This is a genomic window from Vibrio sp. RE86 (assembly GCF_013114545.1).
Taxonomy (GTDB): domain Bacteria; phylum Pseudomonadota; class Gammaproteobacteria; order Enterobacterales; family Vibrionaceae; genus Vibrio.
The window spans coordinates 1-115,343 of record NZ_VTXI01000011.1; the positions used below are offsets into that span (position 1 = coordinate 1).

Annotated in this window: 98 protein-coding genes and 1 other annotated feature; of the genes, 48 read left to right on the forward strand and 50 right to left on the reverse strand. The window is 45.3% G+C overall.

Features of this window, described 5'->3' with window-relative positions:
* Window positions 1-135 precede the first annotated feature (135 nt).
* The 3 genes from F0231_RS11960 to F0231_RS11970 all read right to left on the reverse strand — a co-directional run bounded on the left by F0231_RS11960 (window position 136) and on the right by F0231_RS11970 (window position 5,002).
* Window positions 136-1,674, reverse strand: coding sequence for a SpoVR family protein (locus F0231_RS11960; protein ID WP_171759961.1), 1,539 nt, complete (start codon window positions 1,672-1,674; stop codon window positions 136-138).
* Between the two features lie 10 nt (window positions 1,675-1,684).
* Window positions 1,685-2,956: a YeaH/YhbH family protein gene (locus F0231_RS11965; RefSeq protein WP_171759962.1), complete on the reverse strand. Its 1,272-nt coding sequence runs from the start codon at window positions 2,954-2,956 to the stop codon at window positions 1,685-1,687.
* 111 nt (window positions 2,957-3,067) lie between these two features.
* A complete protein-coding gene (locus F0231_RS11970; protein ID WP_171759963.1) occupies window positions 3,068-5,002 on the reverse strand; it encodes a PrkA family serine protein kinase in 1,935 nt (644 codons plus the stop codon).
* A gap of 361 nt (window positions 5,003-5,363) precedes the next feature.
* On the opposite strand from F0231_RS11970, the gene F0231_RS11975 reads away from it, so the two are divergent.
* Window positions 5,364-6,125 carry a MipA/OmpV family protein gene (locus F0231_RS11975; protein ID WP_171759964.1) on the forward strand — a complete coding sequence of 254 codons (762 nt, stop codon included), beginning with the start codon at window positions 5,364-5,366 and terminating at the stop codon, window positions 6,123-6,125.
* Between the two features lie 64 nt (window positions 6,126-6,189).
* Here F0231_RS11975 and F0231_RS11980 read toward each other — a convergent pair whose 3' ends face one another.
* From F0231_RS11980 to pflA, 3 genes are all read right to left on the reverse strand, one after another.
* A complete protein-coding gene (locus F0231_RS11980) occupies window positions 6,190-6,690 on the reverse strand; it encodes a YfbU family protein (RefSeq protein ID WP_171759965.1) in 501 nt (166 codons plus the stop codon).
* Window positions 6,691-6,835: 145 nt separating this feature from the next.
* Window positions 6,836-7,468, reverse strand: a complete 633-nt coding sequence (locus tag F0231_RS11985) for an energy-coupling factor ABC transporter permease (RefSeq protein WP_367613475.1) — start codon at window positions 7,466-7,468, stop codon at window positions 6,836-6,838.
* Between the two features lie 96 nt (window positions 7,469-7,564).
* A complete protein-coding gene (gene pflA, locus F0231_RS11990) occupies window positions 7,565-8,305 on the reverse strand; it encodes a pyruvate formate lyase 1-activating protein (protein ID WP_171759967.1) in 741 nt (246 codons plus the stop codon).
* Between the two features lie 224 nt (window positions 8,306-8,529).
* Here pflA and F0231_RS11995 point away from each other — a divergent pair, with 224 nt between their 5' ends.
* The gene (locus F0231_RS11995) at window positions 8,530-10,410 is read left to right on the forward strand and encodes a methyl-accepting chemotaxis protein (RefSeq protein WP_171759968.1); all 1,881 of its coding nucleotides are present in this window, start codon (window positions 8,530-8,532) and stop codon (window positions 10,408-10,410) included.
* Here F0231_RS11995 and F0231_RS12000 read toward each other — a convergent pair.
* From F0231_RS12000 to F0231_RS12010, 3 genes are all read right to left on the reverse strand, one after another.
* Entirely contained in the window at window positions 10,407-11,420 is a 1,014-nt protein-coding gene (locus F0231_RS12000) for a lipid A deacylase LpxR family protein (RefSeq protein WP_171759969.1), read from the reverse strand. The two genes, F0231_RS11995 and F0231_RS12000, sit on opposite strands and share 4 nt — an antisense overlap.
* Before the next feature lie 177 nt (window positions 11,421-11,597).
* Window positions 11,598-13,874 carry a formate C-acetyltransferase gene (pflB, locus tag F0231_RS12005; RefSeq protein WP_171759970.1) on the reverse strand — a complete coding sequence of 759 codons (2,277 nt, stop codon included), beginning with the start codon at window positions 13,872-13,874 and terminating at the stop codon, window positions 11,598-11,600.
* A 326-nt stretch (window positions 13,875-14,200) separates the two neighbouring features.
* Window positions 14,201-15,748: a DUF3360 family protein gene (locus F0231_RS12010; protein WP_171759971.1), complete on the reverse strand. Its 1,548-nt coding sequence runs from the start codon at window positions 15,746-15,748 to the stop codon at window positions 14,201-14,203.
* A gap of 678 nt (window positions 15,749-16,426) precedes the next feature.
* Here F0231_RS12010 and F0231_RS12015 point away from each other — a divergent pair.
* From F0231_RS12015 to F0231_RS12030, 4 genes are all read left to right on the forward strand, one after another.
* Complete coding sequence (locus tag F0231_RS12015) at window positions 16,427-17,197, forward strand: ABC transporter ATP-binding protein (protein WP_171759972.1); 771 nt, start codon at window positions 16,427-16,429, stop codon at window positions 17,195-17,197.
* A 58-nt stretch (window positions 17,198-17,255) separates the two neighbouring features.
* Entirely contained in the window at window positions 17,256-18,026 is a 771-nt protein-coding gene (locus F0231_RS12020) for an ABC transporter substrate-binding protein (RefSeq protein WP_171759973.1), read from the forward strand.
* An 89-nt stretch (window positions 18,027-18,115) separates the two neighbouring features.
* Window positions 18,116-18,856 carry an ABC transporter permease gene (locus F0231_RS12025; RefSeq protein WP_171759974.1) on the forward strand — a complete coding sequence of 247 codons (741 nt, stop codon included), beginning with the start codon at window positions 18,116-18,118 and terminating at the stop codon, window positions 18,854-18,856.
* 3 nt (window positions 18,857-18,859) lie between these two features.
* The gene (locus F0231_RS12030; protein ID WP_171759975.1) at window positions 18,860-19,537 is read left to right on the forward strand and encodes an ABC transporter permease; all 678 of its coding nucleotides are present in this window, start codon (window positions 18,860-18,862) and stop codon (window positions 19,535-19,537) included.
* Window positions 19,538-19,608: 71 nt separating this feature from the next.
* On the opposite strand, the gene F0231_RS12035 is transcribed toward F0231_RS12030, so the two are convergent.
* The gene (locus F0231_RS12035) at window positions 19,609-21,291 is read right to left on the reverse strand and encodes an aspartate:alanine antiporter (RefSeq protein ID WP_171759976.1); all 1,683 of its coding nucleotides are present in this window, start codon (window positions 21,289-21,291) and stop codon (window positions 19,609-19,611) included.
* 188 nt (window positions 21,292-21,479) lie between these two features.
* Window positions 21,480-21,746, reverse strand: coding sequence for a GrxA family glutaredoxin (locus F0231_RS12040; protein WP_065740392.1), 267 nt, complete (start codon window positions 21,744-21,746; stop codon window positions 21,480-21,482).
* Between the two features lie 282 nt (window positions 21,747-22,028).
* Between F0231_RS12040 and F0231_RS12045 the strand changes: the two genes are divergently transcribed.
* Window positions 22,029-23,279 (forward strand): iron-containing alcohol dehydrogenase, encoded by a 1,251-nt coding sequence (locus F0231_RS12045; RefSeq protein WP_171759977.1) that lies wholly within the window; start codon window positions 22,029-22,031, stop codon window positions 23,277-23,279.
* A gap of 48 nt (window positions 23,280-23,327) precedes the next feature.
* On the opposite strand, the gene F0231_RS12050 is transcribed toward F0231_RS12045, so the two are convergent.
* The 5 genes from F0231_RS12050 to F0231_RS12070 form a co-directional block, all read right to left on the reverse strand.
* Entirely contained in the window at window positions 23,328-24,182 is an 855-nt protein-coding gene (locus F0231_RS12050) for a MurR/RpiR family transcriptional regulator (protein ID WP_171759978.1), read from the reverse strand.
* 290 nt (window positions 24,183-24,472) lie between these two features.
* Window positions 24,473-26,122: a pyridoxal-dependent aspartate 1-decarboxylase PanP gene (gene panP, locus F0231_RS12055; protein WP_171759979.1), complete on the reverse strand. Its 1,650-nt coding sequence runs from the start codon at window positions 26,120-26,122 to the stop codon at window positions 24,473-24,475.
* A 143-nt stretch (window positions 26,123-26,265) separates the two neighbouring features.
* Window positions 26,266-26,778, reverse strand: a complete 513-nt coding sequence (locus tag F0231_RS12060; RefSeq protein ID WP_171759980.1) for a hypothetical protein — start codon at window positions 26,776-26,778, stop codon at window positions 26,266-26,268.
* A 146-nt stretch (window positions 26,779-26,924) separates the two neighbouring features.
* On the reverse strand, window positions 26,925-27,830 hold the full coding sequence (locus tag F0231_RS12065) for a lysine exporter LysO family protein (RefSeq protein ID WP_171759981.1): 906 nt from the start codon (window positions 27,828-27,830) through the stop codon (window positions 26,925-26,927).
* Window positions 27,831-27,865: 35 nt separating this feature from the next.
* Window positions 27,866-28,789 (reverse strand): HDOD domain-containing protein, encoded by a 924-nt coding sequence (locus F0231_RS12070; protein WP_171759982.1) that lies wholly within the window; start codon window positions 28,787-28,789, stop codon window positions 27,866-27,868.
* Between the two features lie 380 nt (window positions 28,790-29,169).
* On the opposite strand from F0231_RS12070, the gene F0231_RS12075 reads away from it, so the two are divergent.
* Complete coding sequence (locus F0231_RS12075; protein WP_171759983.1) at window positions 29,170-29,757, forward strand: TfoX/Sxy family DNA transformation protein; 588 nt, start codon at window positions 29,170-29,172, stop codon at window positions 29,755-29,757.
* Window positions 29,758-29,849: 92 nt separating this feature from the next.
* Here F0231_RS12075 and F0231_RS12080 read toward each other — a convergent pair whose 3' ends face one another.
* The 3 genes from F0231_RS12080 to F0231_RS12090 form a co-directional block, all read right to left on the reverse strand.
* On the reverse strand, window positions 29,850-30,398 hold the full coding sequence (locus tag F0231_RS12080) for a hypothetical protein (protein ID WP_171759984.1): 549 nt from the start codon (window positions 30,396-30,398) through the stop codon (window positions 29,850-29,852).
* A 165-nt stretch (window positions 30,399-30,563) separates the two neighbouring features.
* Complete coding sequence (locus F0231_RS12085) at window positions 30,564-31,061, reverse strand: response regulator (protein ID WP_171759985.1); 498 nt, start codon at window positions 31,059-31,061, stop codon at window positions 30,564-30,566.
* Window positions 31,062-31,070: 9 nt separating this feature from the next.
* Complete coding sequence (locus tag F0231_RS12090; protein WP_171759986.1) at window positions 31,071-33,008, reverse strand: ATP-binding protein; 1,938 nt, start codon at window positions 33,006-33,008, stop codon at window positions 31,071-31,073.
* 172 nt (window positions 33,009-33,180) lie between these two features.
* Between F0231_RS12090 and F0231_RS12095 the strand changes: the two genes are divergently transcribed.
* From F0231_RS12095 to F0231_RS12150, 12 genes are all read left to right on the forward strand, one after another.
* Entirely contained in the window at window positions 33,181-34,446 is a 1,266-nt protein-coding gene (locus F0231_RS12095; RefSeq protein ID WP_171759987.1) for a DUF945 family protein, read from the forward strand.
* Window positions 34,447-34,569: 123 nt separating this feature from the next.
* The gene (gene serC / locus F0231_RS12100; RefSeq protein ID WP_171759988.1) at window positions 34,570-35,652 is read left to right on the forward strand and encodes a 3-phosphoserine/phosphohydroxythreonine transaminase; all 1,083 of its coding nucleotides are present in this window, start codon (window positions 34,570-34,572) and stop codon (window positions 35,650-35,652) included.
* A gap of 134 nt (window positions 35,653-35,786) precedes the next feature.
* Window positions 35,787-36,374, forward strand: coding sequence for a hypothetical protein (locus F0231_RS12105; protein ID WP_171759989.1), 588 nt, complete (start codon window positions 35,787-35,789; stop codon window positions 36,372-36,374).
* A 9-nt stretch (window positions 36,375-36,383) separates the two neighbouring features.
* On the forward strand, window positions 36,384-36,749 hold the full coding sequence (locus F0231_RS12110; RefSeq protein WP_171759990.1) for a response regulator: 366 nt from the start codon (window positions 36,384-36,386) through the stop codon (window positions 36,747-36,749).
* Window positions 36,750-36,759: 10 nt separating this feature from the next.
* On the forward strand, window positions 36,760-37,029 hold the full coding sequence (locus F0231_RS12115) for a lipid asymmetry maintenance protein MlaB (RefSeq protein ID WP_171759991.1): 270 nt from the start codon (window positions 36,760-36,762) through the stop codon (window positions 37,027-37,029).
* Between the two features lie 5 nt (window positions 37,030-37,034).
* Complete coding sequence (locus tag F0231_RS12120; RefSeq protein WP_171759992.1) at window positions 37,035-39,128, forward strand: chemotaxis protein CheA; 2,094 nt, start codon at window positions 37,035-37,037, stop codon at window positions 39,126-39,128.
* A gap of 61 nt (window positions 39,129-39,189) precedes the next feature.
* A complete protein-coding gene (locus F0231_RS12125) occupies window positions 39,190-41,172 on the forward strand; it encodes a methyl-accepting chemotaxis protein (RefSeq protein WP_253825788.1) in 1,983 nt (660 codons plus the stop codon).
* A 17-nt stretch (window positions 41,173-41,189) separates the two neighbouring features.
* Window positions 41,190-41,675, forward strand: coding sequence for a chemotaxis protein CheW (locus F0231_RS12130; RefSeq protein WP_171759993.1), 486 nt, complete (start codon window positions 41,190-41,192; stop codon window positions 41,673-41,675).
* Window positions 41,668-42,198 (forward strand): chemotaxis protein CheW, encoded by a 531-nt coding sequence (locus F0231_RS12135; protein ID WP_171759994.1) that lies wholly within the window; start codon window positions 41,668-41,670, stop codon window positions 42,196-42,198. Before F0231_RS12130 ends, F0231_RS12135 begins: the two co-directional genes overlap by 8 nt.
* Window position 42,199: 1 nt before the next feature.
* Window positions 42,200-43,003, forward strand: coding sequence for a protein-glutamate O-methyltransferase CheR (locus tag F0231_RS12140; RefSeq protein ID WP_171759995.1), 804 nt, complete (start codon window positions 42,200-42,202; stop codon window positions 43,001-43,003).
* The gene (locus F0231_RS12145; protein ID WP_253825789.1) at window positions 42,976-44,073 is read left to right on the forward strand and encodes a chemotaxis response regulator protein-glutamate methylesterase; all 1,098 of its coding nucleotides are present in this window, start codon (window positions 42,976-42,978) and stop codon (window positions 44,071-44,073) included. The genes F0231_RS12140 and F0231_RS12145 overlap by 28 nt, the downstream gene beginning before the upstream one ends.
* Window positions 44,070-45,692 (forward strand): bifunctional diguanylate cyclase/phosphodiesterase, encoded by a 1,623-nt coding sequence (locus F0231_RS12150; RefSeq protein WP_171759996.1) that lies wholly within the window; start codon window positions 44,070-44,072, stop codon window positions 45,690-45,692. The genes F0231_RS12145 and F0231_RS12150 overlap by 4 nt, the downstream gene beginning before the upstream one ends.
* Window positions 45,693-45,724: 32 nt before the next feature.
* Here the strand turns inward: F0231_RS12150 and F0231_RS12155 are convergent, their stop codons facing one another.
* Both F0231_RS12155 and F0231_RS12160 read right to left on the reverse strand, forming a co-directional pair.
* Complete coding sequence (locus tag F0231_RS12155; protein ID WP_171759997.1) at window positions 45,725-47,737, reverse strand: methyl-accepting chemotaxis protein; 2,013 nt, start codon at window positions 47,735-47,737, stop codon at window positions 45,725-45,727.
* Between the two features lie 185 nt (window positions 47,738-47,922).
* On the reverse strand, window positions 47,923-50,232 hold the full coding sequence (locus tag F0231_RS12160; RefSeq protein WP_171759998.1) for a YgiQ family radical SAM protein: 2,310 nt from the start codon (window positions 50,230-50,232) through the stop codon (window positions 47,923-47,925).
* A 320-nt stretch (window positions 50,233-50,552) separates the two neighbouring features.
* Between F0231_RS12160 and F0231_RS12165 the strand changes: the two genes are divergently transcribed.
* The 3 genes from F0231_RS12165 to F0231_RS12175 all read left to right on the forward strand — a co-directional run bounded on the left by F0231_RS12165 (window position 50,553) and on the right by F0231_RS12175 (window position 54,041).
* The gene (locus tag F0231_RS12165; RefSeq protein WP_171759999.1) at window positions 50,553-53,027 is read left to right on the forward strand and encodes an EAL domain-containing protein; all 2,475 of its coding nucleotides are present in this window, start codon (window positions 50,553-50,555) and stop codon (window positions 53,025-53,027) included.
* 55 nt (window positions 53,028-53,082) lie between these two features.
* Entirely contained in the window at window positions 53,083-53,763 is a 681-nt protein-coding gene (locus tag F0231_RS12170; protein ID WP_171760000.1) for a hypothetical protein, read from the forward strand.
* 77 nt (window positions 53,764-53,840) lie between these two features.
* Entirely contained in the window at window positions 53,841-54,041 is a 201-nt protein-coding gene (locus F0231_RS12175) for a DUF4250 domain-containing protein (protein ID WP_171760001.1), read from the forward strand.
* Between the two features lie 86 nt (window positions 54,042-54,127).
* Here F0231_RS12175 and metR read toward each other — a convergent pair whose 3' ends face one another.
* The gene (metR, locus tag F0231_RS12180; protein WP_171760002.1) at window positions 54,128-55,039 is read right to left on the reverse strand and encodes an HTH-type transcriptional regulator MetR; all 912 of its coding nucleotides are present in this window, start codon (window positions 55,037-55,039) and stop codon (window positions 54,128-54,130) included.
* Between the two features lie 278 nt (window positions 55,040-55,317).
* Between metR and metE the strand changes: the two genes are divergently transcribed.
* Both metE and F0231_RS12190 read left to right on the forward strand, forming a co-directional pair.
* Complete coding sequence (gene metE / locus F0231_RS12185) at window positions 55,318-57,603, forward strand: 5-methyltetrahydropteroyltriglutamate--homocysteine S-methyltransferase (RefSeq protein ID WP_171760003.1); 2,286 nt, start codon at window positions 55,318-55,320, stop codon at window positions 57,601-57,603.
* 127 nt (window positions 57,604-57,730) lie between these two features.
* A complete protein-coding gene (locus F0231_RS12190) occupies window positions 57,731-58,660 on the forward strand; it encodes a sensor domain-containing diguanylate cyclase (protein WP_171760004.1) in 930 nt (309 codons plus the stop codon).
* Between the two features lie 66 nt (window positions 58,661-58,726).
* Here the strand turns inward: F0231_RS12190 and F0231_RS12195 are convergent, their stop codons facing one another.
* Window positions 58,727-59,149, reverse strand: a complete 423-nt coding sequence (locus tag F0231_RS12195) for an organic hydroperoxide resistance protein (RefSeq protein ID WP_171760005.1) — start codon at window positions 59,147-59,149, stop codon at window positions 58,727-58,729.
* A gap of 125 nt (window positions 59,150-59,274) precedes the next feature.
* On the opposite strand from F0231_RS12195, the gene F0231_RS12200 reads away from it, so the two are divergent.
* Both F0231_RS12200 and F0231_RS12205 read left to right on the forward strand, forming a co-directional pair.
* The gene (locus tag F0231_RS12200; RefSeq protein ID WP_171760006.1) at window positions 59,275-59,736 is read left to right on the forward strand and encodes a MarR family winged helix-turn-helix transcriptional regulator; all 462 of its coding nucleotides are present in this window, start codon (window positions 59,275-59,277) and stop codon (window positions 59,734-59,736) included.
* A gap of 78 nt (window positions 59,737-59,814) precedes the next feature.
* Window positions 59,815-60,372: a GNAT family N-acetyltransferase gene (locus F0231_RS12205; RefSeq protein WP_171760007.1), complete on the forward strand. Its 558-nt coding sequence runs from the start codon at window positions 59,815-59,817 to the stop codon at window positions 60,370-60,372.
* Window positions 60,373-60,380: 8 nt separating this feature from the next.
* Here the strand turns inward: F0231_RS12205 and F0231_RS12210 are convergent, their stop codons facing one another.
* Together F0231_RS12210 and F0231_RS12215 are read right to left on the reverse strand one after the other, a co-directional pair.
* Window positions 60,381-61,070: a DNA-3-methyladenine glycosylase I gene (locus F0231_RS12210; RefSeq protein WP_171760008.1), complete on the reverse strand. Its 690-nt coding sequence runs from the start codon at window positions 61,068-61,070 to the stop codon at window positions 60,381-60,383.
* A 41-nt stretch (window positions 61,071-61,111) separates the two neighbouring features.
* The gene (locus F0231_RS12215; RefSeq protein WP_171760009.1) at window positions 61,112-62,002 is read right to left on the reverse strand and encodes a LysR substrate-binding domain-containing protein; all 891 of its coding nucleotides are present in this window, start codon (window positions 62,000-62,002) and stop codon (window positions 61,112-61,114) included.
* A 103-nt stretch (window positions 62,003-62,105) separates the two neighbouring features.
* Here F0231_RS12215 and F0231_RS12220 point away from each other — a divergent pair, with 103 nt between their 5' ends.
* Together F0231_RS12220 and F0231_RS12225 are read left to right on the forward strand one after the other, a co-directional pair.
* Entirely contained in the window at window positions 62,106-62,381 is a 276-nt protein-coding gene (locus F0231_RS12220; RefSeq protein WP_171760010.1) for a putative quinol monooxygenase, read from the forward strand.
* A 12-nt stretch (window positions 62,382-62,393) separates the two neighbouring features.
* On the forward strand, window positions 62,394-63,368 hold the full coding sequence (locus F0231_RS12225; protein WP_171760011.1) for a Gfo/Idh/MocA family protein: 975 nt from the start codon (window positions 62,394-62,396) through the stop codon (window positions 63,366-63,368).
* 75 nt (window positions 63,369-63,443) lie between these two features.
* Here F0231_RS12225 and F0231_RS12230 read toward each other — a convergent pair whose 3' ends face one another.
* From F0231_RS12230 to F0231_RS12265, 8 genes are all read right to left on the reverse strand, one after another.
* On the reverse strand, window positions 63,444-65,891 hold the full coding sequence (locus tag F0231_RS12230) for a molybdopterin guanine dinucleotide-containing S/N-oxide reductase (protein WP_171760012.1): 2,448 nt from the start codon (window positions 65,889-65,891) through the stop codon (window positions 63,444-63,446).
* A gap of 19 nt (window positions 65,892-65,910) precedes the next feature.
* Entirely contained in the window at window positions 65,911-67,005 is a 1,095-nt protein-coding gene (locus F0231_RS12235) for a NapC/NirT family cytochrome c (RefSeq protein WP_171760013.1), read from the reverse strand.
* Window positions 67,006-67,321: 316 nt separating this feature from the next.
* Entirely contained in the window at window positions 67,322-67,918 is a 597-nt protein-coding gene (locus tag F0231_RS12240) for a LysE/ArgO family amino acid transporter (protein WP_171760014.1), read from the reverse strand.
* Window positions 67,919-67,946: 28 nt separating this feature from the next.
* A complete protein-coding gene (locus tag F0231_RS12245; RefSeq protein WP_171760015.1) occupies window positions 67,947-68,459 on the reverse strand; it encodes a lipocalin family protein in 513 nt (170 codons plus the stop codon).
* 38 nt (window positions 68,460-68,497) lie between these two features.
* Complete coding sequence (locus F0231_RS12250; RefSeq protein ID WP_171760016.1) at window positions 68,498-68,755, reverse strand: hypothetical protein; 258 nt, start codon at window positions 68,753-68,755, stop codon at window positions 68,498-68,500.
* A gap of 99 nt (window positions 68,756-68,854) precedes the next feature.
* A complete protein-coding gene (locus F0231_RS12255) occupies window positions 68,855-71,665 on the reverse strand; it encodes an Hsp70 family protein (protein ID WP_171760017.1) in 2,811 nt (936 codons plus the stop codon).
* 127 nt (window positions 71,666-71,792) lie between these two features.
* A complete protein-coding gene (locus F0231_RS12260) occupies window positions 71,793-73,727 on the reverse strand; it encodes an Hsp70 family protein (protein ID WP_171760018.1) in 1,935 nt (644 codons plus the stop codon).
* On the reverse strand, window positions 73,727-74,359 hold the full coding sequence (locus tag F0231_RS12265; RefSeq protein ID WP_171760019.1) for a DUF2760 domain-containing protein: 633 nt from the start codon (window positions 74,357-74,359) through the stop codon (window positions 73,727-73,729). The genes F0231_RS12260 and F0231_RS12265 overlap by 1 nt, the downstream gene beginning before the upstream one ends.
* Before the next feature lie 324 nt (window positions 74,360-74,683).
* On the opposite strand from F0231_RS12265, the gene F0231_RS12270 reads away from it, so the two are divergent.
* Entirely contained in the window at window positions 74,684-76,213 is a 1,530-nt protein-coding gene (locus tag F0231_RS12270) for a sensor domain-containing diguanylate cyclase (RefSeq protein ID WP_171760020.1), read from the forward strand.
* 87 nt (window positions 76,214-76,300) lie between these two features.
* Window positions 76,301-76,831, forward strand: a complete 531-nt coding sequence (locus F0231_RS12275) for a 3'-5' exonuclease (RefSeq protein WP_171760021.1) — start codon at window positions 76,301-76,303, stop codon at window positions 76,829-76,831.
* Window positions 76,832-76,893: 62 nt separating this feature from the next.
* Here F0231_RS12275 and F0231_RS12280 read toward each other — a convergent pair whose 3' ends face one another.
* The 3 genes from F0231_RS12280 to F0231_RS12290 form a co-directional block, all read right to left on the reverse strand.
* Window positions 76,894-77,340: a TerB family tellurite resistance protein gene (locus F0231_RS12280; RefSeq protein ID WP_171760022.1), complete on the reverse strand. Its 447-nt coding sequence runs from the start codon at window positions 77,338-77,340 to the stop codon at window positions 76,894-76,896.
* Between the two features lie 77 nt (window positions 77,341-77,417).
* Window positions 77,418-79,319: an alkaline phosphatase D family protein gene (locus F0231_RS12285; protein WP_171760023.1), complete on the reverse strand. Its 1,902-nt coding sequence runs from the start codon at window positions 79,317-79,319 to the stop codon at window positions 77,418-77,420.
* Between the two features lie 3 nt (window positions 79,320-79,322).
* Window positions 79,323-79,688 carry a hypothetical protein gene (locus F0231_RS12290; RefSeq protein ID WP_171760024.1) on the reverse strand — a complete coding sequence of 122 codons (366 nt, stop codon included), beginning with the start codon at window positions 79,686-79,688 and terminating at the stop codon, window positions 79,323-79,325.
* 117 nt (window positions 79,689-79,805) lie between these two features.
* On the opposite strand from F0231_RS12290, the gene F0231_RS12295 reads away from it, so the two are divergent.
* From F0231_RS12295 to F0231_RS12330, 8 genes are all read left to right on the forward strand, one after another.
* Window positions 79,806-81,131 carry a MipA/OmpV family protein gene (locus F0231_RS12295; protein ID WP_171760025.1) on the forward strand — a complete coding sequence of 442 codons (1,326 nt, stop codon included), beginning with the start codon at window positions 79,806-79,808 and terminating at the stop codon, window positions 81,129-81,131.
* Between the two features lie 232 nt (window positions 81,132-81,363).
* Entirely contained in the window at window positions 81,364-85,215 is a 3,852-nt protein-coding gene (gene hrpA, locus F0231_RS12300) for an ATP-dependent RNA helicase HrpA (protein ID WP_253825793.1), read from the forward strand.
* Between the two features lie 104 nt (window positions 85,216-85,319).
* Window positions 85,320-85,814, forward strand: a complete 495-nt coding sequence (locus F0231_RS12305; protein ID WP_171760027.1) for an outer membrane beta-barrel protein — start codon at window positions 85,320-85,322, stop codon at window positions 85,812-85,814.
* Between the two features lie 182 nt (window positions 85,815-85,996).
* The gene (locus F0231_RS12310; protein WP_171760028.1) at window positions 85,997-87,796 is read left to right on the forward strand and encodes an ABC transporter ATP-binding protein/permease; all 1,800 of its coding nucleotides are present in this window, start codon (window positions 85,997-85,999) and stop codon (window positions 87,794-87,796) included.
* 71 nt (window positions 87,797-87,867) lie between these two features.
* Window positions 87,868-89,187: an AarF/ABC1/UbiB kinase family protein gene (locus F0231_RS12315; protein ID WP_171760029.1), complete on the forward strand. Its 1,320-nt coding sequence runs from the start codon at window positions 87,868-87,870 to the stop codon at window positions 89,185-89,187.
* A gap of 148 nt (window positions 89,188-89,335) precedes the next feature.
* On the forward strand, window positions 89,336-89,860 hold the full coding sequence (locus F0231_RS12320) for a porin family protein (RefSeq protein WP_171760030.1): 525 nt from the start codon (window positions 89,336-89,338) through the stop codon (window positions 89,858-89,860).
* A gap of 135 nt (window positions 89,861-89,995) precedes the next feature.
* Window positions 89,996-90,544, forward strand: a complete 549-nt coding sequence (locus tag F0231_RS12325) for a glutathione peroxidase (protein WP_171760031.1) — start codon at window positions 89,996-89,998, stop codon at window positions 90,542-90,544.
* 9 nt (window positions 90,545-90,553) lie between these two features.
* Window positions 90,554-91,003: a DUF3429 domain-containing protein gene (locus F0231_RS12330; protein ID WP_171760032.1), complete on the forward strand. Its 450-nt coding sequence runs from the start codon at window positions 90,554-90,556 to the stop codon at window positions 91,001-91,003.
* 65 nt (window positions 91,004-91,068) lie between these two features.
* On the opposite strand, the gene F0231_RS12335 is transcribed toward F0231_RS12330, so the two are convergent.
* Window positions 91,069-92,328, reverse strand: coding sequence for a dicarboxylate/amino acid:cation symporter (locus tag F0231_RS12335; protein ID WP_171760033.1), 1,260 nt, complete (start codon window positions 92,326-92,328; stop codon window positions 91,069-91,071).
* Window positions 92,329-92,861: 533 nt separating this feature from the next.
* Here F0231_RS12335 and F0231_RS12340 point away from each other — a divergent pair.
* From F0231_RS12340 to F0231_RS12350, 3 genes are read left to right on the forward strand one after another with little or no spacing between them, the layout of a single operon-like run.
* Window positions 92,862-93,596 (forward strand): hypothetical protein, encoded by a 735-nt coding sequence (locus F0231_RS12340; RefSeq protein WP_171760034.1) that lies wholly within the window; start codon window positions 92,862-92,864, stop codon window positions 93,594-93,596.
* A gap of 14 nt (window positions 93,597-93,610) precedes the next feature.
* Window positions 93,611-94,516, forward strand: coding sequence for a hypothetical protein (locus tag F0231_RS12345; protein WP_171760035.1), 906 nt, complete (start codon window positions 93,611-93,613; stop codon window positions 94,514-94,516).
* Entirely contained in the window at window positions 94,516-95,196 is a 681-nt protein-coding gene (locus tag F0231_RS12350; protein ID WP_171760036.1) for a hypothetical protein, read from the forward strand. The genes F0231_RS12345 and F0231_RS12350 overlap by 1 nt, the downstream gene beginning before the upstream one ends.
* 78 nt (window positions 95,197-95,274) lie before the next feature.
* Here the strand turns inward: F0231_RS12350 and trpA are convergent, their stop codons facing one another.
* The 7 genes from trpA to F0231_RS12385 form a co-directional block, all read right to left on the reverse strand.
* On the reverse strand, window positions 95,275-96,081 hold the full coding sequence (gene trpA / locus F0231_RS12355; protein WP_171760037.1) for a tryptophan synthase subunit alpha: 807 nt from the start codon (window positions 96,079-96,081) through the stop codon (window positions 95,275-95,277).
* On the reverse strand, window positions 96,081-97,271 hold the full coding sequence (trpB, locus tag F0231_RS12360; protein WP_171760038.1) for a tryptophan synthase subunit beta: 1,191 nt from the start codon (window positions 97,269-97,271) through the stop codon (window positions 96,081-96,083). Before trpB ends, trpA begins: the two co-directional genes overlap by 1 nt.
* Window positions 97,272-97,322: 51 nt before the next feature.
* The gene (gene trpCF, locus F0231_RS12365; protein ID WP_171760039.1) at window positions 97,323-98,750 is read right to left on the reverse strand and encodes a bifunctional indole-3-glycerol-phosphate synthase TrpC/phosphoribosylanthranilate isomerase TrpF; all 1,428 of its coding nucleotides are present in this window, start codon (window positions 98,748-98,750) and stop codon (window positions 97,323-97,325) included.
* A gap of 17 nt (window positions 98,751-98,767) precedes the next feature.
* The gene (gene trpD, locus F0231_RS12370) at window positions 98,768-99,766 is read right to left on the reverse strand and encodes an anthranilate phosphoribosyltransferase (RefSeq protein ID WP_171760040.1); all 999 of its coding nucleotides are present in this window, start codon (window positions 99,764-99,766) and stop codon (window positions 98,768-98,770) included.
* A 10-nt stretch (window positions 99,767-99,776) separates the two neighbouring features.
* Window positions 99,777-100,367 (reverse strand): aminodeoxychorismate/anthranilate synthase component II, encoded by a 591-nt coding sequence (locus F0231_RS12375; protein WP_171760041.1) that lies wholly within the window; start codon window positions 100,365-100,367, stop codon window positions 99,777-99,779.
* Window positions 100,368-100,371: 4 nt separating this feature from the next.
* Window positions 100,372-101,934: an anthranilate synthase component 1 gene (locus F0231_RS12380; RefSeq protein WP_171760042.1), complete on the reverse strand. Its 1,563-nt coding sequence runs from the start codon at window positions 101,932-101,934 to the stop codon at window positions 100,372-100,374.
* A gap of 130 nt (window positions 101,935-102,064) precedes the next feature.
* Window positions 102,065-102,168: a sequence feature (Trp leader region), on the reverse strand.
* Window positions 102,115-102,240 carry a Trp operon leader peptide gene (locus tag F0231_RS12385; RefSeq protein WP_171760043.1) on the reverse strand — a complete coding sequence of 42 codons (126 nt, stop codon included), beginning with the start codon at window positions 102,238-102,240 and terminating at the stop codon, window positions 102,115-102,117. It overlaps the preceding feature by 54 nt.
* An 82-nt stretch (window positions 102,241-102,322) precedes the next feature.
* Here F0231_RS12385 and F0231_RS12390 point away from each other — a divergent pair, with 82 nt between their 5' ends.
* The 3 genes from F0231_RS12390 to rluB all read left to right on the forward strand — a co-directional run bounded on the left by F0231_RS12390 (window position 102,323) and on the right by rluB (window position 104,891).
* Window positions 102,323-103,189: a PHP domain-containing protein gene (locus F0231_RS12390; RefSeq protein ID WP_171760044.1), complete on the forward strand. Its 867-nt coding sequence runs from the start codon at window positions 102,323-102,325 to the stop codon at window positions 103,187-103,189.
* 36 nt (window positions 103,190-103,225) lie between these two features.
* Window positions 103,226-103,846 (forward strand): L-threonylcarbamoyladenylate synthase, encoded by a 621-nt coding sequence (locus tag F0231_RS12395; protein WP_171760045.1) that lies wholly within the window; start codon window positions 103,226-103,228, stop codon window positions 103,844-103,846.
* Window positions 103,847-103,952: 106 nt separating this feature from the next.
* Window positions 103,953-104,891, forward strand: coding sequence for a 23S rRNA pseudouridine(2605) synthase RluB (gene rluB / locus F0231_RS12400; RefSeq protein ID WP_171760046.1), 939 nt, complete (start codon window positions 103,953-103,955; stop codon window positions 104,889-104,891).
* Between the two features lie 55 nt (window positions 104,892-104,946).
* Here the strand turns inward: rluB and F0231_RS12405 are convergent, their stop codons facing one another.
* The 4 genes from F0231_RS12405 to trxB form a co-directional block, all read right to left on the reverse strand.
* The gene (locus F0231_RS12405) at window positions 104,947-105,138 is read right to left on the reverse strand and encodes a DUF1289 domain-containing protein (RefSeq protein WP_171760047.1); all 192 of its coding nucleotides are present in this window, start codon (window positions 105,136-105,138) and stop codon (window positions 104,947-104,949) included.
* Window positions 105,139-105,230: 92 nt separating this feature from the next.
* The gene (cydC, locus tag F0231_RS12410; RefSeq protein WP_171760048.1) at window positions 105,231-106,952 is read right to left on the reverse strand and encodes a cysteine/glutathione ABC transporter ATP-binding protein/permease CydC; all 1,722 of its coding nucleotides are present in this window, start codon (window positions 106,950-106,952) and stop codon (window positions 105,231-105,233) included.
* Window positions 106,945-108,732, reverse strand: coding sequence for a cysteine/glutathione ABC transporter permease/ATP-binding protein CydD (gene cydD / locus F0231_RS12415; protein ID WP_171760049.1), 1,788 nt, complete (start codon window positions 108,730-108,732; stop codon window positions 106,945-106,947). Before cydD ends, cydC begins: the two co-directional genes overlap by 8 nt.
* 147 nt (window positions 108,733-108,879) lie before the next feature.
* On the reverse strand, window positions 108,880-109,842 hold the full coding sequence (gene trxB / locus F0231_RS12420) for a thioredoxin-disulfide reductase (protein WP_171760050.1): 963 nt from the start codon (window positions 109,840-109,842) through the stop codon (window positions 108,880-108,882).
* Between the two features lie 402 nt (window positions 109,843-110,244).
* Here trxB and F0231_RS12425 point away from each other — a divergent pair, with 402 nt between their 5' ends.
* Both F0231_RS12425 and F0231_RS12430 read left to right on the forward strand, forming a co-directional pair.
* Window positions 110,245-110,901, forward strand: coding sequence for a 2OG-Fe dioxygenase family protein (locus F0231_RS12425; protein ID WP_171760083.1), 657 nt, complete (start codon window positions 110,245-110,247; stop codon window positions 110,899-110,901).
* Window positions 110,885-112,120, forward strand: a complete 1,236-nt coding sequence (locus F0231_RS12430; RefSeq protein ID WP_171760051.1) for a cysteine desulfurase-like protein — start codon at window positions 110,885-110,887, stop codon at window positions 112,118-112,120. Before F0231_RS12425 ends, F0231_RS12430 begins: the two co-directional genes overlap by 17 nt.
* 91 nt (window positions 112,121-112,211) lie before the next feature.
* On the opposite strand, the gene F0231_RS12435 is transcribed toward F0231_RS12430, so the two are convergent.
* Entirely contained in the window at window positions 112,212-113,036 is an 825-nt protein-coding gene (locus F0231_RS12435) for a DUF2797 domain-containing protein (protein ID WP_171760052.1), read from the reverse strand.
* 303 nt (window positions 113,037-113,339) lie between these two features.
* Between F0231_RS12435 and F0231_RS12440 the strand changes: the two genes are divergently transcribed.
* Window positions 113,340-114,641: a GGDEF domain-containing protein gene (locus F0231_RS12440; RefSeq protein ID WP_367613474.1), complete on the forward strand. Its 1,302-nt coding sequence runs from the start codon at window positions 113,340-113,342 to the stop codon at window positions 114,639-114,641.
* Here the strand turns inward: F0231_RS12440 and F0231_RS12445 are convergent.
* Entirely contained in the window at window positions 114,638-115,294 is a 657-nt protein-coding gene (locus F0231_RS12445; protein WP_253825795.1) for a vancomycin high temperature exclusion protein, read from the reverse strand. The genes F0231_RS12440 and F0231_RS12445 overlap by 4 nt on opposite strands.
* Window positions 115,295-115,343: the final 49 nt, after the last annotated feature.

Consider the following 115,343-nt stretch of genomic DNA (forward strand, 5'->3'; position numbering starts at 1 on the left):
GTCTTAGAAACATAAAAAATCCGAGTGCATGGAATACACTCGGATTTTGACACCTTGGAAGGATCGTTCAACCGATCATTTAACCCTTAACTGATCGGCATTACCCGTAAGGGCCTTTCTAAATTTAGCCAGTGTCTATATCTTCGCATCATAGTCATTGCGTTTTGGACAAGCGCCTAAGATTTCTCTGCGTCCGGTCTCTTTCACCTCTTCTAGAATCACATCAAAACCCCATAAGCGGTAAAGGTGCTTCAATACTTCGTCGTAACCGTCATCAAGTGGAATACGGTCATGAGGGATATATTGCAGCGTTAGTGAACGGTCTCCACGCACGTCAACATTAAACACCTGAATGTTGGGTTCTAGGTTGCTTAAATTATACTGCGCAGCAAGCTTCTCTCTGATTGCTTTATAGCCACTGTCATTGTGAATGGCACTGACTTCAATGTAGTTCTTTCGGTCATCATCAACGATGGCAAATAGCTTAAAGTCACGCATCAGTTTCGGCGATAGATACTGGCTAATAAAACTCTCGTCTTTGAAGTTTTTCATCGCAAAGTGAACCGCTTCTAACCAGTCACTACCTGCGAGATCTGGGAACCATTCTCGGTCTTCATCCGTCGGCTCTTCACAGATCCTACGAATGTCTCTGAACATGGCAAAGCCGAGAGCATAAGGGTTAATGCCTGAGAAGTAGGGGCTGTTATAGGCGGGCTGTGCAACAACTCCGGTGTGGCTGTGAAGGAACTCAAGGATAAATCGATCCGTCACTAGACCTTCATCGTACAGGTGATTCAAAATGGTGTAGTGCCAGAACGTCGCCCAACCTTCATTCATTACTTGAGTCTGTTTTTGAGGGTAGAAATATTGGCTAATTTTGCGAACGATACGGACAACTTCACGTTGCCAAGGTTCTAGTAGCGGAGCGTGTTTTTCGATGAAGTAGAGGATGTTTTCTTGTGGTTCTGATGGGAATCGAACCTTTTGGTCTTCCTCTTGAACCGTTGATTTTGGAACAGTACGCCAAAGGTCATTTACCTGAGATTGTAGGTACGCCTCACGCTCCTCTTGGCGCGACTTTTCTTCTGCAATAGAGATTTTCTCTGGTCGCTTGTAACGGTCGACACCAAAGTTCATTAATGCGTGACAAGAGTCGAGTAGGTCCTCTACCTCTTGAACACCATATTTTTGTTCACATTCGGCGATATAGTTCTTCGCAAACAGTAGGTAGTCGATTATGGAACTAGCATCGGTCCAGGTTTGAAAAAGATAATTGCCTTTAAAGAACGAGTTATGCCCATAACATGCGTGAGCCATCACCAAGGCTTGCATAGTCACCGTATTCTCTTCCATTAAGTAGGCAATACACGGGTTAGAGTTGATAACGATTTCATACGCTAGCCCCATTTGTCCGTGTTTGTACCCTTGCTCGGTTTGAATAAACTTTTTACCAAACGACCAATGATTGTAGTTAATTGGCATACCGATACTTGAGTAAGCGTCCATCATCTGTTCAGAAGTGATGACCTCAATCTGATTTGGGTAGGCGTCAAGCTTGTAATGATCCGCAACACGTTTAATCTCAACGTGGTATCGGTCGAGTAGGTCAAAAGTCCAATCAGGACCATCGGGTAGCGCTTTGCTCTTTGTTGGCTTTTTCGTTTTAGTTGTCATATCTGGCCCCCTAAGCGTTTTCTTTTCTAAACAGCTCTCTAAATACAGGGAAGATGTCCTCAACGCTGCGTATGTTCTTCATTGCGAAATTAGGAAATCCACCTTCGAGCTTTTCGTATTCATGCCACAAGGTTTGGTGAGATCGACGGGTGATCTCGATATAGGAGTAATACTGACAACTAGGTAGCAGTTGCTTAGTGAGTAGTTCACGACAGCGAGGGGAGTCATCAGCCCAGTTGTCGCCATCTGAAGCTTGTGCTGCGTAGATATTCCATTCACCGACAGGATAGCGGTCAGCAACAATTTCGTTCATAAGCTTTAGAGCACTAGAAACGATGGTGCCGCCTGTCTCTTGTGAATAGAAAAATTCGTGCTCATCCACCTCTTTTGCTTGAGTGTGGTGACGGATAAAGACCACTTCTACGTTTTCATAAGTACGCGTAAGGAAGAGGTAAAGCAGTACATAAAAACGTTTTGCGATATCTTTTGTTGCTTGGTCCATAGAGCCTGAAACATCCATCAGACAGAACATGACAGCTTGACTGGATGGGATAGGGCGTCGCTCATAATTTTTAAAGCGAAGATCGAAGGTATCAATAAAAGGAACGGTGTCGATCTTACGGCGTAGATCCTTAATCTCTTCTTTAAGACGTTTCTCTTCGAGCATTTGAGCTGGTTCAGACATCTTCACTTGGTCGAGCTCTTCTTCTAACTCTCGAAGCATACGTTTCTTGCCCGCTGTCATTGCTGTGCGTCGTGCGAGAGATTGCTGCAATGATTTTACGATGGCGATATTGGCAGGCACACCAGCCGTTTGATAACCAGCGCGGTGCGTTTTCCACTCGGTAATCTTGTTTACTTGGTTTTTTTCTAAGTTAGGCAGTTCAAGGTCTTCAAAAAGGATGTCCAGGTATTCATCTTTTGAAATTTGGAACACGAAGTCGTCTTGGCCTTCACCGTCTGCACTGGCGTCACCTTCACCGCTACCACCTCCCTGACCACCACCTTTAGGGCGTTCAATCTTATCACCGGTAATAAACTGGTCGTTACCCGGATGGACGCGCTCTTTCAGTCCACCCTTACCCTGATGGAATACAGGTTCTTTTATATCCTTATGAGGAATAGAGACATCTTCACCTGTCTCTGTATTGGTGATTGAACGGCGATTTACCGCATCAGCAACAGACTCTTTAATCTGTTCTTTATGTCGGCGTAAAAAGCGCTGGCGGTTAACCGCGCTTTTATTCTTGCCGTTCAATCGTCGGTCAATAAATTGCGCCATGAGTCACCCCTTATCTCATACGTGTCCTAAAAAATTGGACAAGCCATTTGCATCCTGTCTCCTACCAGAGCATGAGCCCCGGTAGGTTTGTCATGGGCTATAACACTGCTATTACGATGATTTTCGTACGCGTAGATACCACTCAGAGAGCAAGCGAACCTGTTTCTCTGTGTATCCTTTTTCCATCATACGAGCGACGAAGTCATCGTGTTTCTTCTGATCTTCTGAAGAAGTTTTGGTGTTGAATGAGATAACAGGCAGCAACTCTTCGGTATTTGAGAACATTTTCTTCTCAATGACTGTGCGAAGTTTCTCGTAACTTGTCCAAACTGGGTTGGTGCCATTGTTATTGGCACGAGCACGAAGAACAAAGTTAACGATCTCGTTTCGGAAGTCTTTAGGGTTACTGATACCTGCTGTTTTTTCGATTTTTTCTAGTTCGTTGTTTAACGCGGAACGATCAAATAGTTGCCCGGTTTCTGGGTCACGGTACTCTTGGTCTTGAATCCAGAAGTCCGCATAAGTGACGTAACGATCAAAGATGTTTTGTCCATACTCTGAATAGGATTCAAGGTAAGCGGTTTGAATTTCTTTACCAATGAACTCAACATAGCGAGGTACTAAGTAACCTTTGAGGAACTCAAGGTATTTCTCGGCGGTTTCTTGTGGGAATTGCTCACGTTCAATTTGCTGTTCAATCACGTAAAACAGATGAACAGGGTTTGCCGCGACTTCGGTTTGATCGAAGTTGAACACACGAGAAAGAATCTTGAAGGCAAAGCGGGTCGAAAGACCAGACATACCTTCATCGACCCCAGCAAAGTCACGGTACTCTTGGTAGCTCTTCGCTTTTGGATCGGTATCTTTTAAGGTCTCGCCATCGTAAACGCGCATTTTAGAGAAAATGGACGAGTTCTCAGGCTCTTTCAGACGCGACAGAATGCTGAATTGGGAAAGCAGTTCTAGCGTGCTTGGCGAACATGGCGCTTTAGACAGTTCAGAATGCTCAAGTAGTTTTTGATAAATCTTAACTTCTTCTGCAACACGCAGACAGTAAGGGACTTTCACGATGTAGACACGGTCTAAGAACGCTTCGTTGTTCTTGTTGTTACGGAAAGTCTGCCACTCAGATTCGTTAGAGTGAGCGAGAATCATGCCATCAAATGGTAAAGCAGACAGCCCTTCAGTACCGTTGTAGTTACCCTCTTGAGTCGCAGTCAACAGAGGGTGAAGTACTTTTAGAGGTGCTTTAAACATCTCAACGAACTCCATCAAGCCTTGGTTTGCTCGACACAGTGCGCCGGAGTAGCTGTAGGCATCAGGATCATCTTGAGAGAAGTGCTCTAGCTGGCGGATATCAACTTTACCCACAAGAGATGAAATATCTTGGTTGTTTTCATCGCCCGGCTCAGTTTTGGCAATCGCAAGCTGGTCAAGAATCGATGGTCGAACTTTGACGACTTTAAACTTGGAAATATCACCGCCGAACTCGTGCAAACGCTTAGCTGCCCAAGGCGACATGATTGAACGTAAGTAACGTTTTTCAATGCCATACTCTTGTTTGAGAAGGTCACCATCTTCATTGACATCAAAGAGACAGAAAGGGTGATCATTCACAGGGCTTCGTTCGCCGTTGGCAGAAAGCATGTAAACAGGTACTTGCTGCATGAGTGCTTTGAGTTTTTCTGCCAGTGATGACTTACCGCCACCCACAGGGCCTAATAAATAAAGAATCTGTTTGCGCTCTTCGAGCCCTTGAGCGGCATGTTTCAGGTAGGAAACGATTTGTTCAATCGCTTCTTCCATCCCATAAAAATCTTTAAACGTGTCATAACGAGAAATCACACGATTGGAGAAAATACGGCTTAATTGTGGATCCTGCGCTGTATCAATCACTTCTGGCTCACCAATAGCCATGAGTAAACGTTCAGCAGCGTTAGCATAAGCGCTTTTGTCGTCTTTACACAACGCCAAGAAATCTTGTAGTGATAGTTCCTCATCCTTGGAGGCTTCGTAGCGTGCTTGGAAATGGTCGAAAATACTCATAATGAAATCCCCTCTGAACCTGTCGAACTGACAATAAACCCGCATAGAAAAGCAAATCCTTTCTATTTAAAGCCTAGTTGGTTTTTAGAATTTTGCTTAAAAAACTGGTGTTTAATTGCAATCTGTGACCAAAATCCGGTTGTCAGACCAGAAGCACGCTAGCGCTCAGTTTATGCAATTATTCATCAAATGAATTTAAGCTGATAACAGGAGCGATTGAGTTCAGTAATCAGTTGTTTAAGTGGTGTGTTAAATGATCAATACTGAATGAAGATGAGCGTATATTAGCCATTGTGCTAATGTATGGTGTTCTATATAATTGTGCTGTCCATTTGTTTCATCTATATAAAACTTGTCCACTATGTCTAATTCTTTTTGGTTGAAAGGTCTTATCGCAGCAGCGGTTATGGCTTCTCCTATTGCTCATGCAAAAATTTCTCAGTGGTCGCTTGGCGTAGCGGCTTCATACTCTCCTGCGGTATATAAAGATACACCATCAAACAAAGCGGTTATCCCAGTTGTTGGTTATGAAGGTGAGCACCTGTTCTTACGCGGCTTTAGTGCTGGCTACCGTTTGTTCCCAGTAGGGTCGCCACAAAACGTTGTTTTCCGTGCTGTTTATGACCCGCGTACGCTGAAACCAGAAGATTCAGACAATCTTGCAATCCAACAAATGGACGAGCGTAAAGCAACAATTCTGGGTGGTGTGAGCTATCAGTTGATTACACTGGTTGGCATGTTCGAAGCGACAGCTGGTAGTGATCTTGGTCGAACGCACAATGGTTTATATGCAGAAGCAGCATGGCGTTTACCTATTCGTCGCGGTGGTTGGGGTGTAACACCTTCGATTGGTTACTCATACAACAGTGAAAAGCTAAATAATCACTTATATGGTGTGACTGCAGAAGAGGCTGCTCGTGCAGGTGATCCAAGCTTGGAATTCGATGCCGATTGGGATGGTCAGTTCTTTATTGGTGCTGCGGCATATATGCACTTAACGCCAAATGTTCGTCTGACTGGCGGTGTACGATACACCAACCTAGAAGGCGATATTGAGGGCAGTCCACTGATTGAAAGTGGTGTGAATACCACCGCAAACGTAGGCGTTGCTTACGTATTCTAAATTGAGCGGAATGAAAAAGGGGGATTCATATTGAATCCCCCTTTTTTAGTTTCTTTGTCAGCGATTAGGCGTTAAAGATTTGCTTTAGCTCGTTCGCACATAGGTGGTATTGGCGAGGACAGTTGCGCCACGTATTAAGCATACGACGGTACTTGTCTAGCATCGGCATTTGAGCGTTGAAATGATGCTCACCTTTACCAAATTGAGGGTAGAGACCTTCAGAATCAACAAGAAAACGAACGTAATTTACGAGTTGTGCTTCAGCTGCAATATCAAAACCTAAGAAAGTAAGACGGCGTTGGTCTACTTCTTTTTGTTCGTCGTCAGACAGCATTTTGTGCGACTCTTGCATCGCGTGATACATCTCCATGATGTCGATGACTTCACGGCACTCGCTCTCAACTAAGCAGCCATAGTCTTTGTTTAGTTCAGTCATTTGCAATTCATAACCACGTTCAACAATGGTTTGAATACGTTGGTATTTCGCTGCATTGGCAGGGTCCATTTGCGACATCAGGTAGTATTGGTTCGATAGGATCAAACGTTGAGCGTTTGTCATTTCCATAGTGGCCTCACTAAATAATCTAATACATTTTTAATGTGCTTAGGTTATCTGTTCTTTGTGACATGAAACATGATCTCAACACATATTTAATATGAAAAGTACAAAGATTCATCTTCATTTCGACTAACAGTGTTTGCCTATTAGGCTACTTGCGATAATGGTTGTAGATATAGTCCCTATCTGAAAATACCCTCAAAAGTTCAGGCTTAAAAACACACAACATGGTTGCGGCCATTCCGTTAAGCAGGCCTTCTGGAAATGCGAGTAGCGGCGTGAAGATCAAGTAGTTGTTGTAAACGGTCTGCCAGTCGTATTCAGTACTGAACAGTAGATAAAAAGCGCTGATAATTAAATGCAGTGACCCAGTCAAACCGCCGTTGAAGAATCCAGCGATAAAGATGAAAGCAAAGATGTTACGCGGGCAGTATTGGTAGCTGAGAAGGAACACTATGTAGCTAATGAGAATCGGTATGAGACAAGAGAGTAAAATGTACTCGGGTAACTCAGCCGCAGAAATCTCCCCTGAGAAACACAAAAGCGATGATACGATAATTGCGATGGCATAAGCACTTCTCCAGCCGTACATGAGAGTGAGGATCGTCAAACCAAGGAAATGAATCGAAAGCCCTTCTTTGACACCCGCATCGGCTGACCAGAGTAGGAACAACGCAAACATCACGCCAAAAGTGATGTGTTGGAAGTAACGCTCTGACTTCAGTTTGATCAGTAAAACAGTTTTAACGTCTCTCCAGATCAAGGTTAATGAACCTATCACGATAAACAGAGCAAAGAGTTCGTTGAGTTCCAAAAGTACCCCATACAAAAATACCAACGTTGAAGTTGGTATTTTTTACGATTAAGCGTTGTCTTGGTATCAATATTTCACGTTAGAGTGATATTGTTCAAGAATCGACACGATTTTATCCATTGTCTCTTTTGAAGGTGGGTTAGTCCCTTCAAGTGGGTATTCAAGGCCAAGCGCTTCCCACTTGTGTGCGCCAAGCTTATGGTATGGAAGCAGCTCTACCTTCTCAATGTTATCCATGTCTTTGATGAAGTCACCCAGCATATGTGCGGCTTCTTCATCGTCTGTGTAGCCAGGGACGACAACGTAACGTATCCAAGTTTTCTTGCCAATTTTTTGTAGATAACGAGCAAAGTCTAGAGTTCGCTTGTTCGATACACCGATGAAATCGTGGTGAATCTCATCTTTCATATGCTTAAGGTCAAGCATTACGAGGTCTGTTGCTTCCAAGACTTCGTCAATGACGTCGGTGTGTTTACGTATATAGCCGTTAGTATCCAAACAAGTATGAATCCCTTCGTTTTGAGCCGCACGGAAAAAGTCACGAACGAACTCAGGCTGAAGCATCGCTTCACCGCCAGAACAAGTAACACCACCACCAGATGCGTTCATGAAATGGCGATAGGATTTCGCTTCACTGATGATCTCTTCAACGGTCACTTCCTTGCCATCATGAGTGTCCCAAGTATCGCGATTGTGGCAATACTTACAGCGCATTAAGCAACCTTGCATAAAGACAATAAAACGAATACCAGGACCATCGACGGTTCCGCAAGACTCGAAAGAATGAATACGACCAGTTGTTGACATGAGCTCATCTCGTATTAGTGATTTGTGCGTTATTTTATTACAAAAAGTAGGGACAAAATAGGGCTAGAGGCCGTTCTGAGTAAGAAAAGCGAAATTGAGAAAAAATAGGCCTATTTGCTAAAATCTATGTTATAAAATTGTTTAAATAATATAAAAATAAATAACTAACAATAACAACGTTATGGCTTGGCATTTTACATCTATTTGATGCTAAGGGATTTTATATGGATATGCTTGCTCTCTCTCAAAAGCAAAAAGTAACTCTGTTTTTGATTGTTTTAACAATAGGATTTGCATCGCTAGCGTTATTTACTTCTGAGCGATTATCGCAGATGAAAAGTCAGTACCACAGTAGTGCCGATATCGCTGCAGGCTCGTTATCAATTTACCAAACTCAAAGTGAAGTCTTAACTTTAGGCAGCCATCTAGCGGATATGAGTGGCTCTAAAGTTTCTGATACTCTCAATACGGTCAACGATATTGTGGTGGCTATTGAGGCCAATTCAGAATTCTTGAATCAAGTTGGGCTCAATAGCAAAGCAAATAAGTTAACTCAGAGTGTGACTGATTTTAAAAGTGCAATCACGCCTTGGTTAACGATTAAGCAGGAGTTGGGTTTTAATATTGATGAAGGGAAACTGGGACAGCTAAAACAATTGGCTGTTGTTATAGAGCAGAAGATCGCTGAAACGGGCATGGTCACGCTCAATTCTGACTTTCAAGCGATGGTGAAGTCACAGAAAAATTACCTGCTTCAGCCAACGGAAGAAAACCTCAAGTTGTTCAATCGTGCGATGGCGAGCTTTGAAAGCATGTCTAACGTCTATGCTATGTTGGAGTTGTATGAAGAAGAGATTGAACAATACAAAACAGCCTTTGCGCGAGTCAGTGAGCTTTCGCAGCAACTGGGTTCAGTTGAGCAACAGCTTACCCAAACCCAAGATAATATGACTACTTTGATTACTGATATTACCTCCGAGCTGGGTGGAATAAGTAATCGTTATCAACAGGTCGCTGAATCTGCGTCTACTCAAACGATTTGGTCAATATTGGTCGCGTGTGTGGTGTTGGCGATTCTAACGATTACTATTTTTGGCATGCAAAGCGCTTCATTGTCTCGCTCTCTTAACCGCACTAAAGAAGTTCTCAATCGAGTCTCAACTGGCGACTTATCGAAACGCATGGAACAAGCGAAAAACCCCAATGATGAGTTTAATCAACTTGCAACCAGCATTAACCAAAGTTGTGAAAATCTGGGTGAACTCGTTTCAGGTGTGCAGTCGAGCAGTGAGGCATTGTCAGGGAATGCAGCAGAGCTGAACCAAGGTTTGGACAGGCTTGCACATCACCAAAGTGAAGTATTAGGTCAAACCCAGTTGCTTGCTTCTGCCACCGAAGAAGTCAGTGTGACGACCCAAGAGGTGTCGAATTCGTTGGAGTTTGTCGCAGAAATATCCCGTTCTTCTACTCATGCTGCCGAAGAGGGAGCAAAGGTTATTGGGGCCGCTATTGGCTCACTTGAAGAGGTCGGTGCCATATTAACGTCAGCGGCGGGCCATATTCAGCAACTTGAAGAAGCGTCGTCAAAAGTGGACTCTGTTATGGAAATCATCAACGGAATTGCAGAGCAAACAAACTTGCTTGCGTTGAATGCGGCAATCGAAGCGGCCAGAGCGGGGGAACAAGGGCGAGGGTTTGCAGTGGTTGCAGATGAAGTACGAAGTTTAGCAGTAAGAACCGTAGACGCTGTGTCCGAAATCTCCGATACCATCGATACCATGAAAAAAGAGAGTGCTGAAGTGATCCAGTACATCGGCCAATCTGAAACGTCGATGACCACAGGGCGAGAGCGTGGTCATGAAGCGATGGATGCGCTGAAACTGATTACCGAAAAAGCCGACGAGGCGTCTCATCAGACAGAGGTTATCTTCTCGTCAATTAAAGAACTCGCGACAACCAGTCAATCGATGGCAGACAACATGACGCAAATATCCTCAGCAATGAAAGAGCTAGAAGATAACAACGAGCAGTTAAGGAGTGTGAGTGGTTTGGTCGAAGAGCGGTCAGGCAGCCTAAACCAAGACTGCCTGAAATTTACTATTTAGAAGAAGGCATAGACTGCAAATGCACCTGTACCATATAAGGACTCAGGTGCATTTTTGTAGTCAGGCGTTTTAACCGTTGCAGATAAGGTGGCGCCAAAGCTTTGGTTATACCATGCGAAACCAGCGACACCTGTTGCCTGCACATGCTCGAGATCAACATCATAAATAGTGGGGTCTTGGGCAGGATCTTGGCTCAGTGCGTATTCTGTTACACCAGAACGCTCACCTTCAATGGTTATGTCGTTAAAACGGTAGCGAGCTTCTGCACCGGCAAAAAAGAACCATCCACCTTGAGAACCTCCAAGCATGCCGGCTCTAAATGGGTTTTCATTGTCAATATTTGCCGCCCCCATGCTTCCGCCTAAGTCTGAACCCCAACGTAGCATCAAACCTGTAGAGACATCACTGCGGAAGTTACCTGCGTTCACTTCGGATACGTTGGAAATCTCCCAGTCGGTATTAGCGATAGAACGTTGTCGCCAAAGGTTAAAGTGGCTTAAATAGCCCATGCTTCCAACGAACTTGTCGTCGACTTGGTATGCCCAACCGTTTGGTTGATCGGAACCGGTAATGCCGTGAACTATATCTTGTGCTTGATCGGCAAGTGAACTTTCGCCGGTGGTACCTAAGGTTAGGTTAAAACGATGAGAGTGCTGAGGGTGAAGGCTGATGTAGTTAAATTCAGTATGCAAGTATCCCGCATAAGGACGATCGTTTGGTAGTGGCGTTGCAGCTTCGATATCCGAAGGCGTGTACATCTTGTGGCCAATGCTGAATTCGAACTTATCCAAAGATGCGCCGCCCCAAAAGGAGAGACTTAAAGGGCTAAAGATCGAATATGGAGTGATTCCACCGGTGGTATAGCTTAAAAACAGCCCGTTTGTGTAGTCTTGGTCAACGCCAAATACGCCGTCGTTGTCGATAGAAAATGCGATGGTCGTTTTATCAGAGGCGAATGTGTTTGCGGATGCCAGCAGTAACGGCAAGAGCAGTGCTTTGTTTAACTTCATGGGTGCATGCTTCACTAAATTAGTAGCGTGATAGTACAGGAATAATCGATAGAAACGTTAGCAATAAATATACCAAACGGAGTAAGTGTGGGGCGTATCGCCTAAAGAGAGGGGAATAGATTGATAGAAACAATAAAGCCCCGCATTGGCGGGGCTTTGGTCAATCATTCAATGAGTTTATAGAGACTCAGTGAAAGTACGTGCGATTACGTCTTTTTGTTGTTCAACTGTTAGAGAGTTGAAACGTACAGCGTAGCCAGATACACGGATTGTTAGCTGAGGGTAGTTCTCAGGGTGCTTAACTGCGTCTTCTAGAGTTTCGCGGTTAAGAACGTTAACGTTCAAGTGTTGGCCGCCTTCAATGCCTTGTTCATGGTGGAAGTAACCATCCATAAGACCAGCAAGGTTAGCGCGCTGTGAACCTTCTTCTTTACCTAGTGCGTTAGGAACGATAGAGAAGGTGTATGAGATACCATCTTTCGCATCAGCAAACGGCAGTTTACCTACAGATGTTAGGGATGCTACCGCACCTTTCTCATCGCGGCCGTGCATTGGGTTTGCACCTGGTGCGAATGGCGCGCCTGCTTTACGACCGTCAGGTGTAGTACCAGTCTTCTTACCGTATACCACGTTTGAAGTGATAGTAAGGATAGACTGTGTAGGTACTGCATCACGGTAAGTCTTAAGCTTACGGATCTTGTTCATGAAGCTAGTTACTAGCTCACAAGCCATGTCATCTACACGTGCGTCGTTATTACCAAATTTCGGGTAGTCACCAGAGATGTCGAAGTCGATTGCGATGCCGTCTTCGTCACGGATTGGTTTAACTTGACCGTATTTGATTGCAGATAGTGAGTCAGCTGCAACAGATAGACCAGCGATACCACAAGCCATAGTACGACGAACGTCACGGTCATGAAGAGCCATTAGCGCTGCTTCGTAGCTGTACTTGTCGTGAGAGTAGTGGATTGCGTTTAGTGCAGTCACGTACTGCTTAGCTAGCCAATCCATTAGGTTATCAAGACCTGCCCAAACTTTGTCGAAGTCTAGAACTTCGTCAGTCATTGCTTCAGTCTTAGGACCAACTTGGATCTTAAGCTTCTCATCTACACCGCCGTTGATAACGTAAAGTAGAGTCTTAGCTAGGTTTGCACGAGCGCCGAAGAACTGCATGTGCTTACCGATAACCATTGGCGATACACAACAAGCGATAGCGTAGTCATCGTTGTCGAAATCTGGACGCATTAGGTCATCATTTTCGTACTGGATAGAAGAAGTATCGATAGATACTTTCGCACAGAACTTCTTGAAGCCGTCAGGTAGCTGCTCAGACCAAAGTACAGTGATGTTTGGCTCTGGAGAAGGACCCATAGTGTATAGCGTGTTTAGGAAACGGAAGTTAGTACGTGTAACTAGCGTACGACCGTCAACACCCATACCACCCATAGATTCTGTTGCCCAGATTGGGTCGCCAGAGAATAGCTCATCGTACTCAGGAGTACGTAGGAAGCGAACCATACGTAGTTTCATTACGAAGTGGTCGATCATTTCCTGAGCTTGTTCTTCAGTGATGATGCCAGCTGCGATATCACGCTCAACGTAAACGTCAAGGAAAGTCGAAGTACGACCTAGAGACATTGCTGCGCCGTTTTGAGATTTAACAGCTGCTAGGTAACCGAAGTAAGTCCACTGGATAGCTTCTTGAGCTGTAGTCGCAGGACCAGAAATGTCGTAGCCGTAAGACGCTGCCATTTCTTTCATTTGACCAAGTGCGCGGTGCTGCTCTTGAAGCTCTTCACGTAGCTGCATAGTCATTTGAAGGTTGTCGCCAGCTTCTAGTTGCTCTTGAGTAGAGTGGAACTGAGCTACTTTGTCCTTCATTAGGAAGTCTACACCGTAAAGTGCAACGCGACGGTAGTCACCGATGATACGACCACGGCCGTAAGCATCTGGAAGACCAGTTAGAACACCAGACTTACGACATTTTAGGATGTCTGGAGAGTAAACATCGAAAACACCTTGGTTGTGTGTTTTACGGTACTCAGAGTAGATCTTAGAAACTTGAGGATCTAGAGTACGGCCGTATGCTTTACAAGAACCTTCGATCATACGTACGCCGCCGTTTGGCATGATTGCACGCTTAAGCGGAGCTTCAGTTTGTAGACCTACGATAGTCTCAAGATCTTTGTTGATGTAACCTGCATCATGTGAAGTGATGGTAGAGATAACAGAAGTATCGAAATCAACAGGTGCGTGAGTCGCGTTTTCCTGCTTGATACCTTCCATTACTTTAGCCCAAAGTACGTTTGTAGCTTCAGTACCTTCAGAAACTAGGAAAGACTCGTCGCCTTCATATGGTGTGTAGTTCTTCTGAATGAAGTCGCGAACGTTAACCTCGTTTTGCCAATCACCTTCAGCAAAACCTTCCCAAGCTTTAGCAAATTGCTCTGCCATGACATACCTACCTTTTTAGTAGAAAAAACACGTACCTTGCTAACTGTTGAGCCAGCTAGTTCCCATCACTGGGGTGGTACACTCTTATGAATAACAATATGTATAGTCTTTAAAATCGATCAACGAAAGCTGTCATAAAACTATAAATATTGTCACTACTTTCTATATGGTTGCTTACTAACTTGCTTTCAAGAGTAAACTAAAAAAATTTTGCAAACCTTAAACTAAATCAATAAATGGACTGATTGTTAAATTATTTTTTAAAATAAATCTTGATACTCAAAAAAAGTTGAGAGTCGAATGCCGACTCTCAACTGATTTAGCGATTATAGGAATGCAGGGATTCCATATTGACCTTCTAGCATACCCACTGCAAGCATAGCAACTAGACAGATAACAAGTACACCTACAGGGATAACAATTTTGTCGACAAATGATAGGCGCGATGCACGCTCTTTATCACCAATTAGACCGTTGTTATCTAGCAGCATAGTTAATGCCCACGCAAGCACAGGGTTAACCACTGCTGAGCCGAAGATACAGATACCGGCAGCTTGTGAGTCTTTAGAATCTTTAACCATTTGCATACCCGCTTCAAGTAGCGGAAGTGAGACACCTACTAGAAGAGCGACACGCATAACTGGAGGCCAAACAGCCACATCCATTGGGAAGCCAAGAATTGCAACGATGATACACAGTGAACCAAGCAAGATTGCACCGCCTGGAATAGGGCGCTTAGCGATCGCTGCAGGGATCATGTATGTACCCCAAGAAGAAGTGATGTTACCGCCACCGACTGCTGTACCAACCATTTGGCGTACAGAACACATTGTCATTGTGTCATCAACATCCATTAGTACTTTTTCAGACTTTTTAGGGTAGTTCAGCTCTTGGAAGATACGGTGACCTAGGAAGTCAGGCGACCACATTGCAACAGCAAGAATCGCGAATGGTAGAGATGCAATGAAATGTTCTACATTTGGTAGACCTAGCATCCAACCTTCTTCAGTGCTACCCCACCAGTAAATAGGGTTTAGGTTTGGAAGACCAGTTTCAGTCACAAACTTAATATCAAAACCTGCGCCAAGAACCAATGCGATTGCAAGGCCTGTAAACGCACACACTGGAATCGCTAACCAACGTTTGTTTACTTTTGCTAGGAACGCATATAGGCCGATGGTAACAGCAAGTACGATCAGACCAATGTAACCCATGCTACCAGCAGCTGCAGTGTCAGACTGTAGTCCTACTGCCCATGCTTGGATCGAGTTGATTTGGCTCATTGTACCGGTTAAACCTAGGAAGATAAGCAAACCACCCGCGGTACCTTGCGAGGTTAGGTTAACCAGTTTTGAGCCACCTTTGAGTAGGCTCAGAATCAGACCAAAGACACCGATGAGTATTGCCAATGCAAGAGGGTGAGCACCGGCAAGCGCGATTGTGCCGATAAGAGGGATCATTGGACCGTGGTTACCGGCAAGGTTTGCTTTCGGGTTAATAAAGCCTGAAGCTAAAATACAGAACAGAAGTGCTGGAATAAGCATTTCTACACGTGCAACTTCGATAGCGAATTCTTTGCCTAGGTTCACGTGATCCCAAGCTGCCGTAAGACCTTCAGCCCAAGACATCATTACCGCTGAGTACATCGCGATGATGCCGATAGTACCTGCAAGTGCTGGAACTAAATCTTCAAGTTCGAAACGGAAATCGCGACCAGGAAGGTTTAAACCAAAGCGGCGAGGCTTCATGATCTGGAGTTCGTGGTCTAGGTAATCTGAACGACTTTCAAATTCGGAAGCTGGGCGGTGCAGCTCTTTATAGCTCTTGTTTTCGATATCCGAATCAGAGTGCGGCTTGTTGACTGCGTCTGACATAGATTCCTCATATATTAAAAAGTTAGTGATTTTTTAAAGCGTGACCCGATTATTATTCTAAGGCGGTCACACGATATACAACCTGGTTTTGCTTCCTGCATGTATGTCCTGGTCACCTTTACTGTAGCACGACATTAGTGAGCTTAATGTAGAGGATTTAAAAGACAAAACATACGCCTATTGAGGCATTTATCTTTGTGGCGAGTTTAACGTGCTAACCCTAAAGAGTGATTGATTTAGATCACTTTATGAAAGGTTGTGAAAGAAAACTACACAACGACTGGGCGACGTCGCAATAACATTCAGATAGAGCTGAAATAAACTTTCAAATTGTGAGGTTAATAATAAAACATTTTTGTTAGCAAATTTGATGCGTATTAAGCGTCTGACAAATTGGGTGAGTTAGATCTTGTTTTTATAAAAATGTTAATAACACTGTGCGTGTTTATATATTGTGTTCTATGTGTTTTATGCGTGAATGTAAGAGTATTTCTCTATATTAAGCATTTTTAGTCATATTATGTGACTGTATATTGCGGGTTTGTAGGTTAATGATTTGTTGCATGTTGGGCTGTGTAGTGCTAATTTGTACCGAAATTATGGGTGGAACCCAGCAGACGACCAAGATATCAATACTAACATTCACTTGGTTAACATAAAGACAGGGAGCAAAAGCGCATGAAAGATGTACCAGCGCTGGACATTAAAGACTTACACAAAACATTTGGTCAAAATGAAGTTCTTAAAGGCATTTCCCTTGAAGCTCACAAAGGTGATGTAATCTCTATCATTGGCTCATCTGGTTCAGGTAAAAGTACTTTCCTGCGATGTGTCAACCTTCTTGAAACTCCGACTGCCGGCGAAATTTGGGTTAATGGTGAATTGATTCAAATGAAAAATAATCGCCAAGGAGAGGCGGTACCTGCCAATGAGAAGCAAGTTCAGCGAATCCGTTCTCGCTTAGCGATGGTTTTTCAAGGCTTCAACCTATGGTCACATATGACGGTCTTAGAGAACGTTATTGAAGCACCGATTCACGTTCTTGGCGTCCCACGAGCTCAAGCTATCGAAAATGCTGAGCTGTTGCTAAAGAAAGTTGGCCTTTACGAAAGAAAAGATTACTACCCAGGGCACTTGTCCGGTGGTCAGCAACAACGAGCGGCCATTGCCCGAGCGTTAGCGGTTGATCCAGAGGTGATGCTTTTTGATGAACCTACTTCAGCGCTTGATCCAGAACTCGTTGGGGAAGTCCTAGGGGTTATGAGAGATTTGGCAGAAGAAGGACGTACCATGTTGGTGGTAACTCACGAAATGGCCTTCGCGCGTGATGTCTCTAACCATGTAATGTTCCTTCATCAAGGATTAGTGGAAGAACAGGGGAATCCGTCTAAACTCTTTACTAACCCAGATTCTGAGCGTTTACAGCAATTTATCTCATCAATTTACTAATTGCCTTTTGGCAAACACAACAATAAGTACATAAAAATCACATATCAGGAGTATGGAAATGAAAAAGTGGTTATTAGCAGCAACATTAGCAGCTACGGCAGTTACAGGTGTCGCTCAAGCGAAGGAATGGAAAACAGTTCGCTTTGGCATCGAAGGTGCTTACCCTCCATTTAGCTGGACTGAAGCAGATGGCTCTCTTAAAGGCTTTGATGTCGACATGGCAAACGCGCTTTGTGAAGAGATGCAAGTGAAATGTAAGATCGTACCTCAAGACTGGGACGGTATTATTCCTTCACTACTTGCGCGTAAATACGACGCTATCATCGCTGCAATGTCTATTACAGAAGAGCGTAAGAAGAAAATCGACTTTACGGGCAAATACGCTCTTATCCCTAACAAGTTCATCGCTAAAAAAGGCGCAAACCTAGATTTTGACAACCTAGCGGGTCAAAAAATTGCTGTTCAGCGCGCAACGACTCACGACAAGTACCTAACAGATAACTACGGTGACAAAGTAGACATCGTTCGTTACGGCTCTTTCGATGAAGCTTACCTAGATCTTGCTAACGGTCGTGTAGCCGCTGTACTTGGTGATGCATCTGCTCTTGAAGAAGGTGTACTGAACAAAGCGGGTGGTGAAGCGTACGAGTTCGTTGGCCCATCACTAACTGACCCTAAGTGGTTCGGTGAAGGTTTTGGTATTGCTGTTCGTAAGCAAGATAAAGACCTAACTAAGAAGTTAGATGCTGCTATCCTTTCTCTACGTGACAAAGGCGTTTACCAAGAGATCGCATCAAAATACTTTAACTACGACGTTTACGGTCAGTAATCAGGCGTAGTAAATGGCCGTTGGTTTTTGTTCCTAGGAGTATAACCAACGGCCAAGTTTTATAAGGTTTAGGGATCAGGAACTTACCTATGCTGGATTTACAAGGATATGAAGCCTCTATATTGAAAGGGGCCGTAGTAACCATCGAGGTTGCACTGCTGTCACTACTCGTGGCAATGATTTTAGGTATGCTTGGTGCACTTGCAAAGCTTGCTCCGTACCGTTGGGCAAGAATGATCGCGACGTTATACACCACAGTCATTCGCGGTATACCTGACTTAGTCCTCATGATGCTGATTTTCTTTGGTGGACAAATTCTTCTTAACAACAGCCTTTATTCCATCAATGAATCACTGAATGAATGGTTTGCGTCCAGCAATCCAAATCATGAGTGGACTTCGTACTTACCAGACTACATTGACGTGAGCCCTTTTGTTGCTGGCGTCTTAACCATCGGATTTATCTTTGGTGCCTACATGGCCGAGACCTTCCGTGGAGCTATTATGGCTGTCGATAGAGGCGAGCTTGAGGCAGCAAAAGCATATGGAATGAGTCCATTTTTGGCGTTCCGTCGTATTCTGCTTCCGCAAATGATTCGTCACGCTTTACCGGGTTTTGGTAACAACTGGCTAGTACTTTTAAAAACGACTGCACTTGTTTCCATCATCGGTCTAGAAGATATGGTTCGCGTGAGCGCACTGGCGGCAGGTTCAACTAAAATGCCATTTACCTTCTACATGGCGGTCGCACTAATCTTCTTGTTCTTTACTAGCGTTTCAACGGGTGTACTCAAAATGGTTGAACGTAAATTTAGTATTCATGCGAGGTAAAGAATGGACTTTTCATTGATTATTGAAAGCCTTCCTATCTATTTAGATGGCCTTTGGACAACGGTTTGGCTTGTTGGTGCAGCCCTGATTATCGGCCTGTTTGTCGCGATTCCGCTGGGCGTTGCTCGAAACAGCACAAATTACCTTTTGAACGGACCTAGCTGGGCGTTTATCTACTTTTTCCGTGGCACACCACTGCTTGTTCAGCTTTATTTGATCTATTACGGTATGGACCAGTTCTTCCCAGTGAAGGACACCTTATGGGAAAACGCATGGTTCTGTGCGCTGGTGGCTTTTGTGTTAAACACATCTGCTTATACGGCAGAAATCGTACGTGGTGCAATCAATGGCTTGCCTAAGGGTGAGGTAGAGGCAGCAAAAGCATACGGTATGGGAACGTTCATGACCTACCGCCGTATTATATTGCCAAGTGCACTGCGTCGTGCACTACCAGTTTACAGCAATGAAGTTATCTTTATGCTTCACGGCAGTGCGGTTGCGGGTATCGTAACCATCTTAGATCTGACGGGTGCGGCACGCTTAGTTAACTCTCGATACTACGCGCCATTTGAATCATTCCTGACAGCGGGTCTGTTCTATATGGCTCTAACGTTTATCATTTTGGGCGTGTTCAAGTTGGCAGAGAAACGTTTCCTGGCTTACATGCGACCGCTTAGCTAATAGAGCTCAATATGAGAAATATAAAAAAGGCTTCCAATCGGAAGCCTTTTTTATTGGATGAGATTGTGAGTCTAACTCAAAATAATGAGTACAGTACCGGCGAGAGTCATCAGGATATTAGCTATCGCATAAGTACCCGCGTAACCCAGTGCAGGAATGGTTGATTTAGCGTAGTCGTTCACAATATCCATTGCTGGTGCACAAGTACGCGCACCGATAATCGCACCAAACAATAGGGCGCGGTTCATCTTCAATACGTGAGCACCCACTAAGTAAGCAAGCACGACCGGGACGACACTTATCACAAACGAGAGCCCAATGACTTGCACACCGACTTGTGTGAGGTGTTCAAACATCTTTCCACCTGCACTTAGACCGATTCCGACCATAAAGAACATCAGACCCAAATCTTTGACCATATTCAGCGCGCCTTGAGGCACGTAACCGAAGGTGGGGTGGTTTGCTCTTAAGAAGCCAAGCGTAATGCCCGATAATAGAAGACCTACAGCGTTACCTAATCCAAATGAGACTTGACCGAATGTCATGGTGATCAGGCCGAACATGATGCCCAGAATAAAGAAGCTGCAAAACGCGAGTAGATCGGCCATCTGACTATGGATAGAGATGAAACCAATTTTCTCAGCCAGTCCGTGAACACGGCTCTTCTCGCCACTTACTTGAAGGACGTCACCTTTCGCCAAGACGATATCTAGGTCCATCGGCATTTCAATTTGTGCTCGAACAACACGGTTCAAGAAACAGCCATATTCTGACAGGTTTAAATCGGACAGTCGTTTACCTGCAATCGAATCGCTCTTTACGACGATCTCTTCTTCGACGATGCGTAAGTCGAGCAAGTTACGGTCGAAGACTTCTTTACCGTTTCTAAAACTTGGGTCCAATCGAGCGTGACTGTCAGGGAAACCCACTAGAGCAATCTCATCGCCTTGCTGCAAAATAGCGTCGCCATCAGGGTGGGCCAAAATACCATTACGACGAACTCGTTCGATGTAGCAGCCTGTTTGGCGGTAGATACCCAGTTCGCGAAGGTTCTTACCATCAATCCAATCGATAAGTTCTTGGCCAACGCGGTATGCACGAATAATTGGTAGGTAGACCTTTCTTTGACCTGAGCTACCCAAGCCGCGCTCTTGTGCTATTTGCTGAGCTGAGTCTGAAAGGTTTTGCTTTTGCAATTTAGGCAACAACTTGGCGAACATGATCATACTGATCAAGCCAATTAGGTACGCCATGGCATAACCTACAGAGAGGTTTTCAATGACTTGGCTAAAATCCATGTTGCGTGGTGTCGTTGCGAGCCCGGAATTCAACGCATCTTGCGCACCTACAAGTACAGGTGTTGAAGTCAACGCTCCCGCCATCATCCCCGCAGACAATCCAAAGTCTAACCCTAAATGGTGGCTAGCAAAGTAGGTGATACAGAGTGCGGTCGATAGTACGACCATGCTTAGAATGAAATAATGCTTACCGTCTCTGAAGAAAATACCAAAAAAGTTCGGACCTGCTTCTATCCCGACACAGTAGATAAACAGCATAAAGCCGATGGTTAACGCGTCTGCATTGAAAGTAAAACCAAGGTGGCCCATAACAAGCGAGGTAATAAGCACGCCAATTGAGTTACCAAGTTGTAGATTGCCAAAGCGAATTTTTCCGATGCCTAAGCCGATCGCTAAGACTACGAAAATCAAGAGGATAGGGTTTTGTTCGAGCAAAAGTACGACGTCAATGTTCACGGGCAAGTCTTGTATTGGTGCCAGAGGGTAAGATAAGTGTGCGGATTGTATCTGAATATTGCAAAAAGATAAGTGAAATTTTTAAGAATTTACGATTAGTTGACTTGATATCAAAAAATGCTCTAGGACTAAGTGTCAGACGTAAAAAAACCGCTTACGAGAAGCGGTTTTTTTTAAATTCTTTGCGATTACTCGTCGAACAGACCTAGGTGCTCTTTCGCGTACGCTTCAAAGTCGTCACAGCCACCGATGTGCTCTTGATCAACGAAGATTTGTGGAACAGTTTCTACTGGCTTGCCTACTGTTTTTTCTAGGTCAGCTTTAGAGATACCTTCAGCGTGGATATCTACGTAACGGTAGTTGAAATCATCGCGTTTTGCTTTCAGTGTTTCAGCGTGCTCTTTTGCACGAACACAGAAAGGACAAGCTGGGCGACCAAAGATAACTACGAACATATTTCTTTCTCCTATAATTTGTTACCTGCAACTATGCCCGATTCATTGGAGGAAATAAAGCGCCATTTGCCTCTTGCTTCGATAGGTAAAATCTATCGCTGAATTTTTGTGCGCAGTTTACGGAATTCTGTCTCAATAGCCTAAAATAATGGAGTGGCATAGGTCGCGAAAGTCCTATTTTTTATGCGGTTATTTTTCACAAGTTGCACTCTGTCATGTTTATTTTTTCTCCAGAAGTGCAAGCTAAAGAAAGGATAAATTTAGTAAAGGAGTACGTCAGGCATGTTTCAATTTATGACCTCTACCCGAATCATTTTTGGCGAGGGCGCACTTCAATCTTCACTCTCGACATTGAACCAGTTCGGCTATAGCGTGTTGCTCGTAACGGGAAAAAATCTACAACGGGCAAATCCAGTCATCCAGTACCTGAAGCTACAGAATATGCGCTATCAGCATGTTGCCATCAGTGGTGAGCCAAACATTACTATGGTTGAAGAAACCGCACTCGCGGGGCGAAAATTTCAACCTGATATGGTTGTCGCTATGGGAGGGGGAAGCGTATTGGACATGGGGAAGGCGCTTGCCGCGATAATCCCAAACCAAGGCGACGTTTATGACTACGTAGAAGTGGTCGGCCGCAGCGTTCCGCTGAAATCTAAACCCATCCCATTTATTGCCATCCCAACTACAGCAAGTACAGGCTCTGAAGTAACCAAGAATGCGGTTCTACGATCCGGGCAAGACCAAGTTAAAGTTAGCCTTCGTAGCCCTGAGATGCTCGCGGATGTTGCGATTGTTGACCCGACGTTAACCTATGGCACTGATCCCTACGTGTCAGGTCGCGGCGCCATGGATGCTTTTACTCATTTGATGGAAGCGTACGTTTGTGGTGAGCCAAACCCTTTGACCGACATGATATGCGAAGAAGGACTTAGAAGGTTATCTCAATCGGTGATTGCGGCTTGTATGCAAGACGATCATAAAGCGCGAGCGGATATCTCTTTTGCAGCGATGCTCGGCGGTATGGCAATTACGAATGCCAAGTTAGGCGCTGCGCATGGGTTAGCGTCAGCATTAGGAGGAAAACTTAATGCACCGCATAGTGTGATTACTGCAAGGCTTGCACCGTATGTCATGAGTGAAAATATCAACGCTGCGCATAGGGCAGGGCGTAATGATCTACTTCATCGATACACTAGGTTAGCTCAAGTATTGACTGGTCGGGTGAATGCTCATCGTGAGGACTCAGTACTTTGGGTTCGCATGATGCTCGATAAACTAGACATACCTGCTTTAGATGAATTTGGCGTATGTTCGACCTCTTTTGAGCAAGTCGCTGAAGATACACTCAAGTCGGTTGCGATAAAAGGAAATCCATTACCACTCACTGAAGAGAGATTGATCTACATTCTTGAGCAGGTTTGTCAGTGTGGTGGAGAGTGTCATCAGAAAACGTTAGGTCATGTGACAACGCAAGTAGACATGGTCGAGAGTGGCGATATAGAAGACGAAAGCCGATACCAAAATAGCTAGATTAGTGAAAAGCAATAAAAAACGGAGCGTTAATGCTCCGTTTTTTACTTAGAACTGCGACAACTTGTCGTAGCGAGAATCTTTAAGTACATCTTTAACGCGCTTTAAGTTTTCTCTAAAGCCAGTACCCCGGCGAAGGGTAAAGCCTGTTGCTAGCACATCAATAACCGTCATTTGTACAACACGACTCGCCATTGGCATGTAAACATCAGTATCTTCTGGTACGTCTAAAGAAATAGACAGTGAACTTGCTTTATCAAGCGGTGAGTCCTTTGCGGTAATCGCGATGACTGTTGCACCATTTTCGCGAGCAAGGTTCGCAATCTCTACTTGGCTCTTAGTTCGGCCTGTATGAGAGATAAGTACGATCACGTCGTTATCCGTACAGTTAATGCAGCTCATGCGTTGCATTACGATGTCTTCAAAACAAGTGATAGGAATATTAAAGCGAATAAACTTGTTCTGCGCGTCTTTTGCAACTGCTGATGAAGCCCCCAAACCGAAAAACGAGATACGTTTGGCTTGAGTAAGGAGATCAACAGCGCGGTTAACTTGCATTGCATCTAGACTGTTTTTAGCAACATCTAGGCAAGCCATTGTCGATTCGAAGATCTTGTGCGTGTATGCATCAGGACCATCATCTTCTTCAACATTACGATTCACATAAGGTGTACCGTTGGCAAGACTTTGCGCTAGGTGAAGTTTAAAGTCAGGGAAACCCTTAGTATCCAAGCGTCGGCAAAAGCGGTTAACAGTAGGCTCACTTACATCGGCCATTTTAGCCAGTGTAGCAATACTAGAATGGATAGCAGTTTGAGGCGAAGCCATAATAACTTCGGCAACTTTGCGCTCAGACTTACTAAAGTTTTCTAGATTTTTTTGAATTTTTTCTAATGTGTTCATAGTGTTCACGAGGGTATAGAGAACAACTCACTGGATATACCCGAAAGTAGAGACAGGAAACAAACTGTTTCCCAAAAGGGTAAGTGCAATCCAGCGCCTTGTTGCCAGTATAAACCTAAGCCAAAGGTTTACGGGAATTTTTCTACTAGGCAATTGGCTAATATATGACAAGCCTCAAACAAAATTTTGGTTAAACTACAGAATTCGCTTCTGCATCGTTCTAAATTTAAACTCTGAGGCTGTCTATGATAGAGAAATTACATTTTTGCAGAAAGAAAGTTTCAGTTTACTTAAGCGTTTTGAGTAATCTCAGCGGCTAAGCTGTCTATCTTCGCCATTAGGTTTGGCGCCTGCTTTGCAATCTCTTTTTGCTCTTCTAATACTGCGCTTAATATATCGCAGCTAGTCAGTGGGTTCGCCAATACAACGCGGAATACGATGGTGTTAAGTCTGCCCCAACGTTTCGGATTTAAGCGAGTGCGAGAGACAAATGATTTACCTGTTTCGCGCTGACGCTTTTGAATAAACTTGGTTAGCTCGTTGAGTAATTCGTTAAGCTTCTCAGTTTGTTTTCCTTTGGAAAGAGCAAGCGCTTGCTGAATATGTTTTGGCACATAGCGGTATGTTAGCAAGCAAAGTTCGGGCTCTGACACTAATTCAAAGTCGTCTTGTTGTTCAATATGATTGGCGAAGAATTTCGCTTTTTCAATGCTTTGATCGATCAGGAGTTCATAACCAGGACGACTGATAATGTGCATGGCGGCATAAACCAACATCGCCATACCAGATCGAGATCCCTCAAGGGTGTGGCTCCCTAAGTCTTTAGACCCTCTACGCAAGATATATTGTGCATGGTGCTCAATAGATTTCATCGCATCGGGCTGTTTAAACAACACCATGCCTGCGCCCATTGGAATATAAAGCTGTTTATGAGCATCGATGGTTACTGAGTCGGCCAGTTCGACACCGTTTAGAAGATGACGATAGTTATTGGACATCAACGTTGCACCACCCCAAGCGGCATCCACATGGAAGTGGCAATCTTCTTGCTGACAAATCTGAGCAATCTCAGCCAGTGGATCGATATTACCGGTTTCCGTTGTCCCAGCGACACCGATGACCGCGAACGGCTTGATGTTTTGCGCTTTGAGTTCAGTGATGCGTTTTTGCAGTGACTCTGGACAGATGCGGTTGTTGTTGTCAGTCTTTACTGCAACCAGGCCTTCTTGACCTATACCCAATACATCTGCGGCTTTTTTAAGTGAGTAGTGACCACGCTCTGATACAAGAACAGCCAACCCTTCGTAGCCGTAATGCTTCATCGCTTTGAAAAGGCCTTCTTTCTCTACGCCCTTAAAAGAACCTTGTGCCTTTAGCGCGTTATTGCGAGCCACCCATAATGCAGTGATGTTGGCGATGGTCCCACCCGAACAGAAAGCGCCTAACGAGTGGTTCGCACTATGCATCCATTTAGAGTAGAACGCATCATCTTGGCCATAAGTCAGTCGATGTAACATGCCAAGAACTTGACGCTCAAGGGGAGTGAACGCTTTAGACGTTTCGATCTTCACCAAGTTTTGGTTTAGCGCGATCATGATCTTAGACAGTGGCATCAAAAAGTAAGGCAGTGCCGATGTCATGTGGCCTATGAAGCTAGGAGCAGATGTATGAACGGAGTGCGAAACGAGCGTATCGAGCAAATGTTGGGTATGTTCCGAAACGAACTCGGGCTGTTCGGGAATCGACGCACGAGAAAAGTCTTTCTCGATTTCTCGTAAAGGTTTTTCTTCTGCGACGATGTGCTCACGCAAAAACTTATTCAAGTTGCGTGACAGCTCTTCTTCAATTTTGGTTAGCGTTGAGTCTGGTCCTTCAGGGACCGTGAAGATTCGGAGTAAGCTCTCGAAACTTACATCAGCCGTTTTATGTTCCGATATCATACAGCTACATTGCTCTAATCATTTTTGTTGCAGCGGGACAATCTAAACGAAAACGGGAACAATGTCCCGTCTTAATTATCGAATCTTAGATTTTATAAGGCGAAGTTATCCGTTCGCGCTTAATACCCCTAAAAGGTGAGTGTTTATTTACAAGCGATCGCTTCTAGTTCTTTAATTGATGCATTGTAGCGTTGAAGCGCAGCATCAATTTTAGTTGGGTGACTTAATAGGTCTGCAAACGCAGAACGAAGTTCGTAGTTCTTTTCGTGTGGCTTAGATTGACGGTCACTAAAAGTTGCTTGCGCCAATTGACCTAGTTCGTCGCTGCGTGAAGCGAGCACTTTAATGTCTTTTTGCTCTAACTGCAGCCATGCTTCTACAGGTTGAGCAGTCGCCACTTTGGTTTGATCTTCAGTTAGGTAATAGTGAACCGCAGCACGATTTAGTTCAAAGTGATTCTTACGACCTTCTAGGAACCATTCGCTAACTTCTTTAAGTTCAGGATACTGGTCGGCAGTTAGGTTTGATAAGTCTTCGTACCAATGTAGAGATGCATCAATGTACGCGTCATATTTTTGTGAAAGACAAGTGTTATCGGCTGCGGCAGCAAAGGTAGAAGTAGCGCCTAGCAGCAGGGCAACGATCATGCGTTTCATAATGATTCCTTTTGAAGATTGTTTTTATCGTACCAGACCGTGTTTGCTCAGAGGTACATTTTAATTATGCCTTATTTAGCATCTTCTAAATAAGTTGGGCTAACAAGCGCCTAATAATAGAGAAATTCCTTGATGATTCCTGAGATCTAGCCTGCAAGTGAGACAAAGAAAAGCATTAAAACAGGTACAAGTAGGCTCAAAATGAAACCACTGACAATTGCAATCGGTACACAACGTACGCCGCCTGTGGTTTGAATTACAGGTAGAGTAAAGTCCATTGCGGTTGCGCCGGCGTAGCCAATTGAGGTACATGGCTTGGTTCGAATAAAGAGTGGAATCAAGATCAAGGCAACAAGCTCTCTTAGAAGCTCTATCATAAATGACGCGCCACCATAAACTGGGCCAAATGCGTCACCCATTAAGATTCCCGCCAGTGAGTACCAGCCAAAGCCTGAAGCCATAGCAAGTCCGCGGTAGATATCGATATTGAGGATAAGTGCAGAGATAATGCCGCCGACCATCGAGCTCGCAATAATGACCACAGCAATGACCATTCCATGTTTATTCAACAGAATCTGACGCAGAGTTAAGCCGCTGTTACGCAGCTGAATACCGATAAAGAACAGCAGTAAAAAGAGGATCCATTCACTTGCGGTGTCTACCCAGCTTAAATCAAACGGCAGAGCAAGACCGACGATCAAACCACTACCCACGACCAAAATGAGTTTTGCTGATTCCATCGCCATAGAAGAAAGAGGCAACTTAGTGTTCGATGAATCTGTCTGAATCGGCATGAATTTATCAATGAGTGGCAGAACAGCGAGGTTCGCTAAACTCAAGCAGATAAAGAATACTGCCGTCGTCTTTAAGATAAGCTGTAGGTTTTGACCAAGATTATCAAGCCCCGCTAAGCTTAATCCCATCAAAGAAAGAATGACGTAAATAAGGTTAGAAGTCGTTACGTTGATCGTATCAAGCGTTGATTTTTTGGAAATAGAAATTAGATACCCCACCACAAGCGGGGCAAAGATAAATATCATCCCTGAAAACATGTCACATCCTGTTCTGGGTTTCTTAACCTTGGCGGCTATAACCCACTGGCACTGATTAAGTCGTTGATCTGTGTATCAAACTCAATATCACTTAAATTGGTGAGTTTGTACAGTATATCAGCACCTTCCACGTCAATTTCTACAGAATGTTCATCTAGTTTTTCATCTTGACGGCGGTACATCAGAATGTGATTCGCGATTCGAGCGACGTCTAGATAAGTCACTGCGTGTTGTTCAGATCCTGCGAGTGCTTCGTTTCCCGCGACTGCAATGAAATCATCATCGAACCCCCAACTATCGAGAACCAATTTACTCGCTTTAGAACATTGTCGGACAAAGATTTGTTGAGCGATATCTTCATCGAGGTAGTTCCCTTGCTCTATGTAAGAGTGGTACTCGTTGATCAAACAGAACAGGCCAATATCAGCAAGCAGTCCACAAAGGAGAGCTTTGTCTGTCTCCAAATTGGCGTATTGAGGTTGGGCTGATTCTTTAAATCCTCGAGTGACGAGTACCATCGTTGCGGCGAGCTCTCGTGAAGTCGCGGCACTGTGAACAAGCATTGCATTACATGAGTGGCTTAAGTTAACCGAGTGTTTAAGCTGTTCAATGGCCTGAGCAGTCACGATGTCACGGACGCGGAAAATTCCCAGTCGTGATACCGCGGTAAATAGGTCTGTACAGGTGATGTTTCGGCGATTGAAGATAACCGAATTCGCAACTCGAATAACAATCGCTGTTAATCCAGGGTCGGATAGCAGTAGGTCGGCGACATCAGAGATCGTTGTGGATTCCTCAGTACACGCTTGTTGAATCTTTAATACCACCTCTGGGATTGGTGGAAGAGAGATTGAACGAGACTTTACTGAGTGCTCTATCAAACTAAAGAATTCTGATTCGATACCTTTTAGAAGAAGCTCGTTGTTTTCAGGTAACCAGTAAAAAGATAGGTGATTCATACAAATTTAAAAGTAAGGTAACTTTATACAGTGTAACGTTTTCTGAATTTAAGTGTAATGCTTTCTGATGAGTATGAGCAAGTTATTGCTTAGCCTTTATTGATATTTTTCGTAACATTTTATCAAGTCTTAAAAATAGCGAACTGGGGTGCGATAAAGTATTAAGATGTGACTTGTGTCCCAGTATGATACTTGTTGAATGCGATCAGTGTGACAAATGCACAGACTTATTTTGTTTCGTTAACTATGATTTATAACACTTACTTTCACTCAAGCTACATACACAAATACTTAACGGTTTGAGTGTGATTTTAATTTTTTCGCTTATAACTGCTGCTATCTGGTGATCATAACTAATCGGGGTTTTAGATTAAGGATCAATGGATATGACAGAGCAACTTTTTATTCGATACGTAACAAAATTTGGTGAGTTCCAGAAACGTTCAATGTTTGGTGGAACAGGTCTGTTCAAAGATGAGGCGATGTTCGCACTGATCAGTGCAGACAAGGTGTTTATTCGCGGTGGTGACAAACTCGATGGTGAGTTGTCTGAACTGGGGTGCGAAAAATACCGTCACGTTAAAAAGCAAACGACAGCAACAGTAAATTATTATGACATTACTGCACTGTTTGTTGGTAAACACGATCGTTTGGATGAGCTATTAGAGCAATCTATTAACTTTTCAGTGTCTCAGCGTGAGTTCAAACGTTCATCGGCGAATCGTCGTCTACGCGATCTACCGAATATGCAATTGACGCTTGAGCGCATGGTGAAAAAGGCCGGCGTTGATGATGTGGATACGTTCCTTCAGTTAGGTGCTCCTGCTGTATTTAGCCGAGTTAAACAGGCTTATGGCAGTGATGTAGACGTGAAGTTATTGTGGAAATTCGCAGGTGCTATTGAAGGCATTCACTGGAAACTTATTCAAGAACCACGCAAGCGTCAACTATTGGCAAATTGCCACTAAAATTAACTGCTCAGTGCAAATGGACTTGCATAAAAAAACCGAGGACTAACCTCGGTTTTTTTGTATTCTCGAAACGCTGATCCTGATTGGTATTAGAACTTAAAGCGCGTAGTGAACATTAACTGATCACCGTAAAAGTCGTTGATTCGAGCTTCACCACCGATAGAGAACAGTTCGGTTGAGTGGAAACGAACGTAAGCAGAACCAATCCAATCGTCGTTATCATCAATTGAAACGTAACCGCCTTTACCACCCACTTCAAGTTGTGGACCTAACCATTGGCGAATACCTAAATTCAGTTCCATACCTGTTTCAGTACCACGAGCAGCACCGTCATCGTTTAGACGCAGGAGCATTTCGCCAGTGAAGTCTGCCCAGTTGTTAATTGGAGCATGGAAACCGAAACCTGCCGCAGCATCATAATCGCCTTCAAACTCTGAATCGATACGACCGATGATATGTGCGTTAGGGTGAATAGATTTGCTCATTGCAGCACCAAAAGTGACTGGGCTTGCACCGATACGAGCTTCTAGGTAGTCATAACTGAAGTTGCTCATTACAGCAGGGCTGTTTGGATCATTTTGAGCAAAAGATTGACCCGATGCTAGCACGAGTGCTGCAGCTAAGATTGTTTTACGCATATTGACGATAAACCTATATCTTGTGAATTTCCTTGGTCTTAAGCGACGGGCGCCATGACGTTAAGTACGACATGATAATGCATCATAGCGGGAGCCACTACAGAAATGTCATTGTTTTGTCGTTATTTATATACCAAAGCAAGTCATGTGCCAATCGCTGTATACCTATTCACCAAATTCGAGTTTATTTTGTGCGACGGCATCGAAAATTTTCTCTGTATCTAAGATTGATGCCCAAGGCATGAGATTTTTCTCATTGTTGATAACGTAAGTGGTTAGCTGCTGCTTTACCACGGTTCTCAATTGGTCTCCTCGCCATGGTTTGGCAATGTAAAAATCGAGACTGGAGTGATTGACCGCCTCTACGGTGTCTTCTAAGCCAGCTTGGCCAGTCAAAAGCAGTTTACGTGCTGTTCGAGTTTGATGATCTTCATTGAGTTCAATAAGAAATTGAATGCCCGTTTGTTCTGGCATAATGTGATCACAAACGATCAGTGCCAATTTTATGTCTTGTTGCAGTGACTCTTTGATTAACGCTTTAGCCTCTTGTACGGATTCTGCCGCTTCTAGAAGAAAGTGCTCTTCAAAACAATCGAGATCTTGAATGACGCTATCTAATACTTCTCGTTCGTCGTCGACACATAATATGAGGTACTTGTTCATAGGAGCTCCTTATTCTTCTGTGGGCTGTGTGATGGGCAACCAAACGGACATTCTCGTGAATTGATCTGTTTCAGACTCAACCTCAATATGGCCGCCATGCTGGTGGATGATTTGCTGACAGATCGAGAGACCTATGCCGAGTCCGAAGTTACCCTCTTTTTTAGTCGTAAAGTTAAGAGAAAATACTTTGTCTTTGATAGAGGAAGGGATACCTGCGCCATTATCTTCAAAGGTAATGAGTGCCCAGTCTCTGTGATCGCGTAATGCAACCTTAGTTGTAATGGACAATATACCTTTGTCAGGAAATGCATCGATGGCATTGGAAATCAAATTTGTCCATACCTGCTGAAGCGCAATGGGTTGGCATTGTAGCGCAGGAAGTTCGCCGTAGCTGCGCTCGACCTGGTGAAACTTGAGCTTATTTTCAAAGATAACCAAGGTATCTTCGATGCCTTCATGTATGTCTGTGACTCTAAAACGCTCATCGTCTGCTCGAGAGTAGCCTTTTAAGCTCTTGACCATATCGGCTATGCGGCCAGCACAAACATTGATAGATCGTAAGGTGGAACCAGCTAGGTAATAATCTTCAAGGCGATCAAGTTTTTCAGAAGTCAGCTCTGGCTCTAGGGCGATATCACTATGCCACTTTGACTTTCGTTCAAGGTTGAGTTTAACGAGCTTTTTCGCCAGCCGACGGTCAGTGACCTCTTTCATCACTTCATTGGTGAGCTCCCTTTCTTGCGCAGTTGAGCGGGGCCTCTGAGTCAAACCGAGTTGTAAACAAGAGAGGCCGTCAGCGCCGACTTGTTCGAGAGAACGTTCGTGAACCAGATTTTGTATTTTATTAGTCAGTGTCTCGGTGCTTCTAAGAATGGCAGCGATAGGGTTATTGAGCTCATGCGCTACACCGGCAACGAGCTGACCAAGCACCGCCATTTTCTCTCGTTCGATGAGTTGCTGGTGGGCATCTTCGAGAGATTCGAGGGTCTTTTGCAGCTCAAGCTTTGTATCGATACTGCGTTGAAGACGACGATTAAAGTGGCGAAGCAAAAGGTTGGTAAATAGAGGGAGCAGACTTGTGTTGGAGTGCATCACTTTGGCAAAAACGTTTCTATCTACTTTGATAACCTCGGTAGGAGTGAGTGTAATGGCCGTTGAAAATGAAGGCTCTCCAGTGACAAACGACATCCCCCCGACAATATTGCCTTGTGTGTGGCGCACGACTTCTCTTTGATTCCCAATCTCATCTTTTTTGTATAAGGCTACGGTCCCTTTGGTGATAAACCACAGGAACTGGTTTTCGGTACCTTCGGTCGTGAGTAGATGTTCTGAAGAGTAAGTGCGTATCGCACGTGTTTCATCTTCACCGGCAAAGAAATCGAGCAGGGCGCTGGTGACTTGCTCTGCGAGTTGTTGGTCGCTCAGAGAGTGATGATCGGTAATGAAGCCTTCTCGATAGTGACGCATCTTTTGATCGATGTGAGCGCGAAGTAATCGATGCTGGTCGAGTATTAAGCTGTAAGACAGCAGGTTATCACGGTCATGTTCGAGCACAAACGTGGTGAGCTCTTTTTGTACAGTCTGGAGAACAAGCTTGTCCTGCAACGGTTTGGTTAAGCAGTGATCAAGTCGACCTTCATTGACGGCCGATAATATGGCTTGGATATCTTGGCCACAGCTGATTAGTACCTTTCGAGCCCGTTGAGTCTCGGCATTTTTATCCAGTTGCACCAAAAACTCTGCCCCATTGAATTGCTCATGATGGCTAGCAATGACAAGGGCAATAGTGCGATTTCGCTCTATACAAAAGGCGAGCTCGGCGTGTGCATCTTCAATCGTTTCGACAAAATGCAGGTCAAACTTAGCAGCAAGTGGCGCAAGCTCGCGTTGAATTTGTTCGATACTGATTGGATTGCTATCTATGCAGAGTACGGAAAACTGATTCACATCTAGGCTACACTTTAAACATTCTCGTTATTCACTGTACCAAGGTTGGCGCGAGGTTAATGGGAGCTGTGTATGAGATTCTTTGTTGATTTTGGTAGAAAGCCAATACACTGATTTATCTCAATGTTTTTTCGTGTAGACTGAACGAAATCGTTTATAAGAATTAAGAACCATGGAATTGAAAAAAATCGGCGCCATTGGTGGTGCTATTACGCTTGCGTTATGTTGGCCGCTGGCTGTTGGCCAAATAGGACAATTAGTCATTCAAGATGGCGTTAACCATTTAACTAACGAGTCTGTTCGCGCAGAAGTTGTCGAGTATGATCGTGGTTACCTCTCTTCGACGGTCAAAACACGTTACACGGTGCTTGATGCTGAAATGGCAGAGCAACTGGCAATTGATGGGTTACCTTCTGAAATTACAGTGAATAGTGACGTGAGCCACGGGCTGATGAGCCTTAGCGCTGTTTCAGTGATGGAAAACATGCCGGAATTTCCGCTGACTCTGCTTACTCAAACTCAGCTCAATGGCAACACGGATTATGAACTGACGTTGGATAATTGGAATCAAGTAACAGAAGGTGAAGGCGGTGCGATTGTTTCTGTTACGGCTTCGACATTAAAGGGACACATTAGCGTTCTTGGTGATATCACTTACGACTTAAACGTTCCGTCTGTAGAGGTGGATTTCAATTCGGGTGAAAAAGTCTTGCTGTCTGGCCTGACTGGTCTAGGTGAAGGTAAAAAAATGAACAGCTTTTGGATTGGAGAGCAAACCATCCAAATCGCTGAAACGTCGATTATCGATACCACACAGGTTCCATTATTTGGTTTATCTAACAGTAAATATACCTTTATGAGTTCGTTTGACGAGGTCGCAAAAACAGTGAGCAGTCAGCATGTTGTTGAGCTGAACGATCTCCTGACAGCGGACGGTGATGTTGATAGCGTATCGATTGACTTGTCTTTTGGTGATCTTGATAGTGCGGCGTTTGAGCACCTAGTGAACTTGTACCAAAACAATCCGATGCCAACCAACGCTGATATTGAAGCGGCAGTTCCTTACGTAGAGAGCCTATTTTCGAATGGCTTCTATCTAGCGATGAATAAGATGGCCGTTAAGTTGAGTGAAGAGAGCGAGTTTGAGTCTAAATGGAAGATTACTGTGCCAGAAGGGACAGATAATGTGACTCAAAATCCTGCGATGATTTTGCCAGCGCTAACAGGTGACCTAAATACTTTCTTCTCTAGTGGACTGGTTACCGAGTACCCATTTATCAAGCAAGGTATTGATGAGGCAATGGTAATGGAGCTAATTCAGGAAACTGAGCAAGGCTATCAGATTCAAGCCGAGCTAAAAGAGGGGAACTTAGTCTTTGAAAATGGTCAACAGATCCCACTGATGGCGCTTCTTCTGCCTGCATTAATGCAACCATAAGTTCTCAATTTGACTGCTTTAAGAGAAAAGAGGTCTTAAGACCTCTTTTCTTGCTTTTTATCAGTTGAAAAACATGCTATTAATCCGTTAATTGATTTATGAATCACGAGCAAGGAAAGACACATGGACAATGTTTATAACTTTAGCGCGGGCCCTGCTGCTCTGCCTAAAGCGGTAATGGCAAAGGCACAAAAGGAATTTGTAGATTGGAACAATCTTGGCACTTCTGTCATGGAAATCAGCCATCGCAGCAAAGAGTTTATTCAGGTTGCAGATGAGGCAGAGCAAGACTTAAGAGATCTGCTCAATATCCCTGATAATTACAAAGTACTGTTTTGCCAAGGTGGTGCACGTGCGCAATTTGCAGCAGTACCATTGAACCTTCTTGGCGCTGCAAAAAAGGCCACTTACGTTGATGCGGGCTACTGGGCTGAGAGCGCAATCAATGAAGCAGAAAAATACTGTGAAGTTGATACTTTTGTTGCGAAAACAGAGCTTGAGGGCAAAACTGCTGTTATCGACGCTTCTGAGTGGCAGATTGCGCCAGATTCAGCATACGTACATTTTTGTCCAAATGAGACGATTGATGGCGTTGAAATTGCGGAGCTACCTCAGACTGATAAGCCAATTGTTGCCGACATGTCGTCAAATATCTTGTCTCGTGAGATTGATGTATCGAAATACGGTGTGATTTACGCCGGTGCGCAGAAAAATATTGGCCCAGCGGGTATCTGCATTGCGATCGTTCGTGATGATTTGCTAGATCTTGCTAACGACCTTCTTCCTAGCTTTATGAGTTATAAAGTGTTGGCAGAGAAGGACTCGATGTTCAATACGCCTCCAACATTTGCTTGGTATCTTTCGGGCCTAGTTTTTAAGTGGCTGAAAGAGCAGGGTGGCGTAGCGGCGGTCGAAAAAGTAAATAAAGAGAAAGCCGATTTACTGTATAACCAAATTGATGAGTCAGATTTCTACGTTAACAAGGTTCACACTAAGAACCGTTCACGTATGAACGTACCATTCCAATTGGTTAAACCTGAGCTTGATGCATTGTTCTTAGAGCAAGCAGCTAAGCGCGGTCTAGTGGCTCTAAAAGGTCACCGAGCAGTCGGTGGTATGCGCGCTTCTATTTACAACGCAATGCCGCTAGAGGGTGTTCAAGCACTTGTCGATTTCATGAAGGAATTTGAAGCGGCGAACGCATAATTTAGACTCAAACTTTCACTCTTTCAAAGGTCTAGCTGTCTAACGGCTAGACCTTTTTTATTACCAAAAAGCGACTCTAGAATATTTATGAACTAGGCTATTAACTAGGTTGTTAATAATGCGGAGTCAAAGTATTGAGTAAATCTCCAATTGCGATAGGGCTTGGCGCTGCCATTTTTCTTATTCAAGCGCTGTTAGTTGGGGTTTCTTTTCCCACAATGCTTGCTGCGGCATTGATATGTGGGCTGTTTCTTTTTTTGTTGGCGATCAGCCGTTATACGGTTCCCCCATATACCTCAAAAGCCATCCAATCGTTAGAGCGAGTTTTACTACCTAAGCTCTCGCATCAAGTTGAAAATTCATCAGAGTTAGCGCACCAGGCAATAACTGAACTTGGTACGAAAGTTGAGAATTTACGGCAGAACTACCACTCCCTGAAACACACTTCGGATTTGTCTGATAAAGAACGCGAGAAGTATTTACGACAAGTTGAACAGACCTTCAAAGAAATCTTGGTGTTATTGCAATTTGGCGACCGTTTAAGACAGCAACAACAAGGTGTGATTGAAGGGCTAGAAGAGTTCCAATTAGCATTAAGTGACTTAGAACACAAAGGTTGGGATGAGGAGGCGCTTCTTGGAGCGCTAGAGCGTATTGAGCAGAAAACACGACTTGAGGGAAATAAGAGTCCTCAAGATGAAGGCAGCGTGACATTTTTTTAGGATCAAGTGATGCAGAAAACAATCATGGTAGTCGATGACTCCGAATCGTTGAGACAAGTAGTAAACATCGCCTTAAGCGGCGCTGGTTATCGTGTCATTGAAGCTAAAGATGGAGTCGACGGACTAGAGAAACTTGATGGGGGTAAAGTCCATCTCGTTATCAGTGATGTAAATATGCCTAACATGAACGGTATCGACTTTGTTAAGCAACTCAAAACTCTTCCCAAGTACAAGTTCACACCGGTGATCATGCTGACGACAGAAAGTCAGCAATACCTGATGGACGAAGGTCGAAAAGCTGGGGCGAAAGCATGGATGGTTAAACCATTCAGACCTGAACAAATGCTTGACGCTGTCAATAAGCTCCTGTGCTAGTGAGGTGATTATGTCTGATTTCACCTACGTCATGCCTGCAGAACTCACCATTTACGAAGTTGGTGAAACTTTTCAGGAACTGAAGCTTTCTTTGCTTGAGCATGACTGCGTGAATATGGACTGCGGGGCTATTGAAGAGCTCGATACGGCGGGTTTCCAACTGCTGATTTGGTTTCTGCGATACCAAGAGAGTGCGGGGAGGGCGGCAGAATTACTCCACCCAAGCAAAGTTGTCTCTGAGCAGCTTGCTCTGTTTGGGCTCACCGAGCCAAGTAGGTAGTTGCCATGTCAGAGTATGATCGCGCCATTCAAATTTTTATCAATGAATCGTTAGAGCTAACAGATGACGTTGAACAGTTATTACTAAACAGTCAGCTGCTTGAGCAAGATTTTTCAGAATGGATTGATGGGCTTTTCCGTTCTATCCACACCATAAAAGGCAGTGCAGGGCTGTTTGGTTTTGATGAGGTGATGACCCTCAGTCACAGCATGGAGTCACTGCTTGATCAGGTTCGACAGAAAACCACTGCTGTTGATGATGCATTGTTAGAAGTCTTGATTGAAAGTAATGATGTGATACGTCAACAGGTGACGGCGCTAAGTGAACACGATGCCATGCCAGAAAGCGAAAAAGTCCTCGCACGGTTACTCCCCTATATTGTTACACAGCTTGAACGCGGCGACGCGCTTCCTTCAGCGAAACCGTTAGTTAAAGAAGAGTTATATGAGCCTGACGGCATCTGGCATATTTCGATTCGACCATATGCCACGGTATTTCAAGATGGTCTTGATCCGATACGTTTTATTCAATACCTCGGAACGAAAGGTACTTTGACCAGAGCCGAATTAGTGACAACTTCTCTCGATAGCACCTTAGATGACTTTGATGCAGAAAAGAGTTTTTTAGGCTTTGAATTACAGTTTAAAGGAGCGGTGAACAGAGAAGAGATTCTCGACGCTTTTGAGTTTCTGCGTAATGACGCAGATATAGAAATATTGCCACCAAATAGCGGCAATGAAGATTATTTCGAATTAGCGAAAAAACTTCCTGAAGAGCTTGAGTTAATCGGTGAACTCTTTGTGAAAATGGGTGCGATTACGCCAGAAATATTAACAGGTTGGCTGGAAGCTAAGCCAGATGAAATACCAACATCGGAAGCGTCTAAATCGGTCCAATATCCGCGAATAAAAGCCTCAAAAACGTTACGTGTAGAAGCAGAAAAGTTGGATCAACTCATCGATCTCGTCGGGGAGATGGTGATCATGGGAGCACGCACCAACTTACTTGCCCATCAAACGGGTGATGAACAACTAATCGAGTCAATGGCTCAACTAGAAAGGTTAGTTGAAAGTATTCGCGACAGTTCATTGCAACTCAGAATGGTTCAGATAGGCGATACCTTCAGCAAGTTCAAACGCATTGTACGAGATACGGCGTCAGAGCTTGGCAAACAAGTAGAGTTAGTGGTGAGTGGAGCGGAGACCGAGCTGGACAAAACCTTTGTTGAAAAGCTCAGTGACCCCCTGACACACCTTGTCCGAAATGCCATCGATCACGGTATTGAATCAACGAGTGACCGTGAAGCAAGCGGCAAACCAAGCTGCGGAACAATCCGACTTAATGCTTACCATGATTCTGGCTCAATTGTTATTGAAGTGGTTGATGACGGTCGCGGTATCGACGAGGAAAAAGTCCTAGCGAATGCTAAGCAGGCGGGCATTGTGAGCAACCTTGATTCGTTGACTCAGAGAGACATCTGGAAGCTGATCTTTGAGCCAGGCTTTTCAACCAGTGAACAAGTGACCGACCTTTCTGGGCGCGGGGTCGGTATGGATGTGGTGAAGAAGAACATCGAATTGCTGCGCGGCAACATTGATATCAACAGTGAGAAAGGAAAGGGGAGTCGCATTGTCATTCGTCTACCTTTAACTCTATCGATTGTTGATGGGTTTATGTTCAAGGTCGCAGGTGGCGAATACGTTATTCCACTAGACAATGTCGTCGAATGTTTAGAGCTGAAAGAAGTCATTGGCCTGAATACCAGTCGAGACAAAAAGTTTGTCAATCTTCGTGATGAAGTGCTGCCTTTTTTACGTCTGTCCGAGTGGTTTGGGCTCACTCAAGAAACCCCTATCGAAGATGAAGCGTTAATTGTTGTCCAGTTAGGTGCACTTAGAGCAGGGCTCGTTGTGGACAGTTTAAGTGGTGAATATCAAACGGTTGTGAAGCCGTTAGGTCATCTGTTTGAAGGCTTACAAGGGGTCAGTGGAGCGACCATTTTGGGTAGCGGTGAAGTGGCGATCATATTGGATATTTTTGCCCTGATTCAAACGGCAATTAGCCCAACGGAACGAATTAATATTGAGCGCTTTACCTAAACAAGCGCAATAACGAAAGACGAGTGGCCAAAGGCGCGACTGTCTAGCGAGGGAGAGCAACATGATTGGTAAGTTATCGATCAAGAACAAAATCATTGTCGCCATGTTTACCATGGGGCTGCTTTTGTTTGTTATCGCTGTTTCGGTGCAATTGAAAAATAGAACCATTGAAACCTATGCAATTAGCGTGAGTAATGAGGAGAGCCCAAAGGTCATCTTGTCATTGAGTATGCTCGATGAGTTGGGGGATATGAACTCCAATGTCCTAGAGTTCATCACCGGAGAGGCGGAAGAAAAAGTCGACTTTCTGGAGAACTACACCGAGTTTGTCACTTTCTTCGAAAGCCTAAAGCAGTCAGAGTCCATTGATCGTGTGACTATTCGCCAGATAGATGATCTCTCCACTCGATACTACAACGATATGTTGACCTTGGTCTTCAACCAATTTGACCCAAGTTTAGAGAGCCAAGCCGTCGAGAAATACAACTACCTGATCAAAGAGTTTGCTGACCCTTTAGAGGCGATGTTGGACACTCTTAAAGAAGAAGAGGTTGCGGATGCGGGGCGAAGCGGGGACTTCCAAGAGGTACTGAATGATGACTTGCCTGGCGTCCGTTACTACCTTGAATTGATCGATGAAGAGGGCGATATGATGTCTGCCCTGAATGCCTACATGCGCGGTGAAGTGGGGGCAGTGAATGCCTTTGAGAAGGAAGCCCGTAACTTTGCCAACTACCTAAATGAAATTAAACCGCTAGAAAGAAAGCCTGAAGAGATTAAGAGTCTTGCTCAAGTTGAGCAGATGTATCTTGAACTTTATAACGGCGGTAAAGATATCTTCGCTACCTATCGACCAAGAGACAAACTGGAAGCCGCGGAGCAAGTTGATAAGCTTGAACATGAAGTGTTTAGCAAGCTTGAGAAAATATTGGATGACATTAGTGTTAAAGCCAACGAGCAAAGTCGAGTATCGCTTGAACAATTGGTTGATGCAGCGCGAGAAAGCATTTCTCTAGTTTGGGGGTTACTGGGTGTTGCAGTCTTGCTGGCCTTTATTACCGCTATGTTCCTCATCAAAGGAATCGTTGTACCTATCAAAGCCCTTTCAGAAGCGGCAGAGGATTTACGCTCTGGTGAAGGGGACTTAACCCGCCGTATTCCAGACTTTGGTGGTGACGAGATTGGTGAAACAGCGAAAAGCTTCAACGGTTTCCTCGATAAGCTGCAAAACATTATGTTGGATATTCAACGCTCAGTCGAAGCGATTGCTCACAGTACGAATGAGGTTTCGACAACCTCTCAGATGCTTAGCACGACTTCAAGTCAATTGGCGTCAAGTGTTGAAGAGACCAGTGCGTCCCTTGATCAAATGAGTTCATCTATCTCGATGAATACCGAAAATTCAAAAGTCACCAATGGCATAGCGACCCAATCAAGCTCAGAAGCGAACGAAGGGGGTCGAGCAGTAAATGATACCGTCAATGCAATGACTGCCATCGCAGAAAAAATCGGCATCATTGAAGATATCGCTTATAAAACGAATCTCCTTGCTTTGAATGCCGCGATTGAGGCTGCACGGGCTGGCGAGCATGGTAAGGGGTTTGCAGTTGTGGCTGATGAGGTTAGAAAGCTTGCAGAGCGAAGTCAAATCGCAGCACAAGAGATCAGCTCACTCGCTGATAGTAGTGTGAAAGTGGCTCAGCATGCGGGGGATATGCTCAATCGCATGGTACCGAATATTCAGCAAACGGCTGACCTTGTTCAAGAGATCACCGCGGCGTCAACGGAACAGAGCACCAGTGTCGCGGAGATCAATAGAACGGTGTCTCAACTTGATGAGATTGCTCAGCAGAACGCATCGGCGTCTGAGGAGCTTGCTGCCACCGCTGTGATGGTACAAGACCAGACCAATGAAATTCGCAGCACCGTTAGCTTCTTTAAACTGACCAATAGTCCTAGTGGTCGATTGGAGTCGAGAACTCAACGCCGCAGTCCAGTCTCTCCTGCTGAGCAAGAGAGCGGCTATGTTCCCTTCGATGATTGAGAGGAGGAAGCGCCAGAATGAAAGAAAAATACTTAGAATTTAAAGTCTCTGGAAAGTATTTTGCGTTTCCAATCGAGCAGATCAAAGAGATCATGGAGTATCCGTTGATCGAGCCACTTTCGGGTTCACCTAGGCAGTTATTAGGCTTAATGAATCTTAGGGGAAATCTCGTGGTGGTTTTTGATATCGCAGCATCGCTTGGTCAAGAATCCTACCCAGTGACCAACAAAACCTGTGTGATAGTGACTGAAGTAGTGAAGGGTGACGAACGCTTCACCATTGCCAATAAAGTGGATCTGGTGCGGCAAGTTGTTGATGTGTCTGACTCAGAATTAGAAGCGGTTCCACAACTTGGTGGGTGTCTTGAATCGCCGATGGTGAAAGGTGTCGCCAAGCTAGAAGAGCGATTATTGACGGTGCTTGATATCGACGAGCTCCTGTCTAATCAACAGTGGTCTTGGCTACTCAATCAGCCAGAATTCTCTGAGGTCAGCCATGGATGAATCGCTTGATGTAGATAACAGTCCAGCGCTCGAAGTGTTGCTCGTGGATGTGGCGTCAGAGATGGTCGCGATCCCGATTAACTCAGTAAAAGAGGTCATTGAGTACACCAAGATAACTCAAGTTCCGATGTGTCATGAGCAAATGTCTGGCGTCATCAATGTGCGTGGTAGCGTGGTGCCTGTGGTCGATGCAGCACTTCGCTTAGACCTTGATAGCAATCAGGGCTATGACAAATACAGCTGTATTATTTTGTACGAGTCTCGAAACGAGAAGCTGCAAGAGAATGTCACCATTGGCTTGGTCGTTTCTAGAGTTCGCTCAATCAAGTCGATTGCACTGCATGACATTTATGATAAGCCCGCATTTGGTGTCCATATCCCAAGCCAGTATGTCGCTGAGATGATTGAAGTGAGTGGAGATACTGTCCCCATGTTAGAAATGCCAGCTCTGCTCAATGGAGAGAAGCTTAACGGTTTAATACTTCAGCACCAGCGTAGCCTTCTCTCGCACTGGGAGTCCTAAGATGAGTGTGATAATCAGTAAGGAGCAGTTCAAGTCAATCCAGACGATTATGGAGAAGAGTACAGGTATACATCTCGCCGAGCACAAACGCTCGATGATTGAGAATCGGCTCTCGGTTAGGCTCAAGGCGACGCATTGCCGCAACTATGAAGAATACTTACAGGTGTTAGCCGCTGATGAATCCACTGAAGAGCTGCAACATTTCATCGACCGGCTTACCACCCATGAAACCCGTTTCTTCCGCGAACATATCCAGTTTGAACAACTCATTGAAATTTTAGAGGATTGGCCGCTCAGTTACCCCGTCAAAGTGTGGAGTGCGGCATGCTCCACCGGAGAGGAGGTCTATAGCTTAGCCATGGTACTTGAACAAAGCTTGGGTAATGCCAAATGGTCGCTCATCGGCAGTGACATCTCTTCGTCAGCCATCGAACATGCCCAGAGATGCCAATACGACTTGTGTCTAGCGGAGCAGATCCCTAACAACCTCAGACGGCGGTTTTGTCTAAAAGGGGTTGGTGACTTTGAAGGCCACTTTACTGTTAGCCAGAAACTCAGGCGTTTTTGTCGTTTTAAAACTGAAAATCTCTTAGAAGAGAACCAAGCGTCGAGCGTTCACATCGTCTTTCTGCGCAATGTGTTGATCTACTTTAGTGTAGAGAAACAGAAACAGATTCTAGAGAACGTTATTGCGCGCCTCGCTGTTGGAGGTTATCTCTTTCTTGGCCACAGCGAGAATGTGTTAAAGCGACACCCGAGAATGGAGCTAGTTGAAAATTGCATATACCGAAAAGTAAGTCAGTAAAGCCGATCAATGTGTTTATCGTTGACGACTCAGCCGTTATGCGGCAGGTGCTTGGTGAGGTGATAGACAGAGACCCTGCGTTGAAGGTGTGTGGCGTTGCTCCCGATCCACTTATTGCTCAGCGTAAGATGGAAAAACTGTGGCCAGACGTTATTTTGCTCGACATCGTCATGCCTAAAATGGATGGGATTGCCTTTTTGCGTCAAGTCATGTCTAGTCGCCCGACGCCAACCATTATTTGCTCTGCCAAAACGGAAGATAACCCTCAGCTCAGCTTAGAAGCGCTCTCTTCTGGGGCCATCGAAGTGATTAATAAACCTCAAAGCCAACTGAATGAATACCTACACTCTGACCAAGTGGGGCGAATCTTAACGGCCATAAAGCAAGCTTCAAAAGTTAAGGTGAAACAGCTTAAATATCTTGGCGATGAAAGCTACCGAATCAAGCATTCTGCCGATGAAGTTTTGCAGCACAGTACGGAACCTCATGCTAATACGCAAAATAAAGTGGTGGTGATTGGCGCATCAACGGGCGGGACTGAGGCGGTCAGGCAATTTCTGAGTTTAATGCCTCCAAACAGTGCGCCAATCGTGATTGTTCAGCACATGCCAGAGAAGTTTACACGAGCTTTTGCTCATCGGCTCAATCAAGAAGTTGTTCAAAATGTGGTTGAAGCCGAGCACGAAATGGCACTCAAAAGTGGCTGGGTATACATCGCACCTGGGGCTATTCATTGCATGATCAAGTGTCGAAATCAGCAATACTTCCTAGAATTAAAGGATGGGCCATTGGTGTCTCGGCATAAACCTTCTGTGGATGTGTTGTTTCGTTCAGCCGCGCAAGAAGCGGGAAGCAGCGCTATCGGTGTCATTCTCACAGGCATGGGAGATGACGGAGCGCAAGGGATGTTAGAGCTTCATCAGGCAGGCTCGGCTACGTTTGCACAAAGTGAATCCAGTTGCTTGGTGTATGGCATGCCTAAAGAAGCGATTGCAAGGGGTGGGGTAAGTAAAAGCTTTGCGCTTGAACTGCTGCCTTATCAGGTTAAGAAAGCACTGGAGACACGATGAAAAATTTGAGTGATCAGATTGAAGCGATGAACATCGCATACATCATAGTCGATGACACAATGAATGTCTTAGAGGTTTCCCCTCAAGCCTCAGAGTTGTTCAGAGTCTCAAGGGGGGAAAAGCTGTTTTCGTCCAATGTCAGTTTTGTTACGGAAGAATTTACTGATATTGACTTGGAAAGTCAGCTCAGCAATGCAGTCAGTGATGGCAAAGACGTCGAACTAGAACTCGGGTTAAGCTACCCAGACAAAAATGTCGAATGGGCCAAACTCTCTCTTATTGGCTACAAAGAATATTTCATCATCTCTTTGACTGAGCAGAGTGAGCTGGTGGCAACTCGTCGATTAAATCGGCAGTTGTCTACTCAAGACCCGCACACAGGACTGCTTTATCGTGAAGCCTTTCTTTCTAAGCTAAACAACGAATACAGCCACGGGACGGTATGTTGCATTCGCATCTGCAATTATCAGCGAATCAATGAAATTTGGGGTACAGCGGTTGCAAACCTTGTGTTTATGGAAGTGTTGTCGAGGGTGATGACAGAGCTACCAGAGGGCGTGTGCAGTAAACACTCAACCGACAGTTTCAATATATTTATCTCTCCCGATGTCCCTTTTGATATTGAACGTTTCTACTCTCTGCTGAATGAACCTTTTCATTTCAATCAGCGTCATTTCTTTAGCAACGTTGCACTGGGTTACTATGTCGAGAAAGAGGGGGATTCCCACGAACTGAGCTTGAACAAGGCCGAAATGGCGATATTGGATGTGCTTACCGAGCGAGTCAGATTAGCGGAATTCCAAGAAGAGTTAGCACGTCAAATTGAACACCAGAATAATCTTGAAACCGAGTTTCGAGCAGCGTTAAACAAACCGACTCTCGACGATGATTTTTATGTATTGTTTCAACCTATTCATGACTCTGGTGATCAATCTGTTTCTGGCGCAGAGTGCTTGATTCGCTGGACGCTCAATGGCGAGTTTGTCTCTCCCGTTGAGTTCATCCCAATTGCCGAACGAATAGGTGATATTGGGTTGCTGACTAAATTTAACATCAAGCAATTGGCCGCCTTGGTTGGGAAATTAGAAGCAAAGGGGATAGATACGCAAGCGTTACTCTTTGCTCTAAATATCAGTGTGGTCGAAATTTTGGATGTGGAGTTTATCGACAAGCTGATGTCGTCGATCAACCATTATCAACTGTCACCTCGTCAGATTAAGTTGGAGCTAACGGAATCGGCGTTGATTGACAACTTCAATTACGTCAACCAAACCTTAGAGCGCTTACAAGAATATGGTTTTAGAATCTCGATAGATGATTTTGGAACCGGTTTTTCAAGCTTGAGTTACCTGTGTCGATTGAGTTTTGATGAGATCAAAATTGACCGAGCTTTTGTGACCAATGTGGTTGAAGATGCGAAGTTACAGACGGTATTTAATTCAGTCGCCTCCCTAGCCAAAAACCTCAATAAACCTGTCGTGGCGGAAGGGGTTGAGACTGTCGAGCAACTCATTTATGCCAAGGCTAAGCAGGTTGAGTATATACAAGGCTATTACTTTAGTAAGCCTTTGCCTGAAAGTGAGTTCATCGAGTATTTAGAAGCCAACCTAAACAAGTGATCACTTATTTAGGCTGGCTTTTTTAAAGAGCGTTACAGTTTGAATCGAGCGACAACTTGCTCAAGTTCTTCTACCTTTCTGTATAGCTGTGACACAGCTTGAGCGCCATCTTGCGTGGTTCTTACCGAGTTGCCAGCAATCTGACTGATTGCATTGATATCGCTCGATATTTCAGTGGTCGCGGTTGCTTGCTCACTCCCTGCAGTTGCGATCATATCTATCATGCTGTTGACGTCTTGAGCCCGAGAAACGATTTCAACCAGTGCATCCCCTGCAGAGTTCGACAAGGTTACCCCCTCGGCAACCAAATGAGTCCCTTCACTCATCCGTTCTACCGCTTGGCGAGTCTCTTGTTGAATGGAATTGATCAATCCACCCACCTCATCGGTCGCTTTAGAGGTGCGCTCGGCAAGCCCGCGAACTTCATCAGCAACCACTGCAAATCCGCGGCCTAGGTCGCCCGCACGGGCAGCCTCTATCGCAGCATTGAGTGCTAAGAGATTGGTTTGCTCGGCAATGTCGTTAATCACTTGAATGACATTACCGATCTCTTCACCACGTTTCCCTAAGCTGTCGACGGTATTGGCGGTTTCGTTAACTACCTCCGAAATCCTGTTCATGCCGTTGACGGTTTCTTGCATCAATTTACCGCCGTTTGTCGCCTCTTCACCGGCTTGACGTGCACTGTTGGCCGCATCAGTGCTTTGGTCTGCGACTTGATTGACCGTCACTGTCATCTCTTCAACTGCACTGGCGATCAAGGTAGCTTTATCAGCTTGTTCCTGAATGCCATCGGCGACCTGACGACTGGTTTCCTCCACCATTTGGGTATTACTTGCGACCTCTGACGCGACTTGAGTAATGTTAGAAATGACCGTTTTCAAGGACCCTTGCATATCATCGATAGAACGTGCGAGATCGCCCAATTCGTCTTTGTTCGTCTCATTAATAGGCTCACCAGATAGGTCACCTGAGGCGATCGCTTGGGCACGATTCGCGATCACATTTAAGCGTTTTTTGATCATATTGGAGAGCGCCCATGCGACCGCTCCACCGATAACAATGACCACGACGCCATTAACCGTTAGCCAGAATACGATGGTATCCATATTGGTGTTGAGTAGCTCAAGTGCACTTATCGAGTCATCGCGCTCTTCTTGAGCAGAACTGTCGAGAATGTCTTCAAGAGGGGTGATTATCGAGTGCTCCAAGTCATCCACTAGCTGAATAGCGCTGTTCTTGTAGTAGGGGTTGTAGCCAGCAAAGACCTCTTCGGCGACTTGAATAATGGTGAAATAGTATTGCTCGATCTGTTCTATATCTCTGACTTCATTTGGCTTTTGCTCAAGAGGTCGAAGTTTTTCTAGGTAGTCAGAGAAGGACGCCGCATCGTTGTTGAAAGCTTCTCGCGCAGCAGGGTCACCCTTGATGTAGGCGTTAAGAGAAGAAATCATATCGCCGCCTTCATCGACCATTTCTAGGTAATAACGTACCCCAGGGAGATCGTCATTGAGTGATTCATAAAGATCGGTGGTGTTGTAGGCATCAGCAAATTCGGCATCTTTGAGTTGATCAAGTAGGTCTTCTAGTGGTTTACCGACGTCTCGAGTTAAGTTGTCAATTTTTTGAACGGCGAGCTGCTCAGCGGCGGGGTCATAGCGGCCAAAAACATCGTTTTCGAGGCGGTCGATGTATTGCTCAGCAAGCTTGAGTATTTTGTCCATTTTTTCAATGTCAGATGCTTTCGCTGACTCCAGAGGGCGAAGAATGGAGTAGTAATGTTGAAACTCTTTGGCGTTTTCCTTAAAGCTGGTGTGTTCATCAGCCTCGCCGTTTAAATACTCGAGAGCATTGGTTTGTAGGTCACCAATCTCATCTAAGACGTTTAAGTAGGCGAGTACGCCGGGAACGTCATCGGCTTCGATTTCGGCGGAAATATTCGCGGATCTATTCACCACAGACCAGACAACAAAGGCCAAGATAAGGGTGGTGACAACAATGATCGAAAAGCCGAGATAAAGTGCGTGACTAAGACGAACGTTCATAAATAAGCTCCATCTTTAGTTTATTGATAATCCTAATAAGTATGGAGGTTATGAACTAAGGTGCAAAAAATTATTGATATATTTATCCATTTCTATAGAGCTCAGTTGGTTAGAACCGATGAGTGGGGCAGCTGGCGGGGTTGGATAAAAAAATCGCAGCCGAAGCTGCGATTATCAATCAGGGTTTAACGACGCTTAGGCTTACGCGCTGTGGAAGGCTTTGAGTTACCTCGCGCTTGCGGCTTACCACCGCGATTTTCACCAGGTTTACCGCTTGGTTTGCCATTGCGGTTACCTTGCGTTGAACCGCCTTGGTTAGTGCTTGGCTTACCGCGACCATTACTGTTGCCACGTTTTTCACCATTCATTTTTTCAAAGCCTGGTTGGCTCTTCGTATGTTTGGTTGCGAAACGTTGAGAGCCATGGCGGCCAGACTTGCGACGCTGCGCTGGTGTCTTCGCATCCACATCTTCAGCAGGAACTAAACAGTTTTGCTTGTCACCGATTAAGTGTTTTTTACCCATGCTAATCAGTGCTTCGCGAATGATTGGCCAGTTGGCTGGATCATGGTAGCGCAGCAATGCTTTATGCAGGCGACGTTGACGTTCACCTTTAGCTACAGGCACTTCTTCACGCTTTTTGTATTTCACACGTTTAAGCGGGTTAGTCTCTGAGTAATACATCGATGTGGCATTACACATTGGAGAAGGATAGAAGTTTTGTACCTGGTCGCACTCAAAGTCGTTCTTTTTGAGCCAAAGTGCCAAGTTAAGCATGTCTTCATCTTCAGTGCCTGGGTGTGCTGAGATAAAGTATGGAATCAGATACTGCTTTTTACCCGCTTCTTCACTGTACTTCTCAAACATCTCTTTAAAGCGGTCATAGGTACCCATGCCCGGCTTCATCATCAGGTCAAGTGGGCCTTTTTCGGTATGCTCAGGTGCGATCTTCAAGTAGCCGCCAACGTGGTGTGTAACGAGTTCACGTACATACTCAGGTGACTCAATCGCTAGGTCATAACGTACACCTGACGCGATCATTACCTTCTTCACGCCTTTCACTTTACGTGCTTCACGGTAAAGATCGATGGTGTGTTTGTGGTCGGTGTTAAGCTTGTTACAGATTCCTGGGAACACACAAGACGGACGGCGACAGTTTGCTTCCGCTTTAGGATCGTTACAGCCTAAGCGATACATGTTGGCTGTTGGGCCGCCAAGGTCAGAGATCGTGCCGGTAAAACCAGGAACCTTATCGCGGATCTCTTCGAGTTCAGAAATGATCGACTCTTTCGAACGGTTCTGAATGATTCGACCTTCGTGTTCGGTGATGGAACAGAATGAGCAACCACCAAAACAGCCACGCATAATGTTCACCGACGTTTTGATCATGTCGTACGCAGGGATCTTTGCTTTGCCATACATTGGGTGAGGGACACGTGCGTAAGGCAGGCCGAAGACGTAGTCCATCTCTTCCGTAGATAACGGGATTGGTGCTTGGTTTACCCACAGTTCACGGTCGCCATGGCGCTGAAGCAGAGCACGCCCAGAGTACGGGTTTGTCTCAAGGTGCATGATACGACTAGCGTGAGCGTAAAGAATACGGTCGTTGTTTAGCTTCTCAAACGGAGGCAGGCGAACCGCAGTCGTTTTCGCGTCGTGACGTGATGGGCGAATCGTGATTGGTTTCGCTTCCGCTTCGGTTTGTTCCGCTTTCTTATTTGTGTCGCACTGCTCTTCAACCGCGTAAGGGTTTGGCGGCACAAATGCGTCTTTGCGTGGTTTCTCGATACGAGATGAATCAATAACGTTGAACCCTTCTGGCGCAGCAGGAAGATTCACTGCAGTACCACGAATGTTGGTCAGCGTTGAAATGTCTTCACCGTCAGCCAATCGGTGCGCCACTTCAACAAGTGCACGTTCAGCGTTACCGAAAAGAAGAATGTCAGCTTTCGCGTCAAATAGAACAGAGCGTCTTACTTTATCTGACCAGTAGTCGTAGTGAGCAAGACGACGCAGGCTAGCCTCAATACCCCCAAGTACAATCGGTACACCTTTGTAGGCTTCACGACAGCGTTGAGAGTAGACGAGTGTTGCTCGGTCTGGGCGCTTACCACCTTCGTTATTTGGTGTGTACGCGTCGTCGTGACGAAGTTTACGGTCAGCGGTATAGCGGTTGATCATTGAGTCCATGTTACCTGCGGTAAGACCAAAAAATAGGTTTGGTTTACCTAGCTTCATGAACGCATCTTTATTGCTCCAATCTGGCTGAGCAATAATACCGACGCGGAAGCCTTGAGCTTCTAACAGACGACCAATAATTGCCATACCAAAGCTTGGGTGATCGACGTATGCATCACCTGTCACAATGATAATGTCACAGCTATCCCATCCTAGGGCGTCCATCTCTTTACGACTGGTCGGTAGAAACGGAGCGCTGCCGAAGCATTCTGCCCAATATTTTTTGTGCTCATGAATAGGAGTAACGTTGCTGTACATATTTTGGTCTCTGTTCCAAGGAGCGCGAATTATAGCGGCTTGAACCGCGACGATCTACCTCAATCTGAGCAAGATTTTAGCGCTTGAAATCCCTCATTTTAGGTGCGGATTTATCCTTGTCGCTAAACGGTTAATTCATAGGGTGTATTGGTCAATATATCGACGAAATGCTCGCTTTTTACATCATGATAAGTGTAGCGGTAAATATAGATGGATTATTACTCTGAAAAGATCGCGCATTATATTAGTAATAATTTAGTCAGTTACTTTGTGGTGTTCTAACTTTAATAGCAGGGGACGCTGAACGAAAGGACGAGTGAATGTATAGGGATCTAGGTTCTGAACGTACCCACGACCTCAGTAGCGAGCCGAAGCGCCGTGCTTTCCTTGAGTGGGAGTGGGATACCCAGCAACATCATTTGATGATTGATGAAGAACGCTGCCGCCAACTGCTCAATTCAGACCTACCTACCTTAACGGGGAATGTGTTACTCCCTTGCATGAGCTATCGTGACCAAACAGAGTTACTCCGCTTACTCACCGAAGCTTGTCACTCTTTGTCGGCACGACGCTTTGGTTGCTGCTTGCAGTTAAGTGATGATCAATGTTGCTATATTGAACTCTCGTTTAAAGGAATAAACCGCCATTGCGTGAAAGGTGTTATTACGCCTCTTCTTTTCGTTCATGCGACCACGTCTACGCTCGGCGCTTTGTTTGAGCAACTGTTTAATAACCCTCATCACGGTGTCTTAATTGCGGATCAGGACAGAAAGATTGTGGTTTGCAATGATTACTTTTTAAAACACGCCAACTACACCAATCAGAAGTTAGCAGGGTGCTCGATGGATGTACTGAATTCGAGTAAGCACAGTGACAACTTCTATCCAAAAATATGGCAAACCATTGAGTCGGTGGGAAGCTGGTCAGGCGTGGTTTTATTGCAAACTTCCGCAGGGAAAACCTATCCGCAAGACCTTACTTTACAGAAAGTTACGCTGGTGGAAGGGGTGTTTTATGTGGGGGTTTACCTTGATCTTTCTGACAACCTTTATCGTATCGCGGATGTAGAGCTAGGAGGGGTAGAGTTACTGACTCAATTGCCAACTGAAAAGCAATTTATTCACACGCTTGCTAATCAGTGGATGGATGACGTGAACGCACGTGTCAGCATGGTTGTTGCCTTCCATCCAATTTTTGACCAAGTTGATGACTTTGAACTTAAATCGGTTCTGTCCGAACATTTAGCCAGTAATCAAGTGGTTGAGCATGTGGGGTATTTGGGTAGTGACCATTTTGTTGCTTGTTTGGAGTGTGACAAGGTTAATGGCCCTTCTCAAATCCGTTTGATTCATCGGACGATTCGCCGATTTTTTGCAGAGCTAAATCATACTGCGGGCAGTCATATTCACAACGCAATCATCAAAGGTCGGGTAGGAGTTTCCGTGCTAGGCCATGACACCCATAGCCCGAAATTGTTGGTGTCACACGCGGTACAAGCGATGTTGGAACAAAGCGTTGAGCAGCGAGGGCAAATCACCTTTTATCATGGCGCTTTACATAAAGAGGTTTTGCGTCGCAAAGAGCTTGAAGAATGGGCAGAGAAGCTCATTAAAGCCCAAGCGGTTGAAGTTTATTATCAACCGATTGTGGATGTTAAAAGCTGGGATATTGTGAAGTTTGAAGCACTGAGTCGTTTTAAAGCGCCCAATGGTCAACTACTCAATACTCAAGAGATGGTAATGATTGCAGAAGATCTAGACTTAGTTTCAGACCTCGATTGGTGCGTTGGTAAAAAAGCACTGCAAGATCTTAACTCGATACAAGAAGAGTTTGGTCGCATGATTGGCGTTACCATCAACCGCTCTCTTAACACCAAACTAGAAGTCGATGAAGTGTTGCAAAGCGCCGATTCTCTTGTCCACCAATATGCGTCCACACCCGAGAATGTCACTATAGAACTGACGGAAAGTGCCTACTTTGATAGCGAATCTCGACAGTCTTCATTGATTAGAAATATTCGCCACAGAGGCGTCAAAGTAGCGATTGATGATTTTGGCACTGGTTATAGCTCTTTTTCTTATCTAAGTGATTGTAACTTCGATATTTTGAAAATTGATCGCGAGTTCATTAAAGATCTCAAAGAGGGCAGCCATAAGTTTTTTATCGTCAAAATGATCACCCAGTTAGCGCATACCTTGGATGTTAAAGTCGTCGCAGAAGGGGTCGAAACAGCCCAAGAGTTAGGTATTGTGTGTGGTCTTGGCGTGGATTATATCCAAGGGTATTTTTTCTCTAAGCCGTTACCCATGGAGGAGCTTGGAAACGCATGGAATTATTGCGACAAGTTAGAACGCTTTCTGTCTAGTTCAAGTCATCTAAAAAGGAGTGGGATTCTCAGCATAACCAAGCTCCACCTACCGACACTCACACCCGGAGATACGATCGAAAAAGCACGTATCTTGTTTGAGTCGGATCAGTATTCGCTCGAAGAGATCCCGATTGTAGATAGAAGCGTATGTGTTGGAATCGTGAGCCGTGAAGATCTCAACTTACATTTGTCACCAACGCTAGGGACGAAACTGGAAACAGCACGCGATGTAACGCTTGGGAAAAAGACGCTGAATCAGGTTATGAATACCCACGTCCATACTATCCCTTTAGAGATGCCTATCAGTGAAATCAATGAACTGATTAAGTCGGGTGTAAAACCGCCTTGGCTGGTGGTCAATGAGCGAGGGGGGTATCTTGGAATCATCACAAGCCGAGACATTTTGCAGTACTTCGCCGATGGCTAAAATTAACCAGTCTGCTATTATCCGCACCCAGTAATAATTTTAGTTTGAAGACTCCATGATTCAGCAACTTCTCGCCGTTTTTGCGCCTATGTTATTGGGTGCGCAACTTATCCTGACTTTAATTTTAGTGAAGGGTGATATCTGCCCAGGCCAGCGCGGCCGTATTCATAAAGTCCTTCCATCTATTGCGCTACTTTGGTTAGCCGTGGCTTCCCTGCGTATTGAAGCAATGATGGTGGTGTTCGCCATCGCCTATTTTTATTCGCAAGTGCAGACGAAAAAGACTCGAGACCAAGGCCCGATTTGGGTGATGTATCTGGCTAATGGTTTAGCTTTAGCCTATGTCGGTATCCAAGTGAGTGAACAATCATCGTTGGCGGCGGGTATGAGTGCGTTGGTGCAAATTATCTTGTTAGGTTCACTGTTTGCACACTTCTTACTGACCATTGCTCGTACACGTCTACAAGCCTTCCATCGTATTCTTCCAGTGGCAGGGGTTGTGTCAGCGATGCTGATGAGTGTTGCTATCTTGCTGAAAACATACGGGCTAGATGAAGAAACACTAACGGCGATTGTGCAGCCACTACTGGCTGGTTTCGCACTTCTTATTGGCTCAGTGGTTGTGTGGTGCTGGCATATGTTGGCATCAAAAGAGATCAGTAAGCCTCAGCTTGGTTTTGCAATGGCGTTAATGTTGCTGTCTGCTGCGTCAAACCAAGCGCTCTTTGCGTTGTAAGTTAGCGATCCAGTTCACTTCAAAATCCGCCATTTAGGTCTACGCTAATGTAAGCAAGTGTGAAATAGGAGGCGGTCATGGATCTCAGCAATGTGGGCAGTTTCGATAGCATCATTTTACTTGGAATAGTGAATGAGAAACTGCGCTTAGAATGCGACAGTTTTGAAGAACTGGTATCAATGTATGAAATGGATGTTGAATCCGTCGTGGGTAAACTCGATGTGCTCGGGTATCAATACGACCCACTCACAAACCAGTTCAAATCATACGATAGATAGTGATACCAACCAGACTAAAATCTGTTTATCTAATTATTTAAGTTGATTTAAAAAGGAGGCGATATACCTCCTTTTTTGATCGTCAACTAGACCGTTTTTATTCCATCTAAATGGCTTTGTGATTGTTGCCTTGCGGTGTTAAAGAAAGCTTGTAAGTAACGCTTATCTTTGTCTGAGTGGCGAGTGGCAGCAAACAATCGACGCCACAATCCGTTACCAAGCGGAATGCTGCTGATCAAGCCTTGGCGCGAGAACTCACTAATTGCCCAATTTGGCAAAGCAGCCACCCCTAAACCAGCCGAGACCATTTGCACCAACATCAAGGTATTGTCAGCTTGTTTCCATTTCGCAGGTTCAACGCCCGCAGGTTGTAAGAAGTGCTTCACTACATCGAGACGACTCTTTTGTACTGGATAGGAAAGCATCGTCTCATCTGCCAAGTCTTCAGGTTCAATACACGCTTTTTGCGCCAACGGATGTGAGATCGAGGTGACTAAGCGCATTTCGAAATCAAACAACGGCTCGTAATGGACTTCAGAGCGAGGCTGAATATCGGATGTGATCACTAAGTCGAGCTCACCAGCCATCAAAGCTGGTAAAGGCTCAAAGCCAAAACCTGAGGAGAAATCGAGTGTGACGCTCGGCCACGCGACTTGATACTCTTTCAATGCTGGCATCAACCACTGAAAACAAGAGTGACACTCGATAGCCATGTGCAAACGGCCATTGACATCTTCCTTTAAACTCGCAATCTCATTCTCTGCTTTCGCCAATCTTGGCAATACGTCGTCAGACAGTTTAAGTAGAATTTCGCCTTCGGAGGTAAATTTAACTGGGCGTGTTTTACGTAAGAAAAGTTGCCCGCCAATTCGCGCTTCTAGATCTTTGATTTGGTGCGAGAGCGCTGACTGCGTGAGGTGCAAAGAGGTGGCCGTCGCTGTGAGCGAGCCTGTATCTCTCAATGTCGCCAGTGTTCTTAGATGCTTGAGCTCAATCATGAATTCCCTTCAGATAAACTTAGTTGCGCATGAATAGTTTTAACCTAACGTGTTTTTATAGGAGTGTAAACATCTAGACGTCTAAAACTTTTTAAACCACCAAAATTAATTTATTGAGAGTTGGATTTTCTCAATATGAAGAAAATTAATAAACAAGTTGAATATTTGGAGATTGCTCCATGTGTGGTTTAGCGAGATATTTTAGCCATCCAGACATCTTTTGGTGTGCTGAACAGAATAACTAATCGAATACTCGCAAAATTGTAAGGACGGACACTATGGCTACAACAACACACATCCTCGGCTACCCTCGTATCGGTGAAAAACGCGAGCTTAAGTTTGCTCTAGAAAAATACTGGCGTGGAGAAATTAGCCAGACAGAACTGAAACAAGTCGGGGGCGAACTGCGTAATAAAAACTGGAACACACAATCAGAGTCTGGGCTAGATTTTGTCACAGCAGGAGACTTCGCTTGGTATGACCAAGTTTTAACGACCACCTTACTGCTTGGTCATGTGCCTAAGCGACATCGTGATGGTTTCCCTGATCTGGATACTTTGTTTAAAGTCGGTCGAGGCCAGTCACAGGCAGGATGTGATTGCAGCGGGCATGCTGCGTCAGACATGACGAAATGGTTTAACACCAACTATCACTATATTGTTCCAGAGTTTAGCCAAGACGATACTTTTGAAGTGAGTTGGCCTCAATTGTTTGAAGAAGTGAACGAAGCAATTAAAGCGGGCCACCAAGTTAAACCTGTGTTGCTTGGGCCGCTGAGTTACCTTTACTTGGGGAAAGAAGTTGAAGAAGGTTTTGATCGTCTAACGTTACTACCGCGTTTGTTAACCGCTTACCAAGCGATATTGGCTAAGTTGGCGAAACAAGGTGTGGAGTGGGTACAAATTGATGAACCTATCCTTTCACTTGAGCTTGAAAAACCATGGTTAGATTCGTTCAAACTGGCGTATCAAGTCATTCGTAGCGATGTCAAAGTTCTATTAACGACCTATTTTGATTCGGTAACGGATACGTTGGATAGTATTGTTGGACTGGACGTCGATGGACTGCATGTGGACATATCGGCCTCTCCTGAACAACTCGAACAAGTGGTGCAAAAACTGCCTCAAGATTGGGTGTTATCTGCGGGTGTGGTCAACGGTCGAAATGTATGGCGAGCTGACCTTGCAGCGCAGTTAGCCTTGCTACAGCCACTTAAAGATGCGTTGGGTGATCGACTATGGGTAGCGAGTTCGTGTTCATTGTTACATAGCCCTGTTGATCTGGAGCTTGAACCAAATTTAAGTAAAGAAGTGCGCAGTTGGTTTGCTTTTGCAAAACAGAAAGTCACGGAAGTGGCGCTGCTCGGTAAGGCGCTCGATGGAGATCAAAACGCTATTTTGGCTTGTGAAACGTACAGCGCTCCAATTCAAGCACGCAAAACCGCTACTCATGTCAATAAGCCTCATGTGCAGGCTCGCCTCAATAGCATCACTAAGTCATTGGCCGAGCGCAGTGCGCCGTATAACGAACGAGCAGCGCATCAAAGTGAAGTGCTTGGCTTACCGGTGTTCCCAACCACCACGATTGGTTCTTTCCCACAAACCAGCGAGATACGTGTCCAACGAAGCGAGTATCGAAAAGGCAACCTGTCACAACTTGAGTATCAGACAGCATTGAAAGGTCATATTGAAGATGCAGTGAAACGCCAAGAAGCGTTAGATCTCGATGTGTTGGTACATGGTGAAGCAGAACGTAACGATATGGTGGAGTATTTCGCTGAAAATCTTTCTGGATTCCAAACCACTCAGTTTGGTTGGGTACAAAGCTATGGTTCTCGCTGCGTAAAACCTGCCATTGTTGTGGCAGACATTGAACGTGAACAACCAATCACAGTCGAATGGTCGACTTATGCTCAGTCACTGACATCGAAACAGATGAAAGGAATGCTAACTGGACCTGTCACGATTCTGTGTTGGACGTTCCCGCGTGAGGATATCACCCGCAAACAAATTGCCGACCAGTTAGCGTTAGCACTGCGCGATGAAGTGTCTGACTTGCAAGACGCTGGGATCAACATTATTCAGATTGATGAGCCCGCGATTCGCGAAGGTTTACCGTTGAAGAAACGAGACCACAAAGCTTACTTAGAATGGGCGGTTGATGCTTTTAAGATTTCTGCTGCAAGCGCGAAGCCAGAAACACAAATTCATACCCACATGTGCTACTCAGAGTTTAATGAGATCATTGATTCGGTGGCCGCGCTCGATGCTGATGTGATTACGATTGAAACCTCTCGTTCAAACATGGAGTTGTTAAAAGCGTTTGAAGAGTTCAATTACCCTAACGAAATTGGTCCGGGTGTTTACGATATCCATTCCCCGAATATTCCGTCGAAAGAGTGGATTGAAGGCTTGATCAATAAGGCGGCGGAAAAGATCCCGGCAGAGCGTCTTTGGGTAAACCCAGACTGCGGCTTAAAAACGCGTAACTGGGCGGAGACAGAAGCCTCGTTAGCCAACATGGTACTTGCTGCTAAAAAGCTCAGAGAACAATTTAGCGCTTAACTGGCCACCAAGCCGGTGAAAAAAGCATCGGCTTGGTATGACCACTATTAATCCTTAATGTAACTCGTGCAACGCCCAATACGGTATGTCATACTTTTGGTGGTTTTACTGAAAGTATGGCGATTAAATGAACCTAGACGAAAGAGCAATTAATCAACAAGAGCAAATAATGCCCTATATCGATGCATTGCCAGAACCAGCTCTTGTGGTTGATTACCAAGGTGTATATCTCAATTGTTTGGGAGGTAGTGACTCAACGAAGCACCATAAATTGCATACTTTGATCGGCAAAACCCACCACGAAGTACTACCAGCACGGGTAGCTGATGAATTAAATCACGCGATCCGTCGTTCAATCGATGGAAATTGCTTGGTTGAGCATCACTACAGTATTGACCCTGCCGAACTTAAGTTTGTTGACCACTCCACCGGTCCTTGCCATGTACAGCATTTCACAGCCTTGATCTCTCCGGTCAGTGGAAAGAAGCAAGCCATTTATACAGTTTCAAACATCACCGCGCATAAAAAAATGATGGAAAAAGTGGAGCGTCAGGCCAAAGAGCTTGAGCGTTTGACGACCGTTGATCATTTGACCCAATGCTACAACCGCTACGCACTCGACAAGTTGTTGCCGAACCAACTTAAAAAAGCTTGTAATGATGGTCATAACGTTACGATCGTGATGGTGGATCTCGATAGATTCAAGCCACTCAATGACCAATATGGTCATCTTTATGGCGATCTTGTTTTAAAGCTGATTGCGAATTGTCTGATGAAGCACTGTGTCGATGTCTATCGCTATGGGGGTGATGAGTTTTTGTTGTATTTCGAACAACTCGGTGCAGAAGATCTCCCGACATTGGCTAAAAACATCATGTTTGATATCGCGGCGGAAGGTGAGAATCAGCACGTGCCCGAAACGTTGAGCGTCACGCTGGGCATCGCACATATCGACACGCTGAGTAAGATCCAAGATATCGAGAGTGTGGTAGCGAAAGCCGACCAAGCGTTGTATCAAGCCAAACATGCTCAGCGCGGCACATTTCATATTCTGTAGTAATGATATGAAAAATGCCGACCTTTATGAGGTCGGCATTTTTTGTTTGGGCAAGGATAAAGTAGATTAAATAGCGTCACCATTGACGGTCACTTGAACATCAATGTTGCCTTTCACTGCATTCGAATATGGGCACACTTGATGAGCAACACGAACCAGTTCCAGTGCTTGTTCTTGTGACAGTTCAACACTTGCCGCTAAGCTCACTGTTAGCGCGAAACCACCATTTTCATTTGGACCAATACCGACTTCAGCAGTTACAGGCGCTTGTTTTAGGTCGACTTTTGATTCGCGAGCCACGTGAAGAATCGCGTTTGAAAAACACGCTGAGTAGCCTGCTGCAAAGAGTTGTTCTGGGTTAGTCGCTAAGCCGCTGCCGCCCATCTCTTTAGGGTAAGACAGCTCTAGGTCTAATAAACCATCATCCGTTTTTACTTGACCGTTACGACCAGCAAGAGCAGTAGCTTGTGTTTTGTATAGGGTAGTCATGGTATCTTCCTTTTGTAATTTATATTGCGCACAATTGAATTGTTTGCAATGTTAGATCGAAACAAACATTGAATGCAAGTATATTGTGCGCAATTTATTTAAGTGACGAACTGACGAGATTGAAAATGGCAGCATGTGATAAGGACCGAGCATTGACGGGAGACGAAAGTCTATTACTTGATAATCAAGTGTGCTTTCCACTATACAGCACAGCCAATGCAGTTATCCGAACCTATCGACCGCTGCTCGATAAGTTAGATCTGACGTACTCGCAATATTTGGTCATGATGGTACTTTGGGAAACCGATGGCATCAGCGTTAAAGATTTAGGTGCAAGGCTGTACTTAGACTCAGGAACGCTCACTCCGTTATTAAAAAGACTAGAGTCCAAAGGTTTCGTTGTCAGAGGGCGTAGCGAAACAGATGAACGAGTTAGAGTTTTGAAACTAAGCGAAGCTGGAGCGGATTTGAAGGCAGAAGCGTTAACCGTTCCTGAAAGTATGAAATGTCATATCCAGTTAGAGTTAGATGAACTGATCCAGCTAAAAAACTTGTGTGAGAAGCTTATCAACACACTTAAACCGTAAGAGTCGATCCACTTCATTACGTTTCGGCGTGAGCATGCTGCGTCACAGGGTTTATCTGCAAAATAAAAGGAATTGAAAATGCTTGAGACAGAAAGGTTGCGCCTAAGACAATGGCAACCATCCGATCAGGAAGCCTATATTGCAATCAATGCCGATGAAAATGTGATGCGTTTCTTTCCTGCGACGATGAATCGAGAAGAGACGCTGGCGCAGATTGGTAGAGCTCATGCGTACATTGAAAAGCATGGCTGGGGATTTTGGGCAGTGGAGCTTAAAGCGACCAATGAGTTTATCGGGTTTGTTGGACTGCTTGGGCAAGATGCTCAGTCAGGTTTACCCAACGCGCCTATGGTTGAGGTTGGCTGGAGGCTAAGTTCGAAGCACTGGGGAGAAGGTTACGCCCCAGAAGCTGCGAAGGCCGCTCTAGAATTTGCATTTACTCAACTCAATCTGAGCGAAGTGTACTCATTTACCGCCATACAAAATGCGCCGTCTCGCCGCGTTATGGAGAAAATTGGGATGCACAATACTGAGCAAAATTTTGATCACCCTAAACTGCCCAAAGGTCATCAACTTGAACGCCACTGTTTGTATCGAATGACAGCGAGTCAGTGGCGGGCTCTTCAACCTGTATAGAGTTAATCTTATAGGACGCGGTTATCTCCTGTACCGTAAGCAATGATCTGGCTGATGTGGGTTAGCGTTCTGCCACTCTCTTGTTGCCAATGAGCAAAGGCTTTGCTTGCGGCTTCGAGTGAACGCTTTGTATCACGACCACCTTCGATAATCTTATAACTGCGCAGATAACTTTCGACGTCTCCCGATAAGATGAAGGTATCAACGCCCATTTGACGCAAGCTGTAAGGGCCCGTGTTACCCCCTAATCGATTACCGTGCTTTTTAAGGTATAGCCAAAGGTTTGTGATCTCGTCACTTGGCCAGTTAGCAATCATTGCACCGAACGAACCATGCTCTATAGAAGCCTCGTGAATCATTTGAGCGTTGGCCTGAATAGACTTCACCTTTGCATGATGACGAATAATGCGTGTATCCGCGGCTTTGTTATCCCATTGTTCGTCAGAAAGCATCAATAGCGGTTCGACTTTAAAGCCAAAGAACACTTCTTCGAAATTAGGCCATTTGTTACGGACCACTTTCCAAGAAATCCCACTTTGAAACACCTTCATGCTAAAGGCGGATAACCAGCGTTCATTTGGGATCGCGGCCACTTCTTCGCGACTTAGCGATGGACTCAGCAGAGATTCGAGCTGCTGTCGTCCGCCTTTTCTGTCTGCGGCGCGCTGATAAATGTCGGCAAATTTTTCTAAAGCCATAGTTTGGTCTCTTTGAACAATGTGGAAGACATTATCTTACCTTAGCTAGGCAGAATTTCTTGGCACTTTCTCATCACATAATCAGCAAAAGTACGATTTTTTAGAGAGAGCTGACGATCTTTGTAGAGTAGGTGAATAGGCTTTGGTGTAGGGCTAGCTGATTGCAAAACCTGCACGAGATTGCCCGTGTTTAAGTCAGGCTCAACCAAGATCTTGGGTTGAAGGACAACGCCTAAACCTTTAATGGCGGCAAGCTTGAGCAGTTCTCCATTGTTTGCCGCTAGTCTAGGTTTTACATGACTTATCGCTGGATTGATGAGTTTAGCCGTTTGCTCACTGCCCAAGGTTGAGTAATGAAAACCAAGGCAACAATGATTTTGCAGCTCTTCAACTGTTGAAGGCGTTGAGTTCTGTTCAAGATAGTGGGGGGAAGCACAATAAATCATTTCATAGGTGCCTAACGAGCGCGCAACCAGATCAGAGTCTTTCAATTCACCAATTCGAACAATGAAATCTGCATCGCTACGGTAGGGGTCTACCAAACCATTATCAAGCACTACCTCGACGTCTATGTTTGGGAAGTCAGCGAGGAACTCAGTCAAAATTGGGGCCAAAATATAATTGCCCAAGGTGATGGGTGCATTGATTTTGACTTGACCACGAGGAGAGTTCTGTAGGTCATGGAGTAAGCTCTCAGCGTTAGCGATATCGTCTAAAATTTTACGACATTCATGCCAATAGAGACGACCTGACTCTGTAAGAGACTGCTTGCGTGTGGTCCGATTAATGAGGGGGGTATTGAGATCAGTCTCTAATTGTTTGATGTGCTTACCAATCATGGTCGCAGACAGCGAAAAATGATCCGCAGCTTGGCGAAAACTGGCATGTTCAGCCACATAACAGAAGATGGTCATGCTGGTGAGCTTGTCCATTATAAACTCATAGTTATTAAACAATAAACGTAAAGGTAGTTTATCAATCAATAGGCTTTAATTAAATTGATATTAACGAGTACAAACAGCAGATTTAATTTCGATGATTTACGTGACAGCAGAACTACAGATTAAGCCAGAAGTGGACTTGATACAGGCAAAGCAACAGATTCAAACATTTTGTTCGGACATGGAGTCTGAAGTGGGATGTGTTCAGGCTACGGCGACCTACGATGTAGAAGATGAACGCCGAGTGATTCTTTGGGAGCGCTACCAAGATCAAGCGGCCATCGAAGCACATTTTGCTATGCCACATACACAAGCGTTTATCGCATTGGGTTTAACTGAATTGGTCAAAGCTACCAATAGCCGCTTTTAGGAGTCATTCAAGATGAAATGGGGAATTTTAGGCACAAGTTTTATTTCAGGAGTCATGGCTGATGCAATCAAGGGTGACGAACAAAGTGAGTTGTATGCGGTAGCAGGTAGAAACCCTGAAACCTTAGAGGCGTTCGTTAAGCAGTATCAACCTTCTGTAAATTACAGCTCAATGGATGACTTGCTCGAGGACGAAAGTGTCGAAGTGGTTTATATCGCGTTACCTAACCACCTTCACCATGAGTATGTAGAGAAAGCCGCAGCGAAAGGCAAAGCAATTTTGTGTGAAAAGTCCTTATCGGTTGATATGGAAAAAAGCGAACAAGCATTGGCCGCCGTAAAGGAACATAACGTCTTTTTCGCTGAGGGGTTAATGTATCTGCATCACCCATTTGTTCATGCTCTGCTCGAAGAACTTGAGAAAGGGACTATCGGTGAAGTACGCTCGATTCAAGCTTCATACGTCGCGGCGATTAGCCAGTTCGTGAATCCCGCGAGTAAAGGCGCGTTATACAACTTAGGTTGCTACCCTGCGTCTTTGGCTCACTTGGTACTTCAACATCAGTTTGGCGATACAATTTTCGATAGCTACGATCTTCAAGCGTTTGGACGACACGGAGCCGACAGTAACATTTGTGAGTCGACAGCGCTGTTTAAGTTGAACGACCAGGTCACTTTGCAGCTGCATACCGCGGAAGATTATGGTTTAAAGCATGGCTTTACCATTTTAGGTAGCAAAGGCGCGATTACGTTAGATACGAATCCATGGCTACCAACAAGCACAAACTGCCTGACGGTTGAGGTGTATGAAACATCGAAACAGACACGTGAGGTAGAAGCTAAGGGTGATGCATTCCATTATCAAGTGCGTAATATTCGCAGTGCAATTGAGACTGGAAAAGTCACATTGGATAAGCCGTGTGCGAAACCAAAAGACTCATGGCAAATCATGAAGTTACTGACGGATTGGGAAAAAGCAGCAAGCTGACTCAAATAAAAAACCAGAGCACGGAGCTCTGGTTTTTGGTTTAGCACAACATTCGTTAGTTAGTGTTTTTGTTATCTAACCGTTTTTTGGTGGAACAAAAGCGGTGAGTTCGAGTGCTGGTCCGGTGTACTTTTCAATACGAACCAGTGACGAGTTTGCCGCACAACCATTTGCTAAGCGTGATGTTGGAATGTCAGAAGTCAGAACGTTCGCGCCGCCGTTTTTACAAAGGCCCGTCTTCGCATCAAGATCTGGCCAGCCACCTTCGTGAATACATACCGAACCTTGCTTAATGCCATCTGTCACTAATGCGCCAACCAACACTTGACCACGGTCGTTGAATGCTCGAACCAGATCGCCACTCTTGATGCCGCGTGCTTTAGCATCTTCAGGGTTAATCGAGATAGGCTCTCTGTTTGCGATCGCGTATTCGTCTCGCAGCTTAGCGTAGTTAAACTGACTATGCAGACGATGCGCAGCGTGAGCCGTCATTAACTGTAGTTCACCCTCTTTAGCCGAACCTGTGTACTCTGTAGGCTCCATCCAAGTTGGGTGAGCAGGACAGTCTTCCAGTTTGTACCCTTCGATCGTTTTTGAGTAGATCTCGATCTTGCCGCTTGGGGTACCAAGTGGGTTCATAACCGGATCTTTGCGGAAGTCAGCGTGGCGAACAAATTGCGCCGCTTTCTTGTTGAACTTCATTTCGATTAGCTGGTTATCGTCCCAGAATTTACCGAATTTAGGCATGCGGATACGTGCAGAGCGTCCTGCTTTTTGAGCAACTTCATAGAAGCCTTTCAGCCAACCCATCTCATCTTTACCTTCAGTAAAGACATCACGACCACCTGGCTTGATCATTTCGGCCATGTCGGCGAATACGTCAAAGTCGTTACGTGCTTCACCTTGCGGCTCGACTACCTGCTTCATTGGGACTAAGTGCTGGTTACTGTAGTCACCAGTCATGGTCATATCATTTCGTTCGAATGAGGTCGTGATTGGAAGAACAACGTCGGCGTGCTTCGCTGCTGCAGTCCAGTAGATCTCAGAAATAACCACAAGCTCAGGCTTTTGCCATGCTTTAATTAGACGGTTAGTGTCTTGGTGATGCGTGAAGTTACCGCCGCCTGCCCACCAGATCATCTTGATGTCTGGGAACGTTAGCTGATGGCCATTATGGTGGAACTGCTTACCAGGGTTTTCTAAAGCTTCAACAATGCGAGCAACAGGGAAGCTGTTTACCGCGCCAGACACTGCCCAGTCGTTACCCGCTGACGAACCACCACCGATAGACGCTGAGATTGCAGGAAGAACCGCAGCATCACGAGTCGGGTTACCGCCGTTAGAGTAGTGGTAAGAGAAACCGAAACCACCGCCAGGCAGACCAATTTGACCAAGCATCGCTGCAAGAGTAACAACCATCCAGTGGCGCTGTTCACCAAATTGCTGGCGTTGAATGCCCCAACCAGCCATTAGCATAGTACGGTTAGCACTGAAGATGTCGGCCAGTAGTTCGATCTGTTTCGCAGGTACGCCAGTGATGCCTTCTGCCCATGCTGGTGTTTTTTCTACGCCATCTTCTTTACCTAGTAGGTACTGTTCGAACTTGTCGTAGCCAGTGGTGTACTTATCTAAGAATGCTTTGTCATGTTTGCCTTTCGTCACCAATGAATGAGCAACACCCATCATCAGCGCAACGTCTGTCATTGGGTGTGGAGCAATCCACTGAACGTTATCGCCAAAGAACTCGATCGTTTCTGATCGCATCGGATCGATCGCGATGATGGTTTTTCCAGATTTCTTCAGTTGGTGGAAAAACTCAAGGCCAGAACAGTCAGTAGAACTCCATGCAATCTTAAGTGTATTCAGTGGGTTCATACCCCAAAGCACAACAACATCTGAGTTCTCTAAAACGACAGGGTGAGTGGTTTGCTGTTCGTAAACTTCAATCGAGCCCATTACGTGCGGCATGATGACTTGCGCGGCACCTGTAGAGTAATCACCTAAGTGGCCAGAGTAACCGCCCGCCATGCTCATGTAGCGTTGCAAAAGAGTTTGAGCTTTGTGTAGAACACCACTTGAACGCCAGCCGTAAGAACCCGCAAAGACAGACTCTGCACCGCTCTCTTTACGAATGCGCATGTGCTGTTCATGGATTAGCTTGTAAGCTTCATCCCAAGAGACACGAACGTATTCGTCACTACCACGAACACCTTCAGGTTGGCTTGGGTTTGCTAAGAAACCTTTACGCACCATTGGGTACTTGATACGAGCTTTTGTGTAAACCTGATCTGGCCCCGTTGTTTGTAGACTGTTTTCTACGGTTTGGGCAACGGCATTGGTGGTTGAGACTAACTTGCCATTTTTAACTTCACAAAGCATCGGCCCCATGCGGCCCGCTGTTAGTACACCAGAACCTCTTTTATTGGCAGCAGATGCAGTCAGGGGCGTTAAGGAAGTAAACGCCATCGCGCCCGCTGCCATACCAGTCCCTTTGAGGAATCCGCGACGTGTAATATCAGTCATAATCTTTTCCTTATGTTTCTTAGTGACCAGCCACATCTTTTGCGTGGTTCTGGAAGAATTTAGTCAGTACTTCTAAGTCGTATTCTGAAATGTCGGTACGGTCACCCATGCCTTTTGCAACTGGGCCCCACGCGTTGACAGTAAAGTGACCTGCTGCAATTTTTGCGTGACAGGTTGAGCAGTAAACCGTGTCTAGTTGCTCTGCGTAATCCCACAATGGTTCTTGGCTATCAAGCACGGGTGCGGTGATTTCAGTTTGAAGAGAAGCTGAGCGCCATTCGTTACCGTATTCATCGGCTTTGTATTCACCGACCGTCAGTGCAGCTTGGCCGGCATCAGTCAGCATTGCGACGATTGCACGTTGACCTTCGCCAAAGTAAAGAACTTGCTCTGCGCCTTTCATCTGGTACGCGTCTAGCTGAACAGTTCGAGATGTGTCAGTTTGAGCGATTACGTGCAGTTCAGTGGTTGGGTTTATGGTACCTAGATCACCCATTTGAACAGCTTCAACTGGGTAAACAGTTTTGGCATTTGGGTCGGTCTTCTCAGTGAATGCCATTAGGTTGTCAAACGCTGCGCTGTCCATTTCTGGCTCTGGAGCAAAGTGAGCAACACCTTTGTGACAGTCGATACAGGTTTGATTGTTGTCTTGGCCATATTGGTGCATTTTGGCCGCATCTTCAGACTGTTCGTATGTATCCATAGCTTCGAACTCGTGACATGAACGGCAAGTCGCTGAGTCGTTAGCGCGTAGTTGAGCCCATACCGTTTCAGCCATCGCCATACGGTGCTCTTCATACTTATCTTCAGTATCAATTTTTCCTGTCACGAACTCGTGGTAAATATCCTTGCTCGCGCGGATTTTTGTGATCACGTAGTCCATAGGATCTGATGGGATATGACAGTCAGAACACTCTGCACGTATGCCTTTAGCGTTACTAAAGTGAATGGAACCTTCGTACTCTTCGTACGGGATCTCCATCGAGTGGCAAGAGACACAGAATTCAGTGCTAGAGGTGTAGTGCATAACTGCTGCGGTGCCACCTAGGGTTAACCAACCGATAGCGATGCCAGCGACGGCGATTAGGGCAATATATCTTTTCTTAATTGACATGAAGTGTAATAACTCTTAACAAAAATACATGTTTAGTCGCAATTTACTCCTTTAGTGGTAGTTGATATTGATCTTGCGCATAACCATGAATAAAAAATGGTTTTAGTGGATAAATCTGGTGAGAGGATCAAATTACCAATAATCCCAGGCTTTTGTTTGCTTTTGGGTTTCATTTGTTTTGTGAATGTGTTTGAACGGTGGCTTGTTTAGTCGAAGCGCGAAAGTGTGGAAACAGGGGCATGCTTCACCATAGCCAATCAAGACTTTGGCTATGATGAAAGAGAATGCGGTGTATAGGTAGAGTGGGATTTGAGTATTACAAGACCAAAGAAATCGCGATGATACTCATGATGACGCCTACGCAGAATTCGAGCACCTTCCAAGATTTTGGTTTTCGGAATAGGGGAGCTAAGAATCGAGCGCCGTATCCAAGGGAGAAGAAGAACACGAACGATGCCGTGATAGCCCCCGCGGCAAACAGCGCCTGGTTTGGTTGATATTGAGTAGAAATCGAGCCAAGCAACACAACAGTGTCAAGATAGACATGAGGGTTTAGCCAAGTGAAGGCTAAACACATAGTGATTGCTTTTAACGCGCTAGCGCTGCTTTTGTCACTGGTGTCCATCCCGTGATACGAGGTGAAAGCCGACTTAAAGCTCAGAAGAGCATACACGGTAAGAAAAAGCGCACCGCCATAACGAGCAAACTGTTCAATCTGAGGATACTGTTTCACAATCGCGCCAAAACCTGCCACACCGAAGCTGATCAACAGTGCATCTGAAATGGCGCAGACCGCGCAGACCAAAAGTACATGCTGGTTTTTAAGCCCTTGCTTGAGAACAAACGCATTTTGCGAACCTATCGCTAGGATAAGCGACAAACCAAGGGAAAATCCCGCAATATAAGTCGTCATGATTTTATGTGCCTACAGAGTTCCGAGATCAGTGGTCCACAAAAATTATCTGTTCTGTGTCGAAGCCGCGGTCTTTAGACATTGAGAGGAATTTATCGATAACCGACTGTTCGACTTGAGGCTCTCTGGCCAACAGCCATAAATAGTCGTTGTTAGGGCCTGAAACAAAAGCGTATTGATTGTCAGCTTTGTCTAACTCGAACACAACGTAAGAGCCATAGAATGGCCCAAAGAATGACACCTTGAGGTAGCCCGTCTGTTCGCTGTCGACGAAGTAAGCTTTTCCTTCCGCTTCTTTCCACTCTTGGTTTTCGACTGAGTAGCCTCGATTAATGACTTTGACTCCGCCATCATCGCGCAAAGAGTAGTCGGCAGTAACCTTGGTTAATCCTCGTTCGAAAGAGTGGTCAAGGCGTGCAATTTCATGCCATGTCCCCAAGTAATTTTCGAGTTCGAACTCTTGAACTGGTGCGACTTTATCAGGCATACCTAAGCAGCCAGTTAGCGCTAGGGTCAGAAGTAGAATGAGTCCTTTTTTCATAGAGAACCTCCCGTTCTATGGAAATGAAAGTCTTTGTACTAACGAGAAAAAATACGTGATAGCTTGTGTCCAATGGCAAAGCTTAACACGGTAACTGTAACGATCACGAATACTGAATAGAGATGACCGATAGTGGGTGAGATGCCGAATCCCCAAACAAAAGAGAACACCAGCCCTTGGTAAGCCTCATAAGGCCATTGATGGATAGGGAAGTGAGAATCGCCTGAAAGTAAAAATATCAGCCCGAGTATTCCGAGCAGCGCAGTACAGGTACCGACAATAGAGTGCCTATTCATGGGATGTAAAACTCGCTTATAAGTAAGGTTAAGTCGGTGATGTTGTAAAGCTTAGAGTAAACCGAAAAAGGAGTGCCGACGTCAAGCCGGCACTGAACTTTACTGATTTACTAGCGTTAAGCCGCTTGGCAGAGCATCACCAAATACGCGTTTCGATTCGCTTTCTGATAGCTCTTTGACTTGCTCAACCAGTGTTAACCAAGAATCAGGGACTTTGCTCTGTTTGAGTTTCTCGATCACTTGAGTGCGGAAGTCATCTGAAATATCAAACAAGCGATCGCCAGTCTTACGACAGATCATTACCGCTGCAAACGCGATCATTGGCTCTTTCTGCCAGTTTTGCTCCAGAAGCTTTGGTAACCATTGCTCTGCTTGCTCACGTGGGATAACGCTATGCTGGCTACCATAAAGTGGCGTGCGAGAAGCCAAACGACCTAATGCCCACCAGTGTGCTTGCTCAAACTGATTGTGATTGATGGCTTTGCTTAAGCACCATGAAGCAAGAAGAACCTTGTCTTCAACTTCTAAGTGTTCTAGCGATGCCGCTAAACGCACCATCGATTCGTAACCCATTTCTTGCGCAGTTTTTGCTGACTGAGGGTTCTTCATCGCACCAGGATGCAAGTACTTAGCAATATCAGCCAGAATTGTCTCTTGCTGCTCTTGGCTTAGGCCGCCAGCGATGCGTCGCCAGAATACCCACCAGTCGGTCCAGCCTTGGTGATTCTTGAACTGAATACCTTGTTGGTACAATCCCCAAACCTGTTCGATGCGCCATGAATCTGTAGCGTCCCCAAATCCCGGTCTGAGCGAGAATCCAGCAAGGCGTAGCCAGTTCTTCTCGTGGGGTTCCGAGCGGCGACGGCGTTTACGACCTAATGCAAAGGCATCAAACAAGTGGCGAAGGGTAGTAAAATCCCACTCATCGCGTTTACCGAGTTTTTTCTCAAGCTCTTTCGCTAAGGTTTTGATCTCTTTGCCGTCTGCGCTCTTTTTGTTGCCGCTATAAATGCGTGAAATCAGTTCTTTGCACTCATTTAAACGAGGGTGAAGGCTCTCTTGTTCAGCTTCATCTGCTTTTTGGTTTCGAACCTCAAACTCAAGCGCCCAACGTTTACTGTCATCATCGACATTAACGCACTCCATCTTGAGTGTGCCGACTTCAGTCAACTGACAGGCAAGTTGTACTTCAACACGCTCTTTTTGGTTCGCTTGCAACTCACGGCCTTCACCTTCCAAGGTAGAGATGTAAGGGGGCAGAGGAGCAAATAGGTCAGGGTCGACATCCACCATGACGCCATTTTGAATGGCAGTGTTGTTGGTCAAGGTATCGTGGGTGGTTGTCAGCAGATTGAATCGTACAGGTTCACCCAATGTCAGTGAGAATCGGCGACCGCTTAGACGAATTTCCTGACCTTCTTCCGTCCCTTTTGAAAGCAGGCAGAGTGCTTTGCCCATTTTGTTCTTTTCTTGTAGATGCAAGAAGTACGAGCGGGCAGCACCACCCCCAATTTTAAGCTGAGCACCACGACGTGCTTTACCAAAAGCAACTGCACCTAAAGCGACAGACCAATCAGGGTGGGGGTTGTCTAAAACAGTAACGTCAGAGCCGCGCCAATTTCCAAGTAGGCGGGTTACACGCTCCGTGACAAGGTCACTATTAAACACACCACCGTTAAGAAGCAAACCAACAGGGACTGCTGGCTTTGATGTGTCCTCTTGCTTTAAAGCAGAGTATGAGACTTGTTGGTGCTGGTTCAAGAACTCAGCGACATGCTTACTGACTGCAGGGTCGGCAACATACGGCAAGCCAAACTCAACAACAGCGCTTCGACGTTTGTCAGGTGTTTCGCTGAAGTCCGAAAGTGGGAAAAATCCATCGAGCGCAATCTGGTGCACTTCTTGTTTGGTTAAACCAATACTCTTTGTACCACCCAGCAGTTTAGAACCACTGCCAAGCATAGTGATTTTAACCTCGTCTGGCGCATCAGAAGAAAGAAGGTTCTCTTTTGCTTTGCGAGTCTGCTGAATAAGCTTGGTCAGGCTAGCCGCATTGAGCTTTTTCGATTGGTTAAAACGAGTTTCCGCTAGGTGTGCAAGGGCTAAGTCTAGGTTATCGCCGCCAAGCATTAAGTGCTCACCGACACCAATACGGTCTAAAGCTAGCTCATCATTTGAATCGAAGCTTGCTTCAATCAAACTCAAATCGGTCGTACCACCACCGACGTCACACACGAGAATAAGCGGAAGCTCTTTTAGCTCATCGTTCGCGGTTTGCTGGTGGCGTGCATACCAGTCATAACAAACGGCTTGCGGTTCTTCTAAGAGAACAATTTTCTTTAGACCAGCCAGTTCTGCAGCTTCTAACGTCAATTTACGCGCGGTTTCATCAAATGAAGCAGGTACGGTAACAACCACGTCTTGATCTTCAAGCTTGTTACTCGGGTTGCGATAGTTCCATGCTTGGCGAATATGGTTTAGATAGCTCGCACTTGCTATTACAGGCGATACTTTATCGACGTCCGTCGCCCCAGCCCATGGCAGTATGTCACTGCTGCGATCGACCGCTTGGTGAGAAAGCCAGCTCTTTGCGCTAGAGACTTGGCGGCCTTCAACTTTTGCGCCAAGTTCGCGTGCCCATTCACCAACAATCACATGTTGAATATCTCCCGCAACAGGCGTGACTTCCCACGGAAGAGTGAGGTCGGTTGGTGCGATTTGGCCTTGAGCGGGGTGATAGCGAAATGAAGGAAGAAGTGGCTTACGGACAACTTCGCCAGGACCAATCAGCTGATCGATCTCAAATAGGGATACGTTGGATTGTTGTAGGTCGTCGGTGATTTCACAGAATGCCACAACCGTATTGGTTGTACCTAAATCGATACCGACTAAAAAACGAGGGGTTGCCATACAGAACCTTCTTATCAAAGAGTGATGACGAAATTTATTATTGTCGTTATTCCCAATTCAGAGCTGACTGATAAAGGGGAATGATAGTGCGATAAAATTACGGCACCCGTTAAGGTGCCGTATAAAATTATGCTTGGTCAGCTGGGTTTGAACTTGTCTCTTCACGAACATCAAATTCAACGTGCCATTTTTGACCGTTATCTGTCGCGATTGCTTCGAGGTACAGCGTACCAAGTTCAGTCACGCGAGATGCAAGTGTCACTGGAACAACTTCACCTTCGCGGCGACCTTCTGATACAGGCAGCGTCGCCTGAATTTCTGGCAGCTCTTCTAGCTCGTCTGGACCCCAATGATCTAAGTGCGTACCCGCTAGATCGTCACGGCGAACTGTTGAACCGAAGAACTGGAAGTTGACGGGTTGACCGATAATCAGACCAAACTCTTGGCTTGGTACATCAACACTTGAGCCTTCTTCCATACCAAATGGAGCGACACAAAGTGCTTCCATTGGAGGAGCCATACCAGGAATCGCAGGCATCGCGCTTTCGATACCCACGTAGTAGCTTGATGCGATACCACCGCGGATACGAACACCTTGACCACGACGTACAGAGCCGTAGTAAGAAGCGCCGCTTGCAACCGCTAAGTCTAGATCAACACCAGTCAGGCGTTGTGCCATCTCAGCATCTGCACCGATTAGCCATTCGTTGATGGTCTCTTCTAGACGATTTGCCAGAAGCGTTGATTTAAGAACACCACCGTTGAATAGAATCGCTGTCGGCTTAATAAAATCAGCAGATACTGCATCACCGCCCATACCTGGCATATTTGCAAATGGGTTGAAATCTTGAGCGGGAGCAGATTCTGCACCATTACCAGATAACGCGTTCGCTTGCTTAGTTAAGAATGCAGCAATATGACGAGTGATACCCGCATCTTGTGCGTAAGGCAGACCCATTTGAGTCAGTGCGCCTCGGTTGCGTTGTACTGGGTGCTCAGTCACCGCGACTTTCGGGAAGAAACCGTCAACCAAAGTTTGTTGAACTTCTTGCTGCGTTAATTCAGTTTTAAGCGTTGCACCAAGCAGTTTCGAACCACGGCTAGGGACAACAATCGGCACTGACTGAAGTTCACGATCGTTAAGCAGTGCTTCTTTTGCATCACGACAAGCGTGCGTCATCGCCTGAACTTGCCAAGGTTGCAGCTCTTTACCGTCTTGAGCGAGTTTCATTTTCAGGCGGTAAGCTAACGCTAGGTCCATGTTGTCACCGCCCAGTAGGATGTGCTCACCTACAGCGATGCGGTTTAGTGTCAGGTTGCCTTCGTCTTCGGTCACTTCAACGAGTGAAAGGTCAGTAGTACCACCACCGATATCAACAACCAGTACGATGTCGCCAACAGAGACTTCATCGCGCCACTTGTCATTGCTGTTATCAATCCAGTTGTACAGAGCCGCTTGCGGTTCTTCTAACAGAGTCAGGTGAACAAACCCAACATTACGAGCCGCTTCTGCAGTTAGATCACGCGCAGCAGGGTCAAATGAAGCTGGCACGGTGATCGTGACGTCTTGTTCAGCTAACGGGTTGTTTGGGTTTGTGTGGTCCCAAGCTTGCTTTAGATGCTCAAGGTAAAGTTCAGTCGCGCGAAGTGGCGATACTTTTTCAACTTCTTCAGGACTACCAGCAGGCAGGAAAGCATCACGACGATTAACGCCACCGTGACACAGCCAAGACTTAGCACTCGCAATCAAGCGGATTGGCGTTTTTGCACCTAGGTTACGCGCAATCGCACCAACTAACGCCGTAGGCTCAGAAGACCAAGGCAATACACGAGATGTAGGATTCATCTCATGCTCATGTGGTTGATACAGGAAAGAGCCCAATTGGCTGCGGGTTTCGACCGTACCTGGCGCTGTAAGCTGAGGGATAGGCATCACTTCAACGCGAGCATCTTCAGATGTGGTATCTACGTATGACAATACGCAGTGCGTCGTACCCAAGTCGATACCAACACTAAACACTGGTGTATCTGCTGCTTGCTGTTCGATGTTGTGGTTCTCCATTACAGCTCTACCTCGGCAGGAGCAATAACAGACGCATCGTAGTTTTCCGCAAGCTTAGGTAGGTTCATGCTGCTCGCTTTCCAACCTTTATGAACTAATGTGCCGTTGAATGGAGCGTTACCGGTTACGTTACCTGTTAGGCGAACTTCTTGCGGGTTGAAGCCTTCTGCAACGGTGATACGTGTCTCTTCATCTTCAGTGCGGATGTGCTCAAGCGTTACGTAATCTGCCAGAACTTTTTGGCCGCCAGTGTGAATAACGCGCGCTGCTGCGCCAACTTCTTCATCTGAGAATGACGTTAGATCTTCTTTCAGGAAATCAATAAGACGCGCTTCTTGCTGCATAATTGACAGAAGTTGCATTGCAGAGTCGGTTGAAGCGGTAGCCAGTTTAGATTCTACTTCGACGACTTTTTCGATCACTTTCTCTACTTCGACCACTTTTTCAACTTCAACGATCTTTTCGACAGGTTTTTCTACTTCAACGATTTTCTCTACCGGTTTTTCAACGACTTTCTCTACCACTTTAGACTTGCGTGATACTGCGATTAGAAGCAGAAGAACGCTTGATGCCGTTAAACCAGCATGAAGCATATCGAACGTTTGAGGAATCATTTGTAAATCGACTAGCATGACAATTCTCTTATGTTTTAGTTTAAGGAGAGATGAGCTCTATCTCTGCTTTGGCTCTCCACGCGTAGAGGGCCGAATTATTTTGATAAATTGGGGCAAATAGTAACATATTCAAGGCCTCACACGGCTACAAAAACAGGTCTAATCTGGTGTTTATCGAATTGGTTGGTCTGTTTTTAAGCGAAAATCGTCACAATATGCTTGTCTCGAACGTGAATAATATAAAAACTTTACCCTACGCTGTAAGAAACACTTTATGTTGATGAAAAGTTGTGGCTAAAATGAGCGTCGTTTATTTCATACGCAAAACCTAACAAAGCCTGTATGCATCGATTTACTAAAAAGAAGTTTCTCTATCCAATACTGACCTTTTTTATGACCGCTATTGTCACGTCATATGCGGTCTATTTTGCGTATCAAACTCAGCATGAACACACGGTTTCACTTGTGGATAACCTTGCAGAGCAGCAGGCAGAAAACTTACAGCAAATTGTAGAGAGTGATTTGCACTTTATCGGCGCCGGTGCCAACTTTTATCACTCAACAGAGCGAGCTGATTGGGACCGATTCTCTGTTTTCGCAGACCAACTTGTTGCCCAGTCAGAAACACTGATTGGCTTGCAATGGATGCAGAAAGTCGAAAGAGAGCAGGTGGAAAGTCATATTGTCCAGGTAAGAAAAACCTTTCCAAGTTTCGAACTCTATACCGTTCCTAAGGATGGCCCTAAAACCAAAGGGTATATCATGGCTAACAACGAGCCGATTTTTGTTGCGTCCGATATATTCCCGCGGAATGAGCAAAACATCGCACTGTTAGGTTTTTACTCTTCACGTCTTCGATTCCAATTGGTCCTTGATGGTCTGCTCGCGACAGGTGAGCCGAACGTGTCCGATAAGGTTCGATTGTTACAAGATGGACTGGATCGAACACTCAAAAAAACCGGTATGTTGGTTTACCACCCTGTTTTTGATATCAACAATGAAGATGAGCTAGTGGGCGTCGTGGTTGGGGTTATCCGAACGACGAAATATTTTGAAGGTCTGGTACAACGAACTGGAGCAGAGCAAGACTTGTTGGTGAAAGTCGTCGATATGGGCTTTGACGCTGAAGATGATCCCGTGCTGTATCAAAGTGAGCAGTGGGATGAGACAAGAGGCATCGAAATCACCAAACGAGTCACGTTACCCAATCGAGAGTGGTTGGTCGATTTTAAACTCGCTCGTGACATTACCGATAACGATAAGCTTGTACTCAGATGGATCTCTATCGCTGGGTTGGTGATTGCTTGCTTACTCAGTTACATCGTACTGTTGTTGGTGCGAGAGAAAGAGCATTTGGCGATACTCTTAGATGAGCGCACGAAAGAGCTGCAGTTTATGGTCGATCATGACACCTTAACCGGGTTGTACAATCGTCGAGCATTCAATCGCATTTTGGCTGATTTAGTTCAGCGCGAGCAGAGCTTCAGCTTAGTCGGTTTTGATATTGATAAGTTTAAGATGATCAACGATTTCTTCGGTCATATCGCGGGTGATGAAATGTTGATTCACGTTGCTAAAATTGTTCAAGAACAACTCTCTGAAGATGAAGTTTTTGTCCGAATGGGGGGCGATGAATTCTGTATCATTTCTCCAAAAACAGATTCAGCAGAACTGTTCAGATACTTAAATAATATAGGCCGTATTGTTGCGACTTCTGTCCATCAGTTCGGAGACGAAAAAATTCGTTGTACGTTGAGTATTGGTGCGGCCATTCGCGTACTCGACTCTGAGGAAGAGATTCTGCAAGCAGCCGATGCTCAGTTGTATAAGAGCAAACAGGCTGGGCGCAATTGTGTTACCGTTGCGGAATAACTGACCACTTAATCGTGTAGGGTTCGAGTTTTTATCGAACTTAATGTAGAATTTTGCGCTTTCTGAATATTTGAACATAGGCAAATCATGAACCATAACCGTGTAGTTTGTTTCGATTTAGAGATGTGCTGCTGGAATGAAAACGGTGTCGGTACAACTGGCGAAATCATCGAAGTAGGGCTTGCAGAGATTGACCTTGTAAAAGGTGAGATCGTAAAGCGCGCACAATACTACGTAAAACCAGAGCATGATGAAGTCTCACTGTTTTGTTCTCAGTTAACGGGTATCTCACCACGTAAGATTGAGAAACAAGGTCGTCCGTTGGAAGAAGTTCTCAAGTCGATGGTGAAAAACTTCGGTGGCGCGAACAAAATATATGCCGCGTGGGGACGTGATGACCAGGTACTGATTAAAGAGTGTCAAGAGAAAGGCATTGAGATGCCATTTCGTGAATTCATCAACTTAGCGACCCTTTATCGTATTCAGAATCGCCTTAAAGATAAACGAATTGGCCATAAAGCGGCGCAAGAGTCTAAAGGTATCGAATGGGAAGGGCGTCAGCACTCTGGTTATGTCGATGCTTATAACCTCGCAAAGCTTGCGTTGACGATGCTTTAAAGAGTAATTCGAAACATGAATGGTATAAAAAGGGAGCAGATGTGCTCCCTTTTTTGTTGGTATTACTTATCTGTGACGGCCAGTTTGGCGCGGATGAATTCACTATGGTCGACATAAAGAAGTTCTGCTGTTTTGCGTATTACGGAATCTTCTAGAGGATCTATTTCCCCATCTGCGTGCGCGACTTCCCACATTGCTTTTATCAGCTCAAAACGAGTCTGTTGACTTAACTCTCTGAGTTGCGAGGTGAAGTCATAGAGCGAAGCTGACTCTTTACTTCGATTTTCTGCTCTGGCTAACAGAGTCTGTGCGCCAGCATTATCAATACCTAACAGTTTACTGAGTAGCTCTCGCTTCGCATCGACCTCGACTTGTTCAATCTGATGATCGGCACCTGCGACTTCGCAAAGCAGGCAAGCGATGGCTAAATTGGTGTCAGGTTGAGCTGACTGGCCTAAATCTTGGCCTTCAAGCAGTTGTTTAAACAGAGATGTAATGGAATTTAGCATGCTAAAAGCCTTTTTTATGTACCATTCAATATAGATAGTGCTATTCGGAATTGTTCTCAAGGCTCTTTACAAAAACCTTACTTTTCTTTTATCGGTGGAAAGTCCCACTCAACACCGTCACCCGTCAAGATAGACACGCGCTCTGGCTTACCCTTGTCGTTGAGCTTGAGTTCACCAATGGCACTGGTATTGACTAACCTACGAACTCCTTGAGTATTTGGATCCCTTTTCTTCACTTTCAGACGTTTACGTTTGGTGAGAAAGTTCAGCGGAGAGCGAGGAGAATAAAGCAGTCGGTCTGCATGGTCACAAATCCCCAGTAACGGTTCAGGGAACTGATTTTTAAATCCGCTACAGGTGATTTGGTAGATATTAGGGCTATTGCGACGAAATCTAAGCTTAATATCGTAAGCAAACGAATAATGAACATCGCCAGATAAGATTACGAAGTTGGTTGGTGTTTTAGTGTGCGTGAAAATACTCAGCAATGTATTGGCACTGCCCGGGTGCGCCATCCAGTTTTCGGCATCAATCAGCAGAGGTTGTCCAAGTGTCGTGGCTGCTTTTTGCATTGCCTCTATCGCTTTAACACCAAACATCGGTGCGGCAGAAACGACCACGACCTTATCTTGATGCATCAGTTCGTGTTGAAACTCAATCAGGGCTTCCCAGTCCATCAATCCTGAGGGTTTGTTCATTCGAGATTCAGAGCGCCAACGTCGAGTTCGAGTGTCTAAAACAACCACTTTTGGTGACGAATGAATGGTGTAGTGCCAACGTTCAAACGTATATAAGTACTGAATAAATCGATCCTGAACGTCACCGCCAGGGTTGGACACAAACTCGTTGCCTATCGATAAGAACTCTTGATTGAAGTTATCCGGTTCATTCCCCCATCCCTGACAGAGCCAGTAAGCGATGAGTGCATTACCGATGATGCGATTTGAAAATGGATTGCTGTATGCCGCTTTCTCCCAGCCTATGGTCAGGTTCCAGTCATCCGTCACATCGTGATCATCAAAGATCATATAAGTGGGGATATGCGCAAACAGGCGTTGCACTTGAGGAAGACCAGCAATGAAATCCTCAATGATCGTTTTCTCATCACGCCATTGTTGTTGCCATTTCGGTGAAAGAGTTTGCCCACTGTGTGTGAATGCGTTGTCGTGTAGGCGATTGAGGTTCAAGCAAGGCCATAAGGTCGGTGACCACACCAGTAAGTACATCGCAAAGAATTCAGAGAATGTCACCAGATGGTTTTCAGATTCTCGCGAGCTAAAAATCGGCGTGTTGCGATGGGGGAAAAATTTGGTCAATAGACTGCCGTCATCAACATAGTGAGGCAGTATCTTGTCTCGCCCATAGTAGCAATCTTGGTGGTCAAATAACGCCTGACTTGATGCAATGGGTGAATCAGTAAACTGCTCGCTAGGTAGACCTAGCAGCTCTATCGTTTGAATGATGGCGTCCAGTGTCGGCCCCGCTACGTGGTCGGCGTATATTTGATCGCCGCTCATCATCAGCATATCTGGGCGCTCTTCAAGCTCTTGGTTCGCCACTTTGTTGTCTGCACTGACTAACGCATCAGGACTCGGGTGGTGAGGGTTTCGGCATGAGCCATGTAAGATGTAGTCAGCTTTAGTGGAGATCCTGAATGTGAGTGCTTGCTCACCCGGATAAAGCAGCTCTGGGTATAACGCCGTCAATGCACCATGCTGAGTCTTAAATTCATAGCTCAGCGCAACATTGGCTGGAAACTCCCCTTTAAAATGGGCGAGGGTAAGGTAGCAGCGTTCACCAATTTTTAGTTGCTGGCAATGGTCCAGGTCTTCACTAAAGATTAAACCTTGTTTAGGTTCTAAGTTGAGTTCAAATTGCCCTTGCAATGGCTCGCTTGTCACTAACCAAAACACGAGTTCGGTTGGCGTGACTTTGCGAATGATTGGGCCTGCGATGAGAAAGGGAAGATGATTATTCATTGATTACTCAGTTGGGGGCTCAGGTACATCAGGGTCTTCGAGTATTTCGATGATCTCTGAGCTTGAAAGTTCATGAGCCATTAAAAATAGAGCCAGCATTGCGTCCGCTTTTGTTTTTGTGTCCGCATTCTCCGCTAAAATCTGTTCGAAGCGGTGACGAATCATCTCAATTTCGTGTTCGACAAAGCCTCGTCCCTCTTCTTCACCTTGAATATCTTCAGGCGCTGAATCGAAAGCGAGAAACATGAGTTCACCGTCGAGTGATGTTTCCACTAAACGCTCGGGTAGCCAAGCCTCTCCCGTGACAATATCAGGGTCAAAATCGCTTGGTAATGAACTTAATAATCTTTTTAAATCTGAGGCTTTCACTATTTTTTGATTTGATGGATTATATATTTATATTTTAACGGCGAATGAAGCAGAAACCTAAGTATTAACTGTTTAACTGGTTAGATTTTGAGTGGCTTCGGTACTTTTGGACAAAAAATGGCAAATAATAAACGTCTGTCAGCGTTAGTTTTAGCGGTCAGTAGCTTAACTCTTCCATCAGCGTATGCTGAAGAATCATCGGTACTTGGTGAGCAAGAGTGGGGTATCGCGGCAGTCTATCGTACAGCTTCGATTCCTTTTACGACAGGTGATGGTGATCAAACCGTCAGCACTTTCGTTCCGATGATGTATTTTGAAAACGAGTATATCTTTGTTAATGGTCTAGAGGGTGGTGTACATCTTTTTGACAGCGAAGACGAGCAGTTTCAGTTCAATGCGTTAACTCGTCTACGTTTTGTTGATATTCCAGCGTCGTCTCAAAATGCTATAGGTGGTGATGCGGTCGATTTCGGTGGTCAGGTGCGTTATCAAATTGATGACACATGGACACTTGATGCGGAATTGATGGCCGATAAAGACTTTCGTTTTCATGGCAATCTAACAGCAACGGGTGAATATGAGTTTGGTGACTGGGAACTTACCCCGCATGCGACACTGCGCTATAAAGATGCTGACTTTAACAGTGAATACTATGCTTTTTCACTGGTGACAGGTGAACGTGTTGGGGCTGGTGTCGATCTCAATGTCGGGGTGAGTGCTCGCTACCATGTTTATGAAAACCTTTATCTACTGGGCGCAACCAGTGTAACCCGTCTGGACAATTCAGCGTATAACTCAGCTGCAATCGAAGATAGGTATCAGGGAGAGTTCTTTGTTGGCTTTGGTTTCTTTAATGACAAAAGCAAACCACGTAAGTCTGAGCTGACCAATAAACGCTATATTCGAATTGCTCATGGCTGGGCCACGCCATCGAATATTGGTGATATCCTCAAGTTCAATTCAGAAAAAGATCCATACAACAACCAGATGACCTCATTCTTCTATGGTCACCCTTTAACGGATGAGCTGTTTGGTGTACCAATCGACATCTACTTTACACCAGGTATCGCGCATCACTGGTCGTCGGATGTACAGTCAGCCTCCACTGAGTACATTGCTGCAATTAAGGCTTACTACACGGTTAACTGGCCAACGAAATGGCGCTTTGGTGTTGCAGAAGGTATGTCGTACATTGATAGCATCACCCATATCGAAGGTGCTGAGATGGAAGAGAAAGGCTATAACCCAAGTAACTTACTAAACTATCTAGACTTCTCGTTTGATGTAAATGTGGGCGATCTCTTTAATAACCGCGATCTTGACCGTATGTGGGTAGGTTATTCGATTCACCACCGAAGCGCGATCTTCGAGCAGGCATCGCAATATGGACGAATTAAAGGTGGTAGTAACTACAACTCAATTTACGTCCAGTTTGATTTTTAACGCCTCCTGAGCGAAATAAAAAGCCGTGAGTCTTTGACTCGCGGCTTTTTTGTATCTGGATGATCAATTGGGCGTTTAGTCTCTGATATGTGATACAATTCACGCAGTTTTATCGATAAAGAAATAGATAGGTAACGCTTTGACTTCGTCACAGCCAAAAAAAACGACCGCACCTGACAATAACCCTCAGGCAAACAGCGCGGCGTCACTTCGTAAAGCACTCAGTCAGTGCATGATCAAAGACCGATTTCGTTTAAGTAAACGCATCGCAGGGGCAAGTAAAATTAACAAAGAAGCCTCTCGCAATGCTGTGTTTGACGAGATCGCTTTAGACATTGCTAAATCCATGATGGACGTGGAACAGCGTGGCAGTTATACGCCAACGATCGAATACCCAGAAATCCTGCCAGTCAGCCAGAAACGTGATGACATCGCTAAAGCGATTGAAGAGAACCAAGTGGTTATCGTTGCGGGTGAAACGGGCTCGGGTAAAACCACTCAGCTACCAAAAATATGTGCCGAGCTTGGCCGCGGTAAGTTTGGTCTAATTGGTCACACTCAGCCACGTCGATTGGCTGCTCGTTCGGTTGCCAATCGCATTGCCGAAGAGATGGAAACCAAGCTTGGTGAGTTTGTCGGTTATAAAGTTCGTTTTAACGATCAAATTTCTGACAATACGCAAATCAAGTTGATGACAGACGGTATTCTACTGGCTGAGATTCAACACGACCGTTTCTTAAATCAATATGACACCATCATTATCGATGAAGCGCACGAGCGCAGTCTAAACATCGATTTCATCTTGGGTTACTTGAAAGAGTTGCTTCCTCGTCGCCCAGATCTAAAAGTGATTATTACTTCTGCGACGATTGACCCAGAGCGTTTCTCTAAGCACTTTAGTAATGCGCCAATCATTGAAGTGTCTGGTCGTACTTACCCAGTAGATACACGTTATCGACCTCTGCGTGGTGACGATGATGTGGAGCGAGACCAACTCGAAGGTATCTTTGAAGCGGTTGATGAGCTATGTGATGAAGGGTTAGGCGACATTCTGATTTTCATGAACGGTGAACGTGAGATTCGTGATACCGCTGATGCACTGGCGAAACGCAACTTAAAGAGCACAGAAATTGTTCCTCTATATGCGCGACTGTCGGCTGGTGAACAGAATAAAATCTTCCAACCGCATACTGGTCGTCGCATTGTATTAGCAACCAACGTAGCGGAAACCTCGCTGACCGTTCCGGGCATTAAGTACGTTATCGACCCAGGTACAGCACGTATTAGTCGATACAGCTATCGTACTAAAGTACAGCGCCTTCCAATTGAGCCAGTTTCGCAAGCAAGTGCCAATCAGCGTAAAGGTCGTTGTGGTCGTGTCGCTGAAGGTATTTGTATTCGTCTTTATTCAGAGGACGATTTTAACTCTCGCCCTGAGTTTACCGATCCAGAAATTTTACGTACCAACTTGGCTTCCGTTATCTTACAAATGACGGCAATTGGCCTAGGCGATATTGAAGCATTCCCATTTGTTGAAGCGCCGGATAAGCGCAACATCCAAGATGGCGTAAAACTGCTTGAAGAGCTTGGTGCCATCAACGAGAAAGCGAAAGATACCGGTTCTCAAGGTGGTAAGAAACGCCTAACCGCAACCGGTCGTCAGCTTGCTCGACTGCCAATCGACCCAAGACTTGCTCGTATGGTACTTGAAGCGCCTAAGTATGGCGCACTAAAAGAGTTGATGGTGATTGCATCGGCGCTGTCGATTCAAGACCCGCGTGAGCGTCCTAGCGATAAGCAGCAATCTTCTGATGATAAGCACAAACGTTTCTTCCATGAGGAGTCGGACTTCCTGACGTTTGTGAACCTTTGGGACTACATTCAGAAACAGCAGAAGAAGCTATCGGGTAATCAATTCCGCAAGCAGTGTAAGCAAGACTACTTAAGCTACCTACGTGTGCGTGAGTGGCAAGATGTTTACTTCCAGGTGCATCAAGCGATGCGTGAAATGGACTTTAAACTTAACGACGAGCCAGCGTCTTACCAAGGTGTTCACTCTGCGATCTTAGTTGGTTTGCTTTCTCATATCGGTATGAAAGACCAAGAGAAAAATGAGTACCAAGGCGCTCGTAACGCTCGTTTCCACATCTTCCCAGCGTCAGGCCTTTTCAAAAAGCAGCCTAAATGGATCATGTCAGCGGAACTGGTCGAAACCTCGAAACTTTGGGGACGCATCATTGCAAAAATCCAACCAGAGTGGATTGAACCGTTAGCAAAACACCTAATCAAGCGCAGTTACAGTGAGCCACATTGGTCGAAGAAACGTTCAGCGGTGATGGCGCACGAAAAAGTGATGCTTTACGGGGTACCCATTGTTCCTAAACGTTTGGTTAACTATGGCAGCATCGATCCAACGGTAAGCCGCGAAATTTTTGTTCGCAGTGCGCTGGTGGAAGGTGAGTGGGAAACCAAACACGCGTTCTTTAAGCAGAACAGAAAACTGCTGCAAGAAGTTGAAGAACTCGAGCATAAATCGCGTCGTCGTGACATCTTGGTTGATGACGATGAGCTGTTTGATTTTTATGATCAACGTGTCGGTACCGAGGTCGTTTCAGGCAAACACTTTGATACTTGGTGGAAGAAAGCCTCAAAAGAGAACAGTGAACTGCTCAACTTTGAAAAAGAGATGCTGTTCAAAGGCGATGCAAGCCATGTTACCGATTTGGATTACCCGAACTTCTGGCACCAAAATGGCCTTAAGCTAAAACTGAGCTACCAATTTGAACCAGGTGAAGACAACGATGGCGTGACGGTTCACCTACCGTTACCTATTTTAAACCAAGTTGAACAATCGGGTTTTGATTGGCAGATTCCAGGTCTACGCCACGAGTTGGTGGTGAGCTTGATTAAGTCATTACCAAAAACAGTGCGCAAGAACTTTGTCCCTGCGCCAAACTACGCCGATGCTTTCTTAGCACGTTGTACGCCAATGGAAGCACCACTGCTGGATTCTCTTGAGAAAGAGCTTCGCCGTATGACCGGTGTTGAGGTGCTGCGTGAAGAGTGGAATCTTGAACAGATCCCTGACCACCTTAAAGTGACCTTCCGCGCTGTAGATCATCGTAACCGTAAGCTGAAAGAGAACCGCGATCTGCACGAGCTTAAAGAGAGCTTGAAAGATAAGGTTCAAGAGACCTTATCGAAGGTTGCTGACGATGATATCGAGCAAAAAGGACTGCATACTTGGAGCTTTGGTGAGTTGCCAAAAGTGTATCAGCAAAAGCGCGGCGGCTACGATGTGAAAGCCTACCCAGCGATTGTTGACGGCAAAGACAGTGTTGAAATCAAGCTGTACGAAACTGAGCATGAGCAAGTCACTGCGATGAAAGCCGGTCAGCGTCGTTTGATCTTGCTAAACGTACCGTCACCAATTAAATACTTACACTCTAATTTGCCAAACAAATCGAAGTTAGGTTTGTACTTTAACCCATACGGTAAGGTGCTTGATCTGATTGATGACTGTATCGCTTGTGGTATTGATAAGCTGATAGAGGAGAAGGGCGGTCTTGTTTGGCAGCCAGATGAATTTGAGCAGCTAAAAGAGCACGTTCGAGCTGAGTTGGGCGATACCGTTGTAGAGATCGCACAGCAAGTTGAGACCATTCTTACCACGGCGTTCAACATCAATAAGAAGTTAAAAGGTAAGATCGATTTCACAATGGCGTTTGCTCTGTCAGATATCAAAGCTCAGATTGAAGGACTTATCTTTAAGGGCTTTGCCACTGAGTGTGGTTGGAAACGTCTGCCAAACATCTTGCGCTACATGAAAGCGATAGAGCGTCGAATGGAAAAGCTGCCAATCGATCCAAATAAAGATCGCTTACACATGCTGAAAATTGAATCGGTCACTCAAGATTACAAAGAGTTACTTAACAAGATACCTAAAGGTGTTGCGATTCCTGATAATGTGCAGGAAGTTCGTTGGATGATAGAAGAATTGCGCGTAAGTTACTTTGCTCAGCAGTTGGGGACGCCTTACCCAGTATCAGACAAGCGAGTTAAAATGGCTATTGACGCTTGCTAGGCATATTTATTGCATGACTATTAAGTATTGATCGGAAAATTGACTATACTGGCAGAGGTTTGCCGTTGCAGGCCTCTGCTAAAAATAACTAGAGAAGGTTTATTATGAAAAAGACACTACTAGCGCTAGCTTTAATCGGCGCATCAGCTACAGCTTCTGCGGATTCTTGGATTTACGGTAGCGCAAGTGTGGGTCAGGCGGATCTTGGTAACGAGTCTTCGACTTCTTACAATGTACACGTGGGTACAGGCATCCTTCCTTTCATCGGCCTTGAAGCGGGTTACCAAAACTTTGGTGAGTTTGACAACGTCAACTACGGCAACGTTACATTCAACAACCTTGAAGGTTCAGCAGTTTATTTTGCGGCTAAGCCAAGCATCGATTTTGGCCCACTGCATGTTTACGCAAAAGCAGGTCTGCACTCTTACGAGCTAACTGGCGGCAGCTTTAAAGAAGACGAAATCGACATGATGTATGGTGTTGGTGCAGAGTACTTTGTTATGGGCCCTATTTCTCTAGGTGCTAGCTACAATGTATTCTCGATGAAAGAAGAAGATGTGAAGAACTTCTCTCTTAACGCGACGTTCCATTTCCTATAATCTGAACGTTCAGTTAATCCCAAAAGCCTGACTTCGGTCGGGCTTTTTTGTCTCTGAAATTATCCCAAAACAGACTGAGCAATCGGCCTCAGCGCACACTATCGATGGGGATCACTTGCGAATATCAATTGCGCCCCAATAACTTAGTTATGAGTCTAAAAATCGAAACATAAGGCGTATTGATGCAGTCTAATCCAAGCTTAGAGTCGGATGCCAACAGCGCAGATAGCAGCAAGAAGAACCTTGGCATACTGTTCGAACTTTTTAAATTTATCCAGCCATATCGACTCAAGGTCTTTGCCGCCCTTATCGCATTGGTGGCAACGGCTTCATTGACGTTAACGGTAGGCCACGGCGTAAGAATCTTAATCGACCAAGGACTTGCACAGCAGTCGACCGCAGAGCTCGGTAGCGCGATTGGCTTTATTCTCGTCATCACGTTACTGATTTCTATCGGTACGTTTTTTCGTTTCTATTTGGTGTCGTCAGTTGGCGAACGAGTCAGTGCGGATATTCGCTTAGCGGTGTTTAATCATGTGGTGACCCTCCACCCAAGTTATTTTGAGACGAACAGCAGTGGCGACATCATGTCGAGAATAACGACGGATACGACCTTGCTACAAAGTATTATCGGCTCGTCTTTCTCTATGGCAATGCGCAGCGCACTTATGTGTGTTGGCGCCATCATCATGCTGTTTGCCACCAATATTAAGCTCACCTTAATCGTATTGGCCTCTGTGCCGTTCATTCTTGTTCCAATTCTGTTCTATGGGCGAAAAGTGAGGGCTTTATCGCGCCAAAGCCAAGACTCGATGGCGGATGTGGGCAGCTACGCAGGAGAGGCGATCGAGCACATCAAAACCGTACAGAGTTATAGCAGAGAGGCTCATGAGAAAAGCCATTTTTCCACCGAAGTCGAAAAAGCGTACGAGATAGGGCGTAAGCGAGTAAAGCAGCGCGCCATATTGATTTCTGGGGTGATTGTCATCGTATTCAGCGCTATTTCAGGCATGCTTTGGGTCGGTGGCAGCGACGTCATTCACGGCACTATGTCGGCTGGCGATCTTGGTGCGTTTGTCTTTTACGCCATAATGGTGGCTTCGTCGCTCGCGACCATTTCGGAAGTGATGGGAGAGCTGCAGCGTGCGGCAGGTGCGACTGAACGTTTGGTCGAAATACTTCAAGTACAAAGTGATATTGAGGCTCCTGTTGCCTCCACATCAACTAAGCAGCCAAATGCCGCAGAAATCCGTTTTGACAACGTCGATTTTTACTATCCTTCGAGGCCTGATAGCGTAGCAGTGAAGGAACTCAACCTTACCGCGAAAGAGGGTAAAGTCTTAGCTTTAGTCGGCCCATCTGGTGCGGGGAAAAGCACGCTATTTGAATTAATGCAACGCTTTTACGACCCTCAAAAAGGTAAGGTCATGCTAGGCAATGTGGATATCAAAGAGTTGGCACCACAGGCGCTGCGAGACCAAATGGCACTCGTACCGCAGCAGCCGGCATTGTTCAGTAATGATGTCTTCTACAATATTCGTTATGGCAACCCGGAGGCAACCGATGAGCAAGTCATTGAGGCTGCCAAAAAAGCGCACGCCCACGACTTTATTATGAAATTGCCAAAGGGATACAGTAGCTTCTTGGGTGAGCGAGGTGTGCGTTTGTCTGGGGGGCAACGACAACGTATTGCGATTGCTCGAGCGATACTCAAAGATCCAAATATTTTGCTTTTAGATGAAGCGACCAGCGCGCTAGACAGTGAGAGCGAGCACCATGTTCAGCAAGCGCTTGAAGAGCTGATGAAAAATAGAACAACAATCATTATTGCCCACAGACTCTCTACCATTCAGCACGCAGATCAAATTGCGGTCTTTGATCATGGTGAGCTGGTGGATGTAGGCAATCACGCCCAGTTAATGGATAGTTGTCTGTTATACCAACGTTTAGTCGACTTACAATTTAAGCAGTTCTCGTCTTAATGATATTCAAGGCAATGAGCTGAATAGACTCGATTTGCGTATACAAGGACGAATCCAAGAGAGAATTATTCATGTCGATAAAAGAAACCAACATACCGACGCACAGAGTGTCGAGGTTCGGAAAACTCGCATCATTGGCGACAAGAGTGGCAGGTAATGTGATTGCAGAAGGGACCAAACAGCTCGCTCAGGGGAATAGGCCTAAAGCAAAAGAGTTGCTACTTACGCCAACCAACATCGCTAGACTTACCGAGCAACTGGCTCATCTTAGAGGTGCTGCGATGAAACTTGGTCAGATGCTGTCTATGGATGCCGGTGATATTTTAGAACCAGAGCTTGCGGACATTTTGGCTAGGCTTCGCTCAGATGCAGACCCGCTTCCGGCAAAGCAGCTCAACCAAGTGATGGAGCAAGCGTTAGGCGTTCAATGGAAAATGGAGTTTACTGCATTCAACTTTAAGCCGATTGCGAGTGCATCTATTGGTCAGGTACACCAAGCTTATAGTGATGCTGGTGAAAAGATCGCGGTCAAGGTTCAGTATCCGGGAATCAGAAAGAGTATTGATAGCGATGTCGATAATGTCGGCACTCTATTAAATGTCGTCGGTTTGATTCCAAAATCTGTCGACTACAAAGGCCTATTGGAAGATGCAAAAAAACAGTTGCATGATGAGGCCGATTACCAACGAGAAGCCGATTTTGCCGAGCGCTATCGATCTGCCTTAGCTGACAAACCTCAGTTTATGGTGCCAAACATTCACCGCACCATCACCTCAGAGTCAGTGTTAGCGATGGACTTTATTGAAGGGGTACCCATAGAGCAAATCGAATCACTCGATCAGGCTACCCGAGATGCGGTAATGCATCACTTGTTGGAGTTAATGTTTGATGAGCTGTTTGAATACAAGATGGTTCAGACGGATCCTAACTTCGCAAACTACGTTTATTGTGAGCAAACGCGACGGATTGGTTTGCTCGATTTCGGTGCGACGAGAGAGTACAGCGACCGCATCAGTGAAGGGTATCGAGGAGCGTTTAAAGCGGTTGTGCAAAATGATGAGCAGGCTTTGAATCAATCACTCGAACAAATTGGTTTCTTTAGCCAAGATATTATGCCGCAGCAACGCCAAGCGATATTGAACCTAGTTAAACTCGCGTGCGAACCGATGTTAGTGGAGCAAGAATACGACTTCAAAGAGAGTGGACTTGCTCAGCGGTTACGAGAAGCAGGAACGGTTCTAAGTATGGAACAAGACTATTGGCATACTCCCCCGGCTGATGCGCTGTTTTTGCATAGGAAAATTGGAGGAATGTATCTATTGGCTGCAAGATTAGGCGCTAGAGTCAACATTAGAAAGATATCCTTGCCTCACCTCGGCCTAAAAAGGTGAACGAATAGGGCGTTAATCAGTTTAGAGCTTGGGTGTTTTAAAAGTTCAATGTGGTCTTCTTACTCGACTTTCTATCAACATCTACAAAAATTCCACGCAAACATTGATTTAATAGTATGTCGTTTTGTTTTAATGTCGGTGTTTAATAATGAAAAAAACTCTAATCCTCATTTCCTTAGCTACTTTTGCTGGAGGGGCGAGTGCAGATTCGTGGCTTTATGGTGGTATTCAGGCTGGTCAGTCAAACTTTGCTAGTGAAAAAGGGACAGCGTTTGGCATTCATGCGGGAACAGGGATTCTACCAATTTTTGGCTTAGAAGCCGGTTATTTTAACCATGGGTCAATTGATCTTACTCTTTCTGGTGATTCGAATCAAAAAGGTAGCGCTGATGCTTCTTCTTTCTATTTTGCTACCAAACCGAGTATTGATTTCGGTCCTTTCCATATTTACGCTAAAGGTGGCATAAATAGTTACAAAGTAAGCTATTCAGGTGCGTTGGATTCTATTTCTGATGATACAGGAGTTGGGGTTATGTATGGTGTAGGGGCTGAGTATTCAATACTTCCTGGCATAACTGTGGGTGCAAGTTATCAGTCTTTTGGTTTGAAAATTGAGGATTCAAGTGATCGTGTTAATAGTATGACGTTGAATGCTACGCTGCATTTCTTATAAGCGCTCTAAACGGTCAAAAATGGCGACCAGATAAATGGTCGCCTCAGTAAATCTTAGAAAGATATCCTTACTTGTATATAGAGTGATCATATTTATGCCTTTCGCAGTAATAGTGTAGAAACTAACTCGTGAGGCATGATAATGAACATACTCCCGTCCATAGTCGCTACGGCTACCCTTTTAAGCTCATCTTTGACGTTTGCCAATACATGCCCAGACATTCTGAAAGGGCAGCAGCGTTTACTTAACTCTACTGATGTAGTGAGTTTGTGTGAGGAGTTTGCTGGTAAAACCTTACTTATTGTTAATACTGCGAGCCAGTGTGGCTTCACATCTCAATATGCCGAGTTAGAGCAACTTCACCAACAGTTTAAAGATCAAGGTTTTGCGGTTGTCGGTTTTCCGAGTAATGACTTTCGCCAAGACAAAGGGTCAGAGGAACAGACTGCGAAAGTCTGCTATCTCGATTATGGCGTTACGTTTCCGATGATGGCACGAACGCAAGTTAGGGGAGCTAACGCTAACCCTGTCTTCTCTAAAATCAGTGAACAAGCAGGTGTCTCTCCAAAGTGGAACTTTTACAAGTTTCTTATAAGTAAAGAGGGGAGTGTTATCGCGACCTTTCCGAGCACGATGAAACCGACGGACCCTACGCTAGTAAACACCATCAAACAGCAGTTGTAGGAGGCGGCGATGAACTCTTCTAATAAAACAATGCTCTCACTCGGCTATTTGGGGCTTCTGCCATTCCTATTGGGTGTCGTAATGATGGCGACAAACATGAGTGTAGTAGGCATTGCAGGCAGTACGGTGTTTGCATCATACAGTGCGGTCATACTGAGTTTTCTGTCGGGCGTGCTTTGGGGAAAAGGCCTAGAGAAAATGCAAGACAAAACCAGCAGATATGCTCTGGTTTTGAGTAATGTTTTTGCCTTGTTAGTGTGGGGCCTTATGGTGCAAACAGGCGTGAGCTTTGAGTGGGTGATTGTTATGCTCGGACTTGGATTCATCTCTGTTTGGTACGTAGAGAAAAGAGTTTGGCACGCCGATGACAACACAAAGCGAGGTCATTATCTAAACATGCGAAAAAGGCTCACATGCAGTGTCGTGGTTCTCCATATAGGTGCATTGGTCTTCTCATAATTTAGCAAGCTCACCAAAAACAAAAAGCCACTCAATTGAGTGGCTTTATCATGTTCATTTGATGCTTAAGCTTGCTGCTTCTGAAGCTCAGCTTCTTTTTCTTCGTCTTCAATCAAAGCGTCAACGATAACGGCACACGCTGCATCACCAGTGATGTTTAGTGCTGTACGAATCATGTCGAAGATACGGTCAAGAGCGAACAGTAGTGGTAGACCTTCGATTGGAATGCCAGCCGCTAGAAGTACTGCAACAACAAGGAATGAAGGACCAGGAACACCTGCTTGGCCTACTGCACCTAACGTAGAAGTTACGATGATTGCAATGTAAGCGCCCATGCCTAGGTCGATGTTGAACAACTGTGCAAAGAAGATAGCCACAAGACCGTAGTAGATAGCGTTACCAGACATGTTGATTGTCGCACCAAGTGGTAGAACAAATGATGCTGTTGAGTTCTTAACGCCTAGCTCATGCTCAACCGTGTCCATAGTGACTGGAAGTGTCGCCATTGAAGACGCTGTAGACAGTGCTACTGCTTGAGGCTTTTTCATTGCCGTTAGGAACTTCTTCGCAGAGGTTTTAGTGAAGATATGAACCATTAGCGGGTAAGCAACGAAACCAAATACTAGGATAGCCGCTACATAAACAACGAATAGCTTAAACACTACCATTAGAGCGCCAAAACCGAACGTACCCACAGCTTCTGCCATTAGGCCGAATACACCGATAGGTGCAATGACCATCACCTTGTTGATCATCCAAACCATCGCATCAACAATGCAGTTTACGCCGTTGATGATTGGGTCGCGACGTTCTTTCGCTTGCTTAGAGATAGCAATACCGAAGAATAGACAGAAAACAAGGATCTGTAGGATGTTAGCGTCATTCAGTGATTGGAAAACGTTGGTTGGGATCATACCTGTTACGGTAGCCCAGAAAGTAGGAAGTTCACCTTTCGACGCGTATTCAGCTGAGAACATGCCTTCAACGCCAGAAACGTCGATACCCATGCCAGGCTTGAATACTTCACCCATGATTAGTGCTAGAGCGACAGCCAGTGCTGAAGTCAAACCAAAGTAGCCCAGTGTGACTAGACCAACTTTACCCGCTGATTGGCTATTACCAAGACCAGCAGCACCTGAAATAAGTGCAACGGCAACCAATGGGATAACGAGCATCTTGATCAAGTTGATGAAGATAGCACCAAGTGGAGCAAACATTGTTGCGCTTTCGCCCATGAAGGCACCCACTGCAGTACCTACGATCATGGCGATGACAACTTGTACGCCAATATTGCTAAGCAAACCTTTTTCTTTTAACACTTCCATAACCTCTGTGCTAACAAAATTTAATCTTTAATAATGAGCTAAATGAAGGAAAATCTTCTGTAGTTCATCAATTCGCCTCGCTTTTTACACGTAATCTTTACAAGTATCAATATGAAGCATTAACGAAATGTAGAAATAAATAGAAAAAAAATAGAATCTGGTGCTTTTTTACTCAAAGGCAAACGTTTGCTTTTGTGATTTCTATTGTAGTGCGGCGTTTTATTTATAAAGTCCATGATTTTTTCTTGTGTTGCAAAGAAGGCTAAATGTTAAATGATTGTGTGTTTGTGGCGTTGAGTTGTGAGTTGAAGTGCATAGTGTGCCGAAATGGTTTTTAGTCGAAATAACTTTCAGATTTTGAAATGTGAAACATTGTTGGTTATATGCTGTAACATCTGCCGATGGTGAGGTGTATATAGATAATCGTCATGACTTTTGATTCGATAGTGCAGGGTCTATTCTCTGATTTTCCATTGATGTTTATAGGCTTCTCCACGATAATTAAATGGATGTAACGTATAGAGAATCTAAGTATGTCGTCTCATTTAACGCAGCTTGCGTGGAAATATGGTCCTGTAAAGGTTGAAGATAAGCTTCTTCTGCTTGCGTTAGCTGAAATCGCAGATAACAAAGGTAATTTCCAAACCTCTGTAGAGGAGCTCCACCAACTGACTAGTATGGCTCAAGGTGTCATCAGTACTGTGCTGCGACATTTCATCTCGTCTAATATCTCGTTAATTCAGTTGAGCCCAAATCAAAGTAAATCTAATCCAGTTTTTAGTGGGGTGCTTTGCTTAGAAGGTCAAAGCTACATGAGTGAAAGTGAACGAGAGCAGATTGATTTACTCGCTCAAGTACAGCAGCAGCAAGAACGCCTTAATGCGAACAAACAAAACTCTAAAGGCAAGCTGAACCGAATGCAGCGTGCACAAGTCTCTCCCCTCAATTCATCCTCTTCACGTAAGCAGTACAATGTGATTGAGATTCATATGGAAGAGATTCACGCGTGGGCAGAAGGCATCATGTTCCAAAAAGGTGTACGTAACACGCAGGAAGTTTGGAATTCTCTTGTTGAAGATGTTCATGCCTCAGGTGAGAAGATTTTCGAGCTGGACAAGTTGATCAATCGACTCCACCAGAAAATTGACTACTTCAAAGATTTATCTTTCCGTGATCGTAGCTCCGGAAAAGCAAAACCCGTAAGACAATCAGCGCTGAGTTCCTTCGAAGAGAAAGCAGCGAATTATATGGCCCGATTTGACGATTAAAATGGTACCTACTTATGAGCCATGATTACAATAAACCTAAGAACATGAACGAGTTGGGTGACTCTTTTGAAGAACACCTGAAACGTCAAGGTCGAGTGGCTAAAAAGGTTGCGACGACCGTACCAGTGTACAACTATGGAAACAACTCTCGTTCGGTAGCTCAACATTCTACGAATCAATTACCTCGAACCAGTTCAGGCTTTTCTGTACAAGCAGAAGAGCGTATGAAGCGTTTCGAAAACAAAGAGCAAACAGGTCAAATCTTCCGTGTTTGGGCGATGCTGCTGGCAGCGTTTGGTTCTAAGCTTACCCACTTTTTTGGTGATGAACCGGATAGCACCTTTATGGCGTTTGCTGCGTCATTAACCCCTGATGGTTATAAAAGGCTAGAGGCGAACCTTTATGAGCGTTTAGACGAAGATAAAGAGTGGCCGCCGTCGATTGTTCGACTGAGCCAACTGGCTGACTCACCAACGAAAGAGGCGATGTACAACGCTCGTCAACGTCTGTTCCACAACCCTGTGCCGACCAACGAACTTGATCGAGTAGAACGGTATGTGAAACGCTACAAGATGAGCGAAGTGCGTAACTTTTCTGATCAATATTTTGAATCTGACTTTAACCGTCGTTACACCCAGTGGTTCCGTGAAGTGGTTCTACAAAATATGGACGAGCGATTGGCGGAAAGAGAGCAGACGATATCAGCCTCTATCGATTCATTGAATCCAACTGTGCACGATAAACGTGTGGATGGTGAAATTGAGACCGGCAAAGCATTCGATAATAAGTACGGTGCACGTATCCTCGAAATGTTAAAAGGGGAGCCTGCGGAGTTTGAAGAGATTGATGAGAAAGATCAGGTTGCCATAGAGCAAAGTAAACTCGCAAAACAAATCTTTGATAGCACCGAGAACGATTAATGCGCGAGTTTAATGTACTAGAGAGAGGGAATAATTACTTTCGTTGTCGCGTTGAAGGGATGCATTGTCGGATTGTTATTGACGAGTTCAGTAAGACTTTACCGCTTGGTGAACACCGCCTGCATGTCGAAGAGATCACCAATAAATATCAACACTTCGCCGATGATGCGGTGTTTAAGCTTACACTGCCTTATGAAGAGCAAGGGTGTATCGATATTTGCACGCTCAATACTGGAGCGAAAAATAACTTCACCTATCGCGCTTGTGTCCGTTTGGGGGGGAAGTGGGAGCCAATCTTGAACGAGTGGGTTTTTTCTACTTCTGTGCAAGAGAAAGTGAACAAGCTGGGTGAAGTGGTTCGGTCAGAACCTAAGCTTGTCGAAGTGGTGTTTAAAGAGACAATCTCGATGCCAAGTAAGCAGTTGTCGCTGTTTGGATTCGAATTGGTTAAAGGTTTAAACCCTAACCAGACCCCCATTTTCCATAAAGGGGTTACGGTAAAGAAAGGCAGTATTACGTTTATCGTTAATCATAGCTCGAAAACGATAGCTAGAGCTGGGACGGTTGTAAGACTGAATGTACCGGAGCTGATGCTCGATAATCCTGACTTTAAAGAAGACTACATGGCAGCGATTGATTACCGAGTGATCCGTCAGCGAAAGAAGCCCGCTCGAGCATAATACCGAACAGGACGAGACAGTTTGAATAAAAAAGGCAGCATATTGATATGCTGCCTTTTTCGTTCTATGCCGCTAACACTACTTTTGTGTCGCCGCTTTCATTGAAGAAACAAAGTTAGCCAGTTGCTTAAGCATCTCTTCTGGTTGTTCAACATTGTTCTCGATTATCTTAACCACGGCTGAACCCGAGATAGCACCAGCAGCACCAGCTTGAATCGCTTCCTTAACCTGCTCAGGAGCAGAGATACCGAAACCAAGCAATGCTGGTGGCGCATCGAACTTGTTTAAACGATCAAGCAGCGCCGTTACAGGCATGTTTGCTTTCGTTTCTGCACCGGTAACACCCGCGCGCGACAGAAGGTAAGTGTAACCGCCGCCGAGCTTAGACACTTGCTCTAATGTTTCATCACTTGCGGTAGGCGGAGCGATAAAGATAGGGTGGATACCGTGTTTTTCTGCGGCTGCGACAAACTCACCACTTTCATTGGTTGGTACATCGGCAATCAGTACAGAATCAATACCAGCTTTAGCACAGCGCTCATAGAAATTATCAACACCGCGTGAGTAAACTAGGTTAGCGTACATCAGTAGACCGATTGGCAAGTCTGGGTATTTAGCGCGGATTTGAGCAATCAGGTCGAAACAGATATCAGGCGTTGCCTTTGACTCTAGTGCACGGATGTTTGCACCTTGGATAGTTGGGCCGTCAGCAAGTGGATCAGAAAATGGAATACCTAGCTCTAGTGCGTCAGCGCCAGACTCTACTAACGTTTCCATAATCTTAAGGGATTGCTCAGGGTTAGGATCGCAAACCGTTACGAACGGGACAAAAGCGCCTTGGTTCTTTTCGTTTAGACGCGTAAACAGATTCTCATAACGGTTCATTAGATTGCTCCTTTTTGCTGAAGAATGTCGTGAACGGTGAAGATATCTTTATCCCCACGGCCTGATAAGTTAACAACCAATAGTTGCTCTTTTTCAGGGTTTTCACGCGCCATACGTAGAGCGTGAGCAAGTGCGTGTGAAGACTCTAACGCAGGGATAATGCCTTCGTTACGCGCCAATTCTTGGAACGCTTCTAGTGCTTCATCATCCGTTACGTTGTCGTATTCAGCACGGCCAATCGAGTTAAGGTGTGCGTGTTGTGGGCCAACTGATGGGAAATCTAGACCAGCTGAAACAGAGTAAGACTCTTCTACCTGACCATTTTCATCTTGCATCAGTGGTGCTTTCATACCAAAGAAAATACCTGTCTTGCCGTGTTTCAGTGGCGCACCATGTTGGTCAGTATCAATACCTTTACCAGCCGGTTCCACACCAATCAGGCGAACGCTCTCTTCTTCAATGAAATCAGCAAACATACCAATTGCGTTAGAACCACCGCCAACACAAGCGATAACTGCATCTGGAAGGCGGCCTTCGCGAGCTAAAATCTGGTTCTTTGTCTCTTCACCAATCATGCGCTGGAAATCACGAACGATGGTTGGGAATGGGTGAGGGCCCGCTGCAGTACCGAGTAAGTAGTGTGCTTCTTCGTAGCTTGCAGACCAATCGCGTAGCGCTTCGTTACAGGCATCTTTCAGTGTCGATGAACCAGAATGAACAGGGATTACCTCCGCGCCCATTAGCTTCATACGGAATACGTTCGGGCTTTGGCGTTCAACGTCTTTTGCACCCATGTAGACGCGACATTTCAGTCCAAGAAGTGCACATGCTAGTGCCGTTGCGACGCCGTGCTGACCCGCGCCAGTTTCCGCGATGATTTCCTCTTTACCCATGCGTTTTGCAAGCAGAGCTTGACCAAGCACTTGGTTTGTTTTGTGTGCGCCGCCGTGAAGTAGGTCTTCACGCTTTAGGTACAGTTTGGTTTTTGTACCTTTGGTTAGGTTACGAGTAAGCGTTAAGGCTGTTGGACGGCCTGCGTACTCTTGAAGAAGTGTCATGAACTCACTGCGAAACTCAGGATCTTCTTGCGCATCAATGAACGCTTGTTCTAATTGTTCCAGTGCTGGAACTAGAATTTGTGGTACGTATTGACCACCGTATTCGCCAAAGTAGGCATCTAATTTTGCCATGATATTTGTCCTTTAAATCTAAATAGCCCGATGGTGTCGAGCTACCAATAATTAGTAATTTCTTATCGCAGCGAAGGCTTGCTCTAATTTCTCAGCGTCTTTTTTACCGGGAGATGACTCCACGCCCGAGTTAAGGTCTAAGCCCAAGCAACCTTGCTGTGCTGCCTTTTGTGCATTAAACGGTGTAATACCACCTGCAAGCATGACTTCTGATCTATCACCAATAAGCGACCAGTCAAACACAAGCCCAGTGCCGCCCACTTGTTTGCCGACTTTGGTATCTAATAGGTGACGGTTAACGTGATTTCTTATTAGCGCAGGCATTTCATCTTGGACGCCATAAGCTTTCCAAATCTCAACACCGCTAGCCAATTGTTGGCGCAGTTCATCAACGAACGTTTGGTCTTCATCGCCATGCAATTGAACGGCTGCTAACCCAAGTTCATTCGTTATATCTACGATGGAATCAAGTGAATGGTTTTGGAACACACCAACGTATTTAAGTGGCGCACCGCTCATTGTCAAACGAGCTTCTTCTACGGTAACAAATCGTTTGGATTTCTCGACAAAAATTAAGCCGCCGAATACCGCGCCAGATTGGTAAACCTTCGCAGCGTCGTCTGGATGAGTGAGGCCACAAACCTTGTTCTCACCTAAAGTCACTTTACGCACAGCAAGCTCGAGGTTTTCTTCTGCCATTAAAGAGCTACCGATCAAGAAGCCATCAGCGAAAGTTGCTAGGTCTCGAACTTGTTGATGGGTGTAAATCCCAGACTCCGAAATCACGACCGCTTCAGGTGCTTTTTCTCGGATAGCAGGAGCAAGTTCTTTAGTACGGTTTAAGTCGGTCGACAGGTCGCGAAGGTTGCGGTTGTTGATACCGATCACTTGAGCGTTTAGTTCAATAGCACGCTCAAGCTCTGCTTCGTTACTCACTTCAGTAAGGATACCCATGTTGAGTGAGTGAGCGACATCAGCCAGTTGTTTGTATTCGTCATCATTGAGAACTGAGAGCATAAGTAAGATAGCATCTGCACTATAGTGACGAGCCAAATAGACTTGGTAAGTATCGACCATGAAGTCTTTACAGATTACTGGTTGCTTAACTTGGTTACGTACTTGCGGCAAAAAGTCGAAGTTACCTTGGAAATATTTTTCGTCGGTCAGAACCGAAATTGCATTTGCGTGGTTGTTATAAACAGAAGCAATATAATCCAGATCGAAGTCGTCACGGATAAGACCTTTAGATGGAGACGCTTTTTTACACTCAGTGATAAATACCGTTTGATCGTTACGAAGTGCTTGGTAAAAATCACGGTCAGAGGGCGTTAAGTCAGACTTGAAATCTTCTAGCGGTTGCGAAGCCTTACGTGCTTCAACCCATTCGTACTTATCACGAACGATTTTAGCGAGTACTTCTGCCATCTCCGCTTCTTTCACTGAAACGTGTGTGGACAACTTGTCGGTGGTTTGAGTCATCTTCTCTAATTCCGTTTTTATGCGTGCTCTGCCAACTGTTGAACCAGTTGGTAAGCCTTACCTGAATTCATTGCTTCGATAGCTTTTGCTGCGTTTGCCTTTAGATCTTCATGGCCAAAGAGACGCATAAGTAGCGCCACATTGACGGCAACCGCTCCAGCTTGTGCTTCTGTGCCTTTGCCAGTGAGAATGTTGGTCGTGATCGCCTTATTCTCTTCTGGGTCACCACCTTTGATTGCTTCAAGTGGGTGAGTGTTCAAACCGAAATCAGCTGGACTGATGGTGTACTCATGGATCTGACCGTCTTTGATTTCAGCAACCAGAGTTTCACCATGAATCGCAACTTCATCTAGACCGCTACCATGAACAACCGCTGCTCGCTTCATTCCCATTTGTAACATAGTTTCTGCAATAGGGCGTACTAGCTCTTTGCTGTATACACCCATCAATTCGATGTTCGGGCGAGCTGGGTTAATCAAAGGGCCCAGGATGTTAAAGATCGTGCGTGTTTTCAGAGTTTGACGCACAGGCATCGCATGGCGAACACCACCGTGATATTGAGGTGCAAACAAGAATGCAACGCCAAGTTTGTCTACGGCACTGCGAGTATCTTCTGCTGTCATCGCTAAGTTAATACCAAACGAGTCTAAAAGATCTGAAGAACCTGATTTGCTCGACACGCTACGGTTACCATGTTTGGCAACTTTTAAACCACACGCCGCAGCAACAAAAGCTGACGTGGTCGAGATATTGATAGTGTTGTGGCCGTCACCGCCTGTTCCTACGATATCGGCAAAGTCGTAATCCGGGCGAGGGAATGGATTCGCATTGGCAAGTAAAGCTTTGGCAGCACCTGCGATTTCGTCCGGTGTTTCGCCTTTAATCTTGAGTGCGGTTAATGCTGACGACATCAAAATTGGATCAAGCTCACCACGAATAATGGTGTCGAATAACTGTTGGCTCTCTTCTTGAGTCAATGACTGTTGGTCGTATAGCTTACTGATGATTTTTTCCATGACGTTGTCCTTAATCCTTTTTAGTATCGAGAGCCCAGTCAATCGCGTTGGCTAGTAGCGTGGCGCCATAGGTCGTCATAATCGACTCTGGGTGAAATTGGAAACCGCAAACTTTGTCTTCTTCTTGTACCACTGACATAACTAGACCATCGACTTCAGCCGTAATCGTTAGAGAGTCAGGCACATGAGTTGCAACCAGAGAGTGGTAGCGCGCAATGGCAAGGGGTGAAGGTAAATCTTGGTACGTTGAGTGCGATTGGTGTTCCATCATTGACACTTTTCCGTGAATGATTTCACCAGCGCCTGCCACTGTACCGCCGTATGCTTCCACAATCGCTTGATGACCAAGACAAATACCAATCATTGGCACTTTACCTTTTAAGCGTTGGATGATCTCTGGCATTGAGCCCGCCTCAGACGGTGCACCTGGACCGGGAGAAAGTAGTACAACAGGGTTATCGAGTGACTGCACTGCTGATTCAAAAACATCGGCCGAAATGTTATTACGGTAGATCGTGACTTGGTGGCCTAGCGAGCGAAATTGGTCAACAAGGTTGTAAGTAAACGAATCGAAGTTGTCGATAAATAGTATATTCGCCATGGGTCTACTTCTCCTTATGCGCTGACTGAATCGCAGAAATGACGGCTTGTGCTTTTCCGCGTGTTTCATCGGCTTCAGCTGGTGGGTCTGAGTCAAACACCACACCTGCACCTGCTTGAACTTGAGCGATGCCGTTCTCTACATATGCAGAGCGAATGACGATACATGTATCTAGCGTGCCTTCTCCGGTTAGGTAACCCACCGCGCCACCATAGCTACCTCGACGAGTCTTCTCTACGTCTCGGATTAACTGCATTGCGCGAATCTTTGGTGCGCCAGTTAACGTTCCCATATTCATACAAGCTTGGTAAGCGTGCAGGGCGTCTAGGTCTTCACGAAGTTGACCAACAACGCGAGAGACTAAATGCATAACATGGCTATAACGGTCTACTTTTAGTAGGTCAGCGACGTGGCGGGTTCCCGCTTGTGAGATACGAGCAACATCGTTACGTGCTAGATCAACCAGCATCATGTGTTCCGCGTTCTCTTTTTTGTCTGTACGCAGCTCAAGCTCAATACGGCTATCAAGATCGAAATCGATGTCACCATTTGGACGCTTACCACGGCGGCGAGTACCAGCGATTGGGTAAATCTCCACTTGATTGGTGTTGGTCTCGTATTTCAGCGCACTTTCAGGAGACGCACCGAATAACGTAAACAGCTCATCTTGCATGTAGAACATGTAAGGGCTTGGGTTTGATTGTTTTAGCTCTTTGTATGCGGCAAGTGGTGAAGGGCAAGGCAAAGTAAATCGGCGCGATGGCACAACTTGGAACACATCGCCTTTGACGACGTATTGCTTTAAGTCACGGACCGTTTGGCAGAAGTCTTCATCTGAGACACTTGGCTGCGCGGTTGTATCTTGGACTGTTGTCGCTTTTGGTAGTAGCTTTAGTTCAGCGCACTGCTTTTGAATCGAATCAAGTCGAGCCTGAATTGTCGCTTTTTCAGCCTCAGCAAAGATGGTTGCTTGTAGGTCACAAGACTTCTTTTGGTGGTCGACGACAAGTAGCGTCTCTGCGACGTAAAAAACGTAATCTGGGCATTGATTTGATGCTGCAGCTTCGCCTAGAGGCTCAAAGTTTGCGACTAGGTCATAAGCAAAGAGACCGCCAACAAAAATAGCGTGCTTATGCAGGCCTTCAATGTCAAAACTGTGTTGGATTAAACGAAGCGCATCGAATGAAGAGGCTTCGCGTAAACGAGAGTCTTCATCGAGAGTATTACAAGGGGCAGCATATTCGATGACAAGTACGTTGCCGTCAAAGCTATGCTGAATGTCTGCATGAATGTTGTTTGTTAAATGAGACAGTAACTGGCGACCATTATCGGTCAGTGCTGTCATTGTGACGGTGTGACCGAAACAGACGATACGAACGGCAGAGTCTACAATCAATAAACTTTGTAGATCTTGCTTTGAATCGATTTCAGCTGACTCAAGCAATAGGCTATCTGTCTTATTCTCACACAGAGTATGAAAGAGTTGTGTTGGATCCTGAGCATAAGGAGCTGTTGTTCGAATGAGCTCTAATTGACCTAGCTTTTGGATATCAATGGCCTTGTTCACAAGACCTCCTTTTATTTTAATAATTTCTTCTTCCTGCCGTACATAGTCGCATAAAGCAAACGTTGACCCAATGAGGTTTTGGTTAAATCTGACGATTGTTTAAGCAGTTAGATGTGAGACAGACAACAAAACAAAAAAGCCCGCTATCGTAGCGGGCTTTTTAAACATGAATTCTATAATTTAAAAGTACACGTTTGCCCACCAAGAACTAGTCCAAGTGCGCCACCAAGCAAGCTCAGTCGTGTGACTGCTGCTAGTATTGATACTAACTTTTGCTTTCTGCTTTGCTTGGATGTCTTGTAACATAGTGAGCCTTAATTCAGGTACTTCGTATTTGTGTACTAGTTAACTAGTGCAGAGGTAAAAAGTCAATAGAAAAAATGAAAATATGAGAATTGATCTACATAGCCACACGACCGCCTCTGATGGACGATTACCACCGAATGAATTGATTGATAGAGCGTTGAGTTTCAACCTTGATGTGCTTGCGATTACTGACCATGATACGGTCGATGGCCTTCATTTAGCTCATCAATATATCAACGAGAATGAACTGCCCGTGAAGCTCATCAATGGCATCGAGATTTCTACCGTTTGGCAAAATAAAGATATTCACATTGTAGGTCTAAACATTGACCCACAATCGCAAGCTTTGTTGGCGCTCATTGAGCAACAAAAAGCGCACCGAGTATCGCGAGCGGAGCTGATTGCGCATCGTCTAGAAAAAGCGACGCGTGAGGGTGTACTCGAGGAAGTGAAAGAGATTGCTGGGGATGCGCCAATAACTCGTGCCCATTTTGCTAAGTGGTTGGTTGATAATGGTTATGCTAAGACCATGCAGCAGGTGTTTAAAAAGTTCTTAACGCGCAATAACCCAGGCTATGTGCCGCCAACATGGTGCTCGATGAAAGATGCTGTTGAGGCGATTCATGCAGCGGGTGGACAAGCTGTTCTTGCTCACCCAGGGCGTTATGATCTCACGGCGAAATGGGTAAAGCGTCTATTGGGCGCATTCGTTGAAGCGGGTGGTGATGCGATGGAAGTTGCTCAGCCTCAACAAGCTCAACAAGAAAGGCGCAACCTTGCCGATTATGCTATACAATACAAACTATTAGCCTCTCAAGGCAGTGATTTTCACTATCCATCGCCGTGGATGGAGCTTGGACGAAACCTTTGGTTGCCGTCTGGCGTAGAACCGGTATGGAAAGATTGGGGTATTGAGCCTTCGATAACGGATTCCATCAATACCGATTAACTATAGAGTCGTGAGACTCGATAATGAGGAATTACAATGAGCCAGTTTTTTTACGTTCACCCAGAAAACCCACAGGCTCGCTTGATTAACCAAGCTGTAGCAATCATACGTAACGGTGGGGTAGTGGTTTACCCGACTGATTCAGGCTACGCACTTGGCTGTCAGCTTGAAAACAAACAGGCGTTGGAGCGTATTTGTCAGATCCGTCGTCTAGATGATAAGCATAACTTCACCTTGCTTTGTCGCGATCTGTCTGAGCTTTCACTCTATGCACGTGTTGATAATGGCGCATTTCGCCTGCTAAAAAACAACACTCCAGGTCCTTACACGTTTATCTTTAAAGGGACGAAAGAGGTGCCTCGTCGCTTGATGAACTCTAAGCGTAAGACGATTGGTATTCGTGTTCCTGACAATCAAATCGCACTAGATTTGCTTGAAGCACTTGGCGAGCCCTTGATGTCGACGTCTTTGATTTTACCGGGCAATGAGGTGACGGAATCTGATCCTGAGGATATTCGCGACAAGCTAGAGCATGCGGTCGATTGTATTCTTAACGGTGGCTACCTTGGCGAACAGCCAACCACTGTGATTGATTTCAGTGATGACGAGCCTAAGGTTGTTCGCCTTGGCTCTGGCGATCCGGAACCATTCGAATAATCAAAAGTTAGTGATTTCCTCCACAGTTTTTGCGATAATGTGCGACCGCGATTTTGGGTCGCACTTGTTTATTCGACGTCTGCGAAGACGACACATAGGTAGATAAATGAACGAAAAATTACAGAAAGTATTAGCTCGAGCTGGCCATGGCTCTCGACGCGAGCTTGAATCATTGATTAAAGCGGGACGCGTAAGTGTTAACGGCATTGTAGCTAAACTTGGTGAACGACTAGAAGATGAAAACGCAGTTGTGCGTATCGATGGTCATACTGTTTCTGCTAAAGCGCAGGAAGAAGTAGTCTGTCGTGTACTCGCGTACTACAAGCCAGAAGGTGAACTGTGTACACGTCATGACCCTGAAGGTCGTCGCACTGTATTTGACCGTCTACCTAAGATTCGCGGTTCTCGTTGGATCTCTGTTGGTCGTCTGGATGCAAATACATCTGGCCTTCTTCTGTTTACAACGGATGGCGAACTCGCTAACCGTTTGATGCACCCAAGCCGTCAGGTTGAACGTGAATATCTAGTGCGCGTTTTCGGTGAAGTGAATGAGCAAAAGGTGAAAAACCTAGTTCGTGGCGTTGAGCTAGAAGATGGTATGGCGCGCTTCGAAGATGTCGTGTACGCAGGTGGTGACGGTATGAACCACACCTTCTACGTTGCGATTAACGAAGGTCGTAACCGTGAAGTTCGTCGTCTATGGGAATCTCAAGATACAACAGTTAGTCGCCTGAAACGTGTGCGCTACGGTGATATCTACCTAGACAAGAAACTGCCACGTGGTGGATGGATGGAACTTGATCTGAAAGAAGTGAACTATCTACGTGAACTGGTAGAACTTCGCCCAGAAAAAGAGACGCTACTTGACGAAAACAAAGCGAACACATCACGCAAGCGTGAACGTTCACGCAGCCAGAAGATTCGTCGCGCAGTTAAGCGTCACGAAGAGCGAGTGAACAGCGGTGGTGGTCGTAGCAACAACCCATCTCGCCGTAAGCCAAAGAAAGCAGCAGGTAAACCTAACGCTCGTAACAAGCAGCGTTAATTGCTCAAGAATTTGAAAAAAGCAGCTAATTGGCTGCTTTTTTTGTACCTATCAACTAGCGGTGTCGTTTCATCCGTTTTCGCTCGTTACAGCGTTGAATGATTCGCTGCTTCTCTTTGAGTGAAGATTGTGACCAATTGAGTATCTCTTCGAGTGTTCTGAAGCACCCGAGGCAGATATCGTCACAATCTAAGCAACAGTGACGAATGCAAGGGTTGGCTGGCGGTTCTTGACTCGATCTACTCAAAGCGAATCCGTAGGAGTGAATAGGCTTAACCTAATTATAAACAAAAAGGCCCAAACAAGAGATTGTTTGGGCCTTAGTAAGTTAATGCTGTTTTATAGTGTTTGGCTGAGTGCGTAGTAGCGACCTTGTTTCTCCATGAGGTCGTTGTGACTACCATGCTCAACAATTTCACCTTGCTCAATCAGACAAATCGAGTCCATCTTATCAAGGTTTACTAAGCGGTGAGTGATAAACACCACGGTCTTACCCACAAAGTGCTCTTCGAACAACGTCATGATCTGTTGTTCAGTTTGTTTGTCTAAACCTTCTGTAGGCTCATCGAGCAGTAGAATAGGCGCATTGTGAAGTAAGGCGCGAGCGATACCAATTCGACGTTTCTCACCACCAGATAGCTGACGACCACCATCACCAAGCCACGTATCAAGCGCGGTATCTTCGAGTAGTTTTTGAAGTCCCACTTTAGCGAGGGTCTGCTCAAGTTCTGAATCGGACGCGTCAGGCTTTGCCATCAGCAGGTTGTCTCGTAATGAGCCATTTAGGATATCGACACGTTGACTAACTACGCTGATTGCGCGTCGAAGCTGGCTCTCACTCCATTCCTGGATAGGGCGTCCAGCAATTTCGATGCTACCGCTTTGCACATCCCAATAGCGGTTCAATAGCTGCAGCAGTGTCGATTTGCCTGATCCCGTTTGCCCAACAATCGCGATTCGATGCTGTGCAGGGATGTTTAAGTCCACGTTATTAACGACATTGCTTTCACCATCAGGGTAGTGAAATGAAATACCTTTGTACGCGATGGAGAACTCACCCGAGTGGCTAATCTGGTTGTCAGGGAACGACACTTCGGGCTCAGAAAGAATGATCTCATTTAAGCGACGAGCGGAAGTCAGCGTTTGCCCTAAGTGTTGGAAAGCGCCAGCAATAGGCATTAGCAATTCAACACTTGCTAGAGTAGCAAATGCGACTAACGCAATCATTGGGTCCGGAGTATTGCCACCCACGCCATCAGCGGCAAGCCACAACATAAGAACCACAGTCCAACCGTTCGCGAGCATCAGTAGAGCTTGAGCTAAACCTGAGAAGTGCGCATTAAAGAACTGGTTTTTCAGCAGCTTTTCTTGAGTGTTTAAAATCGCATTGCGGTAACGTTCTTCTGCCCCGAAAATGGTTAGCTCGCTGTAGCCTTGTAACCAATCTAGCGTAGAGACACGAAGGTCCGCTTTGTTCTGTGTTAGAGCTTGTCCGTTACGTTTACCGAGTTTGTAGAAGAGCACTGGCCAAGTCACAAGGATGATCATTAAGACCGCTCCCAACGTTAGGCCGAGTTCTTGATCAAACCAGCAGATAAGCGCGGTCAAACCAAGAATAGCTAACGTGCCAACGACCATAGGGCTGACGAGTCGCAAGTAGACATGATCCATTGCGTCGATATCAGCAACTAAGCGGTTCAGCAGGTCTGCATCACGCAAGTTAGATACTCGACCCGGAATGAGCGGTGCTAGCTTAGAAAAGAAGAAGACACGTAAATCAGTCAGCAATTTAAAGGTAGCATTATGGCTAACGACACGTTCACCCCAACGACCAGCAGTACGGCCCATAGCGAAACCGCGCACAAAGGCACCGGGTAACATGTAGTTGAAGGTCTCGCGAGCAATGGTTAAACCGGCCACAGCAGCGGCAGACAAGAACCAACCAGAAAGAGTTAATAGGCCGATAGACGCTGCAACGGTCAGGAACGCCAACAACATTCCAAGTGACAGACCAAACCAATGTTTTTTGTACAGTTTGAGGTAGGGAAGTAAATCACGCATCTAAGTTCCCCTTATTTGCTTGGTTCAGAGCTTGGTTTGCATCAAGCATGGTTTGGAACAGACCTGATTCGCTTGTCAATTGATTGAATGTTCCAGCTTGCACGATCTGACCATCTTGCATCACTAAAATTTGGTCGACATTTTGTAATGGTGTCAGTTGGTGAGTCACCATTAACGAGGTTTTGCCTAAGATCTGTTTTTCTAGACCTTGCATAACCAATCGTTCACTTCGCGCATCCAAACTAGCCGTAGGCTCATCAAGAAGCCAGAACTGACCGTTTTGTACCATCGCGCGAGCAAGAGCAAGTCGCTGCGCTTGTCCAACCGATAGGCCACCAGAGCGATCTGAAATTGGGTAATCTAAACCATGTTGATTGACAAATTCGGCAGAGAATGACTCTTCTAACGCTGAATTGATTACGTCATCGTTCACGTTCAGTTTACCTAGAGTAATATTGTCGCGAATTGAACCGTGAAGCAAAAGTGGGTTTTGTCCAACCCAGCTGATTTTTTCACGCCAGTTACCAAGATCCAGTTCACTGCGCTCTATGCCATTGATCGTTAAAGAGCCTTGGTAAGGCAAAAAGCCTAAGATAGCGTTAATCAGGCTTGTTTTACCTGCACCACTTGGCCCAACAAGTGCTGTGGTTTGTGAGCCCGAAAGTTCGAAGCTAATAGGGCCAACAAGCTTTTGACCTTCTGGTGAGAAGACTTCGAGGTCTGATGCTTTGATGGTAATAGCTTCGTTATCAGCGAGTTGTTTCTCACCTGAACGGACGGTTTCAACGTCTGTTTCAATGAATTCAACGATACTTTCGGCAGCGCCGACAGCCTGCTGCTTCGCATGGTAAAAGGTACCAAGGTCACGAAGTGGTTGGTAGAACTCCGGAGCGAGCACCAAAATAAACAAGCCAGCAAAGAGTGTAACGCCAGCGCCGTAGTCACCAAAGTTGAGTTCACCGATAAAAGCAAAACCGAAATAAACGGCTGTCAATGCAATTGAAATAGAGGTGAAGAACTCAAGAACCGCGGATGAAAGGAAAGCGATCTTCAGTACGTCCATTGTGCGCGTACGGAATACTTCCGATGCGCCATGCATGACTTCCGTCTCTGCTTTAGTGCGGTCAAACAGGCGAATGGTCGTCATTGACTGTAAACGGTCGTAGAAGTGACCAGAAAGACGTTGAAGTGCTTTGAAGTTCTTGCGGTTCGCGTCAGCGGCTTTCATTCCGACCAGTGCCATGAACATTGGAACTAGAGGAGCAGTAATTAGGAAGATTAGACCTGCTGCCCAGTTCACAGGGAAGACGACAATCAAGATGACAAAAGGTACTAATACTGACAGCGACATTTGCGGCAGGTAGCGAGCAAAGAAGTCATGCATATCTTCAACTTGTTCAAGTAACAAGGTTGCCCATGCTCCGGCTGGTTTCCCTTTGATATACGCAGGCCCTAGCTCACGAAGTTTGTCGAGGATCAGTTGACGAATATAAATACGGATCTGTTCGCCGCATCGGTAACCGGCTATCTCGCGTCCCCAAGAGCAAAGAGCACGCACGGCCACGACAGCTGCTAGACCAAAGAAATAGGGAACAAGTTCATATTTGTCGACTTGTTCAATAATGAGTTGGTGCAAAATGGTGGCAAGCAAAGCGGCTTGCGCCAATAGGAAAATGCTTGAAACTACACCTAGGCCGACAGCAATCATAAGCCAGCGCTTGGCGAGCTTACTCTGCTGCTTGAGCCACTGATTCAAGCTGCGTTGTTTCTTTTTATCCATCGTGAAGGCTTAATGAGAATTATTATTAATGAATTAGAAGGGCGCATTATACAAAAGAAAGCCCCGCGGGAATACCGCAGGGCTTTAAGGATTTGAGCGAAAAATGAAAAATATTATTTAGATTTCGTTCATTACTTGTTTGGATGTTTACTTACTATCAGCCAGTGCGTCGAGGAAACGCTCTGCGTCTAGTGCTGCCATACAGCCAGTACCCGCCGATGTAATCGCTTGACGGTAGTTGTGATCCATCACATCACCCGCTGCAAATACGCCAGGGATGCTGGTTTGAGTCGCGTTACCTTCTAGGCCAGATTGAACGATGATGTAACCATCTTTCATTTCTAGTTGGCCTTCAAAGATAGACGTGTTTGGCTGGTGGCCGATTGCGATGAAGGCACCCATTACATCGATTTGTTCAATAGAGTCTGATTGAGTGTCTTTAATACGAACACCTGTTACGCCCATTTCATCACCCACAACTTCTTCCAGTGTGCGGTCAGTGTGAAGAACGATGTTGCCGTTTTCGACTTTGTCCATTAGGCGCTTTACAAGGATCTTTTCTGCGCGGAACGTGTCGCGACGGTGAATTAGATGCACTTCTGACGCAATATTTGATAGGTAAAGTGCTTCTTCCACAGCGGTATTACCACCACCAACTACAGCGACTTTCTGGTTGCGGTAGAAGAAACCATCACAGGTTGCACACGCAGAAACGCCGCGGCCTTTGAACGCTTCTTCTGACTCAAGGCCAAGGTATTTTGCTGATGCGCCTGTTGAGATAATTAAAGCGTCACAAGTGTACTCGCCGCTGTCACCTTTTAGGCGGAAAGGACGCTGGCTGAAATCGACTTCATTGATGTGGTCAAAAAGGATTTCTGTTTCAAAGCGTTCAGCGTGCTCTTTCATACGATCCATAAGACCTGGGCCAGTAAGACCTTCTGGATCACCTGGCCAGTTTTCTACTTCTGTGGTGGTCGTTAGCTGACCACCTTGCTGCATACCTGTTACAAGCACTGGGTTTAGGTTCGCTCGCGCAGCGTAAACTGCGGCTGTATATCCGGCAGGGCCTGAGCCTAGAATAAGTAAACTACTGTGTTTTACGTCGCTCATTTGTGCTCCATTAGCGGTGACGCTTTATCATTTATTTGCATTCGATTGTATGGAATATATGGGGGCAATAAAAGGGTTACCAAGGTGTCAGACTGTAATAATTGGTTATAGATTAGAACGCAAACGTTCACTTGGCGATTTTCGAGCCTTATCTAAGTTACTGATGTAGATAGGAATTGCTAAACCAGATAGTAGAGTGTTCTAACTTTTTAACCTTAACAATCTTCAAACTGAAACTATAAACTAGTTATTTTAAAATTATTGGAGGTTAGTTTCTTATTTGTGTTTTTGTTGGGTTGAAATGCTGAATTTTATTGATCTAACGATATATGTGCGCAAATAATGCATGTGAACAAGATGTTAATTATAAAATTCGAATGTACCTTCATTAAGGAGATGATGATGCTACATCAGCGTGAAACTACACTTCAATTGACTAAACTTAGCGATTCAGCCATTGCTCAGTTAGCGCCATCTTTTATGCACTTGCCTAGCACGGAACATGCAGATGGACAATATCGGTTGAGACGTTACTCGGTAGTTAAATTACTCGACGGAAAGGTGATCGACTTAAAGCAAAATGAATTTATGCAGACAGACGATATCAACCGATTCCAAGGTAACGTGGTTAGACAGTTTGAAGGGATAGAAACGCCGATCCTTAAAAGTGAAGGTATGCGAGAGATGTGCACCATGTTCGCAGCCTCTAACCAGCTTGAAAACGGGCAAGAGATTGAAATCCACCAAATTCGTATTTCCGCTATTTTCGATGAAACGCAAGTTGCACCAGAAGGCGTGCATCAAGATGGCTTTGAGCACATCGCTCTAGTAGGTATGGGCCGCCACAATATTGAAGGTGGCGATATCATGCTTTACAACAGTTTCAACGAAGCGCCATTCTTTAGAAAAGTGCTCGCTAGCGGTGAAGTAGCAATGCTTGCGGATAACAAACTATGGCACAACGCTCAACCAATCCGTTCAGTTATTGATGGTCAAGAAGGCCACATGGATGTGTTCGTTCTAACAGCAAAAGGTTCAAAGCATGAGCTTCACTCCTAACTTAGCGAGAGCGCAGTTTAGCGCTTTAAGTCAGACGCATAATGATCTTCCGGTCATCTTTTTGGATGGCCCTGGTGGCTCACAAGTCCCGAAATCGGTACTAGAGTCGATGCAAGCTTATCTGGGCTTTTTTAACTCAAACTTGGGCGGACACTATTTCTCAAGTCAGCAAACAACTGGGTTGATGAAACAAGCACGAGAATATGCCCAAGCGTTGCTCAATGCTGAGTCGAGTGACAACATCGTTTTTGGCGCTAATATGACATCGCTGACTTTTCAGTTAAGTCGTGCGATCAGTCGTGATTGGCAATCAGGCGATGAAATTTTGGTGACGTCGTTAGACCACTACTCCAACGTTTCTAGTTGGCAACAAGCGGCTGAAGATAAAGGCGCTGTTGTTCATCAAGTCCGCGTAAACGAAGAAGATTGCAGTCTTGATATTGAGCACCTAGTTTCTTTGTTGAACAACAAAACCAAATTGGTTGCTTTGACCTTTGCGTCGAATACAACGGGTTCGATAGTCGATGTTAAACGTGTTGTTGAAGCGGCTCATGCGGTAGGCGCAATGGTGTATGTGGATGCGGTTCATTACGCACCTCATCACCTGATTGATGTTCAAGAGCTTGGGTGTGATTTTCTAGCTTGTTCGGCGTATAAATTCTTCGGACCTCATGTTGGGATTGCTTACATTGCACCTAAATGGTTGCAGGCGCTCAAGCCATATAAGGTGGAACCTGCAACGGATATCGGACCTGGGCGTTTCGAGACGGGAACTCAAAGCTTCGAAGGGTTATCTGGTTTAGTCGCGGCGGTGAAGTATCTTTCTCAATGGGGAAAGAGCAGTGGTACGCTACGAGAGCGTCTTATTGAGTCATACCGTCAATTCAATCAGCATGAATCCAGAATCAGTGAACGTTTTTTAGCGCGCTTGCCTGAGCTTGAAGGCGTCAAATTGTACGGGCATTTAGAAAGCGATAGCGAGTTGCGAACACCAACATTCGCATTGACGTTCGATAACCATTCACCGGAATATGTTGCTAAAGCTTTAGGTCAAAGAAATATTTGTGTGTGGAACGGTCACTTCTATGCACTTGGCTTGGTACGTCAATTGGGGCTAGATGCAAACGGTGGGGTAGTGCGCGTAGGCTTTATGCATTACAACACGCTTGAAGAAGTGGATGTGTTCTTCGATGAGTTGAAGATTATCTTGGGTCAGTAGAGCTCGATTTAATCGCCAAACAAATGCCAGTCAATTAGGTTGACTGGCATTTTTGCGTTATATAGCGAGAGAACTTTTTAATTCTATAGAGCTAGGCAGATACTTCGACTTCATACGAGGTGAACTTACGAATGTTGATCACGCCTGTATCAAAGATCATGTATTGACCTTTGATCCCTTGAAGCACACCGGTTACTTCTGGGTTTTTGTCGAAGTTATGTGAGGTAATCTTCGTCGGATGCTGGTTTACTGGGTAGTTGATCGGTGTAATGTTCTCGTTCAAGATTTCAATTGCGTCATCGCCAAATTGTTGTTTAATCTCAGCAATCTTATCTTCGACAAGAGGCAACAGCTCTGCAAAGCGAGCTTCAAGCGCCATTGGCTCACCATCACCTTTAAGCAGCGTTCGCCAATTGGTTTTATCCGCAATGTGTTTAGCTAACTCGACCTCTATGAGCCCAGATATGTAGCGGGTCTTGACCTTGAAGATTGGCAGCCCTTGAGTTGCACCTTGGTCAATCCAACGTGTCGGAATTTGAGTGTGACGAGTAATGCCTACTTTCAAACTGGAGGTGTTTGACAGGTAGACAAAATGATCAACCATACAGTTTTCTTCACCCCATTGAGGTTCTCTACAGGTACCTTGATCGTAGTGACAAGTCTCAGGCTTCATAATGCACATATCGCAGCTTGCGAGCTTCTTCATGCAGACAAAGCAGTGACCTTGAGAATAACTTTTCTTAGTTTTCTTACCGCATGAGCAGCAAAAGATATTCCCAGTATGAGTCAGTGTTAGGGGTTGCCCGATAAACGGAGACAGATCGACAGACTCATCTCCAACAGGTAGGTGGTAATGAACCGTGTTTTCGAGAGACGCGCGCATTTTGCTTAGCGTCCCTTTAGCGAGTAAAGACATGACAGTGCTCTTAAGTCTATGAGGGTTATTTATACCCTCTATAATTTTTAGCTAGTGTAGCAGGTTTTTGCGTTGACTCTTACCTCTCCCGTCGTCGCATAACACGGATGATTATGTTTTGTTCAAGTCATCATCTAACACACATTTTCCCGCAACATTTATGAGTGATCTCATAATATTATTGATTCATAACGCATTAAAACGAGATAGAATGGAATCAAGGTCATACAATTACAAAAGACCGGCTTGTATAGGTTCTTAAATGTCGTAGCTATTGGTGGCATTAGCTTAATGGATTGAGTAGTGAAAGTTGTACATAAGATAATTTTTGGCTTGGTGATCGCGACTGTGCTTTTGGTGCAACTCTATTGGATGCACGGCGGGAGTCTGGTGTATAAAATATCGCCAGACCGATTAGTTTTCGCTGATACCAATGATCAATCCCAAGGTGGTGGGTCTACTACCACATTGTCGGTCATCAATGACACTGTTGTTCTAGAATGCAACTTACAAAAGACGGCAGACTATGGTTGGCCATATTGTGGCATCTCTATCACGCTTGGAGAGTCCAACACAAAAGGCATAAACCTTGGCAAATACCACACCATTCGTTTAAACATTGACTTTGACCAGTTAGACAACGAAGCTGCCCCTAGCACGCGCTTTTATTTGAGAAATTTTAATCGTGCCTATTCACGCGTCGATAATGAATATACTCAAAAATACAACGGACTAGAGTACACGCCTGGCGTCGATAACGGTGTGATTGAAATTCCTATTGCGAACTTACAAGTTATGACGTGGTGGCTTGCGGACAACGAAATCTCTATTGCTCACTCTGCTCCAGAGTTTACCAATACGACCATGCTAGAGCTCGCCACAGGATCTGGCCACAATTCAGGTCGCTATGTAATGACCATCAACAGCATTGAATTCGTTGGTCACTACATTTCAGGTGAAGATTTAATGCTTGGCTTACTGGTTTTCTGGGTTTCACTTGCGCTCATCTACAGCGTGGTGGAGATCAGGCGTAGCCATCAATTGATCCTGCAATCGCACTTTCGCCAAAATCACCTGAAGAAGCTTAATCGAAGCTTAAAAGAGCAAAATGTGCACTTTGCTGAACTGGCGAATAGAGACGCTTTAACTGGGGCAATGAACCGTCACTCGATACGTGATTGGTTGGACACGAACTATGACGGCAGCTCACGTGGAAACAAACAACTATCCGTTTTGTACCTAGATATTGACCATTTTAAACACGTTAATGATGAGTATGGCCATGCTATGGGCGATGACATCCTCCGTGAATTTACGATGGTGATTTTAAGCAGCTTGAGCCCTAGCGAGCGATTGGTTCGGTGGGGAGGTGAAGAGTTTGTGGTTTTCTGTCCGGGCCTGACACTAGAAGATGCGACAGAGCTTGCGGAAACGATCTGTCGTAAAGTAGAAGCGCATATTTGGGTTCATGGTGACCCTTTGACGACAAGTATTGGTGTCGCATCATTGAGAGATGAACGTAGCAACGAAATGTTAACTCGTGCCGATGAGGCGCTCTACTTGGCCAAGAGAAACGGGCGAAATAGAGTTTCTGTTAGTCGTTAGTCGTTAGTCGTGATGGCACCGGAATTAGTGCTGTCGTCCATGATATGTTCAGGCAGCTGGCTAAGGATTGGCTCTTTAGGACCTAAAAATTTTGGCTTGGTATTGGTGATATAGATATCGAGCACGGCTTTTGCTCTGGCAAACACTTCACGCATCCGCACTTTCCAACCTGAGTGACGTGTAGGCCCGGGTACGGCAAAACATTTGGCATTAATGTCGTGTGAGTTTGCAATGAAAAGCGCGCGCTCACAATGGAACTTCTGGCTGATGATAAGAAAGTTGTCAGTATCGAAAATCTCTTTGGCTCTTACCACAGAATCTAAGGTTCTGAATCCTGCATAATCGAGAAAAATCTTCTCTTCAGGTACTTGTGCTTTGAGCAAATCACGCTTCATGGTCCAAGGTTCATTGTACGAACGGTGGGCATTGTCGCCACTTAATAGAAAGTGCTGTACCTTTCCTTTATTGTACAAGTCTATGGCTGCATCCATCCTGTGCGAGTAATACTCATTGAGAATCCTTCCGAGATACTTACTGGTCCCTAGAACAACGGCGACATCAAAGTTGTCTACCTGTTGTGGTTCTGTGTAGAGCTGGTCTTTAGCTTGGTAAGAGACCCAACGATCAATGAAGAAAAGAGTAGCGGCGAGCATCAGCGCGAGAACAGGCACCCAAGCCAGAACTTTAAGCAACAGGCTCAGA

Excerpts from the sequence above, each read along its gene's own strand:
- F0231_RS11960 (WP_171759961.1), bottom strand. The coding sequence starts at position 1,674 with ATGACAACTAAAACGAAAAAGCCAACAAAGAGCAAAGCGCTACCCGAT.
- F0231_RS11965 (WP_171759962.1), bottom strand. The coding sequence starts at position 2,956 with ATGGCGCAATTTATTGACCGACGATTGAACGGCAAGAATAAAAGCGCG.
- F0231_RS11970 (WP_171759963.1), bottom strand. The coding sequence starts at position 5,002 with ATGAGTATTTTCGACCATTTCCAAGCACGCTACGAAGCCTCCAAGGAT.
- F0231_RS11975 (WP_171759964.1), top strand. The coding sequence starts at position 5,364 with ATGTCTAATTCTTTTTGGTTGAAAGGTCTTATCGCAGCAGCGGTTATG.
- F0231_RS11980 (WP_171759965.1), bottom strand. The coding sequence starts at position 6,690 with ATGGAAATGACAAACGCTCAACGTTTGATCCTATCGAACCAATACTAC.
- pflA (WP_171759967.1), bottom strand. The coding sequence starts at position 8,305 with ATGTCAACAACTGGTCGTATTCATTCTTTCGAGTCTTGCGGAACCGTC.
- F0231_RS11995 (WP_171759968.1), top strand. The coding sequence starts at position 8,530 with ATGGATATGCTTGCTCTCTCTCAAAAGCAAAAAGTAACTCTGTTTTTG.
- F0231_RS12000 (WP_171759969.1), bottom strand. The coding sequence starts at position 11,420 with ATGAAGTTAAACAAAGCACTGCTCTTGCCGTTACTGCTGGCATCCGCA.
- pflB (WP_171759970.1), bottom strand. The coding sequence starts at position 13,874 with ATGGCAGAGCAATTTGCTAAAGCTTGGGAAGGTTTTGCTGAAGGTGAT.
- F0231_RS12010 (WP_171759971.1), bottom strand. The coding sequence starts at position 15,748 with ATGTCAGACGCAGTCAACAAGCCGCACTCTGATTCGGATATCGAAAAC.
- F0231_RS12015 (WP_171759972.1), top strand. The coding sequence starts at position 16,427 with ATGAAAGATGTACCAGCGCTGGACATTAAAGACTTACACAAAACATTT.
- F0231_RS12020 (WP_171759973.1), top strand. The coding sequence starts at position 17,256 with ATGAAAAAGTGGTTATTAGCAGCAACATTAGCAGCTACGGCAGTTACA.
- F0231_RS12025 (WP_171759974.1), top strand. The coding sequence starts at position 18,116 with ATGCTGGATTTACAAGGATATGAAGCCTCTATATTGAAAGGGGCCGTA.
- F0231_RS12030 (WP_171759975.1), top strand. The coding sequence starts at position 18,860 with ATGGACTTTTCATTGATTATTGAAAGCCTTCCTATCTATTTAGATGGC.
- F0231_RS12040 (WP_065740392.1), bottom strand. The coding sequence starts at position 21,746 with ATGTTCGTAGTTATCTTTGGTCGCCCAGCTTGTCCTTTCTGTGTTCGT.
- F0231_RS12045 (WP_171759977.1), top strand. The coding sequence starts at position 22,029 with ATGTTTCAATTTATGACCTCTACCCGAATCATTTTTGGCGAGGGCGCA.
- F0231_RS12050 (WP_171759978.1), bottom strand. The coding sequence starts at position 24,182 with ATGAACACATTAGAAAAAATTCAAAAAAATCTAGAAAACTTTAGTAAG.
- panP (WP_171759979.1), bottom strand. The coding sequence starts at position 26,122 with ATGATATCGGAACATAAAACGGCTGATGTAAGTTTCGAGAGCTTACTC.
- F0231_RS12060 (WP_171759980.1), bottom strand. The coding sequence starts at position 26,778 with ATGAAACGCATGATCGTTGCCCTGCTGCTAGGCGCTACTTCTACCTTT.
- F0231_RS12065 (WP_171759981.1), bottom strand. The coding sequence starts at position 27,830 with ATGTTTTCAGGGATGATATTTATCTTTGCCCCGCTTGTGGTGGGGTAT.
- F0231_RS12070 (WP_171759982.1), bottom strand. The coding sequence starts at position 28,789 with ATGAATCACCTATCTTTTTACTGGTTACCTGAAAACAACGAGCTTCTT.
- F0231_RS12075 (WP_171759983.1), top strand. The coding sequence starts at position 29,170 with ATGGATATGACAGAGCAACTTTTTATTCGATACGTAACAAAATTTGGT.
- F0231_RS12080 (WP_171759984.1), bottom strand. The coding sequence starts at position 30,398 with ATGCGTAAAACAATCTTAGCTGCAGCACTCGTGCTAGCATCGGGTCAA.
- F0231_RS12085 (WP_171759985.1), bottom strand. The coding sequence starts at position 31,061 with ATGAACAAGTACCTCATATTATGTGTCGACGACGAACGAGAAGTATTA.
- F0231_RS12095 (WP_171759987.1), top strand. The coding sequence starts at position 33,181 with ATGGAATTGAAAAAAATCGGCGCCATTGGTGGTGCTATTACGCTTGCG.
- serC (WP_171759988.1), top strand. The coding sequence starts at position 34,570 with ATGGACAATGTTTATAACTTTAGCGCGGGCCCTGCTGCTCTGCCTAAA.
- F0231_RS12110 (WP_171759990.1), top strand. The coding sequence starts at position 36,384 with ATGCAGAAAACAATCATGGTAGTCGATGACTCCGAATCGTTGAGACAA.
- F0231_RS12115 (WP_171759991.1), top strand. The coding sequence starts at position 36,760 with ATGTCTGATTTCACCTACGTCATGCCTGCAGAACTCACCATTTACGAA.
- F0231_RS12120 (WP_171759992.1), top strand. The coding sequence starts at position 37,035 with ATGTCAGAGTATGATCGCGCCATTCAAATTTTTATCAATGAATCGTTA.
- F0231_RS12125 (WP_253825788.1), top strand. The coding sequence starts at position 39,190 with ATGATTGGTAAGTTATCGATCAAGAACAAAATCATTGTCGCCATGTTT.
- F0231_RS12130 (WP_171759993.1), top strand. The coding sequence starts at position 41,190 with ATGAAAGAAAAATACTTAGAATTTAAAGTCTCTGGAAAGTATTTTGCG.
- F0231_RS12135 (WP_171759994.1), top strand. The coding sequence starts at position 41,668 with ATGGATGAATCGCTTGATGTAGATAACAGTCCAGCGCTCGAAGTGTTG.
- F0231_RS12140 (WP_171759995.1), top strand. The coding sequence starts at position 42,200 with ATGAGTGTGATAATCAGTAAGGAGCAGTTCAAGTCAATCCAGACGATT.
- F0231_RS12150 (WP_171759996.1), top strand. The coding sequence starts at position 44,070 with ATGAAAAATTTGAGTGATCAGATTGAAGCGATGAACATCGCATACATC.
- F0231_RS12155 (WP_171759997.1), bottom strand. The coding sequence starts at position 47,737 with ATGAACGTTCGTCTTAGTCACGCACTTTATCTCGGCTTTTCGATCATT.
- F0231_RS12160 (WP_171759998.1), bottom strand. The coding sequence starts at position 50,232 with ATGTACAGCAACGTTACTCCTATTCATGAGCACAAAAAATATTGGGCA.
- F0231_RS12165 (WP_171759999.1), top strand. The coding sequence starts at position 50,553 with ATGTATAGGGATCTAGGTTCTGAACGTACCCACGACCTCAGTAGCGAG.
- F0231_RS12170 (WP_171760000.1), top strand. The coding sequence starts at position 53,083 with ATGATTCAGCAACTTCTCGCCGTTTTTGCGCCTATGTTATTGGGTGCG.
- F0231_RS12175 (WP_171760001.1), top strand. The coding sequence starts at position 53,841 with ATGGATCTCAGCAATGTGGGCAGTTTCGATAGCATCATTTTACTTGGA.
- metR (WP_171760002.1), bottom strand. The coding sequence starts at position 55,039 with ATGATTGAGCTCAAGCATCTAAGAACACTGGCGACATTGAGAGATACA.
- metE (WP_171760003.1), top strand. The coding sequence starts at position 55,318 with ATGGCTACAACAACACACATCCTCGGCTACCCTCGTATCGGTGAAAAA.
- F0231_RS12190 (WP_171760004.1), top strand. The coding sequence starts at position 57,731 with ATGAACCTAGACGAAAGAGCAATTAATCAACAAGAGCAAATAATGCCC.
- F0231_RS12195 (WP_171760005.1), bottom strand. The coding sequence starts at position 59,149 with ATGACTACCCTATACAAAACACAAGCTACTGCTCTTGCTGGTCGTAAC.
- F0231_RS12200 (WP_171760006.1), top strand. The coding sequence starts at position 59,275 with ATGGCAGCATGTGATAAGGACCGAGCATTGACGGGAGACGAAAGTCTA.
- F0231_RS12205 (WP_171760007.1), top strand. The coding sequence starts at position 59,815 with ATGCTTGAGACAGAAAGGTTGCGCCTAAGACAATGGCAACCATCCGAT.
- F0231_RS12210 (WP_171760008.1), bottom strand. The coding sequence starts at position 61,070 with ATGGCTTTAGAAAAATTTGCCGACATTTATCAGCGCGCCGCAGACAGA.
- F0231_RS12215 (WP_171760009.1), bottom strand. The coding sequence starts at position 62,002 with ATGGACAAGCTCACCAGCATGACCATCTTCTGTTATGTGGCTGAACAT.
- F0231_RS12220 (WP_171760010.1), top strand. The coding sequence starts at position 62,106 with ATGATTTACGTGACAGCAGAACTACAGATTAAGCCAGAAGTGGACTTG.
- F0231_RS12225 (WP_171760011.1), top strand. The coding sequence starts at position 62,394 with ATGAAATGGGGAATTTTAGGCACAAGTTTTATTTCAGGAGTCATGGCT.
- F0231_RS12230 (WP_171760012.1), bottom strand. The coding sequence starts at position 65,891 with ATGACTGATATTACACGTCGCGGATTCCTCAAAGGGACTGGTATGGCA.
- F0231_RS12235 (WP_171760013.1), bottom strand. The coding sequence starts at position 67,005 with ATGTCAATTAAGAAAAGATATATTGCCCTAATCGCCGTCGCTGGCATC.
- F0231_RS12240 (WP_171760014.1), bottom strand. The coding sequence starts at position 67,918 with ATGACGACTTATATTGCGGGATTTTCCCTTGGTTTGTCGCTTATCCTA.
- F0231_RS12245 (WP_171760015.1), bottom strand. The coding sequence starts at position 68,459 with ATGAAAAAAGGACTCATTCTACTTCTGACCCTAGCGCTAACTGGCTGC.
- F0231_RS12250 (WP_171760016.1), bottom strand. The coding sequence starts at position 68,755 with ATGAATAGGCACTCTATTGTCGGTACCTGTACTGCGCTGCTCGGAATA.
- F0231_RS12255 (WP_171760017.1), bottom strand. The coding sequence starts at position 71,665 with ATGGCAACCCCTCGTTTTTTAGTCGGTATCGATTTAGGTACAACCAAT.
- F0231_RS12260 (WP_171760018.1), bottom strand. The coding sequence starts at position 73,727 with ATGGAGAACCACAACATCGAACAGCAAGCAGCAGATACACCAGTGTTT.
- F0231_RS12265 (WP_171760019.1), bottom strand. The coding sequence starts at position 74,359 with ATGCTAGTCGATTTACAAATGATTCCTCAAACGTTCGATATGCTTCAT.
- F0231_RS12270 (WP_171760020.1), top strand. The coding sequence starts at position 74,684 with ATGCATCGATTTACTAAAAAGAAGTTTCTCTATCCAATACTGACCTTT.
- F0231_RS12275 (WP_171760021.1), top strand. The coding sequence starts at position 76,301 with ATGAACCATAACCGTGTAGTTTGTTTCGATTTAGAGATGTGCTGCTGG.
- F0231_RS12280 (WP_171760022.1), bottom strand. The coding sequence starts at position 77,340 with ATGCTAAATTCCATTACATCTCTGTTTAAACAACTGCTTGAAGGCCAA.
- F0231_RS12285 (WP_171760023.1), bottom strand. The coding sequence starts at position 79,319 with ATGAATAATCATCTTCCCTTTCTCATCGCAGGCCCAATCATTCGCAAA.
- F0231_RS12295 (WP_171760025.1), top strand. The coding sequence starts at position 79,806 with ATGGCAAATAATAAACGTCTGTCAGCGTTAGTTTTAGCGGTCAGTAGC.
- hrpA (WP_253825793.1), top strand. The coding sequence starts at position 81,364 with ATGATCAAAGACCGATTTCGTTTAAGTAAACGCATCGCAGGGGCAAGT.
- F0231_RS12305 (WP_171760027.1), top strand. The coding sequence starts at position 85,320 with ATGAAAAAGACACTACTAGCGCTAGCTTTAATCGGCGCATCAGCTACA.
- F0231_RS12310 (WP_171760028.1), top strand. The coding sequence starts at position 85,997 with ATGCAGTCTAATCCAAGCTTAGAGTCGGATGCCAACAGCGCAGATAGC.
- F0231_RS12315 (WP_171760029.1), top strand. The coding sequence starts at position 87,868 with ATGTCGATAAAAGAAACCAACATACCGACGCACAGAGTGTCGAGGTTC.
- F0231_RS12320 (WP_171760030.1), top strand. The coding sequence starts at position 89,336 with ATGAAAAAAACTCTAATCCTCATTTCCTTAGCTACTTTTGCTGGAGGG.
- F0231_RS12325 (WP_171760031.1), top strand. The coding sequence starts at position 89,996 with ATGATAATGAACATACTCCCGTCCATAGTCGCTACGGCTACCCTTTTA.
- F0231_RS12330 (WP_171760032.1), top strand. The coding sequence starts at position 90,554 with ATGAACTCTTCTAATAAAACAATGCTCTCACTCGGCTATTTGGGGCTT.
- F0231_RS12335 (WP_171760033.1), bottom strand. The coding sequence starts at position 92,328 with ATGGAAGTGTTAAAAGAAAAAGGTTTGCTTAGCAATATTGGCGTACAA.
- F0231_RS12340 (WP_171760034.1), top strand. The coding sequence starts at position 92,862 with ATGTCGTCTCATTTAACGCAGCTTGCGTGGAAATATGGTCCTGTAAAG.
- F0231_RS12345 (WP_171760035.1), top strand. The coding sequence starts at position 93,611 with ATGAGCCATGATTACAATAAACCTAAGAACATGAACGAGTTGGGTGAC.
- F0231_RS12350 (WP_171760036.1), top strand. The coding sequence starts at position 94,516 with ATGCGCGAGTTTAATGTACTAGAGAGAGGGAATAATTACTTTCGTTGT.
- trpA (WP_171760037.1), bottom strand. The coding sequence starts at position 96,081 with ATGAACCGTTATGAGAATCTGTTTACGCGTCTAAACGAAAAGAACCAA.
- trpB (WP_171760038.1), bottom strand. The coding sequence starts at position 97,271 with ATGGCAAAATTAGATGCCTACTTTGGCGAATACGGTGGTCAATACGTA.
- trpCF (WP_171760039.1), bottom strand. The coding sequence starts at position 98,750 with ATGACTCAAACCACCGACAAGTTGTCCACACACGTTTCAGTGAAAGAA.
- trpD (WP_171760040.1), bottom strand. The coding sequence starts at position 99,766 with ATGGAAAAAATCATCAGTAAGCTATACGACCAACAGTCATTGACTCAA.
- F0231_RS12375 (WP_171760041.1), bottom strand. The coding sequence starts at position 100,367 with ATGGCGAATATACTATTTATCGACAACTTCGATTCGTTTACTTACAAC.
- F0231_RS12385 (WP_171760043.1), bottom strand. The coding sequence starts at position 102,240 with ATGTTACAAGACATCCAAGCAAAGCAGAAAGCAAAAGTTAGTATCAAT.
- F0231_RS12390 (WP_171760044.1), top strand. The coding sequence starts at position 102,323 with ATGAGAATTGATCTACATAGCCACACGACCGCCTCTGATGGACGATTA.
- F0231_RS12395 (WP_171760045.1), top strand. The coding sequence starts at position 103,226 with ATGAGCCAGTTTTTTTACGTTCACCCAGAAAACCCACAGGCTCGCTTG.
- rluB (WP_171760046.1), top strand. The coding sequence starts at position 103,953 with ATGAACGAAAAATTACAGAAAGTATTAGCTCGAGCTGGCCATGGCTCT.
- cydC (WP_171760048.1), bottom strand. The coding sequence starts at position 106,952 with ATGCGTGATTTACTTCCCTACCTCAAACTGTACAAAAAACATTGGTTT.
- cydD (WP_171760049.1), bottom strand. The coding sequence starts at position 108,732 with ATGGATAAAAAGAAACAACGCAGCTTGAATCAGTGGCTCAAGCAGCAG.
- trxB (WP_171760050.1), bottom strand. The coding sequence starts at position 109,842 with ATGAGCGACGTAAAACACAGTAGTTTACTTATTCTAGGCTCAGGCCCT.
- F0231_RS12425 (WP_171760083.1), top strand. The coding sequence starts at position 110,245 with ATGCTACATCAGCGTGAAACTACACTTCAATTGACTAAACTTAGCGAT.
- F0231_RS12430 (WP_171760051.1), top strand. The coding sequence starts at position 110,885 with ATGAGCTTCACTCCTAACTTAGCGAGAGCGCAGTTTAGCGCTTTAAGT.
- F0231_RS12435 (WP_171760052.1), bottom strand. The coding sequence starts at position 113,036 with ATGTCTTTACTCGCTAAAGGGACGCTAAGCAAAATGCGCGCGTCTCTC.
- F0231_RS12445 (WP_253825795.1), bottom strand. The coding sequence starts at position 115,294 with ATGCTCGCCGCTACTCTTTTCTTCATTGATCGTTGGGTCTCTTACCAA.